Source organism: Roseburia intestinalis L1-82, assembly GCF_900537995.1.
GTDB classification, from domain to species: domain Bacteria; phylum Bacillota; class Clostridia; order Lachnospirales; family Lachnospiraceae; genus Roseburia; species Roseburia intestinalis.
The window spans coordinates 1,000,001-1,115,343 of the sequence record NZ_LR027880.1 but is presented as its reverse complement, the minus strand read 5'-3'; the positions used below and the strand labels follow the sequence as shown (position 1 = coordinate 1,115,343).

Below are 115,343 nucleotides of genomic sequence, written 5' to 3'. Positions count from 1 at the left end.
GATGCCTGCTAACGATAGAATTGCTCCAAGGTTCATGTGCCTGATCCGGTAAAAAACAAATCCTCCGATCAAAAGGCACAGTCCCTGCCCGACATCCCCGAACATGATCCCGAACATCAGCGTGTAGGTAAGCGCAATAAATATGGTTGGATCCATCTCCTGGTATGCCGGAAGTCCGTACATTTCCACAAACATCTCAAACGGCTTAAACAGCGCAGGATTCTTTAATTTTGTCGGCGGACTGACGGACATATGCTCCTCCACATCCTCCTCCATCACATGGATCTTTGAATCTTCCGCCGTCTCTTTTTCTAATTTTCTGGCATCATCTGCGCTCATCCATCCATATAAAATGTAGTATTCGGTCTGCTCTCCCGGCTTTCTTCCGGGTGTCGTGCAGACTGCAAACTTACGCACATCAAAATTGTTGCAGTAATGCTCTAATGCGGCACATGCACCCGTGATCTTTCCGGCATGTTTTTCCAAGGTATCATGAAGCTGCTTTTTTAACTTCTGCTCTTCCTCGTCATATGCCTGTTTTTTCTGCAATGCCTCCTGATAAGCACTCTCCGGTGTTCCATCAAAAGAATCCGGTATATAGATGCGCTCAAAATGAAACGACAGACACACCGCATCTACTTCTTTTGCGTAGACTCTTGGCACAAAATAGCCGCCCCACACATATGCCTCGTCACTGTCACATTCATAAAATAATACATGATCGGTATCATGGATATAGCGTTCGAGTTTCTGATAATGCTCTCTTGCGATTCTTCCAAAACGGAATGCGATAAACTGAAATTCCAGAATTTTTTTAAATTCGTAATCAAGCCGCCGAAACGGTGCGATCTGATCCATCAGGCTCTGATTCTCCATTCGTTCCTTCCGCATTTCCTCCTGCCGTTTCACGATCTCATCTGTCAGCCGGTATGCCGCTTCCACCACTTTTTCCGCTTCCGCTGGCTCCATTTTTACCGGCATGGCATAGTCTGCTGCCCCACCGGGCTCGTCCTTTAAGTGTTCCCACAACGCCTGTGCCTTTGTGCATGCATCCTTGTAGATATTTGTCTCTGCAAACGGTCTCACATGACCGGATATACCAAATCCGGATGCGGCATTTTCAAAATGTATCTCATATCTGCTCAGGTACTGCTCCATCACACGGTCGATATCATATTTCGGCCCGGTGATATGAAGCAGCTTCATTTTCTCTACCACTTGCACCCCTCCATCCCATCATCACAGTGTCTACCGCAATGATTCTTATACTTACATCGCAAAGATCAGATCACGGATCTCATACGGCGGTATACGGTAACGGATTCCTTCAAGTGCCGTCGTTAAAAGATCGATCTCGTGCTCTTTTTCATACAGATAACGCAGAACCGGTGCCACGGACATTGGATGCTTTTTGCATATTTTCTCATATGTCCTTATCATGACTCTCTCCCACGTCAGTTCATCCTCCGGCTCTAGCACCGCCTGTTTTCCACGAAAATATGTGGTCTGCCGGACAAATTCCACAAATTGCTCTGCAGTTTCCGTCTCTAAAAGCCGTTTCGTCTCAGCAGATCTCAATCGGTAGCTTACCGGGATCTGGTGTTTTTTCACATCCGCTTCTCCCATCGAATAAAACCGCTTTGCACGGTACATCCACATCAGATTCTGCCAGTCGATCTCTGTCCCGAAAATCTGTTCTAAGATCTGCCTTGTCTCCTTATCGGAAACCTTTGTGATTTCTTTCCATACTTTTTTATAATAATAAATATCAAGTGCAAATGCATAATCTGCATAACTCTTTTCTGCTGCAGATTCTAATTCCTTTAACAGGCTTTCATATTCCGTTCCTGTCACCGCCTGTATCAGCTCCTGCACACTGTTTGCCGCCATCACCGCTTTTAAGTCAAAATCTGCATGCCGTTCAAAAAATCCTCCGCTTACGGTGATCTCCCGCCCGTTTCCCTCCATCGCAGACTGCAGACAGTTTTTTATCACATTGATCTCATAGCGTGAAAACACAAACTGCAATGCTCTTCTTGGCTGTACACCGGAAAACCGGTACAGCTTACAGTAATCCATATACAGCGAATCCCGGATCACCGCCTCCACCTGACCGCGGTGTGCCACTTCCCCGTGCCGTTCAAATACCGGCGCATAAGCAGGCTGCTCCCGCAAAAAAGCAATAAAGTCTGTCACAGACTCATATTCAGAAATTGCCGTATAATCATCCGCACCAAGCAGTCTTGCACGCATCGCTTTTGTCTTTGTCACAAGACCACTGTACTCTAACAGTCCTCCTGCCATCTTCTTCCCCCATTCCGTCACGCTGCTTTTTCTTCTCTGCCACCCGCCACGCACACATCAGGGACTTATAATGCTCTCAAAAATCTCCTCCGCAAGAGAATCCTTCTTCTGCGCAAAATCCTCTTCTAACCGTCTTTTTGCCGCTTCATAATGTTCTCTCTGCCGTGTAATTTTAGTCTCAGCTTCGGATAAAAGCTGCTGTTTTATCTCTTCTTCCTGTTTTTGTCTCATGGAAGTATATCGTCCATCCATCTCACGTTTATCAAATTCTAACTGTTTTAACATCTTTTCTTTTTCTGCAGCTGCCTCCGTCAGAATTGACTCTGCCTTCTTTTCGATCTCATCAAGTTTCGTAATGATCTCATTCATGAATAACCCCCGTATCCTTTCTGCTGTCTATTACGTTCCCCAAAAATTACTGATATATTAATTATATTCATTTCTTAATCTGATAGCAAGGCATTATTTCCTCTATTTTTTCAGTCAATATGTAAAACAGACTCTTTTTTTCGACACAAAAGAAGGATCAGCCAACGTACCTCATTCCATTGACTGATCCTTCTTTTGTATCATTCATACAATATTTACTTTTTTGTTCCGCTATGCTTCTGCAGACCTTTGTATTCTGGCTGTAATATCTCTTACCTCTGCCATAATAGCCACATACATTTCATGCTCTAATCCCACTGGCGACATATGCGGGCACTCCTGTTTCATGCGATATGCCTGTACTAAAAGTCCCCTTTTCATGTCTTCGAGTTCCAAAAGCTGCTCTCTGCTCATAACGCCTCTCCATCTCCTGCTCTTATTCTATACTGTCATCTCTGACCTACCTGAATATGATAGATCTTTTGTCATAAGTATAACCAGATGCCGTGCACGCACCTATGACATAATAGCATATCTGGTAAAATTTAGGACCTCAACTTGTTCGGCAATTTCACCAAATTTTAAAGATGGATTTTCCTGTTTTGCCTATTTACAAACTATCTTTTATTCATTTGTTACAACGCCATCAGCGTTTGCAGCGCCTCTTTTTTAACAATACAATCTCCGTGTTCACGGATATAGGAAATTTGTCCTATCTCTGAAATTCTGCCCGCATCGTACTCGACTGCACCGAATGCAAACGCCCTCATTTCGTCCCTCGGGAACTTCGAAAAGTCCATGATCAGATAGTATGCACCCTCTAACCGGTAAAGGCTGCTCTTTGGAAAAATCTCCTCAAAACAAGCTCTTCCCATGCGTGATGCCTCATCCAAATTAAAGAACCGGAGTGCGCAGATCATCTGCCGTTTTTTCAGCTCTTTCTGTTGTTTTGATGGCTTCTTTTTATTTTCTTTTTCCTGTTTCTCTTCTGCTACTCTCTGTTCCTGTGTGTCCTTCTTCTGGTCTAAGAATGCGTCTAACACTCCCTGACGTTCTTCTTTGCTCAGGTTTCTAAACTCCTGCATTTTCTCCGGTGTCATCTGCCCAACCAGATCCGAAATCGCATCCATCAGCTGCTGAAAACTCAGATCGGAATCTCCGCCAAATGTGATTGCCATGCTGTGATCGGAAAGCAGCTCTGCTTTTACCATCGGAGAAATATTTTCAAGGCTGATATTCTCCTGTTCCTCCACGATTTTTAAAACAACACGCATAAACTTCTGTGTTGCTTCTCCATTGCCAATGATCTCATCAATATCAAATCCCATCTTCCGGATCTCGTCCTCGGTCAAGGCACATCTGATTTTATTTTCTCCTACGCGCTTTATTTCCATGTCGTATTCCCCATTCGTATCTCATATGTAAATTTTATTACTATTATCCTATTTTTTTCGTTGTTTGTAAAGTTTAGTTTACTGCATCTGCAGCTTCACTTTTACAATGCGCTCCACAGATTCGTCGATGCGTTCCTCCGTAATCGTTCCATCCTGTACCGCCTGAAGCAGTCCATTATATGCTGTCTCATAATCCTGCGGCATTAAGATCATATCCACGCCTACATTGACTGCCATGACTGCTGCCTGGTCTGCTGTGTAAGTTCCGGTAATTGCACCCATATTCATGGCATCCGTGATCACGATCCCCTGATAGCCGAGCTGCTCCCGCAGCACATTACTCACCATCATCTGTGACAGGGATGCCGGTGTGTTATCCCCGACTACCTGTGGAACGGAAATGTGTCCGACCATCACAAACGATACACCGTTTTCCACCGCTTTCTGGAATGGAACAAGTTCCGTCTGCATCAATTCTTCTAAGGACTTGTCCAACGTCACCGCTCCGTCATGGGAATCCCCGGAGACACCTCCCTGACCTGGAAAATGTTTTACTGCGCCGAAAACGCCCTGACTGCTTAGTCCCTCAAGTTCTTTTGTGACCATATCTGCCACCACAGACGCATCCGAACCAAACGATCTGGTTCCGATCGCTGTATTACCCGGATTGGTGAGAACATCTGCTACCGGCGCATAGTCCACATTAAAGCCAAGCTGTTTTAAATAGGTTCCGATCGTAACACCGGCATCGTATGCTTTCTGCGCATCACCAGCCGCACCGATATCACTCATGTTTCCAACATTTGTCACGCCAAATGCTTCATTTGCCGCTACTCTTGCAACCGTTCCGCCTTCCTCGTCCACACTTAAGAATGCCGGCAGTCCCGTCCGCTCCATTGCAATGTTCTGCATATTGGTAAGCATTTCTGTCGTCTGTTCTGTACTGAGAAGATTGTCTGCCATATAGATCAGACCTCCGACCGGTCTGCTTTCATATGCTGTTTTGGTCGTATCTCCGGCCGCCGTCACACTGGTATATCCCGTCAGCGCTTCCGGTGTTATGACAAACATCTGCGCCACCTTATCCTCTAAGGACATCCCTGATACAAGCTGCGCTGCCTGCTCATCTAACGGGTCCACGGCAGGTTCTGCCACGTCACTTCCATTCTGTGATGTCTGTGTATCATCTGAAATTTCCGTGCTCTGTGTGTCCGGTGTCTTTACTTCCTTTGTGCCCTTTGGCAAAAACTTATGCAGGGCAGCTGCCGCCCCAATGATCATTACTGCCAAGACCAGTACAAATACGGTAACCACCACTGCTGCATGTTTGAACTCATCCTGTCTTTTCTGCCTTCTTTCTTCCTGATTCATATCTTCTCCATTCTAACAAAATCTGTAACCAAAATTCACTTTTCACAAACTTACCGCCATTATAACAGATGTCATTCTCACGGTGCAACCCACGCCTCATCAATTCCATCCTGTTTCCACTGGTTCTGTTCCTCGGAATATCCATTTACCAGCAAATACTGATATTTACTGACTGTTTTTAAAGCATCATATACATAGCGCAGCGGTATATAATTCCGGTTTCCATCAGGATCCGCCGGGTCTGCAAGAAACACTTCATCGGTATCTTCCTTATAAAGACTGATATTTACATAATGACCACCCGTCTTTTTCCAGTAAGTATTGTCATCATGGCTGCTGACCAAAACAACTACACTCTTTGCAGATCTGACCTGATCCCGAAAAGTTTCGTAATCCTGCGGCTTTGTGTATAGCTCCGCATCAAATCCACATTTGCGCATGACAGTTTTCATATCGCCCCAGCCGATCGCACCGATCTTTTTCGTCGGTGTGTAACCGGAGACCTCTCTTGCATACAAAAACATGTCCCACGGCGAACAGGTATGACCTGAAAATGTACTGTATATATTTGCCATACAGCACAATCCGCACCCGAAATTGCCAAAATAATTGCCGCGCACATACTGATTGCTCCATTCACCGGACCATGCCCGTCCCTCTCCCCAGGACTTTGGTCCCTGTAAAAATGAATAAACATCCGACTCATCAAAATATCCCCGGTTTGCGGCAGCCACCAGAATGTCCTTATTTTTTTCGATCACGGCATACTCTTCCCCGTCTAATTTTGTAAAAATCCCGGCATACAGTCTGACTGCCGGCACATACTCCGGTTCGGCGACTGCCTTCTCTGCCACCGCTCCCATCTCTTTCGCATTTTGCTGCACAGACTTTTCACCGGAACCATACGCTCCTGCGATCAGCAGAAATGTTCCGGCTAACACTGCATAAAATGCGTACTCCTTTCTTTTCTGACGACCCAAATATCCAATCCTCCCAATTCTGAACTGTTTTATATCGTAAAATATCTTATCCCATTTTCGTACGAAACTTCTCTGTATTATGTTACCCTGTAAGAAGTCTTAATTCAAGCAAAGATTTTCTTAAATTATTTACTTTACTACTCGTTTTTTTTCGGCTACAATAAAGCGGTATCCTGTAATGATGTTACAAGCATCTGCAGGCACTATTATTTTGAAAAGAGGTACGCAATTATGGCAAATCCAATCGTTACGATTGAAATGGAAAATGGCGATATCATGAAAGCGGAACTGTATCCGGAAATCGCCCCGAATACTGTCAACAACTTCATCAGTTTAATTAAAAGCGGTTATTATGACGGACTGATCTTCCACCGAGTGATCAAAGGATTCATGATCCAGGGCGGATGTCCGGACGGAACCGGCATGGGTGGACCTGGCTATGACATCAAAGGTGAGTTTTCCCAGAACGGTTTCAAAAATGACCTGAAACACACAGAGGGCGTTTTATCCATGGCAAGAGCTATGCATCCGGATTCCGCCGGCAGCCAGTTCTTCATCATGCACAAAACTTCTCCACATTTAGATGGAGCTTATGCGGCTTTCGGCAAGATCACTGAGGGAATGGATATCGTAAATAAGATCGCAGAGACAGCAACTGATTACAGTGACAGACCATTAGAGCCACAGCGCATGAAAACTGTTACCGTTGAAACTTTCGGTGTAGATTATCCGGAACCGGAGAAATGCTAATCATTCTATTGTCATAAACAAAGAAGTGTATGTCGGGAATCACCGAACATACACTTCTTTTGTTATAACTTATATTTTTCACTGTTTCAGGATCTCGTCCCCACAGCTATTTCTTCTTATTTCAAAGGAACCAGTTTCTCTTTTCCGCCCATGTACGGCTGTAATGCCTTCGGTACATTGACGCTTCCGTCCTCATTTAAGTTGTTCTCTAAAAATGCGATCAGCATTCTAGGCGGTGCAACAACCGTGTTGTTTAAGGTATGTGCAAAATATTTGTTTCCATCGGAACCTTTCACACGGATCTTTAAACGTCTTGCCTGTGCATCTCCTAAGTTCGAGCAGCTTCCGACCTCAAAGTATTTCTTCTGTCTTGGAGACCATGCCTCAACATCACAGGATTTTACCTTTAAGTCAGCAAGGTCACCGGAGCAGCACTCTAAAGTACGAACCGGGATATCCAGACTGCGGAATAAGTCTACCGTGTTCTGCCATAATTTATCATACCACGTCTTAGATTCTTCCGGTTTGCAGACCACGATCATCTCCTGTTTCTCGAACTGGTGGATACGGTATACACCACGCTCCTCGATACCGTGTGCACCTTTCTCTTTACGGAAACATGGAGAGTAGGAAGTCAGTGTGTATGGAAGTTTTTCTTCGTCGTTAATCGTGTCGATGAATTTACCGATCATGGAATGTTCGGAAGTACCGATCAGATAGAGATCCTCGCCCTCGATCTTGTACATCATCGCATCCATCTCGTCAAAGCTCATAACGCCCGTAACAACGTTGCTTCGGATCATAAACGGCGGAATGACATAAGTAAATCCACGGTCGATCATGAAATCACGCGCATAGGAAATCACTGCAGAATGAAGGCGCGCGATATCACCCATCAGATAATAGAAACCGTTTCCTGCAACTTTTCCTGCCGCATCAAGATCAATACCATTGAAACGCTCCATGATGTCTGTGTGATATGGGATCTCGAAATCCGGTACGACCGGATCGCCAAATTTTTCGATCTCTACATTGCAGCTGTCATCTTTTCCGATCGGTACGGACGGATCGATGATGTTCGGGATCGTCATCATGATCCTGGTTACTTTCTCCTGCAGTTCTTTTTCCTGCTCCTCTAACTCTGCAAGACGTGCTGCATTGGCATTTACCTGTGCTTTTACTGCCTCTGCCTCATCTTTTTTTCCCTGCCCCATCAGCTGTCCGATCTGTTTTGACAGTTTATTTCTGCTTGCACGCAAATCGTCTGCTTCCTGCTGTACAGCTCTTGCCTTTGCATCAAGTTCAATTACCTCATCTACTAACGGAAGTTTGTGATCCTGAAACTTATTTTTAATGTTCTGTTTTACAACTTCCGGATTCTCTCTTAAAAATTTTAAATCGATCATCGTTCTCCTCTTTCTGCGGAACCTGCCGCTTCTTTTTGTAAATTTCTGATTTTGCCGGACAGCAAATCTCTGTCTGACATTTTTCCTGATAACACAAAAAGCCTTCCGCCCTGTGTGCCATCCTGCACATGGGACGAAAGGCTATAAATCACTCTTCCGCGTTGCCACCCATCTTGTCACTGCAGCATTCTTATCCAAAGCTTTTTGTGGAAATCCTTTTGCAATGACCTCTCGATTCGTATGCTATGGGATACGACCCCGTGACTTTCATCACTGACTCCGGAAGTGGAAAGGCATTTTCCTGTACCGGTTCTCACCATCCACCGGCTCTCTGAAACATTCCTGCTGCCGCAGCTTCCATCACTGCCAATTTCTGACGTTATTATACACTCATTATTTCCGTAATGCAAGTCTAATATACCCTGATTTTTTCTTCCAGCTCTATTGCACGCTGTGCCCAGGTATGCTTTTCTGCTGTCTTTTCCACTCCCCGCATGGCAATGTCTCTCATCTGCTTTTCATCTGCCAGCAGGTCTTTGACTTTTACCGGGAGCTGCTCTAAATGCTTCAGATCATAATAGGAAACACCCTCACCCTCTTTTAACTCTTCACTGAGGTACCGGCTGGTATCCGAGACACAGACTGCCCCGTTTAAAATAGAATTAAACACACGGTCATGCGCACCGTCCTTAAACCACGGCATCACATTGACCGAGATCTTTGCGTGCGAAAGCTGCTCTAAGCAAGTCAGGGAATCAGTCTGCGGATGGATCCTCACATTCTGCATGGCAGAACATTCAAGTTCCTCCCAGCCTTTTCCAATGACATCCACGGTGATTCCCGCCTCTGCCAGTGTCTTTATGACCATTCCGCGCCAGTAGTTGCGGACATACAGATCAATGAAGATCATCTTGTGCATCACAAGCCGGAAATCATCCGGTGCAACTTCTCCCATCTCCCGCTCACAGTGGCGCAGTGCTGCCTCCTCAACTGTCTGGTCCGTCTTTTCTAATAATTCCTCAATGATCCCGCGGTAAAACGCCGCATACTCATCATTGATCCAGTTGATATGCTGTTCAAAAAACGAAGGCGGTGTATAATTTCCGGTCATGATCACATCGATATCCCGTTTTTCATAAGGTACCTCAAGTGCCCCGTCAAGCCCGGTTCCCGCTAACGGAAGAAATCCAAAACTTTGATATTCGGGATAATATTTTAAGAAATATGCCTCCTGTTTCCGGTCAATGCTGATGTGATGATATCCTTTCGGCAGATCATGCAGGCGGTTATCGTAATAGTAAGGATGATCCGCCGCTATATTGTAACACGGGATCTTATACTCATCCCACACATAACCGCTTTTTTCACTGTAAACGCCATCTTCCTTTTCGAGTCCCTGAAAATTGAACGTGATCATCACGGTCTCACCGGGTTTTATAAATTTTCTCAGCCTTTTGGCACTTCCCTTTTCATCTTTCAGGTTGTAGAAGAACACTGCATATCCCATTTTTACAAACTGTTCTGCCATCTGTTTTGAGAAATATGCGAGCGTCTCCACGCCCCCTTCAAACATCACGATTTTTTTCACGTTAATCTCCATTTCAGATCTGCACCGCTGTCAAAGTGCTTATTCGTGGCGCAATGCGTCGATCGGATTTAAGTTTGCCGCCTTATAGGACGGGAAAACTCCGAATACGATACCGATGACCATGGAAAACAGTACAGAACCGATCGCTGCCGGAATACTGATCGCAACCGGCATCGTTGTCACATAGGAAATGATCTCCGCTAATATAATACCTACGATCACACCAAGCACACCGCCTAAACTCGTAAGCACCGCTGCCTCCGTCAAAAACTGATTCAGGATTTTTGACTTTCTTGCACCGATCGCCTTTTTTAATCCAATTTCCTGTGTACGCTCCGTGACGGATACCAGCATGATATTCATGACACCGATACCACCGACGATCAGGGAAATTCCCGCAATCCAGATCAGCATCGTATTAGTGGAACTGCTGAGTTCCTGAATCTGCTGTGCCTGCTCTAACAGGTCTTTTGCTTTGTACTGGATCGTATCATCTTTGGGTGACAGATAATTATTGAGCACATCTGCACATGCTTTTCCTGCGGATGTCATATTATCGGTACTGTCCACACGGATCACAACATTCTGCGGTTCATCATACTGATAGATGATCGGCCAGGTCGTATTTGGAATATAAATAGAACCTGCCGTATCCTGTGCATAGGTATAATAATCATCAATGGAATTGATGACCGGCTCGAACACCTTCGCCTTTGTCACGATTCCAATTACCGTATAAGGCTCTTTCTGGATCTCGATCGTATTTCCGACCGAATCTTCTCCCTGGAACAGGGCATTTGCGGAATCCGTATCCAATATAGCTACTTTCTTATACTTTTTGAAATCCTCATCCGTAAAAGCACGTCCCTCTTTCATAATGTAATTGCAGGTATCAAAATAGCTGTTGTCGATTCCGCGCACATATCCACCGGAAAAAGCCGTATTTAAATGATACACTCCGCTGTAATCCTGTCTGCTTAAGTATGCAGATGCATTCTCTACATGATCGAGATCTTTGATGTCACTCATGACCTCATCCGTTACAAGCGGCACTCCCTGCGGCACTCCGTTGTAATCCATCTCGTATTCCCACTCGCCCTGATAAAGAGACACTTCCACTGTATTCTCTCCGGAGCCGATCAGGTTTTCTTTGATCTGTTCATTCGTTCCTTTGATCGTCGATACGATCGCAATGATCGCTGCGATACCTATGATAATTCCAAGCATGGTCAGAAAGGAACGCATCTTGTGGGACCAGATTCCCTGAAAAGATAATCTTATATTCTCAAACATCCTGTTCCTCCTGATTAATATTCAATACTTTCATCCTCTGTTACTGCTGCTCCCTCGACTGCTGTCTTTCCATAAGGGAAGGCGATCCTGTCATCCTCTGTCAGTCCTGATTTGATCTCAACTGCAGTACCATATACTGTTTTTCCGGTTACAACATATTGTTTTTTCAGATGATCACTCTCATCCGCGATCATAACATATGATTTTCCATCTTCCTGTCTCACATATGCCTTATCAAGGTAAATTCCGCCTGTTTCTGACTGATTTGTCTGAATTGCAAGATCCACATATTCTCCATTTTTCAGTGCAGAACTGTCTTCCATATATGCAGTATACTGATAATAAGAAACATTCGGATTTCCTTCTCCCCAGGAATTGCCACTCACAGGATAATCCGATACGCTCGTTACGGTTGCCTCAAATGTCATTCCGGATTCCCATGAATTTGCGGTAACAACCGTTCCCGGTTTGACTTCATCTAACAAAAGTTCGCTGATCGTACCGCTCACGTACAGTCCGTCATCTCCGGTTACCACAAGAAAGGCATTCCCATCATCCTGTTTCTGATCCGGATCTCCCACAGATTTCACAACACCATCAAGTTTTGCATAAACCACACCATCATTGATGCTGTCCTGTAACGTTTCCAGCTCCAGTTTTAACTTGCGAAGCTGTATATCCAGTTTTTTTACTTCTGATTCTTTGTCATTGATTGCCTCTGCAAGTTCTTTTTCGGTATATCCTTCCGGCTCTTCCCAGTCATCTTCATCGTTCCAGTTATCTTCATTCTCAAGTTCATCCAGATAATCCTGAAGACTTTTTCCAACTTCTTCTCCTGAAAAAACATACCAGGACCGGCTTTTATCATAGTCCATAGGCATGGTACTTCCATCGACATCTTTTACATTCGGTGAAATACTGTCATCTGCCACAGGCTCATATTTCTGTACTGTAACTTCTTTTGTGTCACCATTCGACTCAGTACTGTCATCCACCACTTCATCTCCTGTTTCCACACTTTCAAACACCATTTTCCCATCGCTGTCTTTTTTGCAGATAATAAACTTTACATATTTTCCATCCGTATAGGTGCCATCTGATTTTTTCTGCGGCCGCAGCGAATTGTAAAAACTTCCATATGCAAAAACATCTTTATTACAATAATAAATGTAAGGATTCTCTGCTGTCCCATCTGCCGTGTCTTTATTATATGGCTCCGAATCTTCCGTCACATAATTATAAATGCGGTTATCCTTCGCATCCTTTTCCGGCAGTGACTCTATGTAGGCTTTCTTCTGCTCTAATTCCTGCAGCTTTTTATTTATATACGAGGATGCAGTACTGGCAGTAGAAGGCCGTGTCTTATCCACCGGTTTTGTGTTTTTTAATGACTCTAAAGAATGCTGTGCCTTCGCAAGACTGTTTTCTGTTGTACTGATCTCAAGGTTTTTCCTCTGGATATCGATCTCTGCCTCCGATGTATCATACTGGATCAGCGGATCTCCCTCTTTCACTGTATCGCCTTTTGAAACATAAACCTCCTGCACTTTGTTGGAATCATCTAAATATACTTCCTGGGAAGAATCATTCGTCACAACACCATAGCTTGTTTCAGAGTTCCCATAATATCCATAGTTTAAACTGGAAACAGACTGTACTTCTGCCACCAGATTCTTCTTCTGATACGACTTATAACCATAAATTCCTCCGGTGACTGCACCAACAGTGACGGCAAGTACGACAATGACTGCGATTACTTTTTTTAATTTCATGATGCATCCTCCTTTTCATCGCCCTCAAAAATCTCCCCGTCAATGATTTTCACCATGCGTTTTGCATTGGATGCGATATGCGGATCATGTGTGATCATAACGATCGTAACACCCTCTTCATTGAGTTTCTGGAACAGTTCCATGATCTGCTCTCCTGACTTGGAATCAAGTGCTCCGGTAGGTTCATCCGCAAGTAAGATCTTTGGATTATTGACCATTGCTCTCGCAATCGCAACCCTCTGTTTTTGTCCACCGGAAAGCTGCGTCGGACGAAAGTCCACCCTGTCACCAAGTCCGACACGTTCCAGTGCTTTGATTGCACGCTCCCTGCGCTCCTTTTTTTTCACGCCGGCATAACTAAGCGGCAGTGATACATTTTCCACCGCAGTCTCTCTCGGCATCAGATGAAAACTCTGAAATACAAACCCGATACTGCGCAGTCTTAAATCTGACAGCTGCTTGTCTTTTAACTTTAAGACGTCCTCTCCTGCCAGCTCATAAGTCCCGCTCGTCGGCTTATCCAGACAGCCTATGATATTCATAAGTGTTGTCTTTCCGGAACCGGACGGTCCCATGATCGCAACATACTCTCCCTCTTCCACGGTAAGACAAACATCTTTTAATACCGGAACGACCAGCTTATCCTGCTGATAATCCTTGTAAATATTCTGCAGATTCAGTATCATTCCCCTACCTCCATATCATTGGAATCATCATAGGAATCATCAGAATCCTCATAGTCAGAATCATCGTAATCAGAGTCATCATATTCCGCATCATCCGCAGAATCGCCATCGTCAGCTCCATCATAACCTGATCCATCTTCCATATCGCCATTTACATAATTCTGCATACCATTATCGATCATCATTTCCGTATCGTACATTCCGTTTTCATACAACATCTCCGTACCGTAATCAAGCATCTCAGTGCCATAATCAAGCATCTCGGTGCCATCCTGATTATAAAGAGGCGAAGAATAATCGACCTCGCTCACATCTGTCACGGTCGTTACACCCTCATAGAGTCCTTCCATCGGCCATGTGATATAGTCGTCCAGCGAAAGTCCGGATAAAATCTCATACTCTGCAAGATCTTCATCGTATTCACCAAGTTCTACATAACGTTTTTCCAGACGTTTCTTATCATTTGCCGCCCAGACATAAGCACCGCTGTCATCCTGAACAACATAGTTGGAATACAGCCAGATTCCTTCTTTCTGCTGATCGTCCTGACCTTCGTCAAGTTCAATATATACATGCTGTCCTAACAGCAATCCCTCTGCAGATGGAAGTTCCACATAAAACGGGTACTTTGTTGCAGAGACACTACTGTCTGAAGATGAATCGTCATCACTTTTCTGCACGTTATCTGTATCAATCTTTGAAATCGTTCCATTCCATGTCTGACTTTCATCCACCCTCGAACGTATGATGACCGCCTGTCCATCTGAGATCATCCATACATTCTGCTCATCGATACTTCCTTTTACACGGTATTCACCTGTCTGAAGAATCGTCATAAACGCAGCATTATTGCCATTACTGTCTGTACCGTTCTCGTTGATTTCCTTTACCACGCCAGATTTTTTGCTGACAACAGACGATGCATCGATCTGGTCTTCATATTTTGATATTTCAAGGTTCTTGCTCTCAAGATCAAGTTTATTCTCCTCGATGGAATTTTCCTCCGACTGAATATCTGTCGTCAGTGAAAATTTATCGTCCTCATCTGTCGTTTTATTTAATTCATCGGTCAATGTGGCTATCTTTTTATTGGAACTGTCAATCTCATTCTGGATTCCCTCGAGTTCAAGTTTTGCCTGTTTCACCTGCATCTCAAGTTCGCTGGTATCATAGGTGACAAGTGTCTGCCCCTCTTCTACCTCATCCCCCACTTTTACAAGAATCTCTTTGATGGTACGTGACGAATCCACATTTACCTCATAACTGTCCTGTGACTCCACAACACCATTATACCGGTTGGTGTTTCCTGTATATGTATTCATAATCTTGGAAACTTTTTCAACATACACTTTATCATCCGATTTTCCCGACTGTAAAAACGGAATCTTCTCTGCAACTACATCAAATGCCTCTGTTGCCATATCTATCACATTGTCACGATAATAATAACCGGTTCCTCCAACTGCTCCAATCACTGCAATGGTTACAACCGGGATAATTATTTTTTTCTTTTCCATAGTTCCTCCTTAAATGTCCACTGTCTGCATCCTGCTAATCAGACATCCCGTATTATAGCATTTTTCCTACTTAATATATAGATGAATATTATTAATTCTTTTTTAAATCAAAAAATGGTTTTTTCTCCAAAATACATGATTTTCAGCTTTCATTATAACTATTTCAAAAAATTTGTTGACAAATCCTGTTTCCCATAGTATGATATCGAATGTGTCTGACAGACAGATACAAAACAATTTACATATGCGCGAGTGGCTCAGTTGGTGGAGCACGACCTTGCCAAGGTCGGGGCCGCGGGTTCGAGTCCCGTCTCGCGCTCTTCTCTTAATGATGGGAAACTTTGGTTTACAAGGTTTTCCATTTTTTTATTGCAATGTAAAAATTAATTACACTTTTTTACTGATCACACAGTGCTTTTTCAAAGCTTTCCTGCGAATTTGTGAATGGGGTTTCCGTTTAAATTTACTCTGCTTTCACTCTGATCCACACATAACAGACATCCACCAGATGAACGGGCTAAATTTCCATCTTTCAAACCACTTTCACCCATTATTTTCTATTTTCAACTTCTTCCTCTATCATTTTGGGCGAAACTCCTTCATTTCTGCTGTTTTCACCCTGACTTTTTGATTTTCGTGGGCTATTATAATGAAATCTCATCCTTTTTCACCCATTTTCTTGTATGTTAAATGAATTTCTATTATAAAATGGATGAAATCACCTCTATCTTCTATATATTTCGCCCATATTTAATTTTTATCTCATCCAAGAGCAAATAATAGAATGCGCGCTCCGTGAACATTCTATTATCATGAATAAGAAAAAAGATCCAGTAAAAACTGAATCTTTTTTCAATGCGCTTGACGGCGCAAAAGCTGAACCTTTGCAACCGTCACCACTGACAGCGCCTTCCACCAGTTTGAGATCAACCTTGCAATTCTCTCCTGAGTAATTCATCACTAAAACCAGATGATCGTCGTCGTACAAATAGACGGAATTTAGGAACGTATCGACCAACATAATGCGGTACGCCTCGTCGTTTATATCTCCAGAGCGGAACCTCTCTAAAAAGTAGATAATTTGATCCCGCTCGAACTCTGGCTCTGCTAAGAGCTCGTGAGCTATTCCCTTTTCAATGTCCGCGCGATCAGCCTCCAGCTCCATGAGCCGGGTTTTTGTACTCGGGGTAATTATGCCGGCTTCAATGGCTGCCAGCATGTTGCTGATTGCTTTCTCGTTTTCTTTCTGCCGGATCTCCAACGCATGAAGGCCGGACTGATCCTTTTCTCTTTTCTGGTACTCCATGACGCGATCGGCAATCTGCTCGATCAGTTCGTCGTTGTGTACGATCTTGACAAGCTCGCCGACAACAAGGTCCTCGATCCAGTCTTTAGGCACCGACTCCTTCTTGCAGCTCCGGCCGCGCTTGCGCTTCGTACATGAGTAATAGGCGTATGCTTTCCCGGTGTGGCTGGTGCCGCCGTCGCCTATCATCGGAGAACCACAAAGCCCGCAAAACAATTTTGTTGTAAGCAGGAAATTTTGCGCCTTGCCTCTGGCCGGTGCGTCGTGGTTTATTTTTAGCATTTTCTGAACCCTCTCAAATAGATCCCGATCGGTAATTATGGCCGGGATCCCATTCTCGACATAAATGTCCTCATACTCATAGACACCAATATATTTTTTATTCGATAGAATACGCCGGAGGCTATTCTTGTTGAATTTACCGCCCCGGCTCGTCCGGTAGCCCTCTGAGTTTAGTCTCTCGTATATATCCTTCGCGCGCTCACCCTCGGCATACTCCTCGAAGATCCTGCGAACGATAGCGGCCTCGGCCTGATCTATCATATAGCGACCGTCTGGGCCGGTTTTCAACCCGAGGCAGGTCTTTCCCAGTGTTTTGAGCTCCAGCGCGCTGTCGTAGTTGCCGCGCTTCACGTTCTGGGCGAGGTTTTCGCTGTAATACTCAGCGTAGCCCTCCATTACTGACTCTAATATAATACCCTCCGGGCCGTCCGGTATGGTCTCTTTTGCGTAGAAAATACGGATCCCGTTCTTTTTGAGCTTATATTTATACATGGCTGAGTCGTAACGGTTCCGGGCAAAACGGTCCATTTTCCAGAGCAAAACGCAATTAAAGCGACCCTTCTCGCTGTCCTTCATCATTCTTTGAAAGTCTGGCCGCCGGTCCACTCGTCCAGTCATTGCCTTGTCGATGTATTCGCCTATGACAATAATGCCGTGCTTTTTGGCGAACTCGTAGCAGTCGCGGAGCTGTCCCTCGATCGACTCCTCACGCTGGCCGCTGCTGGAATATCTTGCGTATATGACCGCCCGTAATGGCTCTACGCCGCAGGAATTATCCGAGCTACCTCCTGCGGCATATTTTCGAGCCGTGTTTTTACTTGTCGGCATTATCCTGAGCGCCTGACTCTATTACGGTATAGCCGTAAGCTCTGGCAGTCTCGGCCGCTGCCTCCCGCTGCTCCTCCAGAGAAGCCTCTGCAAGATCAGGATCCGGCTGTCTGGTATACTCAGCAACCTTCAGACCAACCACCGCGCCGGTGCTGTCGGTGAATTTGTTGCAACAGATCATAACCATGTCAATGATCCAGCCGAAGCCCAGACCGCCGACAGTGAAAATATAAAGGACTCCGGTGCCGACCTTGCCAACATAGAAGCGGTGAGCCCCAAAGAAGCCGAGGAACACACAGAGGGCAAGAGTTACCCACTTGTTTTTATTGGAAGCCACCACGGGGGCAGCAGGCGCCTCCTGAGAGGTGGAACCGGCAGCAGTCTGGCCCGTTTTCTTACTTGTGGAGTAGGAAAGCCCGGTACCCGGGATCCCCACCGTTGTTGTCACTCTGCCGCTGGTGCTGAATGTTTTCTTGAAACCCTTCGGGCCGATTGATACGCTTGCGCTCTTTGCGCTCAGGTTCAGGCGAACACCCGGCGCGATCTTTTTGCTCTTTCTAAATCTCATTCCCATATATAAGGACCTCCTTCGCTTTTATTGTAACCGATCATCGGCCGGAGTTCTGGGCCGGCCGCGTCGGTTATGTAAAATCAAGTTTTATAACATTTCCCTCTCGGGAAGTTCGGGGGCGTTTCTTATGGTAATTTATGCCATTTTTTGATTGTCCCCTTTTTCGTCAACGCCGAGCGTGCGAAGCACACAAGCCTTGCCTATTGCGTCGGTTTTGCGGTATGCTATGATTATTTCCTTCTCTATATCAGATAGCGGGAAATCATTGACAACCGCCTTTGACTCCCAGCCCATAAGGTACGCCGGAGAACAATTAAAGAGCTGAGCCAGTGAGACGATCGTCTCATGCTTAATGTTCTTTATTTCTCCGCTCTCGTACCGCTGCGCTGTCGCTTCTTTGACTCCTAAATACTCAGCCACTTCTAACAGCGTTTTGCCGGCTGCGAGCCGCCGCTCCTTTATTCGGTCGTTGATCTCGGCCATGTCTGGCACCTCCTTCCTTCTTATTTAGAACACCCTTAGAATATCACAAACTTACGCAAAACGCAACTAATACTATGCATAATATCAAAAAACTTACGCAAAAAGTATTGACACGCTTGCTTGCTGGTGTTACTATAACCTTACGCAGTAGGTAAGTTTTTAAGAAAGGAGGCACACAATGGCAGAAATTTATAAAACCGACTACATCGAGATCAAAAAGATCATGGCAGAGAAAGAAATCAAAACAATTAAGGAGCTCGCGGAGAAAACCGGGATCAATAGAAACACACTTAGCAACATATTAAACGGGAAAGTGCAGCCCTCGTCCGACGTCATGGAAAAGCTCGTATTTTCTCTGGAGATCCCGCCAGAAAAGGCCGGCCGTATTTTTTTTAGCCTTATCTTACGCACCGCGTAAGTTAGGAAACGGAGGTGCACAATGAAAGCAAAAGACTACTACCCTACTTACATACCGCGCAAGTGGATCCACTTCGCTGAGCATGGCAGAAAATACCGGATCCGCAAGAAATACCGCAACCGGATCCTGCAAACCGTAAGCAGCCACCCCTCAGACTTTGAGACGGTCCTCTTTAATGTAATGCAGCACACAAGCCGCAGCGGAATAACTACCGCGGAATTTTGCCGAGGCCTCACCGCCCCGCCGCTGCCCGATTATTTTAGAGACTGCTCCCCAGACGACGGCATACAGATCCCGGACGATATTCGACAGCTCAGTGAGAAGCTCGAGGAGCTCAAAGAAATCATAGAGCGCATGCTCTCCCCGGTGTTCGACTGGATCAAAGAGCTGGCCGGTAAAATTGTGAAGATTGTACGCGACGCGGTGGACCGTATCTGGTGCAATGATCGCCACTGGTGGTACATGGCAGAACACCACAAAAAGCGCCGGATCCGCAAGAAGTACAGAACCAAGATCAAACGCATGGCAAGAGACAGAGCCCGCAAGCTGCTCCACTCTCTCGGGTGTGATACCCCAGAGGAGCAGGACGACACCGAGGCCGGCGACGACGAGGAGGTCCCCTAATGGCAAGAAAGAACTCACAAGCGAGACAAGCAGCCTGCCGAATATGCGGTAAGGACTGGCAGATCAGCGCTCTGGCCGTTATCCCTCCGAGTGGGTACGTCTGCCCGGTGTGTGAAACCAAGCAGAGGAAGGAGCGACTTTATGGCAATGAAACCACTCAAAAGCGTGGGATCCAGAACCCCGCAAAATATCAACATCGAACTCGATACACTCCCGGAAAATGAGAGCGACGCGCTCTGCAGGACCATAATCAGCGGAATGTCGAGAGCGTTCGAGGATCCTGCCGTTATGGCAGACTATCAAAACTGGAAGAAACAGAGACAACAAAGAAAGGAGGCAGCAGCCCTATGAAATACATGGGAAGCAAGGCGAAAGTCGCCCGCTACATCGTGCCGATCATTCAGGAACAGATCGAGCGCTCCGGCTATGAGACCTATCTCGAGCCATTCTGCGGCGGCTGCAATGTGATCGACAAGATCGAAGCCCCGCAGCGGATCGCCAGCGATTGCAACAAGTACCTGATCGCCCTCATGCAGCACATTCAGGCAGGCGGCGAGCTCCCGGGCTACATCGAGCGCGAGGAATACGCCAAAGTCCGAGCCAACCGCGACGACTACCCGGAATGGTACGCAGGCTATGTCGGTTTTGTGGCTTCGTATAATGGCAGATTTTTCGACGGCGGCTACTCTGGCAAGACTCAGACAACCGGAGGACTCCGTGACTATCAGGACGAGGGCCGGCGCAACATCGAGGCGCAGCGGGACAAGCTGAAGGACGTCATTTTCTTACATAAGGACTACCGGGCATGGAACCCGACCGGGTGCGTCATTTACATGGATCCACCCTACGAGAACACAAAGCAGTATAAATCGGTTGAAATTTTCGACCACGCGGACTTCTGGAGAGTCGCACGGCTCTGGAGCCATGACAACATTGTACTAATCAGCGAGCAGGAAGCTCCTGACGACTTCGTGCCGGTGTGGATCCACAGCGTAACCCGCACCATGAACCAAAATAAGACGATAGCAGCCACCGAAAAGCTATTCGTTGCGAAGGAGGTGCTCGAGCGCGAGGAAATTGTTGCAGCAGTTTAAGAAAATTGTATTTTTCGATACTGAGACAACCGGCCTCGATCCTGAAAAGGATCAGATCATCGAGCTGGCTGCTGCTCTCGTAACCGAAAACGGCATAGAGCTCAAAATCGACGCTTTTTGCAAGCTGCCGGAGGGCGAAAAGATACCGGAGAAGATCGTCGAGCTGACTCATATCACCGACGACATGCTGGCAGATAAAGGGATCGACTACCGCGAAGCCTGCAGGATCTTCTGCAATATGCTCCACAGTGACAGCGAGGTGCTGCTGGTGGCTCACAATATCCAGTTTGACCTGCTTTTCATTCTGGAAATGTTCAAGCGCTGCGGCATGGTTCCGAAAGCTCCAAAGCTCCGGGCACTCGACTCCCTGACAGTATACAAGGACCGCGCGGCATACCCGCACAAGCTGGCGAACGCGATCGAACACTACGGCCTCGCTGACAAGGTCCAGAACAGCCACAGAGCGATCGACGACGTTCTGGCGCTCTACGAGGTGACTAAGGCCATGAGCGAAGAACGGGACGACCTGACGGACTACATCGACCTTCTGGGCTACAACCCGAAGTACGGCATAACCGGCCGGAAATTGAGACAGATCACATACATGCCCCAGTCTTACAAGCTCGGGTGCAGACTGCCGGATCTTATGAATGGAGGTGGATCTTGTGAGTAACGGCGTACTTATTACCCTGATTATTTGCGTAACGCTGGTAATTATCAGCTACAACAACAAAGGTGGAAAAGACAACGACAAAAAGTAAAGGAGGCGCGCAACACATGGCCGAAGAATACAGCCGCGAGGCGGTTTTTGAGATACTGGGCCAAGAGGTCCCAGACAAGGAAATGCAGCGGGCTGAGTCTTATGCAGACAGAAAGCTCGAGCGGGCCACAGAAATGCAGCCAGAGGACACGGCGACGTACCGCTCCGGCTGGTACCGTGTTTTGCTGGTGGCCGATCTGGTGAAGCAGCTCGCCTTCCAAGACTTCACGCTCGCCCTCTGCGAGCTGAGAAACTACGAACCAAAAGGAGGCATACAGACCAATGCAAACACATGAGGACATAAAAAGGGCCAGACGCCCAGAACGTCCAGCCCAAGTGACCGCGAAGAAGGAGACGGTGCTCTCGCCTGAGCCCGTCCATAATTTCAAAGATCACAGAGAAATTATAGCACGAAAACGCAGAAAAGCCAATAGGCGCCGCGAGGTTTTCCTCGCCAGACTGGCAGCAGGCGCCGCTCTGGTGCTCGTTGTGACCGTTACCGTGAGTCTGGTATCTTGCAGCAAGAAAAAAGAACCGGTAAACGCTCCGGCAGCAGAAACAACAGAGACACCGCAGGAGACTACTCTCATAATTCAGGACGAAACGCAGCCGGACGGCTACTACTTCGCATATCTGACAGAGGACGGGGAACCTCACGCGGTAAACATGGAGGAGCTCGCGAGATCGTGGGCCTCTGAGACCGGTTTTGAACTCCGGTACGAACTGACAGACGCCGAGCGCTACGAGGTGGCCCAGATCGTCACAGCAGAGGCCGAGGGCGAACCGCTGGCGGGTAAAATTGCAATTTGCCAGTGTATCCTGCAGGCGTGCGAGGACGACGGGATCCGACCGGCAGAGGCAGCAGCCCGCTACTCCTATTCCAAGAAAAGACCGGAGCCGTCAACGGAGGCAATGCAGGCCGTTCGGTATGTGTTTGACTTCGGAATGATAGCAAGCACCGAGCCGATCAAATACTTTTACAATCCCGATCTTGTGGCGAGTAAGTTCCACGAGTCACAGCGCTACATAATGACAATTAACAACCACCGCTTCTATGCGGAGAAGGAGGAATAAATGCAACCGATAGTAAATGACTTTTTCTGCGGCTGCGGAGGCATGGGCGTCGGGTTCCTCAATGCTGGCTACAAAATAGCCGGTGCGTGGGATTTTGACAAATATGCGGTGCAGAGCTACGACCACAATGTCGGACACCATGTAAAGCAGGCAGATATTAAAGAAATGACATGGCAGGACGTCCCTTTTGCTCATGTTTGGGCTTTTGGGTTCCCTTGCCAAGATCTGAGCGTCGCCGGTAAACAAGCCGGGCTACTGCTTAAATGCCAAGATTGTGACAGCGATTTTGCTATTGATCCGAGTAATTTCACAGGGCAGACAACCTGCCCGAATTGCGGCTCGAAAAACTATAAAGCGGCCAGCCGCTCCGGGTGCTTTTATGAAATAATGCGCCTGATTGACGAAACCAGAGAACACGCACCGAACTCACTCCCAGCCGTGCTCGTTGCGGAAAATGTAAAGGGCTTAACTCCATACATTCCAGTGCTTACAGCAGAATTAAAACAGCGCGGATATATCGCTCATGTTAAATTATACAATTCAAAATTCTGGAATGTGGCCCAGAACCGGGAACGCTACTACATAGCAGCCACCAGAGACGACCTGCCGGACGTTTTACAAATGCCAGCGCAAAACGAAGATCCTGAAAATGTTCCCAAACTGTCGCTTTTTCTGGACGATAACGTCCCTGAGAGGTTTTACATTCCAAACGAGAAAGCCCAGAAAATCATCGAGCAGGCTCTCAAAAGGCTGGAGACTCTCGGAAAAGTACACGCAACCATTACGCCAGACCGTATCGAGAAAAGGCAGAACGGTCGGCGAGCCAAAGACGACGAAGATCCGATGTTTACGCTTACAGCTCAGGATCTCCACGGCGTAATTATTCAAACTGAGGAGGACGACGAAAACGGCGTTATTGTCTCCGAGATATGCACCGAGACCGGCCTACTGGATCCAAACGGTTGCGGCAAAACCCTTCGAGTTGGCGGGGGGGGTCGTTGACCAAGAAGCACAACTACCAGCACATACTGTTGAGCACATCGGAGTAACGGTGACAGACTACGCCACCAAGTTACAGAAGTTCACCGATACAGCAAATTGCCTTCAGGCAAGAGACTCGAAAGGCTTCGGGCGTCAAGGCATGACTGCTGTCATTGAACTATCAAAGGAGGACGAAAATGCCAAAACTTGAAATGATCGGCTTGCTGGATATAAAGGGGCAAGACTCCATTCGGCGAGTGTACGATCCTGACGGTCTGGCCCCTACCCTTACGACTTGCGGGGGGGGGGTGTAGACAAGTGAAAATTTTAGATAAAAAACGATACAGAGTCAGAAAGCTAACCCCAACGGAATACGGACGCCTGCAGGCGTTTCCTATGGAACATTGGGAGCAGGTAGTCTCAGACTCTCAGGCTTATAAGCAATTCGGTAATGCAGTAACCACAACCGTTGCAACCGGCGTAGCTGAGTCGATAACGGACTTTTTGAGCCACGTCGGAATATTAAAGGAGGACACCACAATGGAAGAAATGAACAAAGCAACCAGCGCTCAGGCGCAGACTGAAAACCCAGCCATAGCCCAGATAACTGCTATTTTGCAGCCTAAAAAGGAAAGGCTCACAGAGCTCATGAACGAAGAAAGTCAGCTCAGAACAGAGGTTGAGGCTCTCGAGCTTGCTATTTCAACAATTCAGAACGGAGGGAAAGAAAATGCCTAAGTTAATTCAGACAACCACAACAGAGACAGAAACAACATGGAAAGGACTCGCTAACCTGATAAAAGGAGGCGGCGGCACATTAAAGATCGGCGACATTATCACAGAGAAAACCCTCGACGGCGAGGAAATGGATCTCGTAGTCGTTGACATGGGCCCGGGCTGGGCTCGCTTCGAGAGTAAGGATTGCCTGCCGGTAGAGGTTGCCTACAACCAGAACAACAGAAACGCCGGAGGCTTCGCAGACTCAGACGTCAAGCGCTACTTAAACGAGGAAGTTTTCAACAGTCTGCCGGAGGAGCTTCGCAATGTGATCGCCGAGGTTGAGCGTAAGCAGGAAAACGGCGAGAGCTCACTCTGTCGCCTCTTTTTACCCACCGAGTCGGAGCTGTTCGGGGACTGCTGCTATTCAGAGGACGACACATACAGCCAGATCGAATACTACAAGGACCGCCGCAACCGTATCAAGTGCAACAGAAAAGGTGGATCACCTGATTGGTACTGGACCGCTTCTGTCAGGAGTGGCGGCTCGACTGGTTGCGTGTCCGTCAGCTACCACGGGCACTCCTACGACTGGAGCGCCAGCACCGAGCTTTACGTCCCGGTCTGCTTCGTAATTCAGTAAATCATAAATCCCGCCGCCTATGTGCGGCGGCATAAGGAGGAGAAACCACATGCAAGAAGAACAGAAAGAAACCGCAGCGGGCTCCCCGGTTGCCTCATTCCAGACGCGGCGGGACAAACCGATCGAGGTAATGAGCCTGCAGGAGAAATTCATCGAACTGCGGCGCCAGATCCCGAGGATTGAAAAGGGCCAGCACAGCGAGGAGGTTCCCTATAAGTTTGCAAAGATTGACGACGTCTGGAGAGCTATCACTCCCACGATGAATGAGCTCGGCGTCAACTTCGACATTATTCAGGAGGAAAACGCCCAAATTAAAACCATGAACACGCAGCACGGCGGCCTTATGTTCCTTTATGAGTCCGATCTGACAATGCGCTGGACCAATGCAGACAACGAGGACGACACCGACGAGGCCCAGACTCATGCAATCGCATGGAACGACGATCCGGCCAAAGCTAAAGGCAGCGCGTGGACCTATGCTATAAAATATTATCTTTTTGAAAAATTCAGCATTGACATGGGCGAGACTGATCCAGACATGAAGGGCAAGCCAAGCGCTCAAACAGCCTCACAGCCGGTCAGAAATGCCGCAGGCAATCAACAGAGCCAACAAGGCAATAAAACCGCTCAGAGCGGCCAGAATGGAGCCGAGAAAAAGCTCACAGCGGCCCAGCTCGACAGAATGTACCGGAAAGCTCAGGACGCCGGGCTCTCCAAAGAGCAGACAGACGGCAGGATCAATTATTTATACAGCAAGAAACCAGCCGACATGACTCGGGCAGAGTATGACGACATTTGCAAGCGCATGGACGACACAGCCAGAGAGCTGAGGAATGGAGGAAATAGACAGTGAACAAAGTCATTTTAATGGGGAGGCTCACCAGAGATCCCGAAGTACGATACACGCAAGGCAATGAGCCTATGGCGATAGCCCGCTACACTCTCGCCGTGGACCGCAGAGGCAGAAAAGACGGAGGCGAAGCAACTGCCGACTTTATCCAGTGCGTTGCCTTTAGAAATAACGCCGAATTTGCTGAGAAATACCTGAGACAAGGCACAAAGATCGCAATAACCGGCAGGATCCAGACGGGAAGCTACACCGACCGTGAGGGCTGCAAGGTATACACTACCGAGGTTGTTGTTGAGGAGGCCGAGTTTGCAGAAAGTAAGAACAAAAACAGCAACCAGCAGGAGCCTCCAACCGGTCCTGCAAGCGGCGACGGTTTTATGAATATACCGGAGGGCGCAGACGATCAACTCCCTTTTAATTGATTTTCGCCCTACCGGTCAACCGGTGGACGACCACCGGACGACCGACAAACGACCAAAACAGAAAGACACGCCAAGAAAAAGGACGACCAAAAAAGGAAGGAGGAAACGCCGTGGCATGGTTGAAAATTTATCAATCAATTAGACAGCATAGAAAAATTTTAGACGCAGCCGACGCTCTCGAAATAGCTCCACCCTACATGATCGGGCTCCTGACTTCGTTCTGGCTCTGGGCTCTCGATAATGCCCCGGACGGCAATATCTCGGAGATAAGCGCGCGGAATATAGCCCGCGCAGCACAGTGGGACGGAGACGCCGACGAACTGCTGCAAGCCTTTATTTCTGCGGGTTTGCTGGATCAGGGCGACGAGGATCCTGCTACTCTCACGATCCACGACTGGGAGGAATATGCAGGCACTCTGATCCAGCAGCGTGAAGCCGAAAAGGAACGCTCCAGACGCCGCCGAGCGGCTGCTAAAAAGACCGAAGGACGACCGCTGGACGACCAACAAACAACCGCTGGCAGAGTAGACAAGACTAGAGTAGATAAGACTAGAGATATAAAGGATCCTTTAAGTGCTCCTCCAGAGCACGAAGCAGCGGCACCTGCTAAATCAGATCCGACTCCGTATGTGAAAATCATGCAGTTATACAACGAGATTTGCGTCAGCTTCTCGAAGATCCAGAAGATTGACGGAGCCAGACGCAAGGCGGTGGCCGCAAGATTTAAGACCTACCCGAATATTGAGACATTCGAGACACTATTCAGAAAAACCGAGGCGAGCAGCTTTATGAAAGGCGAAAACGATCGCAACTGGCGGGCTGACTTCGACTGGATAATGAAACCGACAAACATGTGCAAAGTGCTGGAAGGCAAATATGACGACAAAGGAGGCCCGGACAATGGCAATGAACCACCAAGCGGATCACGCTATAAGCTCACCGGCTTCACAGCAGCCGAGTGACGGCTGGTTTTACAGCAGCGAGGAAAGAGACTGGCCGGAACCACCACCGGAGCCGGTGCCGTGTGAATATTGCGGAAAGCTCCGGTATCACAAAGGCAAAGAACTCAGCAACATGGGTGACCGGATCTTCTGGATCCCCACCGCTATTCCTTGCAACTGCCCGGGAGCGGTCGAGGCTAGAGAAAAAGAACGGCTCGAACGGGAGCAGGAAGAAAAACGGAAAGCCGAGGACGAAATCAGACGCCGGGTGTCACGTCTCAGATGTGACTCAGGAATGAGGGGCCGCTTTTTAGAGCGAACCTTCAGCAACTACCTCACCCCGGACGAAAGAACGGCCAAAGCGAAAGAAACAGCCATACGATACGCCCAGAATTTTGACAATATGAGCCAGAAGAAAAACGGACTTTTCATACTGGGCGACATAGGCGTCGGAAAGACTCACCTCGCTGCTGCTATTGCCAACGACCTGATCCAGAGAGGCCGGCCGGTTATTTGCATGACAATGATCGACATGCTGGCAAGGATCAAGGCTACATACGACAAGCGCGAAATCTCAGAGGGCGAGATCCTGAGAGTTTACGAAACGGTCCCGCTCCTCATTATCGACGATATGGGGAAAGAGCCGCCGACAGACTGGGGCGTCTCGAAGATCTACACGATCATAAACGCCCGCTACGAAGGCTACAAGCCAACGATTGTAACAAGCAACTACACAGACACCGAGCTGGAGAAACGCCTCACTCCTCAGAATGGGGACGACATGACAGCGAGGGCCACTGTGGACCGGCTGCGAGAAATGTGCGAGGCGCTCGTCATGGAGGGCCAGAGCTGGCGCAGCAGATAAGGAGGTAGATAATGAGTGCAACAAACCGAGGAAGCACCAGAAAGCCGCACGACTTCTACCCGACACCAATCTCGACGATCGAGACATTTCTCGACGTTTTCCCTCTGAGGGGGGGATCGAGGTGCTGGAACCGGGAGCAGGTAGCGGCAACATAATCAAGACACTACAAAAATACGGCGATTTTTCGATCGACGCGGTGGAGATCAGACCAGAGGAGGCACAACACCTGCAGGATCTCGGCGTCAATGTGATTATTGACGACTTCCTGAGCATGGACCTCGGGAAAAAGTACGATCTTATCATCGGCAACCCGCCATTTAATCAGGCGATCGAATTTGTTGAGAAAAGTCTCGGGCTACTTAAACCGGGCGGCAGGCTCATTTTCCTGCTCCGCACCGCGTTCATGGAAAGCGACCAGCGTTTTGAGTTCTGGCAGCAGGAAGATCACCAGCTCGCCGGACTCTACACCCTACATAAGCGCCCGAGCTTTACCGGACATGGAACAGACGCCACGAGCTACTCATGGTTCGTATGGCAGCCCGGCAGCAGTCGCCAGACAATAAAAATTATTTAAGGGAGGGCAATGAATGAAATTAGCCTATATTTGCTCACCGTGTCGCGGTGACTATGAGAAAAACATCATCAAGGCGCAGGAATACTGCCGCGAGGCAATGAATGACGGCCTGCTGCCACTCGCCCCTCATGTGTATTTTACGCAGTTTGTGGACGACACCAACCCAGAGGAAAGAAAGCTCGGCCTGCGCTGCGGGCTCCAGCTCCTCAGACATTGCCAGCTTATCAGAGTTTACGGCTGCAAGGTATCTGCAGGAATGTATGACGAGATCCAGCTTGCCGGAGTGCTCGACATTGAGATCCAAGTTTTCGGCCCGCCGGAATTTATCGAGAACGTGCTGGAGATCTACAATCATGCAGCAGTAACACAGCGCAGACCTCTGAGAAAACACGCCGTCTCTGCCGCTGCTGCATACGCCGATCAGCCTGCTGCCGCTCCACTACTCGCAGAGGCCGGCAAGAGTCTCAGAGAGGTTACTGCGGTTCATATCAACATAGATCCGACGGAGGCCTCAGAACTCGGCGAAATGATTGCGAACAGTCTGAAAAATGGCACCTCAATGTTGAGAGGGGGTGCGTGATATGAGCAACGGACGAAATTCAGAGGGCTACCCGGATCCTACACCATGCGAAGCCGAGAGAAATATCGAGTATGAGCGCCGGCAGCAGGGCCGCCGTGCTAAATACGCCGGGGAACGCTTCGAGAATATGATCTCCGCAGCGTGCAACTACTACCGCTCCCAGAATATTGCGGACATTGAGAAAACGCCGGAGCCTATGCGACCTCTGAAACCATACGGAGATCGCAGACGCGGCCAATATGTCGCGGTTTTCACCAAAAAAGCCCAGAACGACTACAAGGGAATACTCAACGGCGGCCGGTGCATTGCCTTCGAGGCCAAACATACAGACGCCGACAAGATCGAAGCCTCTGCCGTGAGCGATCGGCAGGCTGAACTGCTGGAGAACTACGAGAAAATGGGCGCGAGCTGCTTCGTGCTCGTGAGCTTTAAGTTTGAGCAGTTCTACCGCATACCGTGGAGCGTCTGGCGAGATATGAAAGACATATACGGCCACAAGCACTTGAAACGCAGCGAGATCCAAGACTATGAGATCGGCCTCAATCATCTGGGTACGCTGGAATTTTTGAAAAAGACAAAGGGAGGAACGCACAATGCTGACACGCGCGCTTAATGATTTAAAAAACCCAAAAAGTAAAACCGGATCGCTCCAGATTATTGCGACATTCACCGGGACAACCGGATCAATGGGATTTGTCACCGGCCAGCGTTACGAACTGATCGTGAGATATATCCGCAGCCGCGGACGCTTCGAGGTAAAAACCAGAGACGGTCAGCTCTTTTGCCCTTATCAGAGCACGGAGGCCTTCGCGAAGAACTGGAGCGCCTCAGCTATCCAGAAAGGAGCCTAGATGATCGAGAACTACACCAGACTATCTTCGAGAATGTTCACGGCAACGGTGGTCGGAAAGGATAAGAACGGGAGAAAAATCACAGAAGGCAGGGAAACGTACAAAACGCCCAGCGGAGTATATGAGATCAAGGACTGGGCTCGGCTCGTTGAAAAAGCAGCCGAAGCCGACGGCCTGCTCCCGCTGCTGGAACAAATAAAACGGCATGTGAAAGAATACGCATGGATGAAAAACGCCAGCGACATAAATGTGCTGATTTTAGCGGCTGAGTGTCTGACCGGGCGTGCCTATGAGCACTGGGAAGGCTTTGTTATTCCAATGAATACGCAAGCAGACGAAACGGGACAACTAACATTTTGCTTTTAGAAAGGAGCCTAAATGAAAGCAATAACAATATGGCAGCCGTGGGCCGAATTTATAGCCGCCGGCGTAAAACATAACGAGACAAGAAGCTGGGCTACAAAATACAGAGGGCCGATTGCGATCCATGCAGCAGTCAAACCAATACGACAAGTCGTACCGCTTCTGTCAGAGAAAGCCTTCGGACTCATGGTTGAGAAGCTGGAAAAAGCAAGCATGGCAAACGGTGAGCTCCTGACATATTTCAATTACGGAGAAGTAATTGCAACGGCTGAGCTTGTGGCGTGCCACCTCATAACAGAAGAATACCTCTCTACTCTACCGGACACCGAAAAGGCTCTCGGAGATTATTCTCTCGGCCGTTACGCATGGGAGCTGAGAAACGTCAAAGAACTGCCGGAGCCCATAAAAGCAAAAGGCCAGCAGGGGCTCTGGAGCTGGGAGGCATAACATGAACATAACAATAAAACCGTGGAACCCCGGAGACGGCGGGCTTATATGCCTTCCGCTCCGCTCCAATATACCAGACGCAAGCAAGCACCCAGACTGGCGCCTCGTCACATGCCCGAGCTGCGGCCGGGAGTGCTGGGAGTCAGAGCTTGCGCGTCAAGTAAAGGCAGCGGGAGCCGCTGGAGTTTGTACCGAGTGCGCTCTCAGAGCCGCAAACACACCGGGAGGAGGTGAAAAGAAGAAATGACCGCAGCAGAAATCACGCTCGGCGCCGTCGTATGTGCGTTATGGGCCGCTTTCCTGATTTTGTCAGCAATCGGAACCGTAGTAACCCACAAAGACGCCAAAAAGAAAGCCGCAGAGCTCCACATGGTAGCTTATGCGACCTATCAGCTCAGCCTTCGCATTGACGAGCTGAACAATTCAAAGACCAAGAAGGAGGATCCAGAAAATGAAGAAAACAAGCGTACAGAGTAACATCAACCTCGAGACTCTCGCCGGCGGTGCTTTTGCCGAAAAGCTCAACGAGGCACTCATGCAGGTGGCCGAGAACATTCAGAACCCGAACACAGAGGCAACCACCAAGAGACAGATCCAGATCACGCTCAAATTTGCACCGAACAAAACGAGACAGCTCGTAAGCACCCAGATCGCTGTCACGACCAAGCTCGCAGCAACCGAAGCGATCGACACTCAAATGATTATGGGCGTAAATATGAGAACCGGCCAGATCGAGATCGCAGAATATGACGGCCAGATCCGCGGGCAAATGTCTTTTAATGATTTACAGACTCAGGAACCGGAAGCAGAACCGGCTCAGGCTACCACTCCCGCTGCTAATGCGACACAGCCGGCAGCAGGCACCACAGAACAGCAGCCAACACCTACCGGCAAGCCTCTGGACCTGAAAAACAGAAATAAAAAGCAGGCAGAGGTTCCAGCCGATCAGGAGCAGGAAAAGGCAGAGGCGGCAGCAGGCGAACTCGTACCGGGCAGAGACTTCGATCCTGAGACGGGTGAGGTATTTGAGAACGGTCGTCCACCGGTCGACCAGCCAACAACCGCAGAACAGCCGAAAAGCAACCAGCACAAAGTCATTACAATGGGCCAAAAGGCCGTAAACGCATAAGGAGGACAAAACAATGGAAGGAATAAAGGAAGCTATCGCATTTATCACAGGACTGGCAGTAAAAGCCGAAGATCCGAAAACGGTCGAGATTAACGGCAAGACATACTGCACAAAGGATCTCGTAAGATACGACGCCCCGGAAAAGGCAGCGCCTATCTCTGCGACCACTCTCACCTCACTGGTGGACTACATCAAAGAAAACCGCGAAGAATTGCGCGATCGTATGATTATTCAGGTAGTAAACGAAACAAAGGTACTTTTATACTCTGGCCTGCTTGCTGAGCGCGACCGTGAGACGCTTTTCGAGGTCAACGCCCTGCTGCCTCGTTTTGAATATGGCAGAGAATACGATCAGGAGAGCTTTCTCATTTCTATGCAGTCATGCTTCAAGGAAAGCGACGACCGCGAAGCTGTCACCATGCTGGCAAGCAATATCGTGAACACTCAGGAGGCTACCTTCTCAGACACCGGCACAACCCAGCAGGCAGTTATGAAAACCGGAATAACCACGAAGGACAACGTGCTCGTACCGAACCCGGTAAACCTGATACCGTACCGCACATTTCTGGAGGTTGAGCAGCCAGCTAGCGACTTTGTTTTCAGAGTAAGCGAAGGCAGAGGCGGCGCTCCAGTATTTAAGCTCGTGACTGCTGACGGTGGCGTCTGGAAGTCTCAGGCGGTGGCAAATGTCAAGGCGTACCTCACGGAAGCACTCAAAGACATACCGGACAGAGACAAGATCACAATCATTGCATAATGTCATCGACATAAATGTCGGGATCATCAAGGGAGGGCCCTGCTGCCCTCCCGCATATCGCAGGAGGTTATTCATGGAATTATTAAAAAGCCCATTCTTAAACGATCCGAGCAGCCTCGTGGCTCAGGCTTTTGCTGAAATTTACCCGGGCACGGAATACGAGGCCATACTGGTTGATAAAATCACCACAGAGGACGGCACAGAAATGGTCGGTTGTACCACATTCCCAGACGACGGCACTCTCCCGCTCATAGAGGTGGCAGGACATATCCCAGCAGAGGCAGTCCCGGAAATACTGGCGCATGAGCTGGCTCATATCGTAACCGTAGGCGACGAACACGGGCCGGAATGGAAAAAAGCCTTCGAGGCTATTTACAGCAAATACAACGAGCTCGCGATCGCTCGTTTTGGAACTCAGGAACCAGAAGAAAACCAGAAGGGAGGCGATTAAGTGGCGAAATCAAAGAAAACGCTCGAAATCACCCAGACAAAGACGAAGGCCAACCGTCAGGAGATACAGATCAACGACATGGACTACACCACCAGCGCTGAGCCAAAAGCGTTCGCAGACGGCCGGCCGGTTTTTTGCGCACATGACAAAATTGTGCCGATAAAGGAACTCAGAGAAAACCCTCTAAACCCCAATAAGCACCCGGACGATCAGATCAGAGCCCTCGCTGCTATCATCAAGGCAACCGGCTGGAGGCAGCCGATCACCGTGAGCACCCGATCGGGCCTGATTGTAAAGGGCCACGGCAGACTCGCGGCGGCAAAGTATGGAAAATTCAAAGAGGCTCCAGTCGACTATCAGAACTATGCCAGCGAGGAGGAGGAACTGGCCGACCTCATGGCAGACAACCGGATCGCGGAGCTTGCGGAAATAGACAGCGTGAAACTGGCCGAGGCTTTTGAGGCAGTAGACACCGGAGCGATCCCGTTTGAAATGACCGGCTACGAGGAGTCATTCTATCAGGAACTTGCAACAGCTCTATGTGAAGCAGACCACGACAAAGAGGAGGCAGACGACGACACCGTACTCCCACCACCGGAGGAACCAGTCAGCAAGCTGGGGGACGTGTGGATCCTCGGCCGCCATAGACTCATGTGCGGGAACTCCACCAACGCAAAGGACCGCGAGGAGCTGCTGGCGGGAGCAGAACCAGAGCTCATGCTCACAGATCCACCGTATTGCAGCGGCGGCCACCAAGAGAGCGGAAAGTCTACCGGAAGTATCGGAACCGTGAGAAAAGGCCAGACAGACGCGCCGAAGATTGCAAACGACATACTCAGCACCCGCGGTTATATTAAATTATTGACCGCAGCCTTCGAGGGTATCACTCCTCTATTTGCTTATGTGTTCACCGACTGGCGCATGTGGATCTATTTGTATGACATAATTGAGAAATCGGGCTTCGGAGTCCGTTCGATGATCGTATGGGACAAAGAGACACCCGGCATGGGCGTCGGCTGGAGAAGCCAGCACGAGCTCTGTCTGTTCGGCAGCAGAGGCAAGGCGAAATTCGACGGTCACAAAGGCTACGGCAATGTTTTGAGGTGCAGCAGGTCCGGGAATGAGTTACACCCGACACAGAAGCCCGTCGAGCTTATGGAAATGATACTCGACAACATGGATTTTGTAAAAACGGTTTACGATCCGTTCGGAGGCAGCGGGACAACTCTCGCGGCAGCAGAAAAGACCGGCCACACCGCCTACCTCATGGAATTAACGCCCGGCTATACCGATGTAATTGTAAAGCGGTATTTCAGGATCACCGGCAACAAGGACCAGATCCAGCTCATAAGAGATGGAGCCCCGGCAGATCCGGCAGTATACGCCGAGATTTTCGACGATGTAGGCATAAGCTCAGAATACAAGGAAGGAGAATATGAATAAATGGCAAAACAGAAAAAACCAAGCATACCGCCAGAGATCAAAAGCTACATAGACGAGGTGGCGAAAAAAACCGCGGCAGCAGTCTCGGACGCATACAAGCCGTTGCAGCAGCCGCAGAACGCAAAGGCAGCGTTTAAAAACACCGAGGCTCGTCTCTATGCCCTCCCGGTGCTGAAGGTCAAGATTAAGGACGACGAGGAAAAGATCGAGGAGCTGAGAACCTACGGAACCCCAGCGAGAAGCAAGTCGATCACCAGATTTTCAAAGAGTAGCACCCGCATGGATCCAGAGGAGGCTCTCGAGGCCATTATCAAAGACAAGCAGGCCTGCATTGAGTCGGATCAGCACGAAGTCGATGTTCTCGAGGAGGCTCTCGAAATCATCAAACCAGATCCGTATTATGAGTCAGTAAGCGACCGCTACTTCGAGGGACTTGACAACGAGGCCATTGCTGAGTCACTGGGCTGCGACGCGACAACCGTCTGGAGGAACCGCCAGCGCCTTATTAAGAGCCTCTCCGTCCGTTTATATGGCACGGCCGCCATTGATTAGCCGCCGCCGGCAGCAGGCTGAGCGTGCAATTTACCGGTGCAAAAAAGATGCAATTTACTTTGAAATTGAGCCGTGTTATAATTTTTACAATGCAATAAATGGGTAAAGAAACCGCGCGAGAAAATCGGGCGGTTTTTTGCTGCCGTTTTCAGGCTGAGAGGAGGCGATCACACATGGCAGCCACCAGAGGAACAACCACTTGTATGCTGTCAAATTATGAGGAGCTCGTCAAAACGCTGGACAATATTGCGGGGGTAGACGCTGAAAAGGTAATAAAGAAATGCACCTCAGACGCAAAGAGCCGAGCGCAGGCGTGGGTATCTGCTGCCGTGTGCGAGGTTTATGCTATCAAGAAGGCCGATGTAAAGGCGGCGCTTGACGGCAAAGGAAAAGGCGGCGGCCAGCTCAAAGTTGAGGGCAACCTCGTCGAGTCTGTTGTATTAACATACAAGGGCCGAGTCCTGACTCCGACGCATTTCAAAATGAAGCCCACCCAGCGAAAGCCGAAGCCATACCGGGTAAGTCAGGAAGTATTCAAGGGCCAGCGGAAGAACCTGCCGGCCGGCGTATTCCTTGCCAGCTCAGGAGGCGAAGGCTCTACACAGATACCATTCCAGAGGGAAAGCGAAAGCCGCTACCCTATCAAGAGCATAAAGACATTGAGCGTGCCGCAGATGATCGAAAACGAAAAGGTGCAGCCACTCATACAACAGAACATTGACGAGGGCCTCAGCAAGCGACTGGAGAACCACGTCAAGCAAATGCTCGCCAAAGCTCAGGGGTGAACTCTACAGGGCACACACGCAGCCACACGGGCACCATACACCACCAGAGAACCAGAGGCCAACCACTCCACACCATGCGAGCGGCTGGCCTCTTTCTATATGCTCAGCATTCTAAGACTGAGCCACCACATCAGGCGCGGCAAGCTGGCCCAGACATGGACCACACCCAAAGGCCACGCCACACCAGAGGCGCAGCCCCCGGCAGCAGGCCCGGGCAAGCCGAGGCAAGTCACCACTCGCGCGCCGAGTCGGCGCACCAACACCGCAGAGAAACGCAAGCGAAAAAAGAACGCGAACGCCGGGCACCCGGCAAAAGAAAATAAAAAATTTTCAATAGGTTCTTCTGAGCGAATTTTTTCCCTGCGGTGCTTGCGAGCCCAAAAACTTGCTAGACTCATAGAAAAATTTTAGGCCGTTTCGTTACGCCGGGAAGGAGGCAAGGCATGGCAACACCACGAAAAGAAAAACCGGCCGAGACTCCGGGTTACTGGCCGACAACCAAAATGGCCGAACTGTTTGAGCTGACTGCCCGGAGGATCCAGCAGCTCACACAAGACGGAGTTCTGAAAACTCACGACACACCGGCAGGCCGCCGGTACAATGTCGGCGAGGCAACGAAGGACTACATCAAATACCTGCGCACGCAGCTCGATCGCAAAGCGTCAGCTCAAAACGATAAGCTGGAGACCGACAAGCTGCAGGCTGAGGTAGATATAAAAAGCGCAAAGGCCAGAGTCGCAGAGCTCCAGCTCGCCGAACTCGAAGGAACCATGCACAGAGCTGAGGACGTCGAAGCTATCACGACGGACCTCGTTTTTAATATCCGCAGCATGTTAATGGCTATGCCGGGACGGCTTGCGGTTGATACCGCGGAGCTTGCAAGTCCGGCCGAAACTTCTGCCAGAATACAAGAGGAGGTAAACGAGATCCTTCTGTCACTCTCCCAGTACCACTACGATCCAGAGGAGTATAAAAAGCGGGTAAAGGATCGGCAGGGCTGGGCTATGATCGAGGACGATGAGCAGGCAGAATGAAATTGACAGCTTAAACAATACGTTCGTTCGAGCTGTTAAGAATTTCAAACCACCCGAGCGCCTCACAGTGTCCCAGTGGGCTGAGAAAAACCGCCGCTTATCTCCTGAAAGCTCAGCAGAGGCAGGCCCGTGGAGGAATGAGCGAACACCGTACCTTGTCGACATAATGGACGCCTTCACGGATCCCAAAGTCAACAAGCTAACCGTTGTAGCCGCCTCTCAGGTTGGAAAATCTGAGGTAGAGCTCAATATAATCGGCTACATAATAGATCAGGATCCGGGATCTACGATTTATGTACAGCCTACTCTCGACGACGCCCGGAAGTTCTCGCGCTTGCGTATTGCTCCGATGATAAGAGACTCGAAGCCGCTGAGGAAAAAGGTCTCAGACGTCAAAACGAGAGACTCCGGCAATACAATATTGCAGAAATCTTTCCCGGGCGGCATGTTGACAATCACCGGTTCCAACAGTCCGAGCGCCCTCGCTTCTACTCCAGCCCGCTACATCATCGGAGACGAGCGCGACCGCTGGGCGTCCAGCGCAGGAACTGAGGGCGATCCGTGGGCTCTTGCAGAAGCGAGACAGACAACCTTCTACAACGCGAAGTCGATCGAGGTATCAACCCCGACGATTAAGGGAGCCAGCAACATTGAAAACGGATTTTTCGCCGGTACTCAGGAGCGCTGGTGTCATAAGTGCCCGGATTGCGGGGAGTATCACAATATTGTTTTCGACAATATCCATTTTGAGCATGAAGTCAAAAAGGTACGAAATAAAAAGACCTACAAGGTCAAGTCGATAACATGGGTGTGCCCGAGCTGCGGCTGTATTCAGACAGAAGCAACCATGAAAAAGCAGCCGGCGAAATGGATCGCCGAGAACCCGGACGCATACCTAAAAGGGCACCGCTCTTTCTGGCTTAACGCTTTTTCGTCTCCGTGGACTCCGTGGGAGAAAATCGTCACGAAGTTCCTCGAAGCTCAGGGCGATCCTGAAAAATTGAAGGTTGTATTCAACACCCTACTCGGTGAGTTATGGGAGGATCGCGGAGATTTAGAGGACGAGGACGCAATGCTCAGCCGGCGCGAACAATACGACGCCGAGCTCCCTGACGACGTTCTGGTGCTGACCGTCGGAGTTGACACTCAGGACAACCGCCTCGAGTATGAAGTGGTCGGGCATGGACTCTACGGCGAAACGTGGGGCATAAAAAAGGGAATTATCAACGGCCGGCCTGATACCTCAGAGGTATGGGCTCGACTCGACGATGTGATCGACCATGTTTACCGCTTCAAGAATGGCAAGGGCCTGAAGGTATCATTCACATGCGTGGACTCCGGCGGCCACTTTACGCAGGAGGTATACGCCGAGTGCAAGGCCAGACAAAACAAGCGCGTTTTTGCCATAAAAGGAAAAGGCGGCGACGGCATACCGTACACCGCCCCACCTTCAAAGGTGAAGATCGTCATAGACGGTAAGCTGATCGGCAAGTGCTGGCTCTACACTCTGGGAGTAGACGCCGGAAAAAGTAAAATAATGAACGCTATTAAGGTGCAAGAAAAGGGAGCCAAATACTGCCACTTTCCACTCGGAGAGGATCGCGGTTATGACTCTCTTTTCTTTTCTGGCTTGCTATCTGAAAAACTGTCGCTCGTCCGAACCAGACGCGGCGACAAATGGCAATGGGAGAAGCTGCCGGGACATAACCGCAACGAGGCTCTCGACTGCCGCAATTATGCAATGGCAGCCTTCAGAATACTGGATCCAGATCTCACGGCAGTAGAAAGGCGCCTCAAAGGCCAACCGCTGAAAACCGTCGAGAAAAAAGAAAAGAAAAAACGCTCCAGCGGCTCGAAGCTGTACGACGACTGGTAAGGAGGTGAACCATGAGACAGCAACAAAAGGCTGAAAAAATCAGCAAATTAAAGACTCGCCTCGAGCTTTACTATAAGCGCGAGGAGGAAATGCTCAGCGGCGGCGTTCAGTCCTATGGTATAGGAACACGAAACGCCACCAGATACCAGACAGATCTCTCAGCTATCCGCAAAGCAATCAAGGAAATGGAGGACGAGATCGCGTCGCTCGAAAACAAATCACAGCGCAGGGCCGTCGGAGTCGTCCCTCGCGACTGGTAAGGAGGCGAAAACCATGCAGCAAATAACTCCAAGCAAAACACAAGGGCCACCTGCTCAGGCGGCAACACCCGAAGCCCGTCCGGGATCAGCAGCCCCGCGAGCTTCAAACTATGGATATTCAGAGGCCGGCGCAAGCTGGAAGAAAAAGGCGCTGAAAAGTTTCAAAGCAAGCAGCTCCTCCCCTCAATGGGATATAGACCACAACAACGACACGCTAAGGCAGCGCGCTCGTATGCTGTATATGGCCGCGCCGGTTGCTACTTCTGCCATTAAAACCAACCGCACAAACGTCATAGGCTGCGGCCTGAAATTAAATAGCCGCATAGACGCCGAACGTCTGGGAATGTCTCAGGAAGCTGCAAAAGAATGGCAGAAAAAAACAGAGGCCGAGTTCAAAATCTGGGCCGAAAAGAAAAATGCCTGCGACGCTACCGGAGTAAATGACTATTACGCAATGCAGCAGCTCGCGCTTATGAGCTGGCTAATGAGCGGCGACGTGTTCGGGCTCATTAAGCGAGTCGATCCGACTCCTATGTGTCCGTACTCTCTCAGGATCCAGCTCGTAGAGGCTGACCGTTGCAGCACCCCGCTGATTAACTCGGGGTACTACTGCTTTTCCACCGAAGGCAAAGCCAAAAACGGGAACCGGATCTTTGACGGCGTAGAGATTAACGACAACGGAATGATACAAGCGTATTATTTCCGCAACACCTACCCGCATATTATCGCGGCGGCCGAAACTGAATGGACCAGAGTCGAGGCATACGGTGAAAAAACCGGGCTCCCTAATGTCCTGCATGTCATGGAGTCCGAAAGACCTGAGCAATACAGAGGCGTCACATATCTGGCGCAGATCATTGAACCGCTCCTGCAAATGAGACGCTACACAGAGGGCGAGCTCATGGCCGCCCTTGTCGAGAGCTTTTTCACGGCTTTTGTCACAACCGACACCGGCGCCGATGAAATGCCGTTCAATGAAGTAAACGGCTCAGAGATAGAGCCTTCGGATCCTGACGATTACGAAATGGGCCCCGGAACAATTAACGTAATGAAGCCGGGAGAAGATATCAAGTTCGCAGCACCGACAAGACCGGCAAGCGGTTTTTCTGCTTTTATTAGAGCACTCTGCGAACAATGCGGCGCCGCGCTGGAGATCCCTGCCGATCTGCTCCTGAAATCGTTCAACGCCTCGTACTCAGCAAGTAGAGCCGCACTGCTGGAAGCATGGAAAGCGTTCAAAATGCGCCGAGAGTGGTTTGCTAATGACTTTTGCAAACCCATTTACGAGATCTGGCTCTCTGAGGCTGTAGCTCTCGGACGTATTCAGGCGCCCGGCTTTTTCAGTGATCCGCTCATTCGTGCAGCATGGCTCGGGAGTGACTGGATCGGACCGTCTCAGGGACAGCTCGATCCTACGAAAGAAATCAGCGCCGAGATCCTTGCAAACCAGCACGGGTACAGCACCCACGAACAGAGTACGATCCGCTTGAATGGCGGCCAGTGGGAAGCCAACATGAACCAGTTAAAACGCGAAAACGAAATGATCGCGGAAGCTAACGGCACCACCCCGGAGGCTCAGGCTGAGGCTACTCAGGCTATCGCCTCTCTTATACTTCAAAATTCATTAAAGGAGGATCAACAACATGCAAAAGCAGACAATCCCGCTGCGAGTTCTTAATGGCCCCGCAGCTCCACCCGCCGGCGCAGCCCAGAAGTTCTGGAACATTGTCGACGTAAGCGACGAGGAGGCTGAGATCACCATGTACGGTGAAGTTGTGAGCCAGAGACCGACAGACTGGTGGACCGGTGAGCCGGTCGAGGGCTTATACATCACACCGGAAGGCTTTCTCGAGGATCTGGCTCAGGTCAAGGACAAGGCAAAAATCACCGTGCGAATTAACTCCGTAGGCGGCGACTTATACACCGCACTCGGAATTTGCAACAGACTCAAAGAGTTAAACGGTGACACCGTTGCAGTTATCGACGGAATTGCGGCCAGCGCCGCCACTATCATTGCTATGGGCTGCAAAACTCGCGAAATCGCTGAGGGCGCCCTTTTCATGGTACACGAGGCCCTGCTCACACTCGTGGGAAATTACAACCACAAGGCCCTGCTCGAGGTAAATAAGAGACTCGAAGCAGCCAACAAGGCAGCAGCCGAAACATACGACGCCGCAACCGGCCTCGGAACCGAGAAGATCCGACAGATCATGGCGAAGGAAACATGGTACACCGGCCGCGAGGCTGTCGAAAATGGTTTTTGCACTTCGATCCGCGAGGGCTGCGAGACAAGCATGTGCATGAGCTCAGAAAAAGACGAGATTATCGTCAACGGAGTGCTGCACTCTCTCAAAGGTTTTCGTAATTTCCCGGGCAATGTGCCAATTATTAACAGCGTTAAAACGCCTACATCGAAGCCAGCAGCTCCGACTCAGAGCGTTTCAACAAATAAACCAAAAGGAGGTAACACCAAAATGACACCAGAAGAATTAAGACAGCAGTACCCTGACGTCGTAACACAGATTGAGAACGCAGCCCGCGAGGCAGCGGCAAGCGAAGCCGTAACCGCCGAGCGTTCCAGACTGCAGGAAATCGAGACGATCGAGGCAACAGTCGGAGATCCTGAGCTTATCAAGGAAGCTAAATACGGACCGACAGCCTGCTCAGCTCAGGAGCTTGCTTTTAAGGCTATGAAAAAGCAGGCCCAGCTCGGAGCTCAGCACATTCAGAACAGCGCCGACGACTTTACCGCCTCTGGAGCAGCCGGAGTCGGCACAACACCGAACTCAGGAGCACCTGCACCAAAGGATCAGGCAGCCGACGAAAACGCTCAGGTAGCCCTGCTCGCTGCTATGATCGCTAACGGTGGCGCAGTTCCGGCACCTACAACACCAACAAAATAAGGAGGGTATCACAATGAGAGCAGATCAGAAAATTGGAGCTTGCGACGCTGACAATCTTTTTATTGACGGCAAGTTCCCGGTTGACGCCGTGGGCGTCACAATCGCGAGCGGAGAAGGAGTTCTCGCGCGCGGCACAGTCGTTGCAATGAGCAGCAAAACAAAAAAATGCGTTATTCTCGGCACAGCAGCCGGAGAAAGTGAGACGCTCACACCGTTCGGCGTTCTCTGCGACGAGGTAGACGCAACAAGCACCGACGCATTTACAACAGCGTACAGATCCGGCCATTTCAACAGAGAGGCCCTTATCGTTGACGACGACTACACTATCACAGAAGCAGACGAGGCAGCGCTCCGCAACGGTGGCATTTTCCTCGACTCTGCTATGTAAGAAAAGGAGGACAATCGAAATGCCTACACCGTTAATTTACAGAACCGTCACTATGCTGGCGGCAATTCAGGCAATGCCTACACACAGAACATTTTTAAGAGATCGCTACTTCCCTACTACCGCCCCGGTCAACGGAGTGTCTGAGGACATTTTCCCGGGTGAGGAGGTCCTCGTCGAGTACAGAAACGGCAGCAAGAAGATCGCACCCTGCGTAATGCCTCGAAAGGGCGGTATCACTATCGAGCGCGAGGGTTACAAGACATTCAGTTATGTGCCGCCGTTTATCGCTCCACAGAGACCGCTCACCATTGACGACCTCAACAAGAAAGGGTTCGGCGAGCAGCTCTTCCAGAACGTAACACCTCAGCAGAGACAGGCCCAGATCCTCAACAGAGACCTGACAGAGTTCGACACAATGATCTCAGGCCGTGAGGAGTACATGGCGGCCCAGTGTATGCTCAACAACGGCTATGTGCTGAGACACTACGCCGATAAGTACGGCAGCGGAGACTATGAGGAGTACGAGATCCGCTTCTACGATGAAGCAGCCAACCCGGCGAAGTACACACCGGCAGTAAAATGGAACGCAACCGGCGCTGACATTTACGGAGATCTTTCTGAAATGATCTACATGCTCACAAAGAACGGGCTCCCTGCTACTGAGTGCGTAATGGCCCGAGGAGTTTCAAAGATCGCGCTGCAGGATCCTACAATCCAGAAATACCTCGACAACCGCAGCATTATACTCGGAACTATCGAGCCTATGAATTTACCGGAGGGAGCTTGCTGCTTTGCTGTCCTGAACGTAGACGGTCACATGGTAAAACTTATCACTTACGACGAGACCTACGAGGACGAAAGCGGTCAGATCGTTCCATATCTCCCGGCTGGTACCGTAATTATGACAGCCCCGGCAGCAGGCCGCGGTCTCTATGGAGCAGTTACCCAGATCGAGCAGGACGACGGCGAGTTCCACACCTACACCGGCCGCCGTATTCCTAAGTACACGGCAGACGTAAAGGCCGAGTCCAGAGAGATCAAGGTCACAAGTCGCCCGCTCTTAATTCCTAGAAGTAAAAATCCGTGGGTATCTGCGAGCGTACTGTAAGAAATGCGAAGAAAGGAGTCGCCAAATGATTAAAATTATCGCCGGAGTATACGGCTATAAAGAGAACGGGATCATATTACCCAAAGACAAAGACTCCGAGCCCTTCTCTCTCGATCCTGAGAGAGAGGCCGAGCTCGTGACTCAGGGCGTTGCTGAATATGCAAACGTAATTATCCCAGAGGCCGAGCTGGAGCCAGAACCAGAAACCGCCGGCGCCGAGCAGCAGCCGGCAGAGGATCCGGCAGAACCGGAAGCAGAGGAACCAGAGCAGGATCTGGAGCCGGAAGCTGACGGAGACGAAGATCCTCAGAGTGAAAAAGCAGAAAAACCAGAGTACAGCGACAAAATGAGACTCACCGAGTTGCAGGCACTCGCTGGAGCTTACGGACTCGACGCCCAGAATATGCGCACAAAGGCCGAAGTCATTAAGCTGCTCGACGATTACTTTGCAGAGGAGGACGACACCGAAGCCCCTCCGGCTTTTGGTGCTATGGATCCGGTTGAGTAAGAGTCTCAAAGACCTCATAGCGTCGGACATTGATCTCGTATTCATGCAGCTCGAGGACTTCGGAGAAGTTCATAAAATCGAGGGTAAAAGTATAACGATCATTATCGACAACGACACGCTTGTCACGATGAAAAACGGCAACATTTTGGGCGTTGCTGAGTCCGACACTCTTATTTTTGCCAGAACCGAAGATCTGGAGGGTGAAAAAGCTCCGGGCTCCGCGCTGAATGTGGACGGCCGGGAGTGTACTGTTGACTCATGGGCTGAAAATCTGGGGATCACCCAGATAGCCCTGCACCACACCCGCATGGTCTAGGAGGTGCGCTATGGCTATAACAAGCGATCTTGACAATATTGTCAAATGGTTCGAGGAGGAAGTCTGCCCCAGCATACTTCTGAAAGTTCCAGACGACAAAGTAAACGACGGCGGCTACAATGTGCAGACAGCACACCCGGCCGCCTTTGCTATGTACATTCCTACTCAGGACAGAAAGCCGCCAGACGTTGCGGCGCCCATTCCTTCGCTATGCGTGCAGCTCTTAAAGGGCAAGCACGCACCGGCGCAGCACATCGGTCAAATGACGATACAGCTCGCGCTTGCGACATGGAACCCGGGGCAGCATGGCAGCGAAATGGCGGTACCAGAGCAGGATCCGCAGGCGCTCGGCGGCGTGAAGTACCGCAGAGAGCCGAGCGAAAATTTCAAAAGAAACCTCGAGGGCTGGCGGGACGTCTGGAGCTTTACCGACAAGGTGCTGCAAGCAATCGAAAACACTGAGTATATTGCGGGGCTGCGGCTCGTCAAGGAAAACAACATAGAGTACGGCCCATTTACTGAGGACGGGGCTCTCGTGAGCTATTACCCGTACTGGTTTTGCTGGGTGCAGTTCACTCTCGAGCACGGACTGGCCCGCAAGATACCCGCAGACTATGAAAAATTATTGTAAAGGAGTGATTTACAGATGAGCTATCAACACGGAGCTTACGGCGAGATCGGAAACGATAAAGTAAAAAGCGCCGTTCAGGTTGACACCGTTGTGGCGTACATCGGAACCGCACCTATTAACCTTGTTTTAGGTTATAAGGAGAAGGGCCTGATTAACACACCGATCAAGCTGGAAAACATGCCAAAAACGCAGGCAACAGTCGGCTACTCGAGCAACTGGAACAAGTTCACATTATGCGAGCCGTTCGACTGCCATTTTGCGAACACAATCGGAAACGTGGGGCCGATCTATATCATCAACGTATTAGATCCGGCCGTCCACCAGAAAGACGTCAAAACAACCGTCGAGCTCACATTCAAGAACGGCCGCGCCGAGTATGTGACTGACACAATTATTCTTGACACCTTTGCACTCTCCGACAAGGTGCTGGGTGCAGACTACTCTCTCGACTACAACTATACCAAAGGTGCCGTAGTCATTGAGTCATTGAATGACGCCGATCCTATCACCGGCACGGTGGAGGCTTCATTCACAGAGGTGGATCCGTCTCTCGTAACCAAGAGCGACATTATCGGAAGCGTTACAGCCTCCGGCAAGAGGACCGGACTGCAGGCTCTCTCTAAACTCTACACCATGTTCAACGCCGTGCTCAACATTCTGGCTGCACCGTTCTGGAGTGAAGATCCAGACGTTTACAAGGCCATGATCTCGGTCGTTCAGAAATTAAACGGCCACTGGGACGCTTTTGTAAATGCTGACTTACCAATTTACGACAGCAAGGCGAAGGCTGCCATTGACACGCTCAAAAAGGCCGAGGAATGGGCCGACAGCAACGGCTACAACAACGGTTTTTCGAAGGTTTACTGGCCGCAGGTTCAGTATGCTGGCAAAGTGTACCACCTGAGCACTCAGGCGACCGTCACAATGCAGAGAGTCGACAACAGTCATGACAATATCCCAATGGAGAGCCCGTCAAACAAAGAGATCATGTGTACCGCTCAGTATTTTGGGGCCAACTCTGAAAATGAGGGCTTCGATCAGCAGGACGGCAACGAACTCAATTCAAAGGGAATTACTACCGCAGTATTTTGGGGCGGCCTCTGGGTGCTCTGGGGACCTCACACAGCCTACTACGAGTACGGTTCCGACGGTGTTGCCCGCTACATTTTCGACGTTAATATCCGTATGCTTATGTATATTACTAACGGCTTCCAGCGCCGCCATGGCACCCAGATCGACAGCACTATGGATCTGAGCCTCCAGCAGAGCATACTCATTGACGAGCAGGAGGAACTCGACTCATTAAAGGGCCGCGGCGCTCTTATCGGAGATCCTACCGTTGAATTTTTGGAGACGGCCAACCCTACCAGCAACCTGATGAACGGCGACTTTGTCTGGGATATTAGCGCAACCCCTACCCCGCCATTTAAGAGCGGAACGGCGCGCGTATCGTACACAGACGAAGGCTTTACTGCTTATTTTGGAGGAGGTGAGTAAGTATGTGGTTAGACTTAAAAGGTGCGGTAGTTGCTGACACCGTATACGACAGCGGTGTGCTTACGGCTAAGGACACCAGCTTCACGCTCCCGGCAATTTCACAAATGACGGCAGACCTCAACGCAATGGGAACAATGACGGTACCTATTGTCGGACTGCTCGAAAACATGGAGCTCTCGATCACAAAGATCGGCGAGGATAAGGGACTCGGGAAAATGTCAAAGCTCGACAAGCACAGCTTTGAGTTTAGATGGGTACAGAATGTTGTCAAAGCGGACGGCTCCACCTCGCCGGAGGGCTGCAAGGCTTTTGTCAGAACATTCCCACCGACCGCGCTCCCGGGTATCGGTGCAGAAATCGGATCCGCTTCGGAAAACGAGCTCACCTACACCGCGAACCGCGTGCAGATCTTTGTCGGAGGTTATGAGTACCTGCTCGTCGACAGACTGAGCCAGATCCTCAGAATTGACGGCAAGGACTACATGAGCGACATTAACAAACTACTGTAAAACATGGCCGCTGGCAGAACGCCGGCGGCTTTTTCTATAAAAGGAGGAACCAAAACCATGAGAACCCAGACAGAAGAAAGAGGAACAATCACACTCAACAAGCCGGTACTTATCAACGGCGTGCAGGTTGCTGAAATGAGTTACGACACCGACGAGATCAGCGGCGAACTCTATGCGCAGGCTGAGGCCCACAAGATGAAAGCCAGCGGCTCAAAAGGTGGAAACCTTGCGGGAGCTGTCGAGCTTGACTACTCCCTGCATTTATACATCGGCTTCGCTGCTGTCATTGCAGTAAACCCTTCTTACACATTCGAGGACATGGAGAGGATCAAGGGCAAGTCTCTCACTAAATTCTCTAAAATCGGCCGAGGTTTTTTTATCGGATCGGGAGACTCAGGGGCAGACAGCTCAGACGAGCAATCAGAGACTACTCCAGAACCTTCCACACCAGCACGTCAGAGCTCGAAAGGAAAAGAGTAATTGATTTTATAGTCGAGTATGCAGAGGCGGCCGAGGATCTCGCCGCCGAGCAAAAACGTCGGCAGAAAAACAAACCACCGCAAGTGTTAAAGCACAAGAAAGGCCGAAGGAGGTGATACCGTGGCGAGTAGCAAAACACTACAAGCGATCGTGGAGATTGCGGGCTCATTAAGCCCAACACTCGGAAAAGCCGCAGAGGAGGCCAGCAAATCACTCGAGGGCATAAACCTGAAAGCCGTCGCCGTAGGTGCTGGCGTTGCTGCTGCGGGTGTCGCTATCGGAAAGGCTACCATTGAGGCTGGCAAGTATCTCGTCGATCTCGGCGGGCAATTCGACAATGTAGTCGACACGATCAGGATCGGAACCGGAGCCACCGGGGACGCTCTCGACGCTCTCACCGATGATTTTAACGAGGTTTATAAAAGCGTACCAACGACAATGGAGGACGCCAGTCAGGCGATCGCTGACTACAACACGCGCCTCGGTTTGACTGGCCCGGAATTACAAAACATTTCAAAGCAGGCGATCCAAGTATCGGACATGCTAGGGGACGACCTCGGCGGCGTTATTGAGGAGTCAAGTCAAGCCTTCCAAGCGTGGAACATCGACGCGGCCGACATGGGCGACGCTATGGACTATGTGTTCAAGGCGTCACAGTCAACCGGTCTCGGCTTCACTGACTTAATGAGCAGCGTGCAGCAGTTCGCCCCTCAACTTCAAGAAATGGGCTACTCATTCAACGAAGCCACCGCCCTGATCGGACAGCTTGACAAGGCCGGTGTAAATACCAGCGAAGTGCTCGCGGCTATGAAAAAAGGCGTCGGAGCTCTTGCGAAGGAAGGAATATCTGCAAGCGAGGGCCTCGAACAGTATGCCGAAAAGATTAAGAACGCAGGCAGCATGACAGAGGCGACCACTATCGCTTCTGAAATTTTCGGAACAAAAGCCGGCTCAACCATGGCCGCTGCTATCAGAGACGGGACTCTCTCAGTCTCCGATCTGACTGCCGAGCTTGAAAAAAGCACCGAGACTATCGGAGGCGCTGCCGAAGATACTTACGACTTTGCAGAGCGCCTGCAAATGTTCAAGCAGCAGGCTCAGGTGGCTCTCGAGCCGCTTGCAAATACCATGTTTGACACCCTCAATCAGCTAATGCCGGTAGTCGGTGAAGCTATGGAGGGACTGATCCCAATTATTCAGGGTTTGACTGAGACAATTATCCCGGTAATTCAAGACATAATGCCGCAGCTGATCCCTCTTTTTCAAGATTTTGTACCGGTACTTTTGGAGACAGCCCAGACGATCGGCCAGCAGTTGATCCCGCCGCTGCTTCAAATGATCCAGCAAGTGCTCCCATTGGTTATTCAGTTAGTGAGCAGCGTCCTGCCGCTTCTGTCTCAGATCATTGCGGCAGTTTTGCCGGTACTGGTGCAGCTCATAACCGCAATTTTGCCGCCGATCATGCAGATTATATCGGCAGTTTTGCCGGTTGTGATCGAACTACTCAACACGGTGCTCCCTATCCTTATGACGCTGATTAACTTACTCATGCCGATACTCGACACCGTTATGAATTTAATCGGGCCTATTGTGAGCCTGATTGCGACAGCGATCACCCCTCTAATCTCAGTGCTGGGATCGCTTATTTCTCAGGTTTTGGAACTTCTGGCCCCGGCCCTTCAATTTATAGCCGGAATTTTTACGAGCGTACTCGGCACCGCTATTCAGGGAATAGCCCCGATTGTGCAGTCTATAACTCAGATTTTTCAGGGCCTTATCGACTTTATTACTAATGTATTCGCCGGAAACTGGAGCGGAGCATGGCAGGGAATTGTCAGCATTTTCTCGGGTATCGTTTCAGGAATTGCAAATATTTTCAAGGCTCCGATCAATGCGATCATTAGTGGAATTAACACTTTTATCAATGGCATTAACGGCATAAAGATCCCGGACTGGGTACCGGGCGTCGGTGGTATGGGCTTTAGTATTCCAAACATACCAATGCTTGCGACTGGTGGCTTTACTGAAGGCATAACGATCGCCGGAGAGGCCGGCACTGAGGCCGTTATCTCATTCGACCGAAGTGTCAGGGCTGCCAATATAGGCTACTGGGAAAAGGCCGGAGAAATGCTGGGCGTATACGACAAATCAGAGACAGCCCTCGCGGGTAATCTCCTGAGCGTTGACGACTTTTCTCTGGCTGAGCTATCTCAGCCTTCTACCACTATCGTTTACGATTTTAGCGGCTTCACATGGAGCCCGGTTATTGCTGGCGGTAAGGTTACAGAGGACAACGACGACCTCATGCAGAGGCTCAAAGCTCACGAGGCCGAGTTCTTCGACTGGCTGGAGCGCTGGATCCAAACAAGGGAGGTGACTGCTTTTGCGTAGAGTTACATCATACTACGAGTACACCACACAAGACGGCGACACATTCGACCTGCTTGCGTTAGATATGTATAACGACGAGCGTCTGGCTCATTACATCATCGAATACAACCCGGACTATGCCGACGTGATCGTATTCGAGGGCGGCGTGCAGTTAAAGCTCCCCGTTGTTGAGGAGGCAGAAACCTCGGAGACAGTACCACCGTGGAGGGCGACAGCATGAGCGAATTGTTATTAAATTATACGGACGTTTCCGAAAAGGTGGCGCTCTCCTCCTGCGTGCATGAAATGTATGCGGGAGGACGCTCTGACTCTTTGCGCGTCAGAATATCAGACACAGACGGACAGTTCGACAAATGGAATTTAAGAACCGGATCACCGGTTGAATTTAAGGACTCAGGAACTGGCACGGGAAAAATGTTTTTGTACTCCTCAGCTCCTGACTCCAGCTACTACGACCTGCGCGCCTATTCCATGCCGCCAAGCGGTACGATCCCGAACTCTAAAGCATGGGAGCGCGTTCATTTTTCACAGATCGGCCAAGAAATTGCAAAACGGCACGGGCTGGAGTTTGAAAGCTACGGCGTATCCGATCATGTGTACGAATACAGGAAGCAAGAAAACGAGGAGGACTTCAAGTTCTTCGGCCGCCTATGTACGCTCGAGCGTGCAGCCCTCACAATATACAACGGTAAACTGATCGCAGCCTATGAGCCGTATCTCGAGGCAATAGAGCCAGCGATCACAATCGACACGACCGGTTGCCATGTAGAATGTGAGGACAACAGCGTCCTATCGTATGGATCGGCAACGGTATCTTGCGGACCTTACACCGGAACATATAAGGCACCGGGAGAAAACTCTCGAATATGGGTGCCACAAAAGCCTATTAAGTGCCAGAGCACCCTCGAGGCGATCCGCTTCGCTGCCGGAGTATTGCGAGAAAAAAATAAAATGCTTGTATGCGGCAGCATTGAGGCGAGCCTCATGCCGATATATGCGCCCGGAATAATGGTGAACATACTAAACCAGCAGGCCCCGTCATGGAGCGGCGCCTTTTATATTTACAAAGTGCGGCACGATTACGGAAAGCACAAAACAAAAATATTTTTCAGAAAGAAACTGGAGGGCTACTAATGGACGGAACCATAAACAAAGGCGTGATCCTGAGCATTGAGGGCAACACCGCAAAGGTGGCCCCGATGAAGGACACGCGGCTCGTGTCTCCTAATATCCAGATAGCTGACAACATCGACGCGGCAACGCTGAAAAAAGGCGCCGCCGTGGCTTATGTCTGCTTCGAGGACGACACCGGCCTCATATTTGCAACACTGAGCTAGGAGGCGATCACACATGGCAGTAATGGCAAAATGGAGAAACAAAACCTTCGAAGTCTCCAGAAAGAAAGTAAACCCGCTGAAAAACTTCTCTACTTCGACGACGATCAAGGGTGACGACTCCAAGAGCAAAAAGAAAAAAACCGAGCTCGTACCCTTTACCTTCGACATTGACGTACATGCAAACGCCGGAGTAAACCCTCAGAAAGAGTACGAGTCGTGGTGCTCTCTCATTAAAAGCACCGGCGTGTTATATATGCACGGCCGTCGCTTTGGTAGAGAAACCAGACTAAAAGAGGTAAGCCTCTCGGGCGTTATTATGGACGATTACGGCCGGATCCGCTTCGCCACGATCGGGCTCACGTTCGAGGAGGTAAACAAGAAAGAAACCAGTGGAAAATCTGGCGCCCGAGCTGCCGCCTCAGAAGCAAAGAAAGCAGAGAAGAAAGCAGCCAAGAAAAAGGGCAAAAAAGTGACAATATCAGTAGGCAGCAGCGTGAAGCTGACCGGCTCATACTATGCGGACGGTGAGAAAATTCTCAACAGCGAAAAAAAGCGAGTTCTGAAGGTTGGAAAAATCAACGGAAACAAAGCATACCTCCCGCAGGTCGACGGCTGGGTATATATTAGCACGCTGTCCCTCGTGTCATAAAGGAGGCGATCACATGCTGGCAAGCAACAACGGAGATCCGCGACAATGCGCGGCCAATCTCCTGAAACTTACGCGAGGCGAAAACCCCTATGATCGTATCAAGGGGATCGACGCAGCAATAACAGACGCACCCAGCGCCTCGGCGCGATATGACGCGATCGCGGAGGCTGAGTGGGTACTTGACACTTACGAGCCGCGCGTCGAAGTCGAAGGCATTGACTTCGAGGCTCCAGACGCACAAGGCGGCGATTTTTCAACTATAACACAAATTAAACTAAGAGAGGAGGAGGACAATGAGTAGCACCAGCGAATTGCAGTTCATAGAAACAGACGCCGGCCAGATCTACGACTTTATCATGTACGTTTTAGAGAATGGCGTCACCGAGGAATTATACCCCGGAGACGAGCGCCGAATTTTTGGAGAAACGCTTGCGACTCTCGTTGTAGCGCTTTACTCCACGATGAACGACTCAGCAAAGCAGTCAACTCTCCGCTATGCAAGGGGCGACGTTCTCGACGCTCTGGGAGAATTTGCTGGAGTGTTCAGGATCGAAGCACTACCGGCGACAACAACGGTTCGCTTTTCTCTCAAAGAAGCAGTAACGCAAAACATCATTATCACCAAAGGAACCCGCGTAACTTCGGACTACTCTCGCTACTTCAAAACCACCGAGACCACAGTCCTGCAGGCTGGTTCCTTATATGTCGACGCCGAAGTCGAAAGCGAGGAAGGCGGCACAACATACAACGACATACCAGTCGGCGAGATCAATGTGCTGGTTGATATGATCCCATTTATTGACGGAGTTTCCAACACTGAGGAAACAGCCGGAGGCGGCGACGAGGAAAACGACGAGGATCTGAGAGAAAGGATCCGACTCGCGCCAGCCAGCAGATCCACGGCCGGGCCTAAAAACTCATATAAATATTACGCCGTATCTGCTGACGCAACCGTGGCCGACGCACATGTAAGCTCGCCGAGCCCGGGCGTTGTTGTAATTACGCCCATTTTGTACGGTGGAGAAATACCGGATCAGTCTGTACTCGACAAAGTTCTGGCAGCCTGCAACGCTGACGACGTTCGCCCGCTGACCGACAAAGTGGAGGTATCTGCTCCGACTATCCAATCTTACGATATTGAGTTGAAATATTACACAACCGCAGCCAATGAGACCGCAGTCGTTGAAAATATAGAAAGCTCCGGCGGCTCGATCGACCAGTACATATACTGGCAAGGCAGCAGCCTCGACCGGAATATCAACCCGGACTATTTGAGAAAACTCATACTTTGCCCGGAGGACTCAGACGGCAACCACCTGACCGGCGCAGATCGCGTCGATATTATCAAACCGGTATACACTGAGCTGAGCGCAACGACGGTGGCGAAGTTTTCCGGCAAATTAACGGTATCGCATGAAGTGGAGGGGTAAAACATGGCAAGAATGAGCATTTTTAACCCAAACATGGCGAAGCTGCTCCCTAAATTTATGAAAGCGGACGAAACGGACGTGGCGCTCTCTCACGCTATGGACGTTCTGCTCGCTGAACCGGCGAACAGAGCCAAAATTCTGCGGAAATGGGACCAGATCGACAACATGAACGACGCGCAGCTCGATGAAATGGCGTGGGAGTTCAATATTGACTGGTGGGACTCCTCTTTCTCTCTGGAGACCAAAAGATCAGTAATACGCACATGCTACCGAGTCCATGAAAAGCGCGGCACAAAATGGGCGGTTGAGGAGCTTATCACCTCAGCCTTCGGAATGGGTAAAGTTACGGAGTGGTTCGAGTACGGCGGCCAGCCGTACTGGTTCAAAATCCAGACAAGCGCAACGCTCACGAAGGACGGTATGCTTTATTTTTTGAACATGATCGACAAGGTAAAAAACGCGCGCTCTCATGTTGAAATGATCGAAGTTACCAGAACGATCCAGCAGCCACTCCACGGAGGAACCGCACACCATTCATTCAGTAAATGCGTAGTTTTAGACCATTTTCAGGAAACACGCAAGGCAGAAATCACCCAGCGCGGAGGAACCGGCCGAGGATCCTACCACAGCCACAACAGCATTATGGACTACTTTGCGTTGGAATACTCTGCGGGCATTGTGTCGAATGTCGGCACGGCAGCAGGCCAGAGCCAAAGCAAAGCGGGAGCAATCGAACATTTTGACGACGTACAACCTCTGGAGCTTCCACTGGCTGCCGGAGTTGCACATACAAACCACATTAAAAACATTATAAAGGAGGAATGATTGCATTATGGCAGATTTTAACAATGCAGTAATGACAAACGGTGGCGCCGCCTTGCTGGCAGCCACAACCGCCGGAACCGCAAAGATCAAGTTCACCAAGCTGGTGACTGGATCCGGCACCTATTCAGACTCGGAGAAAACCAGAGCCAGCCTGCAGGCCCGCTCTACTCTCAAAGCGCAGAAACAAGAGATCCCATTCTCTAAAATTGAAATGGCGACCGATACCTGCGTAAAATTGACGGCACTCGTCTCAAACGCTGAGCTCTCCGCTGGCTATTATGTGAATGAGATCGGCATTTATGCGGTTGATGAATTACACCCGGCCGCTGCTCCAGTCCTCTACTCGATCGCGATCGCGAACGTGGCCGACTATTTACCGCCGTACAACGGTTTAACACCTTCGACCATTACGCAGGAATACTTTGCGACCGTCGACAATGCTCTGGAGGTTACGATCCAGACAAAGACCGGAGCCGTCGCTCTGGCTGAGGATCTCGAAGCTACAAACGAGGAGCTCGCGAGAGCCATGTCCGACAACGATCGCCTCTATGCCGGCAGAGACCTGACCGTTGTCTTTGCGCTGGAGATTGCGAAGTATTCAGACGCATGGGCGTGGATCAAGGCAAGGATCAAAGCCCACAATTTTACCGGTATTCATGTAGCCGACTATATTCCTATCACGATGAATGGTCAGACGGTGAAAATGCAGGTTGCCGGTATTGACACATATTACAGAACCACCGACCAGCAGCTAAGCCACCACATTGATTTTATTAGTAAAGACTGCTTTAATCAGACGGTCAAATGGAATGAAACCAATAACAACAACGGAAACGCTGCAAATAATTCACCGTACATGATAAGCAACCTGCACACATTCCTCACTACTACCCTTTATGGCTACCTTCCGGCAGCAGTCAAGGCCGTAATCAGTAACAAGCGCACCCTCATGGAATACAGATACAGCGCAAGCGGCGCACTCACTGACGGCACGAGCTGGGGCTGGCAGGATCTCGGTCCTCTCTGGGTGCCTCTCGAGTATGAAATCTTCGGATCAACTATCTGGGGGACAAAAGGCTGGAGTCAGGGGCAGGGCGTACAGTACCCGATCTTTGCTAACAGCTTTTTGAACCGTATCAAGGGCGCCGGAAACGGCGGCGGCCGCTGCTACTGGTGGTCCGCTTCTGTCAGGAGTGGCGGCTCGACTAATTGTGTGTTCGTCAACGTCAGCGGGCACTCCAGCAACTGGGGCGCCAGCGGCGGGCTTTACGTCCCGGTCTGCTTCCGAATTGACGAGGCGTAAGCCGCGGCATAATTTCAAAATCCGGCTACCTCGTGTAGCCGGGTAACTGGAGGCATAGAATGAGTAACGTATACACCAGAAACCGTAAAAAGACGCCGTTCGACGTCCTTGCGAACGCCGAGAAACTCCAAGATCTTGTAACGCTCTATGCTATGAATGAGAGGTATGTGCCTAAAAAGTGGCGTTTTATGATCGGTCAGGATCTTATCAAGAAAATTGACGAGCTGAACGACAACATAATCGCCGCGAACAGTATCTATGCCATGAACGATCAGGATCTCGCAAGCCGTAAGGCATACGCCCAAAAGGCGATCGCGAACGGCTACCAATTACAGAGAAAACTCTCCCGCCTTATCAGGTGCGTGCCTTCGGCCACGGCCGCAAGCCTCGAAGAAATCACGAACTTATTGAGTCAAGAGATCGACGACCTGAAAGGCTGGAGGAAAAACGACAAAATAAGAGCCAGATAATAAACTCGGGTTATTTGCTGAAAAGTGTCACGCGGCCGCTGCAACTGGTGGACCGCTTCTGTCAGGAGTGGCAACTCGACTAATTGCGTGAACGTCAACAACAACGGGAACTCCAACAACTGGAACGCCAGCAACGAGCTTTACGTCCCGGTCTGATTCCACCTATATGCCAGACAGAGTAGAAAAATCGAAATCAGTGCCAGAGTGGAAGGAAGGAGCAAATAACCCTCGCCGTCAAGGCGTAAATAAGAGCCCAGACGCTACCGGGTGGACGCTGCTTGCATGGCGCGGAGTTTGTGCGAGTTCTCCGCGTTTCATACCCGTTGTACTATGCGGCTAATTAAACGCATGACAGCCGTGCTGGGTAATAACAAAGGAATGAGTTAAATTGTGACAAGCGAAGAAAGACGAGAACAACGATACCAGAGACGGAAAGCCGCAAGGCTGAAAAAGAGGCAGGAAACAATCGGGAAATATGATGATTTTGAGCGCGTGGCCTCACTGAACTCTCTGTATGAAGCAGCAAGGGAAGCCTCGAAGGGCGTCGACTGGAAAGCCAGCGTCCAGAGGTACAACTCTTTGCTGCTTTTTAATATATCCAAAACACGCGCCGAGCTGCTTGCTGGGAAAGATATACGCCGCGGCTTTATCTGCTTTGATATATGCGAACGCGGCAAGCTGAGGCACATCAAAAGCGTGCATTTTTCCGAGAGGGTTGTGCAAAAATCATTTTGCACCAACATCATATACCCCACTTTCACCCGCTCCCTGATTTATGACAACGGGGCGAGTCAGCAAGGGAAAGGCACCCAGTTCGCGACCAACAGACTGACGACTCACTTGCGGAGGCATTTCAGGAAATACGGACGCGAAGGCGGCATACTTCTGATTGACTTCTCGGACTACTTCGGGAATGTGGCACATGAGCCACTTTTTGAGATATACCGGCAGATCTTCACGGATCCGCGTGTTATAGCTCTGGGAATGAGCTTTATTTCTGCCTTCGGCGATAAAGGCCTCGGGCTGGGAAGCGAAACGAGCCAGATCAACGCCGTAATGCTTCCAAATCGCGCGGACCATTACGCGAAGGAAGTGCTCAGGATCCGGGGCTATGGCAGATATATGGACGACACCTATCTGCTACACCATAGCATTGCATACCTCGAGGAATGTCTCGAAAAGCTCCGGACGATATACTCGGAATATGGCATAGTTATCAATGAGAAGAAAACAAAAATTGTAGACCTCAAACACGGCTTTACATTTTTGAAAACTCATTTTTATATCACAGAAACCGGCCGGATCATCAAAAAGCCGTGCCGTGACAGTATCACCAGAGAACGCCGAAAGCTGAAAAGGCAGGCGGCTCTCGTAGCTTCTGGCGTCCTGACCTTTGACGAGGTTCGACGTTCCTACGCCTCATGGCGTGGCAGCATGTCGCACCGGGACGCATACAGAACCGTGCAAAGCATGGACCGCCTATTTAATAGGCTGTTTATAGATCAATGGAAAGGAGGACCACAACCATGAGAACCAGAGAAGAAATGGAGGCAGAAATCAGAGGCTTACAGCAGTTACTCGCTGCGACAGATTATAAGGCCCTGAAACATGCCGACGGTGCCCTCACAGATGAGGAGTACGAGCCGACACGCGTCCAGCGAGCTGAATATCGCAAGCAGATCAACGACCTGCAGGCAGCGATTGAGACGCTCGAGACCACCGAAGGGCAGGTGGTAGACAATGAGTAACCTCGAAATTATTGAAATGCAAAACGCAATAATTTCCAACATGGCCCAGATCAATGCCGATCTGCACTCCAGACTCGAGCAATATGAGGCCGTGGCTCAGAACGAAAAAACCGAGCAACTGGAGGAAGCGACCGGCAACATGATCGGACGCCTGAAGGCCGCCGGCATTTTTGAGGAAGGAGGGATCCTATGACAGATCTGAGCATTTTCATCACGGTGGCCGGGCTCTGTCTCTCTGTCGCTACTTTCTATTTTGGGCGCCAGTCAGTAACCAAAGCAGACGGGAAAGCCGCCGGAGCTCTGGAAACGGACCTGCGCTACATCAAGGAAAGCGTCGGCCGTATTGAGGGCCAGCTCAACAGAGACGTGCAACGACTGGAGGGCCGGATCGACGAGATCAGCAACCAGCTCGCCGGAATTAGTAACACAGCCGGCCGAGCCCATGAGTCAGCCAAAAGCGCGCACAACCGCATTGACGAACACCTCGAACGTGAGCACAACATACAGACGGATCGGAGGCGATCAAATGCGGAAACCTAGAAAAGAATTTTCTAAGACCATATTACGAGCGGTAGCTGGTGCCACCGTCGTGATCGTGGTCTTTTCTTTTGCCCTCATGTGGAGAACCGGCGACACCTCGCCGCTTGCCTACATCATACCGGGAATATTTACCGAGCTTTCTGCTGCTACCGGTTTTTATTTTTGGAAGGCTAAGGCTGAGAATGAGATCAAGCTCGACACTATCAGGCGTCAAAAGGAGTTAGAACAATCTAAAAAGCAGAACACTGAGCCCGGAGAATATGATCCGGGCTCTAACTATGAAGGAGGTACACCATAATGACAGAAAAAGAATTAAGACAGAGCTACGTCAATGCAGCCGTTTCCTATCTGGGCTGCAAGGAAAGCAACGGCAGCCACAAGAAAATTATTGATCTTTACAATAGCCACAAGCCCCTCGCCAGAAACTACGCCGTAAAATATACGGACTCATGGTGCGCGACTTTTGTCTCAGCTATGGCTATTAAAACGGGACTTACTGACATTATCCCGACCGAGTGCGGCTGCGGCCAGATGATCCAGCTTTTCCAGAAGCTCGGCGCATGGGTAGAAAATGACGCATACAGACCGAGCACCGGCGACGTTATTTTTTACGACTGGGACGACAACGGAGTCGGCGACGATACCGGCTGGCCTGAGCATGTCGGCATTGTAGTGAGCGTATCAGGCAACACGATCAAGATTATCGAGGGAAACAAGAGCGACTCAGTAAGCTATCGCGAAATTGCTGTAAACGGCCGCTATATTAGAGGCTACGGAGTGCCTGAGTACAGCAGCAAGGCAACCAGCGCCGGATCTGGATCTGGCAACGGTGGAGGTCTGAAATACTCAAAGGGTGATATTGTAAACTTTACCGGATCCAAGCACTACGCAAGTGCGAACGCTACCAGCGGTCCTTCCTGCAAGGCTGGAAAAGCAAAGGTAACAGACACCGCAGAGGGTACAAAGCACCCTTACCACCTGATTGCAGTCAATGGATCGGGATCGACCGTTTACGGCTGGGTAAATGCCTCAGACATTGCGGGAGCCTCTACTGCTGCCGCCTCTGGCTCTATTGCGGAGGGCAAAACAGTCAAGGTAAAGAACTCGGCCACAAAGTACGCAACCGGCCAGACGATCCCGAGCTGGGTGAAGTCCAGAAAATACACGGTACAGAAAATCGACGGAGATCGCGCCCTCTTGAAAGAGATCACAAGCTGGGTGAAAATCTCCGATCTTGAATTAGCATAAGGAGGGCAACGGAATGGATCAGGAAACTCTCAACACACTCATGTCAATGGTTATTTTGCCTCTGCTGCTGGCTCTCTCAGGCTTCGCGGTTGCATGGCTGAGAAAAAAGACGCAGGAAATCACGGCAAACATTAACGACGCAACTGTCCGCAAGTATGTGGATCTCGCAAGCGACGCCGTAACGAAAGCCGTACAGACAACCTTCCAGACCTACGTCGACGCATTAAAGGCGCAGGGTAAGTTCGACAAAGAGGCCCAGCTCACGGCATTGCAGAAAGCAAAAGACACCGCTACCGCTCTTATCACCGACGAAGCCAAACGAGTGATCGCTGAGGCTTACGGAGATTTTGACAAGTGGCTCGCCTCTACGATCGAAACCCTCGTCAGGGAGGATAAGAGAACGGCACCTGCTGCCACTGAGGAAAAGCAGACACAGATCGCCACTACTGCTGCCACCGCTGCTGCCTCGGTAGCTGCTACGGTAGCCCAGACGGCAGTCGCTCAGGCTACTGCTGAGGTAAAGGCTGCCAAAGCCACGGAAACGGCCACAGAATAAGCCACAGACGGCCAGAATTGACACAAAGACGCTCACCCGGTAATTTTATCGAGTGGGCGCCTTTTTTGCGTTCTGGGGCATTTTAGAGGCTGCTTTCCATTATTTTAATATCTTGTGCAAGATAGACAAAAGCTCCGGCAGAGGTTTGGTGAGTGTGTGTATTGTTATCTTGCACACGATATAGTATTATAATATCAGAAACAAGGAAAACCGCAGAAAATAAGGAGACAGCACATGAAAGTCACAACGTACACAATCAACAAAGGAACCGCTTCTCAGTATTACGGACTGAAAAGCGTAAGCGAAAACCATGTTTTACACTATGCACCGAATAACTGGAAAACAAAGCGCGGAGCTATAAACTGGGCCAAGAAAAACGGCTACGAGGTGGAGGAATAGGAGGCGACACCGTGGGAAGAAAAGCAACCAAGACGCCGGAAGAACTGGCGGCGGCCCGCACCAAGTACAAGAACACATGGCAGCGGGAAAACAAGGACCGGATCCCGATCACGGTTCCGGCCGGTGACAAAGATCGAATCGCAGCATGGGCCAAGTCAAGAGGCTACCCAAGTACAAACGCATACATAACCGACCTTGTATACAAAGACATGGGGGAAAGATAACACCCGCAGCAATGCGGGGCACTAATGAAGCCGAGGACGGTCCCAAGCCCGTGAAAATTCAGAGGGGTGCGCATAATGAACAGATCAAGCCCGGTCTGAGTGATAGCTGACAAGTTTTGCTGGTTTTTAATGTGAAAACCTTAAAACGAGACAAGAAGGCAGCAGGCGCCGCAGCCAGTCCCGTGCAACCCGTAAACAATAGCCACGCGGCCGAGGAGGCCAGAGAGGAACGGTGATAGCTGCCGAGCTGAGCAGGCTCTATTTCTCGAGCCCTATCGAGAGACGACCGGGCATAACAAAAGCGCCAGAGCCTAAGCCCTGACGCTTTTATTTTTCGCTATTTCCGCGTGAAGTTTACCACCACGGCGAACACTTTCTTGAAAAAGTACACCGGGTTCGGCTTCGCGCCATTGAGTGCCGGCAATGGGACTTGAACCCATACGATGTTGCCACCGCCAGATTTTGAGTCTGGTGCGTCTGCCATTCCGCCACGCCGGCTTATTCTGTTTTCGAATTGCTCGAACAATAGACATCTTATCATATCATGTAATAAATTGCAAGCAATTTTATTTTAACATTTGCTGATATCATATAAAGAATTTCATACAATGCTATTTTAACATTTGTTGATATCATGCAAAAAATATCATACAATGGTATTTCCTGATTGTAGCAAAAAAATCCGAAGGTTCACGTTAATCCTTCGGATTTTTTTGATAGTCACTACTCTTCACCAACTCCACTGATTGCAGTTCTCTGTACGCTTTTGACACCGTTCTCCACAGTCGTTGTTTCAAGATAAGTAACGCCATTGATCACAACTGTCTTTGTTGTTGTGGTCTCATCATCGCTGTCTCCACCGCCTCCGGTATTTCCAGCCGCACCAGTTCCGGATGCCTGTGTGGTCTGTCCGGATGTTCCTGTTCCGGATGTCTGTCCTGCGTTTTCTGAGTAACTCTGGGACTGACCAGCTTCTGCTTTTGTTTTCTGGATTTCTTTTAAGATATCATTATAATTTTCACTTGGCATTACTGCATCGGAACTTCCGATCGTCGATACATAACTGTCTGCATCTTTGCCGTCTGCATCCTGTGTAGAAACATTCTGTGATGCTGTCTGATTTTTTAATAACTCAGATACTTCTCCACAGTAACTCAGATATTCATCAATTCTCAGTGACACCCCTGCTGTTTTTTCTAAACAATTTCTAAATAAATATTCCGTTGCTTTTATCACAGCCTCAGATTCTGAAATGCCCCAAACACATCGAGTGTCCCATATCCCCACTCTCTGTTTGGATAGGTCCGGTTTTCCGGTTTAGCCGTGCCTCGGATCAGCATATTTTTGATGGAAGTATTCGACATGACTGTATTGTTCTGATCCACGATCGCCCACTGCATGATCTGCGCGCAGGCTCCTGCCGTGATCGCAGCAGCTGCACTTGTTCCCGTAAAGGTGATAAAGTTACCAAGAAGCCCGGGACCATAGACATCCACTGCCGGTGCCACAAAATCCGGTTTGATCTCCCCGGTTATCGTATAACCCCTGCCGGAATCCGCATAGATACTGGTATTTGATGCCTGATAACCGCCCACCGTGATCACCTGCCTTGCCGCACTCGGAGAAGTCAGTGTAATCTCCGGATTGGAACGAAGAAAAAAATTATTTCCATCCGTCAGCTCCCGCAGCGGCAGCCAGAGATGATAGTTTCCCGTCACTGTCAGCTGCGGGAAAATGCGTATCGTCCACAATCCAGGTGTCGGTCGGATAAAACGGAAAAATATGAGCTGGCTTGCCGTCTCTTTTGTATCGATCCGGTAATCCACCGTAATTGTTGTTCCCTCAAAAATAAAATTAAACTGCTCTGACGCTCCACGGCGCACCAGAATCCGTGGAATCTGCTCCCCCGAAGGCGATATTATGGTGACTGCATACAGTTCCGGTGCAGATGCCCACAATTCCACAAAAAAGCCTTTTGTATTTTCCTCCACCGTGATCTCCGCATCCTCATGTTCCATCTCTCCAATGATACGCCCCTGAAAATGATGTCTTGCATTGGCTTCATTTCCAGTTGCAGTCACGACCACACGCTTTCTTCTTCCACAGATATAATTCAGATAAGATGGCAGAAATCCCTCGCTTGCATGACTTCCTGCACTGTTTCCAAGTGCCACACAGATGACAAGCGGACGATTTAAAATATTTGCAACTCCATTTAAATAGGAAACCGCCATCATAATGTCGTTTTCCTGATATGCCGGAACGCCGTCTTTCACAAAAAAGAAATCCCGAAGATACTGTTTTGCCTCCTTTAACTTTACCATGATGATCTCAGACTGCGGCGCCGCCCCGATAAAGTCACCGTTTTCACTCTCACTTCCACATGCCACTCCTGCAAGAAATGTGCCATGTCCGTTCATATCACGCGACGGCACCACATCATACGGATTTTCCGAAAGCAATGCCGCATTGATCTGTTCTCTTGTATAATCTGCTCCATACAAAATACCAACAGGCGGCGTTCCATCCTGTATGGTCTGATCCCAGATACGGACGATCCGGCTGCTCCCGTCACTGTATCGAAATGCCGGATTTGTATAATCAATACCGGTATCAATAAAACCTATCAATACACCTCTTCCCTTTAAGGCGAGAACGGGCTGGTTCTGCATTTTTAAAATACCGGACACCTCAAGTGCCGTCTGATCCAGCAATCCATAACACTTTGGAATCTCTGAATAAGAATAACTGCCTACACTAAGCGGAGGCAATCCCTCCCTTGGATAATAAAAAATATCATATCCTTCATCAATTCTCTGGATACACGCCCCTGCGATCGTCTGTTCATTCGTTTCCTCATAAGATACAATAAAATCAAAAAATTCGTCAGAATACACCTGTTCCCTGCAATCCGCCATAAATAAAAAAACTCCGGTCATCTATTCAATTACTAAATAGATGCCGGAATTTTTTATTTTAGAACCACAAATATTATTCTAATTCGAATTTCTGTACAAGTTCATTTAATGTAACTGACTGTGCTGCCAGCTCCTCACTTGTTGCTGAAGTCTCCTCTGCCATAGCAGAGTTATCAGAAACCACCTGTGACATATCCCTGATGCCGTCACGGATCTGGTCGATACTCTTCATCTGTACATCTGCCACCTGTGCTGTCTCCTGAATCATTCCGTTTGCAATACGAACACGCTCTACCGCGTTGTCCAAAGATGCAATGACATCATTTACGATCGTATTTCCCTTTTCAATCTCATCGAGTGATACGTTGATCAGGTTACGTGTCGTATTTACCGCATCGGCACTCTCATCTGCAAGACCGCCGATCTCTCCTGCTACCACTGCAAAGCCTTTGCCCGCCTCGCCTGCGCGTGCAGCTTCAATAGATGCATTCAATGATAAAATATTTGTCTGGCTTGCAATATCTTTAATTGCCTTGATGACACCGACAACCTGTTTCGAGGATTCCTGAATTTTGTCCATTGCCTCACGCATCTGTGCCATCTGCTTCTTGCTGTCTTCCATATTTTTGTTCACCGTTTACCTTATATTTCAAAAGCTGTTCTGACTGATTGCTGATCGCAGTGCTTACACTGTCTGAAATATTCATATCCTGAATCATAGTATCAATCAGATCTGCATTCGGATGATATACAAAAGTTCCATCACTTGTCAACAGCATGGAATATCCATTTGCACCGATCGTATAATTCCCCATCATATTCATGACTGTGTCCAGCCCTACGTCTATTCCAACGACACCGACAACCGTATCTTTCTCGTCAAATACAGGTGTTACCGCACTTAAGATTGTTTTTCCTGTACTTGCAGCAACATAGGTCTTTGTCAGCATAGTTTCTCCTGTCTGCGTACAGCTGTACCATGTGCGGGTCGTACAGTCATAATCATCGCCGGAAATACCGCCTGCTGATGTAATGGATGCATTACTGTCCAAATCCGCCGTGAATACACCCTGAATATTTTCCGTGTCAAGTCCTGCCACTGCAACAAGCTTCTTTAGTACCGCTGGATATACCTCGTTCTCTGTCATTTTCTGTCCAGCTTTGGTAGTGGTCAGAATTGTCTGCACATCTTCATCCAGTGCAAGCTGTTCTACCATGCGCTCAAACAGTGAAAATTATTTTTCCACTTGAAGTGATATCGCTTCAGAATCCTGCCGCAGCTCTGTGTTGTTGGCTTTGATCAGCAGATTGTAAACCACCACTACTACCAGTACAGCAATCACTGCCATAACCACAATAATGGAGGCACCGATCTTACTCTGGATCTGAAACTGTATGCCCTGTCTGTTTCCTGCTTTCTTATTTCTTTCTTTTTTCTCTTTTCTCTTTTGCTATTTTCACTCCTCCATTTTTTCGATTAGTACTATTGTACCATACTTAATCATAGTGTGAACACTTTTTTACCATATTCTTCAAATTCAAAATGAGGAAAAATCTTTTTCTCAGTCTGTAAAAAAGATTTTTCCCCATTTCAGAATCATTCTTTCATCGTCTCATTCAACAGCAGCAATCTGTGCACAGCCACGCATGGTAATGAGCGGTCCGCCCTTTTTCTCCACATACTCTTTTGTGATGGTCACCATGCCGATATTGTCATCTTTCGGAATCTCATACATGATATCGAGCATAAAATCCTCGATGATCGCACGGAGTGCACGCGCACCGACTTTCTTTTCCTTTGCCTGCTTTGCGATCGCCATCAGTGCGTCATCCTCAAATTCGAGTCTGACTTCATCCATGGCAAGCAGTTTCTGGTACTGTTTTAAGATCGCATTTTTCGGTTCCTTTAAGATGCGCACTAACATATCTTCTGTGAGCGCTTCTAAGGTAAACATGATCGGCAGACGTCCTAAGAACTCCGGTATCATGCCAAATTTGCGCACATCCTCTATGGTCACCTTCTGCAGAATATTTTCATCCTGGTCGTATTTATCCTTAAGCTCGGATTTAAAACCGATCGATGCGGATTTATTGAGGCGTTCCTTAATGATATCCTCTAACTCCGGGAACGCGCCTCCACAGATAAACAGAATATTTTTGGTGTTGACCATTGTCATGGGTACCATGGCATTCTTGCTGCTGGCTCCGACAGGCACTTCTACCTCCGCACCCTCTAACAGTTTTAACATTCCCTGCTGCACGGACTCTCCGCTGACATCACGCTGATTGGTGTTGCGTTTCTTTGCGATTTTGTCGATCTCATCAATAAAGATAATACCGTGTTCCGCGCGCTCAACATCATTGTCCGCTGCTGCAAGCAGTTTGCTGACAACACTCTCGATGTCATCACCGATATACCCTGCCTCTGTCAGGGACGTCGCATCTGTGATGGCAAGCGGCACATCTAAAAGCTTTGCAAGTGTCTTTACCAAATAAGTCTTACCGGAACCGGTCGGTCCAATCATTAACATATTGGACTTTTCAATCTCGATGCCGTCCTTCTCATCGGATGCGATCCTCTTATAGTGATTATAAACAGCGACGGACATGACTTTCTTTGCATGCTCCTGTCCAACTACGTACTCATCCAACGATGCCTTGATTTTATGTGGTGCCGGGATCTTTTTGATATCAAGTACCGGCTCTTTCTTTTCTTTCGGCTTTTTCTTTTTGATTTTCTGGTTATTCGGAATAAATCCCTGCATCCCCTGCAGATCTGAAAGATTGATCATGCTGATATTTGGCATTTTTCCCATATTCATGTTCAGCATATCATCCATGGAAAATCCGGTCTGGTTCATACTGTCAAACGTTTTCTGCATACAGTCCTGACAGATACAGATGTTGTTCGGGATCTTTATCATCTTTCCTGCAATATGCTCCGGTCTGCGGCAGATGTAGCAGATATCCTCATACTCCGGCTCTTTTTCATCCGATGCGTCTGAATTTGTCACTTCCGCCTGCACGGTTTCCTTTTCATTTTCTGACACGTCAGGGGTATCATTGACGCTTTCCTGTCCGTTCATTTCCTCTTTCTGATCTGTGGATACGGTTGTTACATCATCCTCAGTTATTTCTCTATAATCATTATTATTCATCTGAATACGCTCCTGAATTTTTCCATATCTCTGCCCAAAGCAGACTTATTTAAGACATTGTACCGCAAAACATCTGCAATCACAAGAAAATCAGAAAGATTTCATTTTTATTTAAGGATTTTTGACACAAAAAATCCGGGCAGCCCTTTCACCAAAAGGCCATACCCGGAAATTTCTCATCCGTTATTTTGCACTGTTATCCGTTGTGTTACCGTTATTATTATTGTTTCCTGTCGCGTCATCCACGCCGTTTTCCACACCGTCAATAATGTCTTTGCCAGCATCGCCGACGCCATCCACCACATCATCCACAACAGCACCACCGTCTGTGTCTGCACCATTCGCGTTTGTGTTATTTGTATTTGTGCCGTTCGTATCCGTGTCATTCACGGTACCATTTGTTCCATTCACATTGGTATCATTCATACCATTTTCGGTATTATTGATACCGTTATTTGTGTTTTCATTGACACGGTTTTCTGTACCGGCTGCCGGATTGTTACCACTGTTATTGGTATTTGTGTTGTTTCTGTTTGTGCCGCATGCGGTCAGTGCGCTAAGAGACAATGTAAGCACCAGGCATGCCGCAAGCATTTTAAACTTTTTCATGGTCATTCTTCTCCTTTACTTTACAAGAAATTATTTGTAACGGTTCAAAAACTCTCTGAACCATCACCTTTTCAAGGATAGTATGACCATCTCTGCTATTTTCTATACCAGCCTAATTCCATGGATAATTCTTCCTGTACTTTTCTGACATCCACAGATAACTCCTCCACCCGTTCTCGCGTCATCCGGCTGGTCGGTCCGGAAATACTGAATGCATATTTTACTTCATTATGATAATCCCTGAGGCTTGCAGCAATACACCGTACACCTTCTTCATTTTCCTCATCATCAAGTGCATAACCGTTCTTTTTTGCTTCTTTTAATACACTAAGCATATCATCATAATCCGTGATCGTATGCTCCGTCTTTTTTTCGATGATGCTCTCATTCCAGATCTGTTTCACTTCCGACTCCGGAAGTTCTGCCATGATTGCCTTGCCCACACCGGAACAATACATCGGATGGACCATCCCCACATGGGACACCATGCGGATCGTACCGATTTTTGCTTCTATTTTATAAATATATAAAATATTGTTTCCTTCCCGCTGAACTAAATGCACTGTTTCCCCGCTGATATCAGACAAACGCTCCATATAAGGTTTTGCAACCTGTAAAATATCCATGCGGTCAAGCATTTTTCCTGCCATGCTGACTATTTTATAAGAAAGCATATACTTCTGGGATACCTCGTCCTGTTTTGCATATCCCATATAGACTAAAGACATCAGAAGGCGATGTACCGTGCTTTTGTGAAGTCCTAACGCTGTGCTGATCTCCATCAGTCCCATCTCACCGTGATCGGCCAGCATTTCCATTACCTGAAAAATGCGCTCTGCCGACTGCACCGGATTTTTTGTTTCTTTCTGTTCTGCCATAATTACCTCATATTCTATGTAAGGTATCAGTTATTTTTCCAATACCTGTCTTTTAGGTTTCATAATTCACATTATTGTTTCATTATATGAAACCATATGACATCATAACATGACATTCCAATAAAAGTCAAATTTTTGTTTTTTGCAAAATACAACATTTTCTTTCCTTAAATTATTGACAAGGCATTTTGTAATGTTATAATACTATTGTACCGTTGTATGAAACAATGTTTCATATTATGAAACCAATTTAAGAACCTTAAAATTATTCAAAATAAAGGAGAAGAATTATGAACAAAGTATTAGAAGAGTTTTCCAAAATCGGTATTATCCCGGTTATCGCACTTGACAATGTAGAGGATGCTGCACCTTTAGCAAAAGCATTATGCGACGGTGGTCTCCCATGTGCAGAAGTTACTTTCCGTACAGCAGCTGCTGAGGAATCTATCCGCATCATGTCCGAGCAGTTCCCGGAGATGTTAGTAGGTGCAGGTACTGTTCTTACCACAGAGCAGGTTGACCGCGCTGTAAACGCAGGTGCAAAATTCATCGTAAGCCCTGGTTTAAATCCAAAAGTTGTAAAATACTGTGTTGAAAAAGGAATCCCGGTAACTCCTGGATGCTCTAACCCAAGCGACGTAGAAGTTGCAATCGAGCTTGGTCTTGACGTTGTGAAATTCTTCCCGGCAGAAGCTGCAGGCGGACTTTCCATGATCAAATCCATGGCAGCTCCTTACACAAAGATGAAATTCATGCCGACCGGCGGTATCAACGCAAAGAACTTAACAAGCTACCTTGATTTCAAAAAGATCATCGCATGCGGTGGTTCCTGGATGGTAAACAAAGACATGATCGCTGCAAAAGACTGGGATGGCATTACAGCTTTAACAAAAGAGGCTGTTTCTACCATGTTAGGATTCAAACTGTTACATGTAGGTGTTAACAACGCTTCTGAGGAAGTAGCTGCTGCAGAGTCTGCAAAATTCGCCACCTTACTTGGCGAGAATGTAAAAGTTGGAAACAGCTCCATGTTCGTAGGTTCTTTAATTGAAATGATGAAGAATCCGGGACGCGGAACCAATGGTCATATCTGCATTCAGACCAACTACTTAGACCGCGCGATTTATCATCTTGAAAAACGTGGTTTTGTATTTGACGAATCTTCTTTCAAATACAATGACAAAGGTGAGCTTACTGTTGCTTACTTAAAAGACGAGATCGCAGGTTTCGCTGTTCACTTCAACCAGAAATAATTTAAAAAAATCAGGTCTGCACCGGTCGATGATTTGTGCAGACCTTTTTTTCAATATTAAATAATAAAAAACAGACACGGGAGGTTTCTTATGGATCAGAATTGTGCATATTGTATAGAGGGCGAATTAGTCGCCCAGTTTGGTATTAAAATCTGTGAACTGCCAAGTTCAAAAGTTTATCTTTTCAAGGAGCAGAGCCACAAAGGCCGTGTGATCGTCGCTCACAAAAAACATGTCAGTGAGATCACTGAACTGACCGCTGAGGAACGCGCCGCTTACATTGAAGATATTAATCATGTGGCAGAAGCACTTCACAAGGCATTTCATCCGCAGAAAGTCAACTACGGTGCTTACGGTGATACCGGCCATCATCTCCACTTCCATCTCGTTCCAAAATATACAGACGGTTACGAGTGGGGCGGCACTTTTGCCATGAATCCGGGCGAAAAATTTCTTTCCGATGAGGAATATACCGCATTGATCGAAGAGATCAAAAAATATTTATAATATCTATTTCTTCATCTTAGGCTGAAAAATAATACTTGCCAGATATGCGAAGATCAGTGCCGCTGAAATACCAGCGGCACTTGCTTTTAGTCCACCTAAAAAAATTCCTAAAAATCCATACTCGTCCACCGCTTCTTTCACTCCCTTAAACAGGGTATTCCCAAATCCAAGCAGCGGCACACTTGCCCCGGCTCCCGCAAATTCAATAAACGGCTGGTAGATCCCAAGTGCCCCAAGCAGTGCGCCAAGACACACTAACATCACCATGATCCTTCCGGGAAGCATCTTTGTTTTTTCCATTAAGATCTGCACCAGTGCACAGATTGCCCCTCCAACCCAGAATGCATTGATATAATCCATAATTCTACACCTCTTTCTCTCTTTTAATCTGCATGTTCGATCACGACTCCATGTGCAATCCCTGGCACCGTTTTTCCTTCATTAAAAGACACCGTGGAAAGAAGTGCCCCGGTCGGCACAAACAGGATACGCTGTAATTTTCCCTGCTCGACCTGTTTTAAAAAATGCCCGGCAAGTGTTACGGCAGAACACCCGCATCCGGAACCTCCTGCCCCGGTTCCCTGCGCTTTGCTCTCATAGATCAGCATACCGCAGTCTAAATGCATCTCACTGATATCGTATCCTTCTTTTTTCAAAAGATCGATCAGGATCTCCCTTCCAACACTGCCTAGATCCCCGGTAATAATGTGATCATAGTCCTCTGGCCTGCGCCCGAAATCTTTTAAGTTCTGGCAGATCGTATCTGCTGCCGCAGGTGCCATTGCCGCCCCCATATTCATGGAATCCTTAATGCCATAATCGATGATCTTTCCGGTCGTGATGCCGGTAATACACGCATTGCTCTTTCTTTTTCCAAGCACATACGCACCACTTCCTGTCACCGTCCAGGTTGCTGACATTGGTCTCTGGTTCGCATATTCAAGTGGAAACCGGAACTGCTTTTCGGCGCTGGCAAAATGGCTCGATGTCATCGCCACAACGTAATCCGCATATCCTGCAGCAACACACATTGCTCCAAGGGAAAGCGCCTCGCCGCAGGTACTGCACGCACCATACAGGCCAAAGAGCGGCACCTGGTAATCCATGAGTCCAAACGAAGTGGCAATATTCTGTCCTAAAAGATCTCCGGAAAAAAGATAACGGATCTCTTCTTTTTTCAGTCCTGCTTTTCCGACTGCCATTCCGAAAGCCTCTTTCTGCAGGGTACTCTCTGCCTCTTCCCAGGTGTCCTGCCCAAATTTATCATCCTCCCCGATCAGATCAAAACAGGCTCCAAGAGGTCCCTCCCCCTCTTTTTTTCCGACAATACTTGCGCTGCTTACAATATAAGGCGGCGTTTCAAAACAAATACTCTGTTTTCCCGTCTGCATGCTCATACGAATCTCCATTTCCAAACATTTTTATATCATGTTCTCTATGTGATCAGTATGTACATCTTACCGATATTTATACCCTGATGCTGTTTACGCATTGCACGTAATTATGTCGGAGGCAAATAGTGGTTCACAGCATCCGCTGTACCTGTTCCGGTCTGATACCAAGATATGCGCAGAGTGAAAGAAATTCCTCCGCATCCAGCGGTTCCTTATAATCCTTCCGCAATTTTCCTGCATCGATGCCCGCATGTGCCGCCAGCGATTTTGCATCCATCCGGTTTTCTTCAATATACCGGATCATATAATCCGTCACTTTTGATTTTCCCATGTTATCGCACCTCTTCTACAAAAATCTGTTTTTTCTTATTCTATTCTTTAACTTTAGGAATTGCAATTATATTTTTCTCTGCAATTAAGAACTCATTGACTGATAAAATGAGGTGGGATATGATACGATTAAAAAGCATTTTGGCTGCTTTAAATGCAACAGAACGGAGATCAATATGCGGAATCAGAATATAGCAAAAGTTTTAAAAGAATATCGTAAACGGAATCACCTGTCTGTAAATGATGTTTCTATCCTGTTAGAGGATCGTTCTTTTACCGCCGCTCCCAAAACGATTTACGGATGGGAAAGCGGACAGGCAAATCCAAGCGCAGATATCCTTTTAACACTCTGCGATCTATATAATATCACAGATATCCTTGAAGCATTCGGCTATGACAGCAATGAGAATTTTCATGTGACACCTTCTGAGCGGACGATCATTGAAGCCTATCGTGCACATCCGGAAATGCATGAAGCAGTCAGCGTTCTGTTAGGCTGCAGCGTACCACGCAAAGGTTCTGTATCTGCCCACAATACTGCAGCAAAAGAAGTTTCACATCCAAAGCAGCATTCTTTCGGAACGAATACTACAGCAGCTCCTAAACCTTCCATAAAACGTTATTGATCGTTTATCAATCCATTGGCAGCAAAAAGCTCCTGCGCTTGGTTAATGCGCAGGAGCTTTTTTTGCTTTGACCTGTATCTGTTAAATTGTTTTCATCATCCCTGTGGCTGACTTCCGTCCGTCTGCTGGCTTTGATCCTGCTGGCTTCCGTCCGTCTGCTGGCTCTGATCCTGTAGCTGGCTCTGGTCTGGCTGCTGGCTCTGATCCTGTGGCTGGCTCTGGTCTGGCTGCTGGCTCTGATCCTGTGGCTGGCTCTGATCCTGTGGCTGGCTCTGATCTGGCTGCTGCCCTCCATCAGCCGGCTGCTGTGCCTTCAATACCGCAAGTGCTGCCTCTGCCGCTGTCAGTGTGTCATAATTTGTTACCTGAGCCTTGTCTGCATCTGAAAGTGAGTTGTACATATTTCTCGCATTCACGATTGCTGTTTCGCTCTCTAATGTTACAGGCCCGATAATACTGATCGCATTGATCACAGATGGAACATCCGCCTGCGGCTGCTGCACAACAGTCGGATTGTCACCCGGCATACGGTATACTAAAACAGCATATCCCTTGTCGATCGTCTCATAGATCTTCTTTGCTGCTGATGCAGGCAGATTGATACATCCATGGGAACCACCAGTCTTATAAATACTTCCACCAAACTTGTTACGCCAGGTTGCATCATGCATACCCACATCGCCGTTAAACGGCATCCAGTAGGTAACCGGTGTCTCATAATCCGGACCTCTTAAGACTGCATTCATGGTTTTATAAGTCAGTCCGAATGCACCTGTCGGGGTGTCATGTCCTTTTGAAAGATTTCCTGAAACAAAATCACTCTCCACCACCAGTTTTCCGTCTTTGTAAAGGAATAAATGCTGGTTTGTCAGATTGATCTCAACATAAGAATCACCGTAATCATGCTCGCCATGACTGTTTGCCGTTGTGAGATATACCGGCTCTCTCTCCACATCTTTTCCGGCTTTTAAGTCTGCCAGAATCTGTTCTACTTCCCCTCCGTTATCGATTCTCCAGCCATAAAAACCACCGGTGATCGTAACCGTCGTACCGTAGGAAGTCTTTAACTCTTTCGGTGAATAGGCAGTATTATATTTCTTTGCCAGTGTCTTTACAAAGGCAAGGACTTCTTCCTCATCAATGGAAACTTTTTCGTCGGTTCCCTCAGAAAGCCAGGTACTGATCGTTGTTCCATCCAATATTTCCTTATCATCCCCAAAGTCATATGTAATCGTAACACCGACATACTGGTTTAATGCATCGATCAAAGCCAGCAGATCTTTATCATCATCTCCGATTGCAGGCTCTAAATAACAGCCGCTCTGCTCCAGATCAACGGTTTCATCCAATACTAAAACCGCATCACTTACCGCTTTCCTGACTTTTGCGTTATCGACCTGGGTTCCATAATCAGCCGGTACAAGCGCATACCCGTTTTCTCTTGTATAATCAGAATAAGTCGCATCCACCGGTGTGCGCTGATCTTTCATACATGGTAAATTTCTGACTGCCTCATCCAGTTTCTGTTCATCATAAGATACAACCTTTGCCAGTTCAAACTCCTGCTTCTGGAACATCAGGATCAGCCACGCAAAACCATTCTGCTCCTCTAAAAGTTTCTCTATTTCCCCCTGAAATACCGGCTCCATATCAATATCCGAACCTGCAATGGTTCCATTTTTATCCTCGCGTGCAGTAACTGTCAGATTGTAATTTTTCATCTCAGTCCGGATCGCATCCTCGACTTTTTCCACATTGCTGCCACCGACTGCAATCCCATCAATAGAAGTTCCAAAACAAAAATGACTTTCAAAATAAATCGCAAACCCGACATAAATCACAGCAATCGCCGTCATAACACATGTGAGCACCAGTCCTGTATAACTTTTTGCTGACGCACCTCCATGCATTTTCCGCTTGTTTTTCTCTTTCATTTTTCTAAATATCCTTTCATCCTATGTGTAAAGATATGTTGTATTGCATAAAATATGCTAACGGACACCTACTCTATTATAATATCCGGCAAGGTCTTGTCAACAAATTGTCCAAATCGTAACATTTAATTAAGAATTCGTTCTTTTTTCGCATTGATCTGTAATAAAAATTACCGTCAAACTCCCCAAAAACACCCGTCATAGCTTAAAGTTTTCTTAAATTTTAAATAATCTTTCTTAAAATAAGGAAAAGGGAATTGTTTCTAAAAAAATGCTGTGCTATAATCCCTATCGTTGAGATTAATGAAAAGAGGGTGAAACCGTGAAAACGAAGACACGCGATGCGGTCAACGCATTTATTGAGAGAAACAAACATGCTCTTCTTCTGCTTTATTTCATGATTTATCTGCCATGGTTTGGTCATTTAGAGAGAACCGTTACCACGCATTTTCATGTGATCCATGTTGCACTCGATGATTATATTCCATTTTGTGAATATTTTATTATTCCATACTTTTTATGGTTTGGATATGTTGCGTGGGGACTTGGTTACTTCTACTTTAAAAATAAAGACGAATATTTCCGTTTATGTACCATGTTGTTTACCGGAATGACGATCTTTTTAGTCATCTCCACCATTTATCCAAACGGACATTATTTAAGGCCGACTACTTTTGCGCGGGATAACGTGTTTGTACATATGGTAAAATGCCTCTACGCAACGGACACTGCGACGAACCTTTTCCCAAGTATTCACGTTTACAATTCCATTGCAGTCAATTTAGCCGTATGGCACAGTGAAAATTTCCGCGATAAAAAGGTCATCCGTATTGGTTCTGCTGTTCTTATGGTAAGCATTATTTTATCTACCATGTTTTTAAAACAGCACTCCGTATTTGATGTGGTTACCGGAATCATTATGGCAGTCTTCATGTACATGCTTGTCTATGTACAGAATCCGGCACGCATGACGGCCGGTGAGCGCAAATATGAGCGCAAACTTCACCAGATCTAAATACAAACGTTATGTTTCCTGAATATTTGATTCGTTTTAAAAAGAGTCATAACCGATTTTGCCGGTTATGACTCTTTTTCATTCAAATTTGGAGAGCCTCTAAATTTTTCTGATTTTCACTCTATCTGAACCTTTACAGCTCACACGCACATCCGGCTGCATATTTTGCACAGATCGTCATTGTACTCTCATCATACATCATGCGCTCTGTCCTCTGGATCGGTGTATACTCCCTTACATCCTTTGCAATATGATCTTCGGCGACAACCGCATCAAATTCATATCCATCTAAAAATGTACCGACTTTACCAAAATAACTGCCGCCTCCGGCTGTCGCTAAATAAAACGCTTCCGCAAATGTCAGCGGCTTACTTTTCTCATCAATCAGACGCCAGTACATTTTTGATACCTGTACCGCTAATGTCAAAGCTTTTGCCATGGAAAGTGAAGATCCGCCCGCCACGTCGGAACCAAGTCCGACCGCAATACCTTCCTCTAAGAACTTTCGGACCGGTGCAATGCCGGAGGAAAGATTTAAGTTCGATTCCGGGCAGTGTGCCACATAGACACCGTGTTCTTTCAAAAGATCCATCTCATCCTCACTGTAAATACAGTGTGCCATGACTGCCGGGTGATCCTTATCTCCGAACATATCAAAAACAGCGTAGGCATCTGCATAATTTTTCGCTGCCGGGACAAGCTCTTTTACCCATGCGACTTCCGATGGGTTTTCCGACAGATGCGACTGCACGCGGAGTCCTGTCGTTTTCTGCAGTTTTGCAAGTTCTCTCATCAGCTCATCCGTACAGCTTGGAATAAAACGCGGTGTTAAGATCGGGTTTGTACGCTCATATTTTCCGGCTGTCTCCTCAATCCACTTTTTCGTATCTTCTGCCGCAGCAGACGCATCCGCCTCACAGAGATTCTCACCACCGTTACGGTCCATATTTACCTTGCCAACATAGCTTACGATCCCGCTCTCCTCCAAAAGATCCATCAAAGCAACGGTTGCCTCTCTGTGAAGTGTCGCAAAAATGCAGGCACGCGTTGTCAGACTGTGCTTTAAATCAGACACAAAACTTCCATATGCTCTTTTTGCATAGGAGATATCCACATATTTTGCCTCTTCCGGAAAAGTATGCACATTCAGCCAGTCTAAAAGTTCAAGATCCATGCCAAGTGCCCGGAACGTATACTGTGGTGCATGCACATGCAGATCCGTCATTCCCGGAAGGATGATCTTATCACCATAATCGGTCAGCGGCAGTGTTTCATACTGTTTCGGCAACTTTTCAAATGCGCCGCGGCAGATACCGTTTTCACATACAACATAACCACCCTCTATACTGCACAGTTCCTTGTTTTCTCCTGAATATACGATATTTCCCTTTAAAACAAAACTTTTCTTTTCCAATATGTTCTCTAATCCTTTTCTTATTGTCTTACCATAATTTTAAAATCTGAATTGCAGACTTCATTACCTTATACTTCACGTCTTCCAATTCTGACGCTGCACATTTTAACTCTTTGCGTATCTCAATATGCTGCGGGCAGTGTTTTTCGCATTTTCCGCAGCCGACACACTGGGATGCGCTTGCGGTGTCTTTCCGGAATGCCGTACACTGTAAATAATCTTTCCGTCCTGATTTTTTCCCTTCCGAATACATCGCATTATAACAGCGGAATGTTCCCGGAATATCCACTCCCCGCGGACACGGCATACAATACCCACATCCGGTACAGCCGACTTTGACATGCTTTTTGATCTCTTCTTTCACCTGTTCGATCAGTGCTGCGTCTGATGCCGTCAGACAGCCCACATGGGACTCAGATGCCGTCTTTAGGTTCTGCTCCACCATTTCCATGGAATTCATCCCGGAGAGCACACAGGTTACTTCTGGCTGGTTATAGAGCCATTTCAGGGCAAGCTGCGCCGGTGTACGTCCTTCCTTGTCAGCGCGGAACAATTTTTTTGCTGACTCCGGTAAAAGATTTACCAGTCTGCCTCCGCGAAGAGGCTCCATGATGATGACCGGAAGTCCTTTTGCATTTGCATAGCGCAGTCCTTCCACGCCTGCCTGTGAGTATTCATCCATATAGTTGTACTGGATCTGGCAGAAATCCCAGTCGCAGGCATCCACGAGCTGTTTGAACATCTCGGTATTTCCATGATAGGAAAATCCGATATTTCTGATCTGACCGGACGCTAATTTTTCCTCGATCCAGTCCTGCATGCCGATCTTTTTTAATTTTTCCCAGGTCGGTATATCGGTGAGCATATGCATCAGATAATAATCGATATAATCGGTTTTTAATCTGCGCAATTCCTCCTGAAACATCTTTTCCGCACCTGCGACAGACTTGATCAGATAATGTGGCAGCTTTGTCGCCAGATAGATCTGCTCCCTGCAGTGGTTGCGGTCTAAGATCTCTCCGACTGCTGCCTCATTGCCTGCATAGACATAGGCAGTGTCAAAGTAATTAACACCTGCTTTGATCGCCGCCATCACCTCTTTTTCCGCCTTATCAAGATCGACACTGCTGCCGTTTTTAGTAAAACGCATACATCCATATCCTAAAACAGACAATTCATTTCCTTTTTTATCCCTGCGATACTGCATCCTTTAACTCCTCCAGTTCCGCTAACCATATTGAGGCACACGCATCGGACGGCATACGCAGATCCCCACGCGGAGATACCGCAACACTTCCGACTTTTGGTCCGTCCGGCAGGCAGGAACGTTTAAACTGCTGCGCAAAGAAACGGCGGTAAAATGTCTCCAGCCACTTAAAAATCGTTGCATCGTCATAAGTTCCGGCAAATGCCTGTTTTGCCAGACGGTAAACCTTTGCCGGTGCGTAGGAAAGACGCAGCATATGATACAGATAAAAATCGTGCAGCTCGTAAGGGCCGACTAAGTCCTCCGTTTTCTGTGAAATTTTTCCGTCTTCCGGCGGTAAAAGTTCCGGGGAGACAGGTGTGTCAAGCACATCAAGCAGCACCTGTTTTAACGTCTCATCCCCGCAGGTATCTGCATAATAGCGCACCAGATGGCGCACAAGCGTCTTTGGCACCGAGGCATTGACCGCATACATGGACATGTGATCCCCGTTGTAAGTTGCCCAGCCAAGTGCAAGTTCCGACAGATCTCCGGTTCCGATGACCATTCCGCCGGACTTATTTGCAATATCCATCAAAATCTGCGTGCGCTCTCTCGCCTGTCCGTTCTCGTAGGTCACGTCATGCATCGACGGATCCTGTCCGATATCCCGGAAATGAATGTTGACGGCATCTTTGATATCCACCTCGATAAAATCAGCTCCCAGACAGCGGATCAATGATACTGCATTATCGTAAGTGCGGTCTGTCGTACCAAATCCCGGCATGGTCACTGCCTTGATATTACTGTGATCCATTCCGAGCGCATCAAAAGCACGCACGGTGACAAGAAGTGCCAGCGTGGAATCGAGTCCGCCGGAAATTCCGATCACTGCAGACTTACAGTGTGTATGCTCTAAACGTTTTTTCAGTCCCATCGACTGGATCGATAAGATCTCCTCGCAGCGCAGTGTACGGTCGCGCTCTCCGGACGGCACAAACGGCATCGGATCAATATAACGTGTCAGCTTTGTCTCTTCCATCTGTAAGGAAAATACATTTTCACGATATACCGGCTCTGTGACCGTCTCAAATGTTGTCATTCTGCGGCGCTCGGACGCAAGACGGGACACATCGATCTCGGTGGATATCGTCTGTGCGTCAAAAAGTTCTGACTCCGCTAACAAACGTCCATTTTCTGCGATCAGGTTATGCCCGGAATAGACCACATCCTGTGTGGACTCGCCGTCCCCTGCACTCGCATAGATATAGCCGCAGAGCAGTCTTGCCGACTGTCCTTTTACCAGTTCCCTGCGGTAAGCCGGTTTTCCGGTCGTCTCGTCCGATGCGGAAAGATTTACGATCAGCGTTGCTCCGTGCATGGCATGTCCGATGCTCGGCGGATTCATCGTCCAGAGATCCTCACAGAGTTCTGCTGCGATCACAAGTTCCGGCAGCTCCAGACAGGTAAATAACTGTCTCGTTCCCATCGGCACCGTCAATTCTTCGGTCAGCCGTACATCGGCCACTTCTTCCATACCTCTCGTAAAATGGCGCGCTTCATAAAATTCATTATAATTCGGAAGGTAGGTTTTCGGTACGATACCAAGAATTTTTCCACGATTTAATGCCGCTGCCACGTTATATAATTTTCCTTTGTATGCAAGTGGAAGTCCGACAAATACGATCGCATCCACATCTGTCGTAAATGCTGCGATATGCAATAATTCTTCTTTCGCCTCCCGAAGCAGCTTTTCCTGTAAAAACAGATCCCCACAGGTATACCCTGTGATACACAGTTCCGGCAGAACGATCACTTTTGCTCCCGCCTCTGCCGCCTCTTTAACAGACTGGCAGATCACTTTTGCATTATATCCTGTGTCGGCAACCCTGATCTTTGGTGTTACCGCTGCAACTTTCACAAATCCCTGTCTCATTCTTTCCTCTTTTCCGGTTACGTTTTTACCCCTGCTTACCGCAACCACATTGCCTTGCCTTTTGGCTGCTGTCCGCTTGTACTGTTTTTACGGAACAGCAGCACTTTTTTATTTTGCAGAACGCATTTCCTTTAATTCGTCCACATCAAAATGGTATGCCTTGTTACAGAACTGGCATTTTACCTCGATTGCCTCTCCGTCATTGATGATCGAATCTAAATCTTTTTTGCTCAGCGTAGAAATTGCACGTGAAACTCTCTCCTTTGAACAGTCACACTCAAATGCAGCCGGGATCTTATCTGAGATCTCAAGACCGAAATCTCCTAAGATTTCCTCTAAAATCTGCTCCGGTGTCATACCCTGCTCTAACATTTCCGTTACAGATGCGATCTCCCTGATCTTATTTTCCAGTTTTTCAATGACCTCATCACTGGTAAACGGCATCAGCTGGATGATAAAACCACCCGCCTGGCGCACCGATAAGTCTTTGTCCACTAAAACCCCAAGCCCTACTGCGGACGGGATCTGTTCAGATGTTGCAAAATAATAGGTCAGATCCTCAGCGATCTCTCCGGTCTGCAGTGCGATCTGTCCCACATACGGTTCTTTTAAGCCCATGTCTTTGATGACACTCATCACGCCAAGTCCAAGCGCTCCGCCCACATCTAATTTGCCCTGTGCATTTAACGGCAGTTCCACCTGGGATTCCATAGGAAATCCCTTGACATGGCCATGGGAATCCGCTGTCACGGTAAGTCCTTTTGCCGGACCGCCGCACTGGATCTGGATCGTCAAAAGATCATTATCCCCTTTCATCATTGTTCCCATCATTGCCGCACCGCTCAAAAGACGTCCCAACGCTGCCGTGATGACCGGTCTTGTGTCGTGGGCTCTTCTTGCCTCCTCAACCATTTCCTTTGATGTGATGGCAAATGCACGAATCTGGCTGTCCGCCGCTGTTGCTCTTACAATATAATCACTCATATTTTATCCTCCATTTCGTACTGTACTCATAAATTTCTGATGACTCCAATGATGTTGGGAGCAAATAGTGCATTCAGGTTTCCTGATTGCTCCTCGCGATCACATAAATGCGCTCGCTGTCCTCTTTTACCGGCTCTCTCGTAAATGCGTCATATGCTGCGACGAATTCAAGTCCAGCCTGTTCTAAAAGGTGTTTTACGGTTTCTAATTCGTAGGCACGCTGGTAGTGCGTCTCCTCAAATCTGCGGTAAAGTCCTTCTTCCTCCCGGATAAAAAGCGTCAGATCGTATTCATTGATCTGTTCTTCCTCATCGAAATAGTTATCCCAGATGAAGCTTCCCTCCTCGCGGTTCTCAGCGATTGTCGTCTCGCCTAAGAGTTCTCTGTATTTATATACTGTGTTCAGATCGAAGATAAAAATACCATCCGGATCTAAATATTCGTTGACACGGTAAAACAGGGACAAAAGATCTGTCTCTTCCAGCAGATAGTTCATCGAATCACAGATGCTCACGACTGCACGCACGCTTCCGTACAGTTCAAGTTCTCTCATATCCTGTAACAGATATAAGATCTCATCCTCCGGCATCTCCTGATATCCGGTCTCCGCCGCGATCTCCAACATTTCCGGTGAATTATCCACACCGATCATATCGTAGCCCGCTTTTTTCAACAATCTTGTAATCTTTCCCGTTCCACAGCCTAAATCAAGTACTGTTCCGTCACAGATCCCATATTCTTTCATAAGTCCTATAATATACCTGCTCCACTCTTCATAGGGAACATTATCCATGAACAGATCATATACCTGCGCAAAACTTGTATATGCTTCCAAATTATAATCTCCTTTTATCGCTGTTACTGGCAAGTACCATCTTATCACAGGTTTTAGTTGAAATAAAGCAAAAAAGAATCTATACTATTAGCAGTATGTCATTTTTTATTTGAGAAAAGGATTTTGATATGCCCGAAAATTACGATCACTACATCAGCAAAAATATCAAGGCATTTTATAAACGCAGACTTGCAGCTCCGATCATTTACCTGATCGTGCTCATGCTTGCATGGCACTTTTTTTCGCTGTCCGCTGTATTTTCTCCGGACATTTTGCCCGACGACACCTCATTAGAGACCACTTTCCGGGGTGGTAAACAGTATATAAGCACCACACTTTCCGATTTAAAATTTACCGGATATACCCAGTCCATCTTCGGTCACACCAACGGTTATTATTATTACACTATGCGTGACGAGGAATGTATCATCGTATTGTTATCGCCAAATACCAGTGAGGAGGGTCTGCCTTCCATCGAAGAAGTCACCATCAAAGGAAAGATTTCAAAGGGAAATGAAAATTTCGACACCCTGCTTTCCAATCTGTCCACCGATTTAAACTGGACGGAAAACGGTATCCGCAACAAGGTTTCTTCCTACTATATCAGCGAACCGGGATTTAACCACGTTGGAAACTGGATCCTGTTTGCAGCAATTTTCATTACCGGAATTTACGCATTGCTCTGCATCGTGCTCTCTGTCATATACATGTTTTTCCCGGTGCTCTCCCCTGCATGCCAGGATCTTGCACTGTTTGGTAATCCGAAAAAGATGTTAGAGCAGGCGGAGGAAGAGCTCGCCACACTGCCGCAGCTCGCAACGGAAGATATGTTTATCACGGAACATTTTTTCATTGAAACTTCCGTCTACGGCAATGCGATCGTACCGATCGATGAGATCATATGGATCTACAAATACTCCACGCTGCACAAGTTTTTCTGGTACCATTTCAGTATCTCCTACACACTGCATATCAGTGCCAACAAGCATCTGTATATCCAGTGCCCGAAGAATATTAAATCCGACATCGACGGTATCATCGATTACCTCTCGGAGGCAAACCATGATATTCTTGTAGGATTTAACGAGAAAAACCGCTTGAAAGTACAGGAAATTCAGGGAACACCGATGCATTTTGAAAAGTTTATCGCTTTCTTAAATAAGCGCGTATAATAAATTCCATAAATTTTTTCCAAAAAGAAGGAGACAGGTAAAAATTATCACCTGCCTCTTTCTCTATGGAAAACTAATTTCACAAACCCGTTTTTTATTATCTGCCGTTATGACAGCCGGCATGCTTACCTGCATGACGTACTGATTGACTCAATCGCCACTGCACCACCGCGCACAACCTCGATCCGGTGGAATTTGGATTTTAACAGAGCGATCAGTTCATTGTTGCGTCGTTCTGTCAGTTTGCACTCTAAGAGTACACTGTCGTTTCCGATATCTGCCACCTGCACATTAAATACCTGTGCGATCTGGAATACCTCAAGTTTTCCAGCCTCATCGACATCTAACACTTTCGCAAATAAAATCTCTTTCATGTGAATCGGCACATCCGTGAGGTCAATGACCTTAATAACCTCAACCATGCGGTTCAACTGTTTTTTGATCTGCTCAAATGTGATATCGTCACTGGTCACACAGATCGTCATTCTTGAAACCGTCTCATCCTCTGTCGTACCAACCGTAAGACTCTGGAGATTGTAAGATTTTCCGGAAAAAAGACCGGATACTTTTGCTAAAACACCTACCTGGTTTTCCACATATAATGCAATCCATCTATTTTTCATATCCGTATCCTCTCCTATTTCAAAATCATCTCGCTCATTGGATTTCCGCTCTTTACCATAGGAAGTACGATCTCATCCGTGGAAATCATAAATTCAATGATGGTCGGGGCATCTGTGTAGGTACGCGCCTCATCAAGTGCCGCCTGGATGTCCTCCTCTTTTTCCACACGGATCCCGTGTGCGCCGTAGCTCTTTGCCAATGCGATAAAATCCGGTGTGTACGGCGGACAGGATGCATTCGGTCCCTTGCAGTTCGCCGGACAGATTCTCCTTCTGCGCAGGCAGGTTGCCTCATAACGTTTTCCATAAAATAACTGCTGCATCTGACGCACCATGCCAAGGTAATAGTTGTTGAACAGGCAGATGATCACCGGCGCTTCCTGCACGACTGCCGTTGCCATCTCCTGAATATTCATCTGAAAACCGCCATCTCCCGTAAAACATACAACTTCCTTATCCCGGTTGCCTATCTTTGCCCCGATCGCCGCCGGAAATCCAAATCCCATCGTGCCAAGTCCGCCGGATGTGATCAGCTGATGCCAGGAATCCAACTCCAGGTACTGTGTTGCCCACATCTGATGCTGTCCTACGTCCGTCACATAGACAGCCTCTCTAAAGGTACGGTTTACATGCTCAAATACCATCTGCGGTGTCATGCCACAGTCCCTGCGCATCTCAAGCGGATTTTTCTTATCCCACTCTGCGATTTCCTTCTGCCACTGCTCGGTATCTTTCGATTCCGCCCATTCAAGCAGCTTTTCTAATGCCAGATTCGCATCTGATACAACCGGAACATCCACAACGACATTTCTGGAGATTGATGCCGTATCCACATCGATATGTACGATCTTCGCCTTCGGTGCAAATTCATTCAGATCTCCTGTAATACGGTCGTTAAATCTTGTTCCGATAGAAAAAAGCACATCACATTTGCTGACTGCCATATTTGCTGCGTATTTTCCATGCATACCGCTGTTTCCTACATAGAGCGGATGGCTCGTCGGGATCGCACCTTTCCCCATGATCGTTGTGACCACCGGGATCTGCATCTTCTCCGCCAATGCGAGCAGTTTGTCATTCGCATGTGCGATATTGATACCTCCTCCGGCAAGGATCAGCGGTTTCTTTGCGGTGCGGAGCAGTTTATACGCTTTTTTCAACTGTCCGATATGTACCGACTCATTCGGCTTATAACCGCGGATCTGGATGTTCGACGGATACTCCGCCGGTCCTGCTGCCGTCTGGATATCCTTCGGAATATCGATCAGTACCGGTCCCGGCTTGCCGGTGGATGCGATATAAAATGCCATCTTGATGATACGTCCCAAATCTTCCCGTCTGCGCACGGTCACACCGTATTTTGTGACACTTCTTGTCATTCCGACAATATCTACTTCCTGGAATGCATCATTTCCTATTAAAGACAGTGGAACCTGTCCCGTAAAGCATACCAGTGGAATACTGTCATAATGCGCATCCGCAAGACCTGTAATGATATTGGTCGCACCCGGCCCACTCGTCACTAAGCACACGCCGACTTTTCCGGTAGATTTCGCGTATCCTTCCGCCGCATGGATCAGTCCCTGTTCATGTCTTGGCAGGACGACGTCAATACTATCCTGTTTATATAATTCATCGAAAAGATCCGTCACAGTACCGCCCGGATAACCGAAAATGGTATCCACGCCCTCTTCCTGCAGCGCTTTTACAAATAATTTTCTGCCTGTTATATCCATATCGTCCTCCCAAAAACCAAGGTATTTTTTCTTTCAAAAAACTATATCCCATCTCACTGGGAAATGCAATGATTTTATTTATCCAATCAACCCGACTGATTTTAAGATAAAGATCCATCCGGTCAGCGTAAATGCCGCTAATAACGTTGTCGTCACGATCACACTCGCCGTCAGCACACCGTCGTTGTTCATGCTCTTTGCCATGATATAACAGCTCGGCGTTGTCGGGGATGCAAGCATGATCAGAATTGCGATCATTTTCTCCCCACCAAATCCCATCCAGACTGCGACCGGAAGGAAAATGAGCGGCTGGATCACTAACTTGATCAGAGATGCCGCGATCGTCGGCTTGATCTTCGCAAGTGCCTTTCTGCCCTCAAATCCGGCTCCGATCGTGATCAGTGCAAGCGGTGTAGCCATCTGCGCCACACTGTTGACCGTCTTATTGATAATCGTTGGAAATTCGATTCCTAAAAGTCCGACGATCAATCCTGCTAAAATGCCAAGAATGATCGGGTTTTTGGCGATTCCGATACATGCCTCTTTGATTTTTTGTTTTCCATCCACCCCGCTTGCATTTTCTCCCTCAAAGGTCAGCACGATCACGGAAAAAATATTATAAAGCGGCACCGCACTGACGATCATAAGCGGCCCCATCGCCGAGGTTCCATAGATATTCTGGATAAAGGCAAGTCCCATCACCGCCGCACTGCTGCGGAACGATGCCTGCACAAAAGCTCCCCGCATAGTCTGATCCTTTAAAAACAGCTTCACGCCACCCCAGATCAGCCAGAAACACGCGGTACTGACAAGCGCACAAAACAATACATATTTTAAATCGAATACTGCCCTGATATCCACGCCCGCAATATCACGGAACAGCATAAACGGCAGTGTTACCTTAAAATTAAAACGGTTTGCCACCGTGACAAAATTGTCGTTTAACATACCGATCTGTTTTAAAAAATAGCCGATGACCATCACTAAAAAAATCGGAAACGTCACATTGATACTGTAAATAAAATTTTCCATCTTTGCTGCACTGCTTTCTGTTTACGTTTACTTATTTTCTGACTCTCTCATACCGGTAAAAATAATACTCAAGATCAAAATACGTCTGTTCCTCACTGTCTGCCGTTATCTCCCATGCCGGATCTGCGTCCAGATCCGGGAAATGTGCATCCGCATCGTATGCAAAATCGATTTTTGTGACATGCGCCACATCACATTCATCGATGAGCTGGCGATAAACAGATTCCCCGCCGATCACATAAATATCTTCGCTGTTATACTTTTCTAACTCTTCATGTAATTCTTCCATATCATGCACGATCAGCGCTCCCGGAACCCGGAACTTTTTATCATGTGTCAGCACAATATTCGTCCGTCCCATTAAAGGCAGTCCATTTGGAAATGTCTCCAATGTCTTTCGTCCCATCACAACCACTTTGCCCATCGTCGTCTCACGGAAAAACTTCTGATCTGCCGGAATCCGCACCAGCAATTCATTTTTATTACCGATCGCCCAGTTTTCATCTGCCGCTACAATTAAATTCATAAAAATCCTCATTTCTGAGCAACTTATTGCGAAGAGGCGACGAGAATCTTAAATTCTCGGAGGCATGTTTTTTTATGCCTTGCCATCAAAGCTATTTGTTTTTGCTCAGAAACAAATAGCCGTGTGAAAGATCTTTTTTTCACACGATTCTCCATCCTGATCACTGCACTGCTTTTCAAGCATCATGCTCTTATCCCGCGCACAGTTTCTTCTCTCTCAAACTCTCATTTTACCCAATTTCCACGAAAATGACAAGGTGTATTTCTATTGCTTTTTCTAACAGAATGGGGTATATTATCATTATGTTTATTTGATTTTTATCCATGCTGGGCATGTGAATAATAAAACGGAGGATGATTATGAGTCAGGCAAAAGTTGACCGCTATAAAGAAGAGAAAGCAAACCGCAAAAAGATTCTTGCAAAAGAAAAAAGAAAACGTATCGCAGGCACCATCTGTGGATGGTTAATTGCATTACTTATCGTCGGATGGGCAGGATACTCCGGTTATAACGCTTACGAAAAGAGCAGACCGATCAAAACGATCTATGCTGATCTTGACGCTATCAATAATTACATGGATACGCTCAGCACAGAAGAATAACTTTTTTACACAAAAAGGTTCCGGTACATCCGGAACCTTTTTTGATTCTTGACAACACACAGTTCTCAAACCTCTCATTCTTTGATTTTAAACTGTGTTAATCTGCCTCTCCCTCTGCGATCTCCGCTTTCGCAAGCGCATTTTCAATCGCATTTAAAAGTACAATCGATGTATACTGATTATCCGTACGATATGTAATCCCTTCCGTCGACTGCTGTTTTATCACCTGTTCACTGACATTTTCCAATGCCGGCTCCATAAGCGGATACATTGTCGACACTGTTTCATCCAGACTGACCAGGGAAATGGATTGTATACGGTTTTCATCTACAATGACCTGTACATCGGCTGACTGGCTGCCCATCATTACCGACGAAGTGTATACGCCTGCCGTATACTGCATCGTTGGCTCTGCATCGCCCTTCTGTTTTTTTGGTAAAAACATGAAAAGCAGCAATATGACCAGTACGATCCCAAGTCCGACAAATATCGCTGTATAGATAACCTCCTTCATATGAAGGACCACGATCCTCGTCTTTGCGCTCACCCTGTACCTCCATGGTATCGATTGTTATATTGTATGAGTGCAAAGCATATTACATGCACGCTTCTTTTAAACATTCTTCATATTCTTTTACCGGCAGTGGACGCGAAAAATAGTATCCCTGAATATCATCACAGTCCAGATTGCACAAAAACATCAGCTGCTCTACCGTCTCAACACCCTCTGCCGTAATTTCCATGCCAAAACTCTGTGCCAGCTTTGTAATTGAGTTTAACAATTTCTCTCCGTTATCGTCCCCTATGTAATCGACAAGACTTTTATCCAGCTTGATCGTATCGAAATGCATACGGTTTAAAGTTGCAAGGGATGAATATCCACTTCCGAAATCGTCCAGAAGTATCTTAAATCCTGCCGTGTGAAACTGCTCTAACAGATTAAATATTTCATTATTATCAATCGTTGCACTTTCTGTAATTTCCAGCTGAATGTATTTCGAATCAAGGTCAAACGACCGGATAATACTTTCATATTTTTCAACGACGCTTGAATAATAGAGGCTGACACGCGAAATGTTTACCGAAACAGGAAGCATCTTCTGTCCCTGTTTCTGCCACTCTTTCTGCTGCCTGCACACAGCTCGGAATACATACTCATCGAGCCGGATGATATTTCCATTCCGTTCAAACAATGGAATAAACTTAAGCGGCGGAATCAGTGCTCCATCCGCCCTGCGCCATCGCACAAGAGCCTCCGCTCCCACAAGCTTTCTCGAATGTGCACTGTATTTTGGCTGATACCAGATTTCAAACTCTTCGTTTTCAAGCGCTGTTTCAAAATGTTCTTCTAATTCACGGTTTTCCTGAATACTCTCATGGTTCAGCTCATCATAAAATATATAATGCCTGTCACGCCTTCCTTTGATCTGATGCTTTGCCTGCACTGCATTTCCGTATAAAGGATCGATCTCATCTAATACGATCGTATGAAAAATTCCAAACACCGGGAAAAGATTTGGTATTTCCAGACGTTCCGGTATCTCTTCTATCTTTCTTATTACATGTTCCAGTCTTTGTTTGATGTTTTCCTGATTTTCATCCATCCAGAACAATATAAACCGGTCGGCATTGACATGCGCTGCCAGTTCATTTTCTCCCGTTTCGGTTTCAAAAATCTCCCATATGACACGCAGCACCTCATCACCTTTTTTGACTCCACAGGTGCTGTTGATCAGCTTAAAATCTGTCACATCCATAGCAATCAGCCATCCTACACCATCTTTTTTGCTTTTTGCCTTTTTCTTAAAAGCTGCAAAATTATCTCCTAATGTGACAGGATCCTGATATGCAAGCGACATAAGTTCTTTTTTACTTTGGCGCCAGGAGTAAATATATACCCCGACGCTGACCGATATGACAACCAGAATGATCACCATCAGACTGTTGATCGCATCCATGACCACCTGCATACGGCTTGTTAAAACGCTATCCTCTACTGCAGTGACCACATACCATGGTTCACCGCTCTCTTCTATTTTAAGTGGCATATAGTAATAAAGTGAGACTTCTTTCCGTTTTGGATCCAATCCATAGCCACTTTTTCCCTCTTTCATGTTACTGAGCATCAGGTCTCCGGCATAATCATCTCTTTCATCCTCAGAAACATCCGTATTAAAAATATTTCTCCCGATTCCCCATTCTTTACTGTTTCCGGAAGTTGCAACAATCGTACCGTCTATTTTTATGATGTAATTAAAAGCCTGTCCTTCAAATATCTCATTCTTCAGGCACCCCTCAAGCATTTCATCTTTGCAGGTTGCAAATAAAACTCCTTTTACCGTTTTCCGTTCTTTTTCATATACCGGCACACTGAATACATTTATGGTTTCATGTGAAGTATCAATCCTGTCTTCAAATGCATCCGTCAAAAAGTTTTTTCCCCGCATCGACTGTTGAAAAAAATCTCTGTCAGACATATTTAGCCGATAGCCATCCGTCGTTTCTGCTGTACCATCTGCCGCAATATATCCTATCCGTTTAAACTGATACGTCTCTACAAATCCCTGTAATTTATTAACGATAATTTTTTCGTCCCCGCCTGACTCTCTCGCAAGACCAGAAAGCAGTCTAAAACGCGTGCTTACTTCTTTCTCTACCAATATTACATTCTGTTCTGCCATCCCCTCAATGCTGCTCATCAACTGCTGCTGTAAACTGCTCCGTATCTGCCCAAAACATCCAAATAATGCTATTCCTAAAATTAACAATATTGCACATAAAACTGCTACAGTACGAATCTTCGCATTTTTTTGTACATTCTGCCACCCCTTTGGCCTTACAAAGTCATATTTTAAATTTCTGTGACCATTTTCCCATGTCCTTTATTGTAACACTCTTCATTTATGAGTTCTACCCCTAAAAAGTATCGTTTTCATTCTGTTTTTCTTTTTTTTCGCCGCAGATCCGCACTCACATTTCTATTTCGGTATCCAAAATTTCTGTTAAATTTTTCTGTTAAATTTTTTCAAAAAATTGTTGACAAATTACTTTTTCCATAGTATGATATTAAATGTGTCTGGCAGACAGATACAAAACAATTTACATATGCGCGAGTGGCTCAGTTGGTGGAGCACGACCTTGCCAAGGTCGGGGCCGCGGGTTCGAGTCCCGTCTCGCGCTCTTTAAAAGCTACAATACAATTTCATATATGCGCGAGTGGCTCAGTTGGTGGAGCACGACCTTGCCAAGGTCGGGGCCGCGGGTTCGAGTCCCGTCTCGCGCTCTTCTGTTGAGAAACAGGAAACTTTGATTTACAAGGTTTCCTGTTTTTTTGTTGTAGTGTAAAGGTTGATTACGGTTTTTCCGTAATTTCAATATACTTTTCTGATTTTCCTCATTATCACTTGGTATGGTATAATCGCTAGGATGTGATCTTGATACCGTGATTGTTGTAATTCCCTGTTATCACTTGGTATGGTATAATTCTTTGGAACAGGAATCACATCACCAGTCAGTTGTAATTCCCTGTTATCACTTGGTATGGTATAATTTCCTAGATTGTACATCATTCATAATGCGAGTTGTAATTCCCTGTTATCACTTGGTATGGTATAATTTTGGGAATTGCTCCGGAAATGACACCATGTTGTAATTCCCTGTTATCACTTGGTATGGTATAATGAATTTTATTTTTTAGGAGGATTCAAAATGGTTGTAATTCCCTGTTATCACTTGGTATGGTATAATACTACCATAAAACGCACCCTAAAGAGGTAAGTTGTAATTCCCTGTTATCACTTGGTATGGTATAATAAAATAAAGTTTCACTGCTTTTCCTCGCTTGTTGTAATTCCCTGTTATCACTTGGTATGGTATAATATTTCCATTTTCAATATCTTTTATTTTAACGTTGTAATTCCCTGTTATCACTTGGTATGGTATAATTTTCGACCGTGAAACTTTCAAATATTGGGGGTTGTAATTCCCTGTTATCACTTGGTATGGTATAATCGATGGCTGTAACGAGTTGCCTATATACACGTTGTAATTCCCTGTTATCACTTGGTATGGTATAATAGATCGGGGATGTAAATGTGGCAGTCGGCTGTTGTAATTCCCTGTTATCACTTGGTATGGTATAATGCGGCATAATTAAACACCCGTACACTTACTGTTGTAATTCCCTGTTATCACTTGGTATGGTATAATAACACCTCTGCAACAAATTGCAACATTTTTGTTGTAATTCCCTGTTATCACTTGGTATGGTATAATTCATTAAGCGTTTTGAGGGTTTTCGTCCAGTTGTAATTCCCTGTTATCACTTGGTATGGTATAATCAAAAATGATAAATTTGACATGTACAGAGTGTTGTAATTCCCTGTTATCACTTGGTATGGTATAATGCGAAAAATATTTGACAATGGTGTAACAGTGTTGTAATTCCCTGTTATCACTTGGTATGGTATAATAGCATGTTAATTTTTATATTGCCGTGTTTAGTTGTAATTCCCTGTTATCACTTGGTATGGTATAATACACAACGGCAAAACCGAGGAAGAAAAGAAGTTGTAATTCCCTGTTATCACTTGGTATGGTATAATAGAACGTGAACCCTATACCACTAAAGGGAAGTTGTAATTCCCTGTTATCACTTGGTATGGTATAATACACTCATAGTCTGTGATTTGACCACAGAAGTTGTAATTCCCTGTTATCACTTGGTATGGTATAATTTGAAAAGAGAATATAACTCTTTTCTTCTGTTGTAATTCCCTGTTATCACTTGGTATGGTATAATACGCACCTTTAATACCGTTAAGCAGTTTCAGTTGTAATTCCCTGTTATCACTTGGTATGGTATAATCTGTGCCAATAAACACATTGCTACATGATCTGTTGTAATTCCCTGTTATCACTTGGTATGGTATAATAACCCAAAACATTTTATGTGTTTCAGGATGGTTGTAATTCCCTGTTATCACTTGGTATGGTATAATGAACCAAAAGAATATTCTTGTCCACCGACCGTTGTAATTCCCTGTTATCACTTGGTATGGTATAATATATTTTTCACGTTTATTTTACCGTGTTTTGTTGTAATTCCCTGTTATCACTTGGTATGGTATAATAATATGCATTTCAGAGAAGATTCCATTATTGTTGTAATTCCCTGTTATCACTTGGTATGGTATAATATTTTGTCAAAGACAACACCTCCGTGTATAGTTGTAATTCCCTGTTATCACTTGGTATGGTATAATAATAAATTAGTCGGTTTGCGCGGTATCATTGTTGTAATTCCCTGTTATCACTTGGTATGGTATAATGGAGAGCATTATCGTAAAACTGATGGCAGGGTTGTAATTCCCTGTTATCACTTGGTATGGTATAATGTAATAGCTTTTATTATTTCTAAATCAGTAGTTGTAATTCCCTGTTATCACTTGGTATGGTATAATCACACCAAGACTTTTATCTCCATATTCAATGTTGTAATTCCCTGTTATCACTTGGTATGGTATAATAAATTTTATGATTCAGAAGTAATGAGTGCGTTGTAATTCCCTGTTATCACTTGGTATGGTATAATTTATTATCCGCGCTTTACGTGCGTTCAATCGTTGTAATTCCCTGTTATCACTTGGTATGGTATAATATTATTAAACGGTATGAGGGGTGCAGATTAGTTGTAATTCCCTGTTATCACTTGGTATGGTATAATTTCAAAAAGCGTTACCAGTCTGAAGCCATGTTGTAATTCCCTGTTATCACTTGGTATGGTATAATTATAAAACCTCAAACCGTAAATTAAGTATCGTTGTAATTCCCTGTTATCACTTGGTATGGTATAATTCTATGGTTCGGTTGAACTTATGCGGTATCGTTGTAATTCCCTGTTATCACTTGGTATGGTATAATCGAGGCTGACTGTTCGTCCGGTGTTGCTGGTTGTAATTCCCTGTTATCACTTGGTATGGTATAATTGTCATCATCCGAGGCATACAAGAGCATTTGTTGTAATTCCCTGTTATCACTTGGTATGGTATAATAAAATCAATTTCGATTAATTTTATTGACTTGTTGTAATTCCCTGTTATCACTTGGTATGGTATAATTTTCATACTCAGCGTATTGCATTGTATTAGGTTGTAATTCCCTGTTATCACTTGGTATGGTATAATTTCATGACTTTACTGATATAATCGGGATCTGTTGTAATTCCCTGTTATCACTTGGTATGGTATAATTCTCAAACGTCAGATTCTCAAGCAAGTGGTGTTGTAATTCCCTGTTATCACTTGGTATGGTATAATCAATACAAGGGCATACGGAACGTCATATTGGTTGTAATTCCCTGTTATCACTTGGTATGGTATAATACGACTGGGAACAGCGTTTGAATCCGTTCAGTTGTAATTCCCTGTTATCACTTGGTATGGTATAATTAACCGGATAAAGTCAGTGTATGTTTGGCTGTTGTAATTCCCTGTTATCACTTGGTATGGTATAATAATACGCCCACCATTCTCCCTGCTGGTTTAGTTGTAATTCCCTGTTATCACTTGGTATGGTATAATAAGTGTGGTACTACAGTTTATGCCTGATATGTTGTAATTCCCTGTTATCACTTGGTATGGTATAATCTTTGTTACAAAAACAGGAGACTTTGTTTCGTTGTAATTCCCTGTTATCACTTGGTATGGTATAATATGGCAAATGTTTTCTTTTCTTCCTCATTTGTTGTAATTCCCTGTTATCACTTGGTATGGTATAATATTCTTTAAGCTCCATTCTTCGTAACGACAGTTGTAATTCCCTGTTATCACTTGGTATGGTATAATACGCTGCTAAAAAATAAGGGACGCAAATTTGTTGTAATTCCCTGTTATCACTTGGTATGGTATAATTTTTGCATTTTTCTTTATGTTCTCCCTGCGTTGTAATTCCCTGTTATCACTTGGTATGGTATAATATCAGCAGTCAATAATATTTCAACCTGCACGTTGTAATTCCCTGTTATCACTTGGTATGGTATAATATGTTTATTGTTGGTATGTCCGGTGGAGTTGTTGTAATTCCCTGTTATCACTTGGTATGGTATAATATATAATTCGAACAATGCAAGTTAATATTTGTTGTAATTCCCTGTTATCACTTGGTATGGTATAATCCAACAGTACTTGCACCGTAGCCACTTTCTGTTGTAATTCCCTGTTATCACTTGGTATGGTATAATTTTAAAAAAATATTATTTAGACGGGTTTGAGTTGTAATTCCCTGTTATCACTTGGTATGGTATAATGAATCGTCAAGAGGCTCAAGAATGGAAAGTGTTGTAATTCCCTGTTATCACTTGGTATGGTATAATGGATGACGTTCATCCCGTATGACTATGAGGTTGTAATTCCCTGTTATCACTTGGTATGGTATAATAGGGAGCACAAATCCCCACGAACTACAGGGATTCGTGGGGATTTCATCTAAAAAAAATCTTTAATTTGGAAGTTAAATTCTATCGAAAATCTTCTTTTTTCAAAAAACATCCATTAATTCTATTGATTCCGGGGTGTCATCGAACGTTTTCGTTCCTAACATAATTTCCATAGATTCATACTGCTTTTCTGTTAAAACCAGCGCACGTACTGATCCTTTTAAGGGCAGATTTTGTTTTAAACGCTGTTTATGCATTGCAACTGCATCCATACCATTGCATATCCTGGAATATACAGACCACTGCACCATATTGTAGCCATCTTTCAATAAAAACTTACGAAATTTTGCGGCATCCTTTTTCTCTTTTGCAGTTACTACTGGCAGATCAAAAAATACTAACATTCTCATAAACCTATTCATAGCTATGTACCTGTAATTGCATCAGTTCCGGCAACTCCAAATCTGATCTTTTTCCCTGCAGAGCACTACTGTAACTTGCCACCAGCATATCAATACAATTACTGATAATACGTTTTTCTCCTTTCATATCCATATCATAATTTATAATACCAAAAATACCACGTTTTCTTTCTGGCGTAAGATCGCTGTCAATTTCTGCTATATCATAATTTTGGGCTACATACAGGTCAACTAACGGACGAAATGGCTCGATCATATCATCCGCCAAATTAAAATTATTCAGCTCACTATGATGGAACACTCCAATCGAAGGTTCTAATCCATAACAGACAATGGAGCGGGCGATCAGACCTCTTACAATAGCATAACCATAATTTAACGCCGCGTTAATGATATGATCATTACCGCGTGAAAATCCTAATCCATACAGACTTTTAAAATAAAAAGCTGCTGCTTTCGCCTCCACATGTGTTCGATCGCCTGACTGGACTTCTTTACACATTTTCATCAGTTCTTCTGATCCATCCAGTTCAAGGTAGGCTAAACACAATGCCTGGTTTCTTATTTTCTGAACCACGATCTGCTGCCAGAGTCTTTTCTGTAAGGGCTTTCCTGCCTCTATCTGATATTTCAGAATTTTAAAATGGCGACTGTGCCTTACCATGGGAAGCAATACTGCATTCGGAAGATGTTTCTCATCACAGACATAAACCGCGATTCCCATATCTGCCATTTTTTGAAGTAAATAAGCTGAGACAGTTACGGTCTGATTTTCTATAATGATACAGTTGATATCCTCCAGTGGAATCTGTCTTGCTATGTCTGTTTCAATATTTAGCTGCTGATTTTTGATAGACAGCTTTACATGACTGTCTATCTTAATATTTCGAAATCCCATTTATCCCCCATGTTTTTATCAAGAAAACCCCATTCGTTTTTCACTTCTTACTACTGAAACATGACCTAAAACATCTATCTGACATTTTTCAAGCACATCCAGACTTTGTATACCTAAGCCTCTAAACTTATAACGGCTGTCATGTGCAATTCCTTGTATATTAGCAGCCGAAATATCTGCGCCTATATAGTATGCATACGTTTCTTTTATACCCTCCATCCCACCATTTACCATTTTTATAGGTATATCTTTTTTACTCTTTATATGTATTAAATCCCTCGAATACAAACTGAATAAAAAGTCCTTATCCTCCATAACTTTCCATTCTCCATATGGCTTATGTGCTGTTGATGCCCTATTCGGCAACACCTTCTTCACCACATCCGCCGTATACACCGGTACAAAATAGTACTTTCCATTCACACGAAATACATCGATTCTGACCATACCGCCATTTTCTGCAATTCCATTTCCGGAATCCACAAATACACCCATCGTCTGTTTCTTCTGTATCTTGACTTTCCGTACTACCGGACCTTCTGTACCGTCTGCTTTCGGCTTATGAAAATCCTGTGCAAATGCCTTTTTTGCATCGTTTCCATATAACAACAACTGTTTTTTCAATGCCTCGTATAATAAAAGGTCACTTTGTGGGTTATAGTAGCCGTCGATTTCTCCATCTTTATCCAACTTCAGATCTGTCAAAGCCGTCTTAGTCAATACGATCCCCTCATCCTTAAAATGTCTCGGACTGCGGATGGTATCTGCATGTGCAGCACCTGTCACTTTATGATTTGGCATTCTTGAGACAAAGATCGGACGAAGATTCTCATAAATATACTCTGGATAATCTAATTCTAAGGCAACATCAGAATGGGTATCCAAAAATCCCTTCGGATCATCTCCCATTCTCACATCCAGTTCTGCCCGGAATGTCTCCCATGGTTTTGGAATATGAACACCAAATATCTCATCCCATTCTGCCCGACTGTAATCTTCCGGTCGAAAGATTTCTCCTGTCTCCGCATCCACAAACTCTGTACCTTTTGAGTAACATCTCTCTCTTACTTTCGTATATCGCGATATTTTCTGGATCATGCCATCCGTACAGCAGGCGATGACAACCGCATCCATCGCATGATGTGTATCCGTCTCACGATTTTTCTGAGGTAATCCCCAGCGTTTTCTTAAGTACGCCGTAATTGCTCCATTTACCGCGCGTACCTGTTTTTTCTTTTCCGGACGGTTTAACGGTGCCATTTCAAGGTTCTGACGGATCATATTATAAATAACGGTTGTAATATATTTTGTATCCGTTAAGTTACGCTCTTTAAATTCACTACGCTCTTCCTCTGAAAAATGTTTTTTCAAAAGTTTCTGCTGTTTTTTATAATCCCGTATCGTCGTCTTCACACGAGTTTCAAACTCATTCCAACGCTGCTCATCATTTCCCATGTATTCATAAGGTGTCCTGTTTCCCTTTTGGCGGTTTTCCTGAGAAGTGACAAGTACCTTATTCCGAAAACTGTCATCAAATGTAATACTGTATGGCAAAATATGATCAATATCATATCCCGGTTTAAACAGTTCTTCCAATGGAATAGTCTTACCGGAATACATACAGATTCCCTGCTGTTCCTGCCACAGGCGATACTTTAAAATATCCTGTCCGGTTGGTGATAATTTTCCCAATTCCTGAATCTGCTTTTTCACATCTTCGTTATTCTTCTGGCGTTTTTCCATATCACCTTTTATTTTCCGGCGTTCTTCAAAAGTCTTTGACATTTCTCTTGCAAGCTCAATATTGATTGCCTGCGGACTTCCATATGTACGGATGATCGCATTAATCACTTTGACAGTCTGTGATACAGAACGCTTTACTACCGGATTCGTGATCTCATTAATGGTCTGATTCACATTTTCTCCTGTTAATAACTTCTGCTTAGTCCCCTTAGAATCCGCCTTAAAATCATATCCTGCTTCCTCACATGCTTTATCATAAGTCATGCCTTTTTCCAAAAACGGGATAATATTCCGCATCGCTTTCATCGAAAGATGCTGAAACTTCGTCGGTGTATACGCCAATAACCCTTCCATCTCTATCGGTACAAGTCCCAGCTTAGCCAGCCGCTCCGTACGACTGTCATCATTCTTATAACAGGTCAGGATCATACCAATCTCATCAAACAGATCCCTGACTTCATTTTCTGTCAGATATTTCACCCGTTCTTCCAAACATTTCTTGTAATCATGGTAGTATGGCATCCCAATAAATTTTGCTTTTTCCGTATTTTGATTTTCTTTTTGCTGTTCTTCTTTCGTGGCAGCTTTTTTATAATTTAAATTATAAAAAAGAATATCCTCCGGCAAACCTAACTTCTTGCGAACTGCTGCGTACTTCACTTCCTTCTGTGTGAATAACAGCAAAGTCAGTGCCCGTCGTTCCTCTTCTGTAAAGTTTCTGGTCTCTCCATCCTGGTTAACCAGTTTTGTATGATTTATTTTCTGCAGTGCCACAAAATATTCTGCCGTATAAGTTCCCTTTGCGCCGCGCAGCTCCCCCTGATCTCCAAGAAATGTACATTTTCCAACTCTGTCCGAAAAACCTTCCATCGCATATGGACTTGGCTTTCCATCCGGCTGCATGCCTGGTCCTAAATCAAAAGATCTCTGACTTGTCATGATTTCCAAATATTTTTCTTCTAATTCTTCCGTCGCTTTTTCATTTCCAAGACGTCTCTGGCTGGAGAAAATTTCTTTGACTTCTTCCACAAGCATTGCCCTTAACATGGTGTGCTGATAATTTTCTGCTTTATTGCGTGGGGTGAGAATATATCCCTTTTCTGACCAGGAACATCCGGTTCGAAATGCTTCATCTAAATAAATCATCTCCCCGACCGTACGATATCCCTTTTCCTGCATCCGCTTTTGATTTTCATCCGTCGCTTTTAAAACTGCACCATTTTCCTTTGCAGCCGTCTCTGCCTTTCTGGTCGAACGAAATCCACGGTGTTTTGCAATATGAAGCAACACCTGTGCTAATTCTTCATCCGTCAGTTTCCGGTCTAATGCCTCATAGCGAAGCTGATAAACATCCGGTAACCCTGCCATGTTATATCGTTTCAGAAAGTCATCAATATTTATCAGACCCTGATTCTCAAAGAGCCATTTGATTCTGTCTAAACGATGTTTTCTTCTTCTAAGCCGTCTTCTTGTCGTTCGTGCAGCTCTCCTTGGTCCCGCCAAAGATTCACCTGTTTTCGGGATTTCTGCTGTATCAAATATCCTTACCCCAAGGTCTACGATACGAACCGGCTCGTCATCACTGTTGTTCTGTAATACCGCCCAGCCGACGGATGCAATACCAATATCCAACCCAATACGATAATCCATTTTTTCGTCCATGTTCCTTCTCCTCTCATCTGAACCGTTCTCTCTCATACCAGCAAACGGGACAACTGTTTTATTCTGCGCGCTTCAACAATGATCCGCATACCGGTCATTGTCATGAATAAACTTCTGTATAAAAGATAATCCCATTCCGAAGAATGGGATTAGAGCTTTTAGGTTTCTTACCTTATTGTAATAACCTAATTATCACTTGGTATGATATAATTCTCTTAGATTATACCCCTGTTTTCGACGATTGTAAATACCTGTTTTTGATTTTTTACATTTTTCCTTCAAAAATCATGTAAAATTATTATTCCATATCCTGTAAACCATAACCAAATCTTTCTAACACAGACATCAGATTTGCTGTTTTATTATCATAAAATTCACTGTCCGGTTCTGCTTTTTGAATGATCAGTCTCTCATACAGTTCCTCTACCCCGCCTCTGACATAATCATGAAACATGGACTGATAAGCCTGAAATTCTTCCTCCGTCTCCGCACCCCGGAATGCTTTTTTTACTGCTTCCTCAGCCGGCATGCTTTCTTTCGCATCCAGCATGATCATCATCTGCATAATAAAATCTAATTCTTCTTTTGCATTGATGACCTGCTCGGCTAAAATGCTCTTTGTCCCAAACGGCGAGAAATCTTCCTTTGCTTTACGGTCTACGCGAAATCCCACCACTGCTGCCACCATATACAGATCGATCAGTCTCCGGAAACAGGTATGCTCATAGTCACCTTTTACCCACAATTCACCTGCCATCCTGGCATGCTTTCCATGAAATTCAAACTCCTTCTTAAAAAATTCATAATTCCCCATCTTTTGTATCCCCTTCCGCTACTGATCAGATTCTACTTTCCGTATGGACGCATATGCCTCGTCGGCCGCTTTTTCAATATAATAAGACGCACCGACATATTCATCGAGTCCTGTGTACTTCCAGTCCTTGTCCAGCATAAAAATAATTACCTGTTCTGATACTTCCGGCAAAACTTTTGCAATCAGACTGATATTTTTATCCCCCAGTTTAGAAAACGGTCCGTCTAAAACAATCGGCAGTGTATCTCCTCCACTTTCCACTCCAAGATGCTCAGCCTTTTTATTTCTGCTGTATTCCATGATTGTAACGATAAATGCAAAATTGCGTGCGATTTTTTCGCCCTCTGACAGATTCTTCTCTTCGCGGAAACCCAAATCCGTCTGATATAACATCTGGATCTCATAATTTTCCGTCAACTGTATTCTTTTATCTTTCGCATTGAACATACGCTCAAAATTTTTTTGGATCTGTCCGTTTAATTCCAGAAATGTCTTATTCTTTTTTACCTCAAAATCATTTTTTAATCTTGTATATAATGCTTCTGCCAAATCTACACGCTCTCGCCATTTTTTATTTTCTTCGCTCTTGACCTCCTGGCTCTTCATCTCCGCTTCGATCCGTTCAATCTGCCGCTCAAAGTTTATAATCTGTCCCTGCAGTGTTCCCTTTTCCACCCCTAATTTACTGTTTTCACTCTGATAATATTTCAGCATTTTTCTTTTTTCAGCAAAGTCTGTCTGCCTGTCCATCTGCTGTTCCATCCCGGCTAACTGATTACAGGTTTCCTCGTAAGCCCGGATGCTCTGATCCACATTTTGCGCATCTTCTCTTAAATCATCATAAACAGAATTGCTTTGCCGGTTCCAGCGCTGTCCTGTCCGTTCAAACTCACCCAGCAATGAACCAATATCTGCCGGCGGAAGAAAATTTCTCTGTTCCATCAGACTTTCTAATTCCTTAGACTCCGGTAATATTGGAGTTCCACAGATACATCTGCCTGTTTTTATAATATAGTCAATACTTGCCTGATGCATATGCGGTATGTCACGCCGCTCTCCTGCAACAGATTTTACCATTTTCACAGATGCCTCTATCATCGGTTTCGCAAACAACATATAAGCTTTATCACTGAATAAATTTACCAGACTTTTATATGCAGCAACTCCTCTTTCCGCCTGCGTTCTTCTTACTACTAATAACTGGTTATATTTTGCCTGCAAAATTTCCGTATTCTTATTTTCAAGAAGATACTGCTGCACCTCCTCTATTTTTTCATTATTGTTTTGTATATTGATTTCGATATTTTTTATCTTATCTTTACACTGCTCTATCTCATGTTCCATGCGATTCCGGTCTTTTTCCAGATTATCATACATATTACCAGAACCTGATATCTTTCCTTTGAACTTTTTAATAACGGAATGACTTCCCATATCCTTCAAATGCCAGATTGCAGCCTGATACGCAGATAATCCGGTCAGTGTATGTACAGACTCTTTGATATTTTCACGCACACCGTTAACAGTTACATCATTCCATCTCTCTCCATCAAACAAAAAATAATGTGACAGATTTTTGGGAAATAATTCACGGATTACCTCTTCTATTTTTTCCGTTTCCACAGAAATACCGGCATTTGGATCATCCTTTTCTGATATTTCCAGTGAAACTTTCTTATAAAATTCTTTTGCGATCAACTGTGGATATGCACGCGTATAATGGATTTCACGCTTGATCCGGTATCTTTTTTCATCATCAACAGCAACCAGTTCCACCGTAACATCCGCTTTACTGTTCGCATCCATCATTGCCAGAATATCATTGTTTAACAGCTGGTAGTCTTCCTGCTGCTTTCCGCGTTCTGTCAATACCGCACCATAAAGCACCCAGCGAAATGCCTGTGCAATTGTTGTCTTGCCAACCGTATTATCTCCCAGCACGACAGTAACATTTCTTTTTTCATCGCAGCTGAACTCGATTACATTCTGCCCCTTATACCTCATAAAATTATTCATTGTAATGCTCTGGAATTTCATGCTATTCTCCCCCTAAGTCTGCTACACTGACATCTTCGCATAATCAACTATGATCTTTGCAAGTTCCTCAGCCATCCTCTGATCTGTTTTTGCCTTGCTCCGCAAATTTTTACGCTCCACATGAAGAACCTCAAAAATCATATTCCGCATTACTTTTTCACTGACCTCTTTCATAAAATACCTCCATCCTGCATTGTTCTTTCGTAAAACAATATCTTTATCTGCACTTTCCAAGCCGTATTTAACTTAATAAAGTACTGATCCGCTCCCTGATATCCCCCTTCAGGAAATCATACCGTTCCCTTAAAATCTGTTTTACCTGATCTTGTGGTATATCCGAATTTGTATAAGCCGTAATATGCAGTTTTGCTTTTGCTTCCGCGTTGATCTTCTGTACATAATCTTTTAAGGATTCATCGGATATTTCCTTATTTGCTTTTTTCGTTATGTACACAAAATTTAAAGGCGAGTTGCAGATATTTTTTTCATCATCACGAAGTTTTTTCGTAGATTCCCCTACCTTTTTTACTGTTCCAAGCGGTATAATATGATGTGCCTCAAATCTTTCTGTTTCATCGGAATATGCACTTAAAATTTTATTTTCGTCAAACATATCCTTATATGTCTTTGACAGCAGATACTGACACATAAACATGCGCATCACTTTTTTCGGGATACGGTCTTCATCCGCCTTTTCCATCAGTAAAAACTTTTCATCCGAAAAATTCTGTGCTTCCAACACATAATTTTTGATATTTGCAATCCAGTCAACATTCTCTTTTCGGCTGGATGCCTGCATTGTCTTTACCATGGTCTGAAGATGCGCGATCATCTTTATATTCTGATCTTTATCATACTCGCCGGAAAATAATGATGACCAATACCACGCTTCTAAAATATCGTGAACAGTTTTATCGTTAAACCACTCATCCTTTAAAAATATAACTGCCACTAAGACAATCATCAAAGAATAATTTATTTCCTGGATATTCCGAATTCCGCATCTGCTCTGAAAGAAAAACATTACCCTGTCTATGGCATCACAAACCTTTTTCGCATTATCATTAATATCCGTTGGTGCTAACATCAGAATCTGCTTCTTCTTTATATAATCTAATTTGAATTTATCCGGTTCAAATAACTTGTTATTGCAATACAGACACAGCACATCTAAAAAAACATCAATATACTTTCCTGCTATGTCATTCTTTTCCTCGTTATAACATCCCGTACTGATGGATGCATTGTATTGATTATTTTGTATTTTTTTCCCAATCAAGGGAACAATCTGATCCGGTAAGACCTGTTTGTCATAACTTTTTTCTTCCTGAATATACCTGACCAGACGACGATAAAAATTATCTGTACTTACTTTTGCAACTCTCGCCATAACCAGATCAAAAGTATTTAAACTGATTCCTCCACGATTTAAATTCTCATAGATATCGATCGCCCTGTCACGCTGTTCCCCCGATACCTCAATCTTATTCAACGCCATATTCTTTACACAGGAATCCAGATAATTTGTCAGACAGACTTTCCACACCATTTGTTTTTCTTGCACTTTTTCACCGAACTTAGAATGATCTTCTTTTATTTCATTACAGTTTTCATCATTTCCAAAAATCTCTGCTATAAAATCATTCTTATTTTCATCCGACAAATCTGTAAAATGCTGTCTGATCTCATCTCCGATTTTACCTGCGATATCAGAGGTGATCGTATTATAGCGCAGCATTATCTGCGCCTTTTTTATATTTTCCGGTGCCACCATCAAATACAGCGGTACTAAATATCCATCCTCATTTGTCAGGCAAAAATCATCCAGACGGGTCGACAAAGACTGCTGTGGATTATACGGCTCTCCATCCTGATTAAAAAATGCGGCACATTTAATAAACGGTAAAATATCCGCTGTCAGAAAATCCGGTTCCGCAGAATCTGATATGGGAAAAGTCAAATTATGGACTCCAAACAGATCTGCCTCTTCTTTACAGTTCTCCCACTTTGGAATTCTTAAAAAAATCTTCGCTGTAATGCCCGTGAACTCAATTTTGAAAACATTTTACATTTTTCATAAATCACATTTGAAAAAACATTCGTAAGCGCTGTCATACGCTGCTGTCCATCCAGTAGAAATTCGACCTCACCATCCTGGCTTTGATATGTATTTTTTTCTTTCATACCGATTGACTTCGATGCATACTCATCCGGCTTTGATTTCAACAGTAAAATACTCCCTATCGGCATTTTTGCCAGAACTGATGCTACGATCTTTCTCTGTTCTTCATCCTTCCAGACAAATCCTCTCTGAAAATCCGGCAGCAGCATTTTATCCTCCGCAATTTTTCTGACAATCTCTCCAAAATCCAAACGTTGATTTTCCATTTTTCCTTCACCCTTCTGCAATTTCTTCTATCGCATTGATTAATATTTCCAACTCACTCTGCTTTGTAAAACGTCCGATCCCCACCCGGATCACGCCGCCATATTTTTCATCTTTTAAATATTTATGGATCAGCGGTACACATTGATACCCTGTTCTGACCGCTATATGATAATCTTCATCGAGCAGCATCCCAACTTCATCCGCACGGTAACCCTCTATGGAAAAAGAAACAATTCCGGTTCGTTTCATTTCATCCCAAGGCAGATACAGTAAAACTCCGTCTATTCTTTTTAGCTTTTCAATCAGATATTCTGCAAATTTTCTTTCTTGTGAAAGTTGCCTTTCCATGTCACAGCACGCTTCTAAGGCTGCATGTAATCCTGCAATCGCAACTATATTGGGGCTTCCCGGTTCTAAGATTCCCGGCATTTGTCCTGGCATATCAGGGTTTAAGGAATCACTGCCTGTTCCACCCACAAGAAACGGTTTTAAAGAAATATCCCCCTCACTGATAAATCCTCCAACTCCAAACGGACCATAGAGTGTTTTATGCCCCGCAAAAACATAAAAATCGATTCCACTCTCTTTCAATTTTACCGGCACAAGCCCAAGCGCCTGTGAACCATCCACCGCCACAACTGCTCCATATTGTTTTGCTGACTCTGCCACCTCATTGATTGGCAGAATGTAACCTGTCACATTGCTGACATGACTCATAACAACGACTGTTGGATGTTCTCTGGTGAACTGAAACCTGATCTGTGACAAATCTAATTCTAACGACTCCCTGTTTAATGCAAGTTCGATAATTTTAAATCCATATTGTTTCTGGTAATGATACAACACTCTCATCATTGCATTGTGCTCAAAAGGTGAAACATATACGATATCCGTCTGTTTCCATTCGAGTCCCCCTAAAATCACGTTACATGCAAGCGTAGCAGAGGCTGTAAACACAACCTCTGCTACATCATCTGCTCCTGCAAGTTCTTTGATCTGTTTTCTTGTACTCTCAATCAACCCGGATGCCTGCCGCGCCAGCGCATAAGAACCCCTGCCTGCATTGACAGCACCGGTCCGCGCAATTTCATCCATTGCCTGATATACACATTCTGGTTTTGGAAATGTCGTCGCTGCATTATCAAGATAAATTTCTTCCATAACCAATCTCCTCTTCTCTTACTGTAATAATCCCTCTAAAGTCTGCACCAGCACTGCAACCTTCTGATTTGTTTCGAGCGTATTCCCAAAGTCCTCCAATGCCTCTTCTAACATATTCTTTAAGTAAAGGCTCGTTGTATCCGAAATATCCGCATTATAATACTTTTCTATGGCATTTCCATTCTGGTCTGTCAACAGGATACGACTGCTGCCACCTGCATCTTTACCATGTTCCTCAAGTTTTTCAACTTCAGCTTTTACCGCGTGCAATTTCTCCTGAAATTCTACAAAGTTTGTATCATTCCAGTCCTCTAAATATACCCCTGATAAAATATAAGACAACGCTGATACAATTTCTCCCTCATCATTGGTAGAAAGTTTCTCTAAATAATTCAAAAATTCACTCTCTGCCGTTGCCAGTACATGATTTCTTGATGAATAATTCTGTGCCAGATACCATTCGTGTAAACATGCTTTCAGACTCACATTCTGCGTTTTTCCAAATTCGCGCTTTATGTTTCCTGCGACCTGTTTTTTTAATGTAATAAATACATCATCTAATATTTTTTTACTTTCTTTTAAATCCTGTGCCGTTTGCTCAAAACCAGGTTCTCCATAGCATGCCGGAATTTTTTCAAATAACAATTCTCTTGGATTGATTTCTGCTCTTCTCAACAGATTCCTAAGTTTCTTTATCGATCCACTTTGATTTTCCGGAAGATTTAGTGTTATCATCGTGTACTGGGGAAGTGACCGATACCATTTCTGCATGCAGGCAGCAATCTGTGCGAATCTGCTCTGTCCGGAAAACTTCTCCGTATCACATTCAAAAATCTTTTCCAATTTTTTTAAATATTTTTCTTTTTCAACGGTTTCCAGCTCCAGATACAATGCATAGTTTTCTGGAAAATCATTCACATGATTCAGGTTATCCGAAGTAATTTCCAGCTCTTTCTCCCCAATATAAATGACCGCTGTTCCTTCAATTTCAGATAATTTTTTTGCCAGAAACAATGGAATCACTCCTCGCCTTGCGCCAAAACATTTTCCCTGCAATCGCTGGTATAATATCTGAAAAGACTTTTTTTCACCTGCACATTCCGCAAAAAAACGATCTATCTCTAAACTAACTTTCTGACAGCCCTTATCCCCTCTGGTATGCACAAATGCAGCACGATATACCATAGCCTCCGGCATGGTTCCTTTTTGGTACACAGACAGATCCTCATGCCCTAACATTTTATCGATCACCTGATTGCGCGCTCTTAAATACTGCTTGCCGATGTGTTCAATATTTAACAGTTCATGGTTTACACGCGGCGCGTAGCCATAATATTCTCTGCAGACATCACTTAATATCTGATTAAATTCTGCGGCCGTTGTACACTTTTCTTTTTTCTTTTGCGTCTGGAGAACTATTACCTTTCCGCTCTCCGGCAGATAATGCTCTTCCAGATAGATATTAATTTCAAACCGGATATCCTCAGCACATAATTCCAGTTCCTGCAGCAGCACTTCATTTTCTTCAATAAAGCGTTTGTCCCCTTTTAACGTCATAACCGCCTGATAGCGAAGTAATAATTCCTCTTTGTCAAAACGTTGGTCGGACACTAACACAAGAATTCTTTTATCCGCCAGTTTATCTAACTGCTTTTGTATCTCATCTGTTTGGGGTTTTTCTTTTTCCGGCATCACTATAATTTTTCCGTCTGAAAACTTTTCATCAAACAGATATCTTGTATTTTCCAGGGCAAAAAACTCTTCTGCAAACATATACTCATACTGAAAATAGCGTGTCATCGCATATTCCTGATTATACTGCTTTGGCAGTTCATACTCTGTGTCTGCAGCCTCTGACAGAATCTGGCAAAAATTACAGTGCCCTTTTTGCTCATCCATCTTCTTCGTGATTTCTTTTTCCACATCAACGCCTGCATTGCTGCGGAATGCATATACTCCGACACTGCTGCGGAACATTAAAATCCCATCTTTTTTTAATTTTTCCATTGCAGGACGATACTTCTTTTCCGGATCCATCCCTAATGCAAGACAGATTGCCTGATCCTGTGCAGGAAGTTCATCCTCTCTATGTAACATACGGATTACTGCGATTGCTTTTATGACAGCTTTCTCATCTTCCGTTTCCGCTTTTCCCAGCGCATACTCTGCCTTCAGCCACTCTGAATGGATCATCGGTACATCTTCGGTTTCACGGAACATTGATTTAAAATAATCATAAATTTTATCAACGCCTACCCAGTTTTCTTCATTCCGCTCTAACAGCCATGATAAACTTCCCTGTCCATCATCTGCTAAAAATGTAAATATTGTTCTCTCATTCTGTGCAACACGTTCACTGATATGAAGTAATGCATACGCAGCAAGCGGTGTCAGCGGGAAACATCCTTTGGCAACGATCCGTTCAAAGTCCTGCTCTGAAAATAATTTCTGAAAACATGGAAGCTGATAGGATAACTTCTGGAGCTTCCCCTGCTCATTTTTCACAATCTCTTTTTCATATTGTTTCGAAAACGCAGGTTCTTCCTTCCGGATTGAATTGGCGATCAATTCATAATTATTTTGTGCGGATACGACGAAAGATATCTCTGAAATTCTTCCTTCTACTCCGCGAAACGCATTTTTCATGGAAGTGTCTATACTCCTGGTATACTCATGAATACTTTTATGTGCCACCATTGTAAAAAATAATTTCTGATCGGAACTTTCCGCCAATTCGCACATATCCTGCAGCGTTTTCATATCCTCTGCAAAACCGGATTTCTCATGTCCTTCTATATATTTACTGAATTCATCAAAAATAATAAAGATGCCCTCATAACCACATTCTTCTGTCAGACTTCTTATAATCTGCTGATATGACCGTATGGTCTCAGACTGCATCAATGGCATAAAAGTGCTTCCTGCCGTCAGCATCGGATATAATTCTTTAAATAATTCCAATGACTGTTTATGTTTTCTTTTCAGATTCTTTTTCAAATCCTGCACATCTGTCTGATGTTCCGTCAGATACTCACAAAATCTGGCATACACATCCGAATATTCCTTTTCCCACTTTTCAAGGATTCTAAGTGCTTCTGTGAATGCAGTCTCCGGTGCAATATCCGACAAACCATTTTTCTCTAATGCCTCGCGCAGTGCGAATAATAAAATCTGATTCATGGAAAACCCCGGTACAGAAGAAACCAATACCGGTAAATATTTTTTATTCTCCTTCCGGATCTGCGTGACTAAATCCGCTGTCTCCGGATCTGTGATCTTTATTTTTTCAAAAACACTCTGTGGCAGGTCACAGGAAAGAATTGAAAGCAATACCAGTAATAAATGGGATTTTCCCTTTCCATACGGACCGATTAAAACAGTTGCATGTTCTTTTGCCTCTCCCATCACAGCTTTTAAATATCTGCGCAATATCAACATGGATGACCGTGTCGGTATATAATGTTCAATTCTTCCATGATCTCCTATATCAAGCTGCAAATTGACTGCTTTTTGGAAATTACGGTTGATATGTATTAAGTTTCTCCATTGTTCCATTCCGGCAACTCCTATATGTCTTTATCTTTCGTAATAATTTTTTACGATCATTTCCCCGGTCAATCCTTTTTCCCAATAAATCATATTAAGACCTGCAGTGCGGTTCATTACGATCTTATCTTTTTCCTCCAGACGCTCTAACATCTCTATCAATGCTGTACGTTTCAACTGCAGTATCTTTCCTGGACTGTCCATTTCTTTCCACAGATCATCCAGATAAACAGACGTACGGTTTTTTTCCTTATCTACCAATAAAAACCAGACAATATCCTCCGGTAATTTGTTCAGATCTGGCTGTTTTCTGTAGTAAATCCCCTCTGTATTTTTCAATAATCCTAACTTTCCAAATGGACTGGCGTTTTTTTCTTCGGGATTTGTCTCCTTTGCCGGCATATACATCCGCAAAATTGCATCACAATCTGCATAGACAGAACTCTGCGCAACCTGCACTTCATCGTCTAAATCACTGAGTAATGTCTCCATCTCATCATATAGCTGCTGTTTTTTAAATTCCTCATAAGAAACTTCATTAAAAAATAAATTCCATGCCGTTGCCAGTTCCCGGTTTTTTGCAATTTTGCAATGTATCAGCCATAATGTAAAATAATCTTCCACGCATGGATCATGTGCAAGAATCAACTGACCAATCGCAGTGAGCATAACACCCGTTTTCGGAGAATCTGTAACCAGCTCTGCTGCCCTGAGCCAGTACCGGATTGCCTTTGCCATATTCGGTCCCACTCCAAGTGCATCTGCTCCATAATTTTCTGAAAAAACTTTCGGATTACGGTCTACTTCATATAAACCCTTATTCAGCCATCCTTCACGAAGCATAAAACTTTCATGCCCTTTAAAACGGTATTTATTTTTTCCCATTATTCTTTATCCTCCGTCCGCTGTCTTTTGATTGCCAGAACCTTTCTCATATAGCATCCAGCCGTAAAATGGTTCACACATTCGCCACAGCGTTTACATTTTTCGTCTGAAATATGGTATTCAATCTCCCCATCTTTATTTTCCCTGATAGAAAGCGCATTAAATCTGCACACACTCTCACAGGCCAGACATCCCATACACATCTGATATTTTGTGATCTGACATTTTATTCTTTCTTCTGCCGTTTTCAAATCTTTCGCACCGGCTATTTCTGTTTTTAAAATGGTAACTCTCAAATTGGTTGTTCCAATCCGCCCCTGCAGTTTCAAAACGATCTGCTCTCTTTTATCAAGTACAAAAACCTCTCCCAGCCTTGTATTTCCCATATCAAAATTCAGATACCCGAATGGACGGAATAGTTCATACAACTGTTCTGAAATTGGACGCTGTAATTCATAATTGAACGAATTTTCCTCCGTGACACATGGTGTGAATGACACAACGGATTTCTGTGCATACGCAACACCATTTCCCCCCTGTCTTGCCTTCCAATACCCATCATCCACATAAACCTCAGCATCTTCTTTTCCAATGCTTGTTGCAAAATCAATCAGCATCTCTCTAAAATGCTTTGACTGCTCATGCATATGTACCTTAGATAAAAATTCAGACCAGCCACTGTTGTTCGGACAGCACCAACATCCAACCCTCGCATAGCCAAGACGGTATGCATCGTTAAAATCAATTCCTGTTGTAAGAATATATAACCAGATGTCAAAATCCATCCAGTCGATAATGGGTGATATGATCCTCTGTTTTGTGATCTTCGGACTGTCAGACTCACGCTCATACTTGCTCCTGCTTACTGACTCACTGCGCCGGATCCCATAAAAAGTCAATATCTGCTTTTTGTCCCTGTATAACGAACGAATTTTTTTCTGTATGGTTCCCGTTTTAAAAACAGTACAGCACCAACGCATCACACGACTCGGCGGACCGATCAGTTTGCACAGTTCCTCAAAATCTTTTTCCTTATTGCGTGCAGAGATCACAGGTGTTTTAGGATGATTTTTCTTAAATCTTTCCACATAGGTATAGGTAAATGGAAACTCCAACGTTGTATCCCCGAAAATATGCATGATCTGAGGTGTGCTCAATGCACGTAATACCAGATTCGAAGTCACTGTAGAATCTTTGCCTCCACTGAATGAAACAAACATATCCATTGCACCAAACTCACCCACTGCTTTTCGTATATAATTTCCTGCCTCCTGCGTGATATACTCATACCGTTCTTTATTTGCCTCAATAAAGCGTCCCGTCATCTCATCAAAATAACAATAGGTATTCTGTGTACTATATTTTTCATATTGTCTGCGGACTTCATCTGCATTGATCTTTTTCAGTTCTTTTACAGAAAAAGCAATCTTTTTTCCGTCCACAAAATAATGGTTTCCCGTTCCATTCCAGACCGATTTTTTCAGAAATTCAAATGGCTTTTGCAAGATAATTTCGATTAAAAGTCTTTCCTCTGGAAATACAGGCCGGACGTCCGTTGTCAGCTTTTTTGCCTCCATCCCGCATCTGCTGCATCTGTTACCATACAGTGGAACATTACATTGTCTGCACCAGTATATCGTAGACTGCACGTCCGCCCTGCCTCCACAGCACTGACATGTACTTGTCTCGCATACGGTTCCAAAACATGGCTGTTTTTCTTTTGTTTTTTCATTTCTATTGTGGCAAATATATGTTATCATGTATCTTTCTTTATAAGTAGAATTTATATAGGTACTTTTCTTAGAATTTAAGAATATATAATGATATTATATTCTTAGTTTAAGAGAATTTCAATCAGATATTATCCAGAAAAGAAAGATTTTATAATTTCAGGCAAAATAAGTAAAAATGCAAAACTGTAAATATATCAAAAAAGCCTTGAACTTCCGTTCAAGGCTTCTTCCAAGCAGGGGATGAGAGAATCGAACTCCCACCAAAGGTTTTGGAGACCCCTATCATACCATTTGACCAATCCCCTATATATAAAATGACGTATCAGATACGTCATTTATTTTACTTTTTTCTTATGCAAAAATCAATAGGACTTTTGCCTTATTTCTGATACCTTCAAAACTTCATACAGAACTCCGTCAACCAACTGTGAAGTTGCAAAGCAACTTCCAATGCGAACATCGTTCGCTATTTGGTCAAGCCCTCGATCGATTAGTAACAGTCAGCTCCACACGTTACCGTGCTTCCACCTCTGCCCTATCTACCTTGTACTCTTCAAGGGATCTTACTCACTTATGTGAGGGATATCTCATCTTGAGGGGGCTTCACGCTTAGATGCCTTCAGCGTTTATCCCTTCCGGACTTGGCTACTCTGCCATGCCGTTGGTCGACAGCAGATACACCAGTGGTCCGTCCATCCCGGTCCTCTCGTACTAAGGACAGCTCCTCTCAAATATCCTCCGCCCGCGCCGGATAGGGACCGAACTGTCTCACGACGTTCTGAACCCAGCTCGCGTACCGCTTTAATGGGCGAACAGCCCAACCCTTGGGACCTGCTACAGCCCCAGGATGCGATGAGCCGACATCGAGGTGCCAAACCACTCCGTCGATGTGAACTCTTGGGAGTGATAAGCCTGTTATCCCCAGGGTAGCTTTTATCCGTTGAGCGATGGCAATCCCACTTTATGCCACCGGATCACTAAGTCCTACTTTCGTACCTGCTCCACCCGTCGGTGTCGCAGTCAAGCTCCCTTCTGCCTTTGCACTCTTAAAATGGTTTCCGACCATTCTGAGGGAACCTTTGAGCGCCTCCGATACCCTTTCGGAGGCGACCGCCCCAGTCAAACTCCCCGCCTGGCATTGTCCCACCGCTGGATCACAGCGGCTGGTTAGAAACCCAATACTGCAGGGGTGGTATCCCAACAGTGACTCCATTGAAACTGGCGTTCCAATTTCTCAGTCTCCCACCTATCCTGTACATGCAGTACCGAATCCCAGTACCAAACTGGAGTAAAGCTCCATGGGGTCTTTCCGTCCTGGCGCGGGTAACCAGCATCTTCACTGGTACTTCAATTTCACCGGATGCATTGTCGAGACAGTGCTCAAATCATTACGCCTTTCGTGCGGGTCGGAACTTACCCGACAAGGAATTTCGCTACCTTAGGACCGTTATAGTTACGGCCGCCGTTTACTGGGGCTTAAATTCAAAGCTTCATCTTGCGACTAACCTCTCCTCTTAACCTTCCAGCACCGGGCAGGCGTCAGCCCATATACTTCACCTTACGGTTTCGCATAGACCTGTGTTTTTGCTAAACAGTTGCTTGAGCCTATTCTCTGCGGCCCACCCTGAAGTGGGCACCCCTTCTCCCGAAGTTACGGGGTCATTTTGCCGAGTTCCTTAACAATGCTTCTTCCGTCGGCCTTAGGATTCTCTCCTCATCCACCTGTGTCGGTTTACGGTACGGGCACATATAAAACGATAGCGGCTTTTCTCGGCACATGGCTCACATACTTCGCTACTTTTATTTCGCTCCACATCACGTCTTTGGCTTGCCAGGCGGATTTGCCAGCCTGACACCTCTTCCGTTTGTACCGGTATTTCCATTCCCGGCTTATGCTTTCCACATGCGTCCCCACAGTTCTGTTTATATGTGGTACAGGAATCTAAACCTGTTGTCCATCGGATACGTCTTTCGACCTCTCCTTAGGCCCCGACTTACCCAGAGCAGATCAGCTTTACTCTGGAAACCTTAGATATTCGGCCGGAAGGATTCCCACCTTCCTCTCGCTACTCATTCCGGCATTCTCTCTTCTTATCCCTCCACTGCTCCTTCCGGTACAGCTTCGTCGGTTTTAAGAATGCTCCTCTACCAATCACTATGTGATTCCTAAGCTTCGGTGTCGTGTTTCAGCCCCGGACATTTTCGGCGCAGGACCTCTCGACCAGTGAGCTGTTACGCACTCTTTGAATGTATGGCTGCTTCTGAGCCAACATCCTGGTTGTCTTTGAAATCCCACATCCTTTTCCACTTAACACGCACTTTGGGACCTTAGCTGTAGGTCTGGGCTCTTTCCCTTTTGACCACCCAACTTATCTCGTGCAGTCTGACTCCCATTCATCATCTACATGGCATTCGGAGTTTGATATTCTTTGGTAAGCTTTGACGCCCCCGCGGAAATTCAGTGCTCTACCTCCATAAGACTAAAATGAGGCTAGCCCTAAAGCTATTTCGAGGAGAACCAGCTATCTCCGGGTTCGATTGGAATTTCTCCCCTACCCACACCTCATCGCCACCCTTTTCAACGGATGTGCGTTCGGTCCTCCATTGCCTTTTACGGCAACTTCAACCTGGACATGGGTAGATCACCCGGTTTCGGGTCTACGCGTGCTGACTGAACGCCCTGTTCAGACTCGATTTCTCTTCGGCTCCACACCTTAAGTGCTTAACCTTGCCGGCACGCGTAACTCGCCGGACCGTTCTACAAAAAGTACGCGGTTCATCATATAAAGATGTTCCACAGCTTGTAAACACAGGGTTTCAGGTTCTCTTTCACTCCCCTCCCGGGGTCCTTTTCACCTTTCCTTCACAGTACTATGCGCTATCGGTCACTAAGGAGTATTTAGGCTTACGGGGTGGTCCCCGCTCATTCCATCAAGGTTTCTCGTGTCTCGATGTACTCTGGATACCGCCATGTCGTCTTTCCTTTCGCTTACGGGGCTTTCACCCTCTCTGGCAGGCTTTCCCAAAACCTTTCTGCTAGGATCAACGAATCAATTATGCGGTCCGAACCCCACGGTGCACGCACCATGGTTTGGCCTC

General features: G+C 46.3%; 116 protein-coding genes, 5 tRNA genes, 1 rRNA gene and 1 CRISPR repeat array (2 of these 123 running past the window's edge). Of the genes, 69 read left to right on the top strand and 53 right to left on the bottom strand.

The annotated features are described in order from the left end of the window. The 7 genes from RIL182_RS05315 to RIL182_RS05285 form a co-directional block, all read right to left on the bottom strand. Nucleotides 1-1,218, bottom strand: partial view of a V-type ATP synthase subunit I gene (locus tag RIL182_RS05315; protein WP_243096716.1) — the 5' portion only. Its footprint begins 720 nt before the window's first position; only the first 1,218 of its 1,938 coding nucleotides appear in the window; the start codon lies at nucleotides 1,216-1,218; its stop codon lies off the left edge, out of view. 51 nt (nucleotides 1,219-1,269) lie between these two features. After that, nucleotides 1,270-2,304: a V0D/AC39 family V-type ATPase subunit gene (locus RIL182_RS05310; RefSeq protein ID WP_044998549.1), complete on the bottom strand. Its 1,035-nt coding sequence runs from the start codon at nucleotides 2,302-2,304 to the stop codon at nucleotides 1,270-1,272. Between the two features lie 57 nt (nucleotides 2,305-2,361). Beyond that, a complete protein-coding gene (locus RIL182_RS05305) occupies nucleotides 2,362-2,673 on the bottom strand; it encodes a hypothetical protein (RefSeq protein ID WP_006855672.1) in 312 nt (103 codons plus the stop codon). Between the two features lie 231 nt (nucleotides 2,674-2,904). Then, entirely contained in the window at nucleotides 2,905-3,087 is a 183-nt protein-coding gene (locus RIL182_RS05300; RefSeq protein ID WP_006855673.1) for a hypothetical protein, read from the bottom strand. A gap of 221 nt (nucleotides 3,088-3,308) precedes the next feature. After that, a complete protein-coding gene (locus tag RIL182_RS05295) occupies nucleotides 3,309-4,067 on the bottom strand; it encodes an adaptor protein MecA (protein ID WP_006855674.1) in 759 nt (252 codons plus the stop codon). A 78-nt stretch (nucleotides 4,068-4,145) separates the two neighbouring features. Then, the gene (locus RIL182_RS05290) at nucleotides 4,146-5,438 is read right to left on the bottom strand and encodes a glycoside hydrolase family 3 protein (protein WP_006855675.1); all 1,293 of its coding nucleotides are present in this window, start codon (nucleotides 5,436-5,438) and stop codon (nucleotides 4,146-4,148) included. A gap of 77 nt (nucleotides 5,439-5,515) precedes the next feature. Next, nucleotides 5,516-6,418 carry a C39 family peptidase gene (locus tag RIL182_RS05285; RefSeq protein WP_006855676.1) on the bottom strand — a complete coding sequence of 301 codons (903 nt, stop codon included), beginning with the start codon at nucleotides 6,416-6,418 and terminating at the stop codon, nucleotides 5,516-5,518. A 231-nt stretch (nucleotides 6,419-6,649) separates the two neighbouring features. Here RIL182_RS05285 and RIL182_RS05280 point away from each other — a divergent pair, with 231 nt between their 5' ends. Beyond that, complete coding sequence (locus RIL182_RS05280) at nucleotides 6,650-7,168, top strand: peptidylprolyl isomerase (protein WP_006855677.1); 519 nt, start codon at nucleotides 6,650-6,652, stop codon at nucleotides 7,166-7,168. 116 nt (nucleotides 7,169-7,284) lie between these two features. On the opposite strand, the gene serS is transcribed toward RIL182_RS05280, so the two are convergent. From serS to RIL182_RS05250, 6 genes are all read right to left on the bottom strand, one after another. Then, complete coding sequence (serS, locus tag RIL182_RS05275) at nucleotides 7,285-8,574, bottom strand: serine--tRNA ligase (RefSeq protein WP_006855678.1); 1,290 nt, start codon at nucleotides 8,572-8,574, stop codon at nucleotides 7,285-7,287. A 412-nt stretch (nucleotides 8,575-8,986) separates the two neighbouring features. Next, nucleotides 8,987-10,162: a glycosyltransferase family protein gene (locus RIL182_RS05270; protein ID WP_022112120.1), complete on the bottom strand. Its 1,176-nt coding sequence runs from the start codon at nucleotides 10,160-10,162 to the stop codon at nucleotides 8,987-8,989. A 39-nt stretch (nucleotides 10,163-10,201) separates the two neighbouring features. Next, nucleotides 10,202-11,455 carry an ABC transporter permease gene (locus RIL182_RS05265; protein WP_006855682.1) on the bottom strand — a complete coding sequence of 418 codons (1,254 nt, stop codon included), beginning with the start codon at nucleotides 11,453-11,455 and terminating at the stop codon, nucleotides 10,202-10,204. Nucleotides 11,456-11,469: 14 nt separating this feature from the next. After that, entirely contained in the window at nucleotides 11,470-13,227 is a 1,758-nt protein-coding gene (locus RIL182_RS05260) for an efflux RND transporter periplasmic adaptor subunit (protein ID WP_006855683.1), read from the bottom strand. Continuing rightward, the gene (locus tag RIL182_RS05255) at nucleotides 13,224-13,913 is read right to left on the bottom strand and encodes an ABC transporter ATP-binding protein (protein WP_006855684.1); all 690 of its coding nucleotides are present in this window, start codon (nucleotides 13,911-13,913) and stop codon (nucleotides 13,224-13,226) included. The genes RIL182_RS05260 and RIL182_RS05255 overlap by 4 nt, the downstream gene beginning before the upstream one ends. After that, nucleotides 13,910-15,430: an efflux RND transporter periplasmic adaptor subunit gene (locus RIL182_RS05250; RefSeq protein ID WP_134523135.1), complete on the bottom strand. Its 1,521-nt coding sequence runs from the start codon at nucleotides 15,428-15,430 to the stop codon at nucleotides 13,910-13,912. The genes RIL182_RS05255 and RIL182_RS05250 overlap by 4 nt, the downstream gene beginning before the upstream one ends. 246 nt (nucleotides 15,431-15,676) lie before the next feature. Here RIL182_RS05250 and RIL182_RS05245 point away from each other — a divergent pair. Next, nucleotides 15,677-15,749, top strand: a tRNA-Gly gene (locus RIL182_RS05245). Between the two features lie 438 nt (nucleotides 15,750-16,187). Here RIL182_RS05245 and RIL182_RS05240 read toward each other — a convergent pair. The 3 genes from RIL182_RS05240 to RIL182_RS05225 form a co-directional block, all read right to left on the bottom strand. After that, entirely contained in the window at nucleotides 16,188-17,846 is a 1,659-nt protein-coding gene (locus RIL182_RS05240) for a recombinase family protein (protein WP_006855687.1), read from the bottom strand. Further along, entirely contained in the window at nucleotides 17,833-18,420 is a 588-nt protein-coding gene (locus RIL182_RS05235) for a DUF4236 domain-containing protein (protein WP_006855688.1), read from the bottom strand. Before RIL182_RS05235 ends, RIL182_RS05240 begins: the two co-directional genes overlap by 14 nt. Nucleotides 18,421-18,552: 132 nt before the next feature. Further along, nucleotides 18,553-18,900: a helix-turn-helix domain-containing protein gene (locus tag RIL182_RS05225; RefSeq protein ID WP_006855689.1), complete on the bottom strand. Its 348-nt coding sequence runs from the start codon at nucleotides 18,898-18,900 to the stop codon at nucleotides 18,553-18,555. 178 nt (nucleotides 18,901-19,078) lie between these two features. Here RIL182_RS05225 and RIL182_RS05220 point away from each other — a divergent pair, with 178 nt between their 5' ends. The 59 genes from RIL182_RS05220 (at nucleotide 19,079) to RIL182_RS04930 (ending at nucleotide 60,851) form a co-directional block, all read left to right on the top strand. Continuing rightward, nucleotides 19,079-19,318 carry a helix-turn-helix domain-containing protein gene (locus RIL182_RS05220; protein ID WP_006855690.1) on the top strand — a complete coding sequence of 80 codons (240 nt, stop codon included), beginning with the start codon at nucleotides 19,079-19,081 and terminating at the stop codon, nucleotides 19,316-19,318. Between the two features lie 21 nt (nucleotides 19,319-19,339). Further along, nucleotides 19,340-19,942 (top strand): hypothetical protein, encoded by a 603-nt coding sequence (locus tag RIL182_RS05215; protein ID WP_006855691.1) that lies wholly within the window; start codon nucleotides 19,340-19,342, stop codon nucleotides 19,940-19,942. 141 nt (nucleotides 19,943-20,083) lie between these two features. Continuing rightward, nucleotides 20,084-20,293, top strand: coding sequence for a hypothetical protein (locus RIL182_RS05210; RefSeq protein ID WP_006855692.1), 210 nt, complete (start codon nucleotides 20,084-20,086; stop codon nucleotides 20,291-20,293). After that, nucleotides 20,290-21,036 carry a DNA adenine methylase gene (locus RIL182_RS05205; protein ID WP_134523120.1) on the top strand — a complete coding sequence of 249 codons (747 nt, stop codon included), beginning with the start codon at nucleotides 20,290-20,292 and terminating at the stop codon, nucleotides 21,034-21,036. Before RIL182_RS05210 ends, RIL182_RS05205 begins: the two co-directional genes overlap by 4 nt. Further along, nucleotides 21,023-21,709, top strand: a complete 687-nt coding sequence (locus tag RIL182_RS05200) for a 3'-5' exonuclease (protein WP_006855694.1) — start codon at nucleotides 21,023-21,025, stop codon at nucleotides 21,707-21,709. The genes RIL182_RS05205 and RIL182_RS05200 overlap by 14 nt, the downstream gene beginning before the upstream one ends. Nucleotides 21,710-21,813: 104 nt before the next feature. Beyond that, on the top strand, nucleotides 21,814-22,092 hold the full coding sequence (locus tag RIL182_RS05195; protein WP_044998509.1) for a hypothetical protein: 279 nt from the start codon (nucleotides 21,814-21,816) through the stop codon (nucleotides 22,090-22,092). 40 nt (nucleotides 22,093-22,132) lie between these two features. Next, a complete protein-coding gene (locus tag RIL182_RS05190) occupies nucleotides 22,133-22,870 on the top strand; it encodes a spore cortex-lytic protein (protein WP_172606700.1) in 738 nt (245 codons plus the stop codon). Next, the gene (locus RIL182_RS05185) at nucleotides 22,871-23,872 is read left to right on the top strand and encodes a DNA cytosine methyltransferase (RefSeq protein ID WP_006855697.1); all 1,002 of its coding nucleotides are present in this window, start codon (nucleotides 22,871-22,873) and stop codon (nucleotides 23,870-23,872) included. Nucleotides 23,873-24,169: 297 nt separating this feature from the next. Beyond that, nucleotides 24,170-24,589: a DNA cytosine methyltransferase gene (locus tag RIL182_RS05180; RefSeq protein ID WP_006855699.1), complete on the top strand. Its 420-nt coding sequence runs from the start codon at nucleotides 24,170-24,172 to the stop codon at nucleotides 24,587-24,589. Continuing rightward, entirely contained in the window at nucleotides 24,582-25,211 is a 630-nt protein-coding gene (locus RIL182_RS05175) for a DUF6273 domain-containing protein (RefSeq protein ID WP_006855700.1), read from the top strand. The genes RIL182_RS05180 and RIL182_RS05175 overlap by 8 nt, the downstream gene beginning before the upstream one ends. Before the next feature lie 49 nt (nucleotides 25,212-25,260). After that, nucleotides 25,261-26,064, top strand: coding sequence for an ERF family protein (locus RIL182_RS05170; protein WP_006855701.1), 804 nt, complete (start codon nucleotides 25,261-25,263; stop codon nucleotides 26,062-26,064). After that, the gene (locus tag RIL182_RS05165; protein WP_006855702.1) at nucleotides 26,061-26,483 is read left to right on the top strand and encodes a single-stranded DNA-binding protein; all 423 of its coding nucleotides are present in this window, start codon (nucleotides 26,061-26,063) and stop codon (nucleotides 26,481-26,483) included. Before RIL182_RS05170 ends, RIL182_RS05165 begins: the two co-directional genes overlap by 4 nt. A gap of 110 nt (nucleotides 26,484-26,593) precedes the next feature. Then, complete coding sequence (locus RIL182_RS05160; protein ID WP_134523106.1) at nucleotides 26,594-27,445, top strand: hypothetical protein; 852 nt, start codon at nucleotides 26,594-26,596, stop codon at nucleotides 27,443-27,445. Further along, nucleotides 27,384-28,289: an ATP-binding protein gene (locus RIL182_RS05155; protein WP_243128735.1), complete on the top strand. Its 906-nt coding sequence runs from the start codon at nucleotides 27,384-27,386 to the stop codon at nucleotides 28,287-28,289. The genes RIL182_RS05160 and RIL182_RS05155 overlap by 62 nt, the downstream gene beginning before the upstream one ends. Nucleotides 28,290-28,410: 121 nt before the next feature. Then, nucleotides 28,411-28,863: a methyltransferase gene (locus tag RIL182_RS05150; protein WP_006855705.1), complete on the top strand. Its 453-nt coding sequence runs from the start codon at nucleotides 28,411-28,413 to the stop codon at nucleotides 28,861-28,863. Between the two features lie 13 nt (nucleotides 28,864-28,876). Continuing rightward, nucleotides 28,877-29,443, top strand: coding sequence for a DUF7768 domain-containing protein (locus RIL182_RS05145; protein ID WP_134523092.1), 567 nt, complete (start codon nucleotides 28,877-28,879; stop codon nucleotides 29,441-29,443). Nucleotide 29,444: 1 nt separating this feature from the next. Continuing rightward, nucleotides 29,445-30,056 carry a Holliday junction resolvase RecU gene (locus tag RIL182_RS05140; RefSeq protein WP_006855708.1) on the top strand — a complete coding sequence of 204 codons (612 nt, stop codon included), beginning with the start codon at nucleotides 29,445-29,447 and terminating at the stop codon, nucleotides 30,054-30,056. Next, on the top strand, nucleotides 30,037-30,294 hold the full coding sequence (locus RIL182_RS05135) for a hypothetical protein (protein ID WP_006855709.1): 258 nt from the start codon (nucleotides 30,037-30,039) through the stop codon (nucleotides 30,292-30,294). Before RIL182_RS05140 ends, RIL182_RS05135 begins: the two co-directional genes overlap by 20 nt. Continuing rightward, the gene (locus tag RIL182_RS05130; protein WP_006855710.1) at nucleotides 30,295-30,660 is read left to right on the top strand and encodes a hypothetical protein; all 366 of its coding nucleotides are present in this window, start codon (nucleotides 30,295-30,297) and stop codon (nucleotides 30,658-30,660) included. A 12-nt stretch (nucleotides 30,661-30,672) separates the two neighbouring features. Next, nucleotides 30,673-31,104 (top strand): ASCH domain-containing protein, encoded by a 432-nt coding sequence (locus tag RIL182_RS05125; RefSeq protein WP_006855711.1) that lies wholly within the window; start codon nucleotides 30,673-30,675, stop codon nucleotides 31,102-31,104. A gap of 243 nt (nucleotides 31,105-31,347) precedes the next feature. Continuing rightward, nucleotides 31,348-31,581 carry a hypothetical protein gene (locus RIL182_RS05115; protein WP_006855713.1) on the top strand — a complete coding sequence of 78 codons (234 nt, stop codon included), beginning with the start codon at nucleotides 31,348-31,350 and terminating at the stop codon, nucleotides 31,579-31,581. Nucleotides 31,582-31,639: 58 nt separating this feature from the next. Then, nucleotides 31,640-32,233 (top strand): replication protein, encoded by a 594-nt coding sequence (locus RIL182_RS05110; protein WP_243128734.1) that lies wholly within the window; start codon nucleotides 31,640-31,642, stop codon nucleotides 32,231-32,233. Nucleotides 32,234-32,246: 13 nt separating this feature from the next. After that, entirely contained in the window at nucleotides 32,247-32,990 is a 744-nt protein-coding gene (locus RIL182_RS05105; RefSeq protein WP_134523086.1) for a hypothetical protein, read from the top strand. Between the two features lie 73 nt (nucleotides 32,991-33,063). Next, nucleotides 33,064-33,441 (top strand): SprT family zinc-dependent metalloprotease, encoded by a 378-nt coding sequence (locus RIL182_RS05100; RefSeq protein ID WP_134523084.1) that lies wholly within the window; start codon nucleotides 33,064-33,066, stop codon nucleotides 33,439-33,441. Beyond that, a complete protein-coding gene (locus RIL182_RS05095; protein ID WP_006855427.1) occupies nucleotides 33,442-34,884 on the top strand; it encodes a site-specific DNA-methyltransferase in 1,443 nt (480 codons plus the stop codon). After that, complete coding sequence (locus RIL182_RS05090; protein ID WP_006855428.1) at nucleotides 34,885-35,436, top strand: RNA polymerase sigma factor; 552 nt, start codon at nucleotides 34,885-34,887, stop codon at nucleotides 35,434-35,436. Between the two features lie 173 nt (nucleotides 35,437-35,609). After that, a complete protein-coding gene (locus RIL182_RS05085; protein ID WP_024725551.1) occupies nucleotides 35,610-36,221 on the top strand; it encodes a phage tail protein in 612 nt (203 codons plus the stop codon). A 443-nt stretch (nucleotides 36,222-36,664) separates the two neighbouring features. Beyond that, a complete protein-coding gene (locus RIL182_RS05080; RefSeq protein ID WP_006855432.1) occupies nucleotides 36,665-37,255 on the top strand; it encodes a hypothetical protein in 591 nt (196 codons plus the stop codon). Further along, complete coding sequence (locus RIL182_RS05075; RefSeq protein WP_024725550.1) at nucleotides 37,239-39,131, top strand: phage terminase large subunit family protein; 1,893 nt, start codon at nucleotides 37,239-37,241, stop codon at nucleotides 39,129-39,131. Before RIL182_RS05080 ends, RIL182_RS05075 begins: the two co-directional genes overlap by 17 nt. Before the next feature lie 11 nt (nucleotides 39,132-39,142). Beyond that, the gene (locus RIL182_RS05070) at nucleotides 39,143-39,391 is read left to right on the top strand and encodes a DUF6148 family protein (RefSeq protein WP_006855435.1); all 249 of its coding nucleotides are present in this window, start codon (nucleotides 39,143-39,145) and stop codon (nucleotides 39,389-39,391) included. Nucleotides 39,392-39,404: 13 nt separating this feature from the next. Further along, nucleotides 39,405-41,069 (top strand): phage portal protein, encoded by a 1,665-nt coding sequence (locus RIL182_RS05065; RefSeq protein ID WP_134523082.1) that lies wholly within the window; start codon nucleotides 39,405-39,407, stop codon nucleotides 41,067-41,069. Further along, the gene (locus tag RIL182_RS05060) at nucleotides 41,035-42,294 is read left to right on the top strand and encodes a head maturation protease, ClpP-related (protein ID WP_006855465.1); all 1,260 of its coding nucleotides are present in this window, start codon (nucleotides 41,035-41,037) and stop codon (nucleotides 42,292-42,294) included. Before RIL182_RS05065 ends, RIL182_RS05060 begins: the two co-directional genes overlap by 35 nt. Nucleotides 42,295-42,307: 13 nt before the next feature. Further along, nucleotides 42,308-42,682 (top strand): head decoration protein, encoded by a 375-nt coding sequence (locus RIL182_RS05055; RefSeq protein ID WP_006855466.1) that lies wholly within the window; start codon nucleotides 42,308-42,310, stop codon nucleotides 42,680-42,682. A 19-nt stretch (nucleotides 42,683-42,701) separates the two neighbouring features. After that, the gene (locus RIL182_RS05050) at nucleotides 42,702-43,790 is read left to right on the top strand and encodes a major capsid protein (RefSeq protein ID WP_134523080.1); all 1,089 of its coding nucleotides are present in this window, start codon (nucleotides 42,702-42,704) and stop codon (nucleotides 43,788-43,790) included. A 25-nt stretch (nucleotides 43,791-43,815) separates the two neighbouring features. After that, nucleotides 43,816-44,298 carry a hypothetical protein gene (locus tag RIL182_RS05045; protein WP_134523078.1) on the top strand — a complete coding sequence of 161 codons (483 nt, stop codon included), beginning with the start codon at nucleotides 43,816-43,818 and terminating at the stop codon, nucleotides 44,296-44,298. A gap of 43 nt (nucleotides 44,299-44,341) precedes the next feature. Then, the gene (locus RIL182_RS05040) at nucleotides 44,342-44,614 is read left to right on the top strand and encodes a sugar ABC transporter ATP-binding protein (protein ID WP_172606699.1); all 273 of its coding nucleotides are present in this window, start codon (nucleotides 44,342-44,344) and stop codon (nucleotides 44,612-44,614) included. Nucleotides 44,615-44,624: 10 nt separating this feature from the next. Further along, the gene (locus RIL182_RS05035; RefSeq protein WP_006855472.1) at nucleotides 44,625-45,245 is read left to right on the top strand and encodes a hypothetical protein; all 621 of its coding nucleotides are present in this window, start codon (nucleotides 44,625-44,627) and stop codon (nucleotides 45,243-45,245) included. A 15-nt stretch (nucleotides 45,246-45,260) separates the two neighbouring features. Beyond that, nucleotides 45,261-46,742: a phage tail sheath family protein gene (locus RIL182_RS05030; RefSeq protein ID WP_006855473.1), complete on the top strand. Its 1,482-nt coding sequence runs from the start codon at nucleotides 45,261-45,263 to the stop codon at nucleotides 46,740-46,742. 2 nt (nucleotides 46,743-46,744) lie between these two features. After that, nucleotides 46,745-47,251 (top strand): phage major tail tube protein, encoded by a 507-nt coding sequence (locus tag RIL182_RS05025; protein ID WP_006855474.1) that lies wholly within the window; start codon nucleotides 46,745-46,747, stop codon nucleotides 47,249-47,251. A 57-nt stretch (nucleotides 47,252-47,308) separates the two neighbouring features. Then, nucleotides 47,309-47,731: a hypothetical protein gene (locus tag RIL182_RS05020; RefSeq protein ID WP_044998488.1), complete on the top strand. Its 423-nt coding sequence runs from the start codon at nucleotides 47,309-47,311 to the stop codon at nucleotides 47,729-47,731. A gap of 120 nt (nucleotides 47,732-47,851) precedes the next feature. Then, the gene (locus tag RIL182_RS05015; RefSeq protein ID WP_006855476.1) at nucleotides 47,852-50,122 is read left to right on the top strand and encodes a phage tail tape measure protein; all 2,271 of its coding nucleotides are present in this window, start codon (nucleotides 47,852-47,854) and stop codon (nucleotides 50,120-50,122) included. Further along, nucleotides 50,115-50,342: a tail protein X gene (locus RIL182_RS05010; RefSeq protein WP_006855477.1), complete on the top strand. Its 228-nt coding sequence runs from the start codon at nucleotides 50,115-50,117 to the stop codon at nucleotides 50,340-50,342. The genes RIL182_RS05015 and RIL182_RS05010 overlap by 8 nt, the downstream gene beginning before the upstream one ends. Continuing rightward, a complete protein-coding gene (locus RIL182_RS05005) occupies nucleotides 50,339-51,256 on the top strand; it encodes a phage late control D family protein (protein WP_006855478.1) in 918 nt (305 codons plus the stop codon). The genes RIL182_RS05010 and RIL182_RS05005 overlap by 4 nt, the downstream gene beginning before the upstream one ends. Further along, nucleotides 51,256-51,459: a hypothetical protein gene (locus tag RIL182_RS05000; protein ID WP_006855479.1), complete on the top strand. Its 204-nt coding sequence runs from the start codon at nucleotides 51,256-51,258 to the stop codon at nucleotides 51,457-51,459. The genes RIL182_RS05005 and RIL182_RS05000 overlap by 1 nt, the downstream gene beginning before the upstream one ends. Before the next feature lie 13 nt (nucleotides 51,460-51,472). Then, the gene (locus RIL182_RS04995; protein ID WP_006855480.1) at nucleotides 51,473-52,108 is read left to right on the top strand and encodes a hypothetical protein; all 636 of its coding nucleotides are present in this window, start codon (nucleotides 51,473-51,475) and stop codon (nucleotides 52,106-52,108) included. A gap of 13 nt (nucleotides 52,109-52,121) precedes the next feature. Then, entirely contained in the window at nucleotides 52,122-52,409 is a 288-nt protein-coding gene (locus tag RIL182_RS04990; RefSeq protein WP_006855481.1) for a hypothetical protein, read from the top strand. Further along, nucleotides 52,402-53,538 carry a baseplate J/gp47 family protein gene (locus RIL182_RS04985; protein ID WP_134523076.1) on the top strand — a complete coding sequence of 379 codons (1,137 nt, stop codon included), beginning with the start codon at nucleotides 52,402-52,404 and terminating at the stop codon, nucleotides 53,536-53,538. The genes RIL182_RS04990 and RIL182_RS04985 overlap by 8 nt, the downstream gene beginning before the upstream one ends. A 3-nt stretch (nucleotides 53,539-53,541) precedes the next feature. After that, entirely contained in the window at nucleotides 53,542-54,363 is an 822-nt protein-coding gene (locus tag RIL182_RS04980) for a phage tail protein I (protein WP_134523074.1), read from the top strand. A 7-nt stretch (nucleotides 54,364-54,370) separates the two neighbouring features. Then, nucleotides 54,371-55,666, top strand: a complete 1,296-nt coding sequence (locus RIL182_RS04975) for a hypothetical protein (RefSeq protein WP_134523072.1) — start codon at nucleotides 54,371-54,373, stop codon at nucleotides 55,664-55,666. A 59-nt stretch (nucleotides 55,667-55,725) separates the two neighbouring features. After that, on the top strand, nucleotides 55,726-56,136 hold the full coding sequence (locus RIL182_RS04970; protein WP_006855486.1) for a hypothetical protein: 411 nt from the start codon (nucleotides 55,726-55,728) through the stop codon (nucleotides 56,134-56,136). Nucleotides 56,137-56,526: 390 nt separating this feature from the next. Next, the gene (locus RIL182_RS04965; protein ID WP_134523070.1) at nucleotides 56,527-57,666 is read left to right on the top strand and encodes an RNA-directed DNA polymerase; all 1,140 of its coding nucleotides are present in this window, start codon (nucleotides 56,527-56,529) and stop codon (nucleotides 57,664-57,666) included. Continuing rightward, entirely contained in the window at nucleotides 57,642-57,884 is a 243-nt protein-coding gene (locus RIL182_RS04960; protein WP_134523068.1) for a hypothetical protein, read from the top strand. Before RIL182_RS04965 ends, RIL182_RS04960 begins: the two co-directional genes overlap by 25 nt. Beyond that, complete coding sequence (locus tag RIL182_RS04955; RefSeq protein ID WP_006855490.1) at nucleotides 57,877-58,077, top strand: hypothetical protein; 201 nt, start codon at nucleotides 57,877-57,879, stop codon at nucleotides 58,075-58,077. The genes RIL182_RS04960 and RIL182_RS04955 overlap by 8 nt, the downstream gene beginning before the upstream one ends. Beyond that, nucleotides 58,074-58,424 carry a hypothetical protein gene (locus tag RIL182_RS04950; protein WP_006855491.1) on the top strand — a complete coding sequence of 117 codons (351 nt, stop codon included), beginning with the start codon at nucleotides 58,074-58,076 and terminating at the stop codon, nucleotides 58,422-58,424. Before RIL182_RS04955 ends, RIL182_RS04950 begins: the two co-directional genes overlap by 4 nt. Next, a complete protein-coding gene (locus tag RIL182_RS04945; RefSeq protein WP_006855492.1) occupies nucleotides 58,411-58,722 on the top strand; it encodes a hypothetical protein in 312 nt (103 codons plus the stop codon). Before RIL182_RS04950 ends, RIL182_RS04945 begins: the two co-directional genes overlap by 14 nt. Then, nucleotides 58,722-59,672 carry a CHAP domain-containing protein gene (locus RIL182_RS04940; RefSeq protein ID WP_134523066.1) on the top strand — a complete coding sequence of 317 codons (951 nt, stop codon included), beginning with the start codon at nucleotides 58,722-58,724 and terminating at the stop codon, nucleotides 59,670-59,672. Before RIL182_RS04945 ends, RIL182_RS04940 begins: the two co-directional genes overlap by 1 nt. A gap of 13 nt (nucleotides 59,673-59,685) precedes the next feature. Beyond that, entirely contained in the window at nucleotides 59,686-60,228 is a 543-nt protein-coding gene (locus RIL182_RS04935; RefSeq protein WP_006855495.1) for a hypothetical protein, read from the top strand. Between the two features lie 234 nt (nucleotides 60,229-60,462). Next, nucleotides 60,463-60,627 (top strand): hypothetical protein, encoded by a 165-nt coding sequence (locus RIL182_RS21155; RefSeq protein ID WP_006855496.1) that lies wholly within the window; start codon nucleotides 60,463-60,465, stop codon nucleotides 60,625-60,627. A gap of 11 nt (nucleotides 60,628-60,638) precedes the next feature. Further along, nucleotides 60,639-60,851, top strand: coding sequence for a hypothetical protein (locus tag RIL182_RS04930; RefSeq protein WP_006855497.1), 213 nt, complete (start codon nucleotides 60,639-60,641; stop codon nucleotides 60,849-60,851). A gap of 415 nt (nucleotides 60,852-61,266) precedes the next feature. On the opposite strand, the gene RIL182_RS04925 is transcribed toward RIL182_RS04930, so the two are convergent. From RIL182_RS04925 to RIL182_RS04895, 8 genes are all read right to left on the bottom strand, one after another. Continuing rightward, a tRNA-Leu gene (locus tag RIL182_RS04925) sits at nucleotides 61,267-61,349 on the bottom strand. Nucleotides 61,350-61,574: 225 nt separating this feature from the next. Then, nucleotides 61,575-62,033, bottom strand: a complete 459-nt coding sequence (locus RIL182_RS04920) for a hypothetical protein (protein ID WP_242655453.1) — start codon at nucleotides 62,031-62,033, stop codon at nucleotides 61,575-61,577. 50 nt (nucleotides 62,034-62,083) lie between these two features. After that, entirely contained in the window at nucleotides 62,084-63,769 is a 1,686-nt protein-coding gene (locus tag RIL182_RS04915) for a S8 family peptidase (protein ID WP_242655454.1), read from the bottom strand. Nucleotides 63,770-63,842: 73 nt separating this feature from the next. Further along, nucleotides 63,843-64,391 (bottom strand): methyl-accepting chemotaxis protein, encoded by a 549-nt coding sequence (locus RIL182_RS21610; RefSeq protein WP_242655455.1) that lies wholly within the window; start codon nucleotides 64,389-64,391, stop codon nucleotides 63,843-63,845. Beyond that, the gene (locus RIL182_RS21605) at nucleotides 64,354-64,986 is read right to left on the bottom strand and encodes a PDC sensor domain-containing protein (RefSeq protein WP_006855502.1); all 633 of its coding nucleotides are present in this window, start codon (nucleotides 64,984-64,986) and stop codon (nucleotides 64,354-64,356) included. The genes RIL182_RS21610 and RIL182_RS21605 overlap by 38 nt, the downstream gene beginning before the upstream one ends. 396 nt (nucleotides 64,987-65,382) lie before the next feature. Next, on the bottom strand, nucleotides 65,383-66,927 hold the full coding sequence (clpX, locus tag RIL182_RS04905) for an ATP-dependent Clp protease ATP-binding subunit ClpX (protein WP_006855503.1): 1,545 nt from the start codon (nucleotides 66,925-66,927) through the stop codon (nucleotides 65,383-65,385). A gap of 183 nt (nucleotides 66,928-67,110) precedes the next feature. Then, a complete protein-coding gene (locus tag RIL182_RS04900; protein ID WP_242655456.1) occupies nucleotides 67,111-67,536 on the bottom strand; it encodes a hypothetical protein in 426 nt (141 codons plus the stop codon). A gap of 95 nt (nucleotides 67,537-67,631) precedes the next feature. Further along, nucleotides 67,632-68,414, bottom strand: a complete 783-nt coding sequence (locus RIL182_RS04895; protein WP_006855505.1) for an IclR family transcriptional regulator — start codon at nucleotides 68,412-68,414, stop codon at nucleotides 67,632-67,634. A gap of 290 nt (nucleotides 68,415-68,704) precedes the next feature. Between RIL182_RS04895 and RIL182_RS04890 the strand changes: the two genes are divergently transcribed. Then, a complete protein-coding gene (locus tag RIL182_RS04890) occupies nucleotides 68,705-69,667 on the top strand; it encodes a bifunctional 4-hydroxy-2-oxoglutarate aldolase/2-dehydro-3-deoxy-phosphogluconate aldolase (RefSeq protein WP_006855506.1) in 963 nt (320 codons plus the stop codon). Between the two features lie 90 nt (nucleotides 69,668-69,757). Next, nucleotides 69,758-70,174, top strand: a complete 417-nt coding sequence (locus RIL182_RS04885; protein ID WP_006855507.1) for an HIT family protein — start codon at nucleotides 69,758-69,760, stop codon at nucleotides 70,172-70,174. Nucleotides 70,175-70,177: 3 nt separating this feature from the next. Here the strand turns inward: RIL182_RS04885 and spoVAE are convergent, their stop codons facing one another. From spoVAE to RIL182_RS04870, 3 genes are all read right to left on the bottom strand, one after another. Next, nucleotides 70,178-70,534 carry a stage V sporulation protein AE gene (spoVAE, locus tag RIL182_RS04880; RefSeq protein WP_006855508.1) on the bottom strand — a complete coding sequence of 119 codons (357 nt, stop codon included), beginning with the start codon at nucleotides 70,532-70,534 and terminating at the stop codon, nucleotides 70,178-70,180. A gap of 23 nt (nucleotides 70,535-70,557) precedes the next feature. Beyond that, nucleotides 70,558-71,571, bottom strand: coding sequence for a stage V sporulation protein AD (spoVAD, locus tag RIL182_RS04875; RefSeq protein ID WP_022112804.1), 1,014 nt, complete (start codon nucleotides 71,569-71,571; stop codon nucleotides 70,558-70,560). A 127-nt stretch (nucleotides 71,572-71,698) separates the two neighbouring features. After that, nucleotides 71,699-71,899 carry a helix-turn-helix domain-containing protein gene (locus RIL182_RS04870; protein ID WP_006855510.1) on the bottom strand — a complete coding sequence of 67 codons (201 nt, stop codon included), beginning with the start codon at nucleotides 71,897-71,899 and terminating at the stop codon, nucleotides 71,699-71,701. A 175-nt stretch (nucleotides 71,900-72,074) separates the two neighbouring features. Between RIL182_RS04870 and RIL182_RS04865 the strand changes: the two genes are divergently transcribed. After that, a complete protein-coding gene (locus tag RIL182_RS04865; protein WP_006855511.1) occupies nucleotides 72,075-72,524 on the top strand; it encodes a helix-turn-helix transcriptional regulator in 450 nt (149 codons plus the stop codon). A gap of 95 nt (nucleotides 72,525-72,619) precedes the next feature. Here the strand turns inward: RIL182_RS04865 and RIL182_RS04860 are convergent, their stop codons facing one another. Further along, nucleotides 72,620-74,458, bottom strand: coding sequence for a L,D-transpeptidase family protein (locus tag RIL182_RS04860; RefSeq protein ID WP_006855512.1), 1,839 nt, complete (start codon nucleotides 74,456-74,458; stop codon nucleotides 72,620-72,622). Between the two features lie 397 nt (nucleotides 74,459-74,855). Between RIL182_RS04860 and RIL182_RS04855 the strand changes: the two genes are divergently transcribed. Further along, a complete protein-coding gene (locus RIL182_RS04855) occupies nucleotides 74,856-75,473 on the top strand; it encodes a phosphatase PAP2 family protein (protein ID WP_049938240.1) in 618 nt (205 codons plus the stop codon). A gap of 133 nt (nucleotides 75,474-75,606) precedes the next feature. Here the strand turns inward: RIL182_RS04855 and RIL182_RS04850 are convergent, their stop codons facing one another. The 5 genes from RIL182_RS04850 to RIL182_RS04830 form a co-directional block, all read right to left on the bottom strand. Then, nucleotides 75,607-76,887: an amidohydrolase family protein gene (locus tag RIL182_RS04850; protein WP_006855515.1), complete on the bottom strand. Its 1,281-nt coding sequence runs from the start codon at nucleotides 76,885-76,887 to the stop codon at nucleotides 75,607-75,609. Nucleotides 76,888-76,915: 28 nt separating this feature from the next. Then, nucleotides 76,916-78,094, bottom strand: a complete 1,179-nt coding sequence (locus tag RIL182_RS04845) for an aldo/keto reductase (protein WP_006855516.1) — start codon at nucleotides 78,092-78,094, stop codon at nucleotides 76,916-76,918. After that, nucleotides 78,075-80,009, bottom strand: coding sequence for an NAD(+) synthase (locus RIL182_RS04840; RefSeq protein WP_015561231.1), 1,935 nt, complete (start codon nucleotides 80,007-80,009; stop codon nucleotides 78,075-78,077). Before RIL182_RS04840 ends, RIL182_RS04845 begins: the two co-directional genes overlap by 20 nt. Before the next feature lie 108 nt (nucleotides 80,010-80,117). Beyond that, a complete protein-coding gene (gene hslO / locus RIL182_RS04835) occupies nucleotides 80,118-80,993 on the bottom strand; it encodes an Hsp33 family molecular chaperone HslO (RefSeq protein ID WP_006855518.1) in 876 nt (291 codons plus the stop codon). A gap of 73 nt (nucleotides 80,994-81,066) precedes the next feature. Further along, nucleotides 81,067-81,828, bottom strand: coding sequence for a class I SAM-dependent DNA methyltransferase (locus tag RIL182_RS04830; protein ID WP_044998493.1), 762 nt, complete (start codon nucleotides 81,826-81,828; stop codon nucleotides 81,067-81,069). Between the two features lie 128 nt (nucleotides 81,829-81,956). Here RIL182_RS04830 and RIL182_RS04825 point away from each other — a divergent pair, with 128 nt between their 5' ends. Further along, nucleotides 81,957-83,000, top strand: a complete 1,044-nt coding sequence (locus tag RIL182_RS04825; protein ID WP_006855520.1) for a DUF6709 family protein — start codon at nucleotides 81,957-81,959, stop codon at nucleotides 82,998-83,000. 125 nt (nucleotides 83,001-83,125) lie between these two features. On the opposite strand, the gene ilvN is transcribed toward RIL182_RS04825, so the two are convergent. The 4 genes from ilvN to RIL182_RS04805 form a co-directional block, all read right to left on the bottom strand. Continuing rightward, nucleotides 83,126-83,623, bottom strand: coding sequence for an acetolactate synthase small subunit (ilvN, locus tag RIL182_RS04820; RefSeq protein ID WP_006855521.1), 498 nt, complete (start codon nucleotides 83,621-83,623; stop codon nucleotides 83,126-83,128). Between the two features lie 14 nt (nucleotides 83,624-83,637). Then, nucleotides 83,638-85,359 carry a biosynthetic-type acetolactate synthase large subunit gene (gene ilvB, locus RIL182_RS04815; RefSeq protein ID WP_006855522.1) on the bottom strand — a complete coding sequence of 574 codons (1,722 nt, stop codon included), beginning with the start codon at nucleotides 85,357-85,359 and terminating at the stop codon, nucleotides 83,638-83,640. A 78-nt stretch (nucleotides 85,360-85,437) separates the two neighbouring features. Next, the gene (locus RIL182_RS04810) at nucleotides 85,438-86,391 is read right to left on the bottom strand and encodes an AEC family transporter (protein WP_006855523.1); all 954 of its coding nucleotides are present in this window, start codon (nucleotides 86,389-86,391) and stop codon (nucleotides 85,438-85,440) included. A 31-nt stretch (nucleotides 86,392-86,422) separates the two neighbouring features. Continuing rightward, complete coding sequence (locus RIL182_RS04805; RefSeq protein WP_022112813.1) at nucleotides 86,423-86,917, bottom strand: dihydrofolate reductase; 495 nt, start codon at nucleotides 86,915-86,917, stop codon at nucleotides 86,423-86,425. A gap of 359 nt (nucleotides 86,918-87,276) precedes the next feature. On the opposite strand from RIL182_RS04805, the gene RIL182_RS04800 reads away from it, so the two are divergent. Continuing rightward, nucleotides 87,277-87,519 carry a hypothetical protein gene (locus RIL182_RS04800; RefSeq protein ID WP_015561224.1) on the top strand — a complete coding sequence of 81 codons (243 nt, stop codon included), beginning with the start codon at nucleotides 87,277-87,279 and terminating at the stop codon, nucleotides 87,517-87,519. Nucleotides 87,520-87,616: 97 nt separating this feature from the next. Here RIL182_RS04800 and RIL182_RS04795 read toward each other — a convergent pair whose 3' ends face one another. Both RIL182_RS04795 and RIL182_RS04790 read right to left on the bottom strand, forming a co-directional pair. After that, nucleotides 87,617-88,033, bottom strand: a complete 417-nt coding sequence (locus RIL182_RS04795) for an FMN-binding protein (RefSeq protein WP_006855526.1) — start codon at nucleotides 88,031-88,033, stop codon at nucleotides 87,617-87,619. A gap of 82 nt (nucleotides 88,034-88,115) precedes the next feature. Next, nucleotides 88,116-90,287 carry a bifunctional diguanylate cyclase/phosphodiesterase gene (locus RIL182_RS04790; protein ID WP_243128732.1) on the bottom strand — a complete coding sequence of 724 codons (2,172 nt, stop codon included), beginning with the start codon at nucleotides 90,285-90,287 and terminating at the stop codon, nucleotides 88,116-88,118. A gap of 339 nt (nucleotides 90,288-90,626) precedes the next feature. On the opposite strand from RIL182_RS04790, the gene RIL182_RS04785 reads away from it, so the two are divergent. Together RIL182_RS04785 and RIL182_RS04780 are read left to right on the top strand one after the other, a co-directional pair. After that, nucleotides 90,627-90,699: transfer RNA gene (locus RIL182_RS04785), tRNA-Gly, on the top strand. Nucleotides 90,700-90,729: 30 nt separating this feature from the next. Beyond that, a tRNA-Gly gene (locus RIL182_RS04780) sits at nucleotides 90,730-90,802 on the top strand. A 165-nt stretch (nucleotides 90,803-90,967) separates the two neighbouring features. After that, nucleotides 90,968-94,956: direct repeats of the CRISPR family, unit length 36 nt; unit sequence GTTGTAATTCCCTGTTATCACTTGGTATGGTATAAT. A 99-nt stretch (nucleotides 94,957-95,055) separates the two neighbouring features. Here RIL182_RS04780 and cas2 read toward each other — a convergent pair. The 14 genes from cas2 to RIL182_RS04720 form a co-directional block, all read right to left on the bottom strand. Continuing rightward, entirely contained in the window at nucleotides 95,056-95,364 is a 309-nt protein-coding gene (gene cas2 / locus RIL182_RS04775; RefSeq protein WP_044998535.1) for a CRISPR-associated endonuclease Cas2, read from the bottom strand. A 4-nt stretch (nucleotides 95,365-95,368) separates the two neighbouring features. Beyond that, nucleotides 95,369-96,274, bottom strand: coding sequence for a type II CRISPR-associated endonuclease Cas1 (cas1, locus tag RIL182_RS04770; RefSeq protein ID WP_006855537.1), 906 nt, complete (start codon nucleotides 96,272-96,274; stop codon nucleotides 95,369-95,371). A gap of 18 nt (nucleotides 96,275-96,292) precedes the next feature. Continuing rightward, complete coding sequence (gene cas9, locus RIL182_RS04765; protein WP_044998494.1) at nucleotides 96,293-99,679, bottom strand: type II CRISPR RNA-guided endonuclease Cas9; 3,387 nt, start codon at nucleotides 99,677-99,679, stop codon at nucleotides 96,293-96,295. A 298-nt stretch (nucleotides 99,680-99,977) separates the two neighbouring features. Continuing rightward, entirely contained in the window at nucleotides 99,978-100,493 is a 516-nt protein-coding gene (locus RIL182_RS04760) for a hypothetical protein (protein ID WP_006855539.1), read from the bottom strand. Between the two features lie 18 nt (nucleotides 100,494-100,511). After that, entirely contained in the window at nucleotides 100,512-102,530 is a 2,019-nt protein-coding gene (locus RIL182_RS04755) for an AAA family ATPase (RefSeq protein ID WP_006855540.1), read from the bottom strand. Between the two features lie 21 nt (nucleotides 102,531-102,551). Beyond that, the gene (locus RIL182_RS21150; RefSeq protein WP_015561218.1) at nucleotides 102,552-102,704 is read right to left on the bottom strand and encodes a hypothetical protein; all 153 of its coding nucleotides are present in this window, start codon (nucleotides 102,702-102,704) and stop codon (nucleotides 102,552-102,554) included. Nucleotides 102,705-102,771: 67 nt separating this feature from the next. After that, nucleotides 102,772-104,490: a GmrSD restriction endonuclease domain-containing protein gene (locus tag RIL182_RS04750; RefSeq protein WP_006855542.1), complete on the bottom strand. Its 1,719-nt coding sequence runs from the start codon at nucleotides 104,488-104,490 to the stop codon at nucleotides 102,772-102,774. A gap of 56 nt (nucleotides 104,491-104,546) precedes the next feature. Continuing rightward, entirely contained in the window at nucleotides 104,547-104,918 is a 372-nt protein-coding gene (locus RIL182_RS21600) for a DUF262 domain-containing protein (protein WP_242655458.1), read from the bottom strand. A 7-nt stretch (nucleotides 104,919-104,925) separates the two neighbouring features. Then, nucleotides 104,926-106,080: an aminotransferase class V-fold PLP-dependent enzyme gene (locus tag RIL182_RS04745; protein WP_006855544.1), complete on the bottom strand. Its 1,155-nt coding sequence runs from the start codon at nucleotides 106,078-106,080 to the stop codon at nucleotides 104,926-104,928. Nucleotides 106,081-106,098: 18 nt separating this feature from the next. Beyond that, on the bottom strand, nucleotides 106,099-109,635 hold the full coding sequence (locus RIL182_RS04740; RefSeq protein ID WP_006855545.1) for a hypothetical protein: 3,537 nt from the start codon (nucleotides 109,633-109,635) through the stop codon (nucleotides 106,099-106,101). Between the two features lie 21 nt (nucleotides 109,636-109,656). Further along, nucleotides 109,657-110,511 carry a DUF4007 family protein gene (locus tag RIL182_RS04735; protein WP_006855546.1) on the bottom strand — a complete coding sequence of 285 codons (855 nt, stop codon included), beginning with the start codon at nucleotides 110,509-110,511 and terminating at the stop codon, nucleotides 109,657-109,659. Beyond that, nucleotides 110,511-112,088 carry a phosphoadenosine phosphosulfate reductase domain-containing protein gene (locus RIL182_RS04730; protein ID WP_006855547.1) on the bottom strand — a complete coding sequence of 526 codons (1,578 nt, stop codon included), beginning with the start codon at nucleotides 112,086-112,088 and terminating at the stop codon, nucleotides 110,511-110,513. The genes RIL182_RS04735 and RIL182_RS04730 overlap by 1 nt, the downstream gene beginning before the upstream one ends. 390 nt (nucleotides 112,089-112,478) lie before the next feature. Continuing rightward, nucleotides 112,479-112,549, bottom strand: a tRNA-Trp gene (locus RIL182_RS04725). 165 nt (nucleotides 112,550-112,714) lie between these two features. Beyond that, nucleotides 112,715-115,343 (bottom strand): 23S ribosomal RNA (locus RIL182_RS04720) (it continues 286 nt past the right edge of the window).

Excerpts from the sequence above, each read along its gene's own strand:
- RIL182_RS05310 (WP_044998549.1), bottom strand. The coding sequence starts at position 2,304 with ATGGCAGGAGGACTGTTAGAGTACAGTGGTCTTGTGACAAAGACAAAA.
- RIL182_RS05305 (WP_006855672.1), bottom strand. The coding sequence starts at position 2,673 with ATGAATGAGATCATTACGAAACTTGATGAGATCGAAAAGAAGGCAGAG.
- RIL182_RS05300 (WP_006855673.1), bottom strand. The coding sequence starts at position 3,087 with ATGAGCAGAGAGCAGCTTTTGGAACTCGAAGACATGAAAAGGGGACTT.
- RIL182_RS05295 (WP_006855674.1), bottom strand. The coding sequence starts at position 4,067 with ATGGAAATAAAGCGCGTAGGAGAAAATAAAATCAGATGTGCCTTGACC.
- RIL182_RS05290 (WP_006855675.1), bottom strand. The coding sequence starts at position 5,438 with ATGAATCAGGAAGAAAGAAGGCAGAAAAGACAGGATGAGTTCAAACAT.
- RIL182_RS05280 (WP_006855677.1), top strand. The coding sequence starts at position 6,650 with ATGGCAAATCCAATCGTTACGATTGAAATGGAAAATGGCGATATCATG.
- serS (WP_006855678.1), bottom strand. The coding sequence starts at position 8,574 with ATGATCGATTTAAAATTTTTAAGAGAGAATCCGGAAGTTGTAAAACAG.
- RIL182_RS05265 (WP_006855682.1), bottom strand. The coding sequence starts at position 11,455 with ATGTTTGAGAATATAAGATTATCTTTTCAGGGAATCTGGTCCCACAAG.
- RIL182_RS05260 (WP_006855683.1), bottom strand. The coding sequence starts at position 13,227 with ATGAAATTAAAAAAAGTAATCGCAGTCATTGTCGTACTTGCCGTCACT.
- RIL182_RS05255 (WP_006855684.1), bottom strand. The coding sequence starts at position 13,913 with ATGATACTGAATCTGCAGAATATTTACAAGGATTATCAGCAGGATAAG.
- RIL182_RS05250 (WP_134523135.1), bottom strand. The coding sequence starts at position 15,430 with ATGGAAAAGAAAAAAATAATTATCCCGGTTGTAACCATTGCAGTGATT.
- RIL182_RS05240 (WP_006855687.1), bottom strand. The coding sequence starts at position 17,846 with ATGCCGACAAGTAAAAACACGGCTCGAAAATATGCCGCAGGAGGTAGC.
- RIL182_RS05235 (WP_006855688.1), bottom strand. The coding sequence starts at position 18,420 with ATGGGAATGAGATTTAGAAAGAGCAAAAAGATCGCGCCGGGTGTTCGC.
- RIL182_RS05225 (WP_006855689.1), bottom strand. The coding sequence starts at position 18,900 with ATGGCCGAGATCAACGACCGAATAAAGGAGCGGCGGCTCGCAGCCGGC.
- RIL182_RS05220 (WP_006855690.1), top strand. The coding sequence starts at position 19,079 with ATGGCAGAAATTTATAAAACCGACTACATCGAGATCAAAAAGATCATG.
- RIL182_RS05215 (WP_006855691.1), top strand. The coding sequence starts at position 19,340 with ATGAAAGCAAAAGACTACTACCCTACTTACATACCGCGCAAGTGGATC.
- RIL182_RS05210 (WP_006855692.1), top strand. The coding sequence starts at position 20,084 with ATGGCAATGAAACCACTCAAAAGCGTGGGATCCAGAACCCCGCAAAAT.
- RIL182_RS05205 (WP_134523120.1), top strand. The coding sequence starts at position 20,290 with ATGAAATACATGGGAAGCAAGGCGAAAGTCGCCCGCTACATCGTGCCG.
- RIL182_RS05195 (WP_044998509.1), top strand. The coding sequence starts at position 21,814 with ATGGCCGAAGAATACAGCCGCGAGGCGGTTTTTGAGATACTGGGCCAA.
- RIL182_RS05185 (WP_006855697.1), top strand. The coding sequence starts at position 22,871 with ATGCAACCGATAGTAAATGACTTTTTCTGCGGCTGCGGAGGCATGGGC.
- RIL182_RS05175 (WP_006855700.1), top strand. The coding sequence starts at position 24,582 with ATGCCTAAGTTAATTCAGACAACCACAACAGAGACAGAAACAACATGG.
- RIL182_RS05170 (WP_006855701.1), top strand. The coding sequence starts at position 25,261 with ATGCAAGAAGAACAGAAAGAAACCGCAGCGGGCTCCCCGGTTGCCTCA.
- RIL182_RS05155 (WP_243128735.1), top strand. The coding sequence starts at position 27,384 with ATGGCAATGAACCACCAAGCGGATCACGCTATAAGCTCACCGGCTTCA.
- RIL182_RS05145 (WP_134523092.1), top strand. The coding sequence starts at position 28,877 with ATGAAATTAGCCTATATTTGCTCACCGTGTCGCGGTGACTATGAGAAA.
- RIL182_RS05140 (WP_006855708.1), top strand. The coding sequence starts at position 29,445 with ATGAGCAACGGACGAAATTCAGAGGGCTACCCGGATCCTACACCATGC.
- RIL182_RS05135 (WP_006855709.1), top strand. The coding sequence starts at position 30,037 with ATGCTGACACGCGCGCTTAATGATTTAAAAAACCCAAAAAGTAAAACC.
- RIL182_RS05130 (WP_006855710.1), top strand. The coding sequence starts at position 30,295 with ATGATCGAGAACTACACCAGACTATCTTCGAGAATGTTCACGGCAACG.
- RIL182_RS05125 (WP_006855711.1), top strand. The coding sequence starts at position 30,673 with ATGAAAGCAATAACAATATGGCAGCCGTGGGCCGAATTTATAGCCGCC.
- RIL182_RS05115 (WP_006855713.1), top strand. The coding sequence starts at position 31,348 with ATGACCGCAGCAGAAATCACGCTCGGCGCCGTCGTATGTGCGTTATGG.
- RIL182_RS05110 (WP_243128734.1), top strand. The coding sequence starts at position 31,640 with ATGCAGGTGGCCGAGAACATTCAGAACCCGAACACAGAGGCAACCACC.
- RIL182_RS05105 (WP_134523086.1), top strand. The coding sequence starts at position 32,247 with ATGGAAGGAATAAAGGAAGCTATCGCATTTATCACAGGACTGGCAGTA.
- RIL182_RS05100 (WP_134523084.1), top strand. The coding sequence starts at position 33,064 with ATGGAATTATTAAAAAGCCCATTCTTAAACGATCCGAGCAGCCTCGTG.
- RIL182_RS05090 (WP_006855428.1), top strand. The coding sequence starts at position 34,885 with ATGGCAAAACAGAAAAAACCAAGCATACCGCCAGAGATCAAAAGCTAC.
- RIL182_RS05085 (WP_024725551.1), top strand. The coding sequence starts at position 35,610 with ATGGCAGCCACCAGAGGAACAACCACTTGTATGCTGTCAAATTATGAG.
- RIL182_RS05080 (WP_006855432.1), top strand. The coding sequence starts at position 36,665 with ATGGCAACACCACGAAAAGAAAAACCGGCCGAGACTCCGGGTTACTGG.
- RIL182_RS05075 (WP_024725550.1), top strand. The coding sequence starts at position 37,239 with ATGAGCAGGCAGAATGAAATTGACAGCTTAAACAATACGTTCGTTCGA.
- RIL182_RS05070 (WP_006855435.1), top strand. The coding sequence starts at position 39,143 with ATGAGACAGCAACAAAAGGCTGAAAAAATCAGCAAATTAAAGACTCGC.
- RIL182_RS05065 (WP_134523082.1), top strand. The coding sequence starts at position 39,405 with ATGCAGCAAATAACTCCAAGCAAAACACAAGGGCCACCTGCTCAGGCG.
- RIL182_RS05060 (WP_006855465.1), top strand. The coding sequence starts at position 41,035 with ATGCAAAAGCAGACAATCCCGCTGCGAGTTCTTAATGGCCCCGCAGCT.
- RIL182_RS05055 (WP_006855466.1), top strand. The coding sequence starts at position 42,308 with ATGAGAGCAGATCAGAAAATTGGAGCTTGCGACGCTGACAATCTTTTT.
- RIL182_RS05050 (WP_134523080.1), top strand. The coding sequence starts at position 42,702 with ATGCCTACACCGTTAATTTACAGAACCGTCACTATGCTGGCGGCAATT.
- RIL182_RS05045 (WP_134523078.1), top strand. The coding sequence starts at position 43,816 with ATGATTAAAATTATCGCCGGAGTATACGGCTATAAAGAGAACGGGATC.
- RIL182_RS05040 (WP_172606699.1), top strand. The coding sequence starts at position 44,342 with ATGCAGCTCGAGGACTTCGGAGAAGTTCATAAAATCGAGGGTAAAAGT.
- RIL182_RS05035 (WP_006855472.1), top strand. The coding sequence starts at position 44,625 with ATGGCTATAACAAGCGATCTTGACAATATTGTCAAATGGTTCGAGGAG.
- RIL182_RS05030 (WP_006855473.1), top strand. The coding sequence starts at position 45,261 with ATGAGCTATCAACACGGAGCTTACGGCGAGATCGGAAACGATAAAGTA.
- RIL182_RS05025 (WP_006855474.1), top strand. The coding sequence starts at position 46,745 with ATGTGGTTAGACTTAAAAGGTGCGGTAGTTGCTGACACCGTATACGAC.
- RIL182_RS05020 (WP_044998488.1), top strand. The coding sequence starts at position 47,309 with ATGAGAACCCAGACAGAAGAAAGAGGAACAATCACACTCAACAAGCCG.
- RIL182_RS05005 (WP_006855478.1), top strand. The coding sequence starts at position 50,339 with ATGAGCGAATTGTTATTAAATTATACGGACGTTTCCGAAAAGGTGGCG.
- RIL182_RS05000 (WP_006855479.1), top strand. The coding sequence starts at position 51,256 with ATGGACGGAACCATAAACAAAGGCGTGATCCTGAGCATTGAGGGCAAC.
- RIL182_RS04995 (WP_006855480.1), top strand. The coding sequence starts at position 51,473 with ATGGCAGTAATGGCAAAATGGAGAAACAAAACCTTCGAAGTCTCCAGA.
- RIL182_RS04990 (WP_006855481.1), top strand. The coding sequence starts at position 52,122 with ATGCTGGCAAGCAACAACGGAGATCCGCGACAATGCGCGGCCAATCTC.
- RIL182_RS04985 (WP_134523076.1), top strand. The coding sequence starts at position 52,402 with ATGAGTAGCACCAGCGAATTGCAGTTCATAGAAACAGACGCCGGCCAG.
- RIL182_RS04980 (WP_134523074.1), top strand. The coding sequence starts at position 53,542 with ATGGCAAGAATGAGCATTTTTAACCCAAACATGGCGAAGCTGCTCCCT.
- RIL182_RS04975 (WP_134523072.1), top strand. The coding sequence starts at position 54,371 with ATGGCAGATTTTAACAATGCAGTAATGACAAACGGTGGCGCCGCCTTG.
- RIL182_RS04970 (WP_006855486.1), top strand. The coding sequence starts at position 55,726 with ATGAGTAACGTATACACCAGAAACCGTAAAAAGACGCCGTTCGACGTC.
- RIL182_RS04960 (WP_134523068.1), top strand. The coding sequence starts at position 57,642 with ATGGAAAGGAGGACCACAACCATGAGAACCAGAGAAGAAATGGAGGCA.
- RIL182_RS04955 (WP_006855490.1), top strand. The coding sequence starts at position 57,877 with ATGAGTAACCTCGAAATTATTGAAATGCAAAACGCAATAATTTCCAAC.
- RIL182_RS04950 (WP_006855491.1), top strand. The coding sequence starts at position 58,074 with ATGACAGATCTGAGCATTTTCATCACGGTGGCCGGGCTCTGTCTCTCT.
- RIL182_RS04945 (WP_006855492.1), top strand. The coding sequence starts at position 58,411 with ATGCGGAAACCTAGAAAAGAATTTTCTAAGACCATATTACGAGCGGTA.
- RIL182_RS04940 (WP_134523066.1), top strand. The coding sequence starts at position 58,722 with ATGACAGAAAAAGAATTAAGACAGAGCTACGTCAATGCAGCCGTTTCC.
- RIL182_RS04935 (WP_006855495.1), top strand. The coding sequence starts at position 59,686 with ATGGATCAGGAAACTCTCAACACACTCATGTCAATGGTTATTTTGCCT.
- RIL182_RS21155 (WP_006855496.1), top strand. The coding sequence starts at position 60,463 with ATGAAAGTCACAACGTACACAATCAACAAAGGAACCGCTTCTCAGTAT.
- RIL182_RS04915 (WP_242655454.1), bottom strand. The coding sequence starts at position 63,769 with ATGGCGGATTGCAGGGAACAGGTGTATTCTGACGAATTTTTTGATTTT.
- RIL182_RS21610 (WP_242655455.1), bottom strand. The coding sequence starts at position 64,391 with ATGGAAGACAGCAAGAAGCAGATGGCACAGATGCGTGAGGCAATGGAC.
- RIL182_RS21605 (WP_006855502.1), bottom strand. The coding sequence starts at position 64,986 with ATGGTAGAACAGCTTGCACTGGATGAAGATGTGCAGACAATTCTGACC.
- clpX (WP_006855503.1), bottom strand. The coding sequence starts at position 66,927 with ATGAATAATAATGATTATAGAGAAATAACTGAGGATGATGTAACAACC.
- RIL182_RS04900 (WP_242655456.1), bottom strand. The coding sequence starts at position 67,536 with ATGAAAAAGTTTAAAATGCTTGCGGCATGCCTGGTGCTTACATTGTCT.
- RIL182_RS04895 (WP_006855505.1), bottom strand. The coding sequence starts at position 68,414 with ATGGCAGAACAGAAAGAAACAAAAAATCCGGTGCAGTCGGCAGAGCGC.
- RIL182_RS04890 (WP_006855506.1), top strand. The coding sequence starts at position 68,705 with ATGAACAAAGTATTAGAAGAGTTTTCCAAAATCGGTATTATCCCGGTT.
- RIL182_RS04885 (WP_006855507.1), top strand. The coding sequence starts at position 69,758 with ATGGATCAGAATTGTGCATATTGTATAGAGGGCGAATTAGTCGCCCAG.
- spoVAE (WP_006855508.1), bottom strand. The coding sequence starts at position 70,534 with ATGGATTATATCAATGCATTCTGGGTTGGAGGGGCAATCTGTGCACTG.
- spoVAD (WP_022112804.1), bottom strand. The coding sequence starts at position 71,571 with ATGAGCATGCAGACGGGAAAACAGAGTATTTGTTTTGAAACGCCGCCT.
- RIL182_RS04870 (WP_006855510.1), bottom strand. The coding sequence starts at position 71,899 with ATGGGAAAATCAAAAGTGACGGATTATATGATCCGGTATATTGAAGAA.
- RIL182_RS04865 (WP_006855511.1), top strand. The coding sequence starts at position 72,075 with ATGCGGAATCAGAATATAGCAAAAGTTTTAAAAGAATATCGTAAACGG.
- RIL182_RS04860 (WP_006855512.1), bottom strand. The coding sequence starts at position 74,458 with ATGAAAGAGAAAAACAAGCGGAAAATGCATGGAGGTGCGTCAGCAAAA.
- RIL182_RS04855 (WP_049938240.1), top strand. The coding sequence starts at position 74,856 with ATGATTTATCTGCCATGGTTTGGTCATTTAGAGAGAACCGTTACCACG.
- RIL182_RS04845 (WP_006855516.1), bottom strand. The coding sequence starts at position 78,094 with ATGCAGTATCGCAGGGATAAAAAAGGAAATGAATTGTCTGTTTTAGGA.
- RIL182_RS04840 (WP_015561231.1), bottom strand. The coding sequence starts at position 80,009 with ATGAGACAGGGATTTGTGAAAGTTGCAGCGGTAACACCAAAGATCAGG.
- hslO (WP_006855518.1), bottom strand. The coding sequence starts at position 80,993 with ATGAGTGATTATATTGTAAGAGCAACAGCGGCGGACAGCCAGATTCGT.
- RIL182_RS04825 (WP_006855520.1), top strand. The coding sequence starts at position 81,957 with ATGCCCGAAAATTACGATCACTACATCAGCAAAAATATCAAGGCATTT.
- ilvN (WP_006855521.1), bottom strand. The coding sequence starts at position 83,623 with ATGAAAAATAGATGGATTGCATTATATGTGGAAAACCAGGTAGGTGTT.
- ilvB (WP_006855522.1), bottom strand. The coding sequence starts at position 85,359 with ATGGATATAACAGGCAGAAAATTATTTGTAAAAGCGCTGCAGGAAGAG.
- RIL182_RS04810 (WP_006855523.1), bottom strand. The coding sequence starts at position 86,391 with ATGGAAAATTTTATTTACAGTATCAATGTGACGTTTCCGATTTTTTTA.
- RIL182_RS04805 (WP_022112813.1), bottom strand. The coding sequence starts at position 86,917 with ATGAATTTAATTGTAGCGGCAGATGAAAACTGGGCGATCGGTAATAAA.
- RIL182_RS04800 (WP_015561224.1), top strand. The coding sequence starts at position 87,277 with ATGAGTCAGGCAAAAGTTGACCGCTATAAAGAAGAGAAAGCAAACCGC.
- RIL182_RS04795 (WP_006855526.1), bottom strand. The coding sequence starts at position 88,033 with ATGAAGGAGGTTATCTATACAGCGATATTTGTCGGACTTGGGATCGTA.
- cas2 (WP_044998535.1), bottom strand. The coding sequence starts at position 95,364 with ATGAGAATGTTAGTATTTTTTGATCTGCCAGTAGTAACTGCAAAAGAG.
- cas1 (WP_006855537.1), bottom strand. The coding sequence starts at position 96,274 with ATGGGATTTCGAAATATTAAGATAGACAGTCATGTAAAGCTGTCTATC.
- cas9 (WP_044998494.1), bottom strand. The coding sequence starts at position 99,679 with ATGGACGAAAAAATGGATTATCGTATTGGGTTGGATATTGGTATTGCA.
- RIL182_RS04760 (WP_006855539.1), bottom strand. The coding sequence starts at position 100,493 with ATGGGGAATTATGAATTTTTTAAGAAGGAGTTTGAATTTCATGGAAAG.
- RIL182_RS04755 (WP_006855540.1), bottom strand. The coding sequence starts at position 102,530 with ATGAAATTCCAGAGCATTACAATGAATAATTTTATGAGGTATAAGGGG.
- RIL182_RS21150 (WP_015561218.1), bottom strand. The coding sequence starts at position 102,704 with ATGAAAGAGGTCAGTGAAAAAGTAATGCGGAATATGATTTTTGAGGTT.
- RIL182_RS21600 (WP_242655458.1), bottom strand. The coding sequence starts at position 104,918 with ATGGAAAATCAACGTTTGGATTTTGGAGAGATTGTCAGAAAAATTGCG.
- RIL182_RS04745 (WP_006855544.1), bottom strand. The coding sequence starts at position 106,080 with ATGGAAGAAATTTATCTTGATAATGCAGCGACGACATTTCCAAAACCA.
- RIL182_RS04740 (WP_006855545.1), bottom strand. The coding sequence starts at position 109,635 with ATGGAACAATGGAGAAACTTAATACATATCAACCGTAATTTCCAAAAA.
- RIL182_RS04735 (WP_006855546.1), bottom strand. The coding sequence starts at position 110,511 with ATGGGAAAAAATAAATACCGTTTTAAAGGGCATGAAAGTTTTATGCTT.
- RIL182_RS04730 (WP_006855547.1), bottom strand. The coding sequence starts at position 112,088 with ATGGAGGCAAAAAAGCTGACAACGGACGTCCGGCCTGTATTTCCAGAG.